This is a genomic window from Enterobacter cloacae complex sp. HYC033_NIDB (assembly GCF_056673335.1).
In genome coordinates this window covers 4590402-4705384 of record NZ_CP115123.1, presented here as the reverse complement: position 1 = coordinate 4705384, position 114983 = coordinate 4590402, and the positions used below count along the sequence as shown (strand labels likewise).

The window sequence follows — 114983 nt, the reverse complement described above, 5'->3', positions numbered from 1 at the left end:
TCTCTTCTCATGCGGGGGTCGATCATGCCCATGCGCTGGGGATCCCGGTACTGGTCACCGATCACCACCTGCCAGGCGAAACTCTGCCTGCCGCCGAAGCCATCATTAACCCGAACCTGCGCGACTGCGATTTCCCGTCGAAATCGCTGGCCGGAGTAGGGGTGGCGTTTTATCTGATGCTGGCGTTACGCACGTTGCTGCGAGATAAGGGCTGGTTCGAATCGCGCGGGATTGCCGTGCCGAACCTCGCGGAGTATCTCGATCTGGTGGCGCTGGGAACCGTGGCGGACGTGGTGCCGCTCGATACCAATAACCGTATTCTCACCTGGCAGGGCTTAAGCCGCATTCGGGCAGGTAAATGCCGTCCGGGGATTAAGGCGCTGCTGGAAATTGCCAACCGCGATCCGCTGAAGCTTGCGGCAAGCGATTTAGGCTTTGCCCTCGGCCCGCGCCTGAACGCGGCGGGGCGGCTGGATGATATGTCGGTTGGCGTTGCGCTGCTGCTGTGCGACAACATCGGCGAAGCGCGCGTGCTGGCCAGTGAGCTGGACGCACTCAACCAGACCCGTAAAGAGATTGAGCAGGGCATGCAGGCCGAAGCGCTGACCCTGTGCGAAAAGCTGGAGCGCAGCGGCGATACCCTGCCGGGCGGGCTGGCGATGTATCACCCCGAATGGCACCAGGGCGTGGTGGGCATTCTGGCGTCGCGCATTAAAGAGCGTTTCCACCGCCCGGTGATCGCGTTCGCCCCCGCCGGGGACGGCACGCTGAAAGGCTCCGGTCGTTCCATTCAGGGTCTGCATATGCGCGATGCGCTGGAGCGTCTGGATACGCTGCATCCGAACCTGATGATTAAGTTCGGCGGTCACGCGATGGCGGCAGGCCTGTCGCTGGAAGAGGCGAAGTTCGACGAATTCCAGCGTCTGTTTGGCGAACTGGTCACCGAGTGGATCGATCCGGCTCTGTTGCAGGGTGAAGTGGTTTCTGACGGTGAGCTTTCACCGGCTGAAATGACCATGGAGGTGGCGCAGATGCTGCGCGATGCCGGCCCGTGGGGGCAGATGTTCCCGGAACCGCTTTTCGACGGACGTTTTCGTTTGCTGCAACAGCGCATCGTGGGCGAACGCCATCTCAAAGTGATGGTGGAACCGGTCGGCGGCGGACCGCTGCTCGATGGCATCGCCTTTAACGTTGATACCTCCATCTGGCCGGACAACGGCGTGCGCGAGGTTGAGCTGGCCTATAAGCTGGATATTAACGAGTTCCGCGGTAACCGCTCTCTTCAGATCATCATCGACAATATCTGGCCAATTTAGCGTCAGTAATCTCTATAAAAAAGGGCGTGGATTCGGTACAATCCCGCTCTTATCACCGCATTTTGACAAGCTCATAAAAGAAAACAGACCATGTTTGAAATTAATCCGGTAAAAAACCGCATTCAGGACCTCACGGAGCGCTCTGACGTTCTTAGGGGGTATCTTTGACTACGATGCCAAGAAAGAGCGTCTCGAAGAAGTAAACGCCGAGCTGGAACAGCCGGATGTCTGGAACGAACCTGAGCGCGCTCAGGCGCTGGGTAAAGAGCGTTCCTCCCTCGAAGCCATCGTAGATACGCTGGATCAAATGGCGCAGGGTCTGGAAGATGTTTCTGGGCTGCTGGAGCTGGCTGTCGAAGCCGACGACGAAGAAACCTTTAACGAAGCCGTGGCAGAGCTCGACGTGCTGGAAGAGAAGCTGGCGCAGCTGGAATTCCGTCGCATGTTCTCCGGCGAATACGATAGCGCTGACTGCTATCTCGATATTCAGGCAGGTTCTGGCGGTACCGAAGCGCAGGACTGGGCGAGCATGCTGATGCGCATGTACCTGCGCTGGGCGGAAGCGCGCGGTTTCAAAACCGAGATTATCGAAGAGTCCGAAGGTGAAGTGGCGGGTATCAAATCCGTTACCATCAAGATTATTGGCGATTACGCCTACGGCTGGCTGCGTACTGAAACCGGCGTTCACCGCCTGGTGCGTAAGAGCCCGTTCGATTCCGGCGGCCGTCGTCACACCTCCTTCAGCTCCGCGTTTGTCTACCCGGAAGTGGATGAAGATATCGATATCGACATCAACCCGGCGGACCTGCGTATCGACGTTTACCGCGCATCCGGCGCGGGTGGTCAGCACGTTAACCGTACGGAATCTGCGGTGCGTATTACCCACATTCCAACCGGGCTGGTAACACAGTGCCAGAACGACCGTTCCCAGCATAAGAACAAAGACCAGGCCATGAAGCAGATGAAAGCGAAGCTTTATGAGCTGGAGATGCAGAAGAAAAATGCTGAGAAGCAGGCGATGGAAGACAACAAGTCCGATATCGGCTGGGGCAGCCAGATCCGTTCTTACGTCCTTGATGACTCCCGCATCAAAGACCTGCGTACCGGGGTTGAAACCCGCAACACGCAGGCGGTGCTGGACGGCAGCCTGGACCAATTTATCGAAGCAAGTTTGAAAGCAGGGTTATGAGGAACCAACATGTCTGAACAACAAGCACAGGGCGCTGACGCGGTAGTCGATCTTAACAACGAACTGAAAACCCGCCGCGAGAAGCTGGCAGCGCTGCGCGAGCAGGGCGTGCCGTTCCCGAACGATTTTCGTCGTGACCACACCTCAGACCAACTGCACGCAGACTTCGACGGTAAAGAGAACGAAGAGCTGGAAGCGCTGAACGTTGAAGTGTCCGTGGCGGGCCGCATGATGACCCGTCGTATCATGGGTAAAGCGTCCTTCGTGACCTTACAGGACGTTGGCGGCCGCATTCAGCTGTACGTCTCTCGTGACGACCTGCCGGAAGGCATCTACAACGAGCAGTTCAAAAAGTGGGACCTGGGCGATATCCTGGGCGCTAAAGGTAAACTGTTCAAAACCAAGACCGGTGAACTGTCTATCCACTGCACCGAACTGCGTCTGCTGACCAAAGCCCTGCGCCCGCTGCCGGACAAGTTCCACGGTTTGCAGGATCAGGAAGCGCGCTATCGTCAGCGTTACCTGGATCTCATCTCTAACGATGAATCCCGTAAGACCTTCAAAATTCGCTCTCAGATCATGGCCGGTATTCGCCAGTTCATGGTTAACCGCGACTTTATGGAAGTAGAAACCCCGATGATGCAGGTGATCCCAGGCGGTGCCTCTGCCCGTCCGTTCATCACCCATCACAACGCCCTGGACCTGGACATGTACCTGCGTATCGCGCCGGAACTGTACCTGAAGCGTCTGGTGGTCGGCGGTTTCGACCGCGTGTTTGAGATCAACCGTAACTTCCGTAACGAAGGTATCTCCGTACGTCATAACCCAGAGTTCACCATGATGGAACTCTATATGGCGTATGCGGATTACAAAGATCTGATCGAGCTGACCGAATCCCTGTTCCGCACCCTGGCGCAGGACATTCTGGGCACCACCCAGGTGCCTTACGGTGAAGAGGTGTTCGACTTCGGCAAGCCGTTCGAAAAACTGACCATGCGCGAAGCGATCAAGAAATACCGTCCGGAAACCAACATGGCGGATCTGGATAACTTCGACTCTGCGAAAGCGATCGCTGAAAGCATCGGTATCAAGGTTGAGAAGAGCTGGGGCTTGGGTCGTATCGTGACCGAAATCTTCGAAGAAGTGGCCGAAGCGCACCTGATTCAGCCGACCTTCATCACCGAATACCCGGCGGAGGTGTCTCCCCTGGCGCGTCGTAATGACGAGAACCCGGAAATCACCGATCGCTTCGAATTCTTCATCGGTGGCCGCGAAATCGGTAACGGCTTTAGCGAGCTGAACGATGCAGAAGATCAGGCGCAGCGCTTCCAGGATCAGGTTAACGCGAAAGCGGCAGGCGACGACGAAGCGATGTTCTTCGACGAAGACTACGTGACCGCGCTGGAGCACGGCCTGCCGCCGACGGCTGGCCTGGGTATTGGTATCGACCGTATGGTGATGCTGTTCACCAACAGCCACACCATCCGCGACGTGATCCTGTTCCCGGCGATGCGTCCGGTGAAATAAGCCGTTAAGACGTAAAAAAAGCCCCGTGCGTTTATCGCCGGGGCTTTTTTATTGCGCCGCGAAGGCGCTGAGTTTTTCACGCGCGGTGTTCGCTTCCTGCACCATCCACGGGCTAAATGCCCACGGTGTGGCGTCCAGCGCGCGGAATAGCGCGTCCAGCTCCACCCACTGATACTCCATCACTTCATCGTCATTGATTGCGAGGGTATTCGTTACGCGGGCGGCATAGACCGGGCAGATTTCGTTTTCAACGATCCCTGACGGGTCGGCTTCACGGTAGCGGAACTCCGGGGCAATGGGAGTGATGTCTGTGATTTCGGCGCCGACTTCAAAGCGGCAGCGGCGGATAATCGCCTGCTCTGTCGCTTCGTCGGCCTGTGGATGGCCGCAAACGGAGTTGGTCCATACGCCGGGCCAGGCTTTTTTACTTAAGGCGCGCCGGGTGATCAGACATTCTCCGTTAGCGTTAAACAGCCATGAAGAGAAGGCCAGGTGTAGCGGGGTGTGTGACGTGTGAGCGGCGTACTTCTCCTGAGTGCCAATCACTTTTCCCTGGTCATTTACCAAAATAACGTGTTCTTGAATACTCATTGATGCTCCAGTGCCAAAATGCTTAATGGTTCAGCACCATCAGCGGAATTATTATACTGCATTCTTATGCGAACGGTTTGGCCCACAGAGCGGAAAAGGGCATGACCCGCATCAGTTTGGGCTGCTATCATAGTGCGCCATTCACGCTGACCGAGGAGCTGTTTTGTTTGCAGGAAGCCTGACGAGAAACCCGATCATTGCCGTTTTCTGCCTGACGCTGACGCTACTTGTAGCAGGATGCTCGGGGAGTAAATCTTCGGATATGGGCAGTTATTCCGGTGCAGTCTATACCGTTAAGCGCGGGGACACGCTCTACCGCATCTCACGCGCCACGGGAACCAGCGTGAAGGAGCTGGCGCGCCTGAATAATATGTCTCCACCGTATACTATTGAGGTAGGGCAGAAGCTCAAGGTTAACGGCGGTTCCTCCTCAGGGAAAAAGTCCTCAACGCGTAAAACAGCCAAAGTCACGCCATCCTATCAGGTGCCTAAATCATCCTGGCCGCCGGTCGGTCAGCGCTGCTGGATCTGGCCTGCAAGCGGAAAAGTGGTAGCGCCGTACTCGCTCTCGGAAGGTGGCAATAAAGGTATTGATATCGCTGCCGCACGCGGCACACCGGTTTACGCTTCAGGGGCCGGGAAGGTGGTCTATGTCGGTAACCAGCTTCGTGGATACGGTAACCTGATCATGATTAAGCATGGTGAGGACTACATTACGGCGTATGCGCATAACGACACGATGTTGGTCAATAACGGGCAGAACGTGAAGGCGGGGCAGAAGATTGCGACCATGGGCAGTACCGGGACGGATACGGTTAAGCTGCACTTCCAGATCCGCTATAAGGCCACGGCCATCGATCCGCAGCGTTATCTTCCGGCGCAGGGCAGTAAGCCGAAGTGCTAAGTGATTATTTAATCGCCACTTAGTGGAGTAAAGGCTTGTATGAAGAGGCGTAAGGTCTATAATGCCTTACGCATCTCAAAGCGGGCGTAGTTCAATGGTAGAACGAGAGCTTCCCAAGCTCTATACGAGGGTTCGATTCCCTTCGCCCGCTCCAGAATCTCCCCAGGTGGAACCGTTCGAAAAACTCCGGTTCTTTCAGCATGTTACGCAGTAGTGCTTACTAACATGCTTAGGCGTTCTACCATAGTTCACTACTTTGACACTTGTCACGAATGGTTACTCGGTGAAATGAGAGTGTAGCCAATCGTCGGCGGTGGTTTCAAGTTCTTACCGCGATAGCCCAACAATGAACGCAAAGCCTACACCAGGCAGCGACGGATCGCACTTCTCATAACCTTACAGTGAAGCGCATTTTTTGCCGATGCTCCCACATGCCACACGTCGCGATGACGTTGCAGGGAATAAACAGGTTTATGGTGGTAACGCTCCTTGCGAAGTGCAGCGGAGCAAGGTACTTGCAGACCATATGCAAGCTCTGCCAGCGGTTCGGCCTCGCTCCTTCGGGTACATGGTCATCCTGATAAACTTCACTGTCTGACATATCCCTGATGTTGTCGCCTAACGGCTCCGCGTGTTGTCTTACCACCAACGGGCATTAGGCTTCTATTGTCCAAAATCTGTTAGTTGCACAATTTTTGCACCCTGTATAACCTGAGATTAATCTTAATCACTCAAGGGTGGGTATGTCAGATAAGGAATCAATACGAAGGGAGTTAACTCTTTTGTTGGAGATACTCGCCTTGACTGGAGAGCAACGAGATTTTGTTGAATCAATGTACCAAGACAATGCAAACAGTAGGGGGATGGTAATGACCAACAAGCAGTTACGTATCCGCTATGGATTTCATGGAAAACACATGGAAAAAAATGTTGCCTGGGATGGCAATGATCAGGTGAATAGTGTTTTGGCTGTTCTTATTGAGGAGTTGTCTCTCCCGATAGGTGAGAAACCAGTGAATCTGATTGAACACGGTGTAGATGATGTATTTTTCTACGATGAAGAGAGTCAGAAATGGCTCGAAATCCCTCCTAAATGGCTAATCAAGGCATAAGGTCAGGGGGCAACTCGCCCCCCGCTTCTTCACTTCAACGCGCGTATGTAATCAAGCAAGGCTTTCAGTTGGCTACCTTTCATCGCAGGAACACGAATACGCATATCAGCCTTTCCTGTACTGGCGTACCTGCTTTCCCCTTGCAGTAATCGAAGGCTCATTGTTATGATCTGATGGTCTGACATTACTAACTCTCCGTGGTGGTTTGTTGTTTGTCGGATCGCTGTGTGGGATGTTCTCAGCATCCTGCACAGCACTATTAACAGCATTGCGTAAATTTCTCGGTAACAGATGACGCTGTATCGTCGTCCCTGCAAACTTCACTACCTGCGTATAAACGCACACCGTAGCACCACACCAGATAAAGCGGGTGATCGGCTCTTCTTCCTTTTTCAATACTCACCTCCGAGAATTGCACCTAAGAAAAATTCTGTTTGCTGTTCGCTGCCTTTGACGCTGTAACACTCGATAGCCTTTCTCATTTCGCTTTCGTCCGTATAACCAGACAGCCATTCTATCAGGCTTTCTAAATACTCCTCCGCTCTGTTCACGTCGTGATCTTCTGGTAACACCTTGATTGCGTCTGCCATGAAACAGGCTTCTACGTGGTCTTAATGAAACAGCAGGGCAAGAATACTTTCTTGTTGCCAATGTTCAGGCGTTTTCAATCCGTAATTGTTAGTCATTTGATACTCACCCATTTATGATCCTCTCTTGGTGTTGCTTGTTGAATTGCATCTTTCAACACCTGTTCAAAGTTCACGCCGTGCTCCTGGCTTCTCTGCCACATGTCCAAAAATGCTACGGCGAATTTCAATTCTTCTTCGCTCTCAATAGGACTGAAAGCTGTGGTGTGTTCGTTCATCTCTATAATCTTCATACTCATTACTCCTCTTCAAAGGTCATTGTGTAGCGGCATTGCTGCGACGGCCTGAGCGTCACTGTCTCCGTAAAGTTGGCGTTGGAATAAACGCAAATCTTCGCGTTGTCTGTCTCCTGTTCATCACTGAGAATCAGGGTTATCTGTCCGGCATTCGCCAGGGCTGGTAATAATGCCAGCGTCAGCACAATCAAGCGTTTCATATCGATCACCACTCTAAAGAAAACTCCTCTGTTAAATCGTCCTGCACGTCCTGACCGTACCCGATGTAATACATGGTTGAACGTGGATCTGTCTGCCCCAGGAAATGAGCGATTGTCTCTATAGCTACCCCTGCATCGAACATCACACGCCCACGGCTTTTACGTGGTGTATGGCATCCCACGTTAGAGAATCCTGCTCTACGTCCCATCTTCCCAAATTCAGTGAATACCGTGTTACGGGTTACGGCGTTGCCTTTGCTACGGAGATCGCCCTTGCTAAAGATGAAATCCGTCTTCACTGGCATATCGGCTTGCTCTGCCTTGCGTTGTGCCACCACTGACAGCATCGCGGCTGTCACCTTTGGTCTCACCACGTTTCCGGTTTTCTCCTGCTTCACCTTGAGGTGAGATTGCCCTTCTACATCTTCGTACCGAAGTTTGAGCACGTCAGAGATACGCAAGCCTGATTCATACATAAACACCCACAGGCAATAAAACAGGTTGGTGGTGGTGTTGCGCTGTAGCTCTGCCGCCACTGCCTTAACTTCATCTGCACTCTTTAGCGCCTGGCTAATACCTTTCATCTTTACCCCTCCTCTTGTTCGTTTCGTTGAAATCATTATTGATCAGAAATTGATCATTTCCAATATGTTGCACGATACGTTTGTTTATTAATAGCACGAAATGATAAAATGGTGTGCGCGGTTGCTTGAGTTGCTTAATGGCGTGATCGAGGCCGCCCCAATTCTGCCGCCCGTCAGTACCGAATATCTGTAACTGATTGAAAAATAAAAATAAATTAAATTTCATCAATGATTCATAAAACTGTGGTTATGTCAAGAAATTTATTTTCGATGGTGGGGTGTTACCCCTGTTCGCACGGTGAAGTGATGGAAAAGTGTACTGATTTAATAGAATCAATGAGTTACAGAATACACTTTTCTAATGTGTATCGAAGAGGGGCGATATCGCACGATAGATGATAATAATTCTCACCTGAGTTGATTGCACAAAGAAATGATTAGAATGCTAATTAATTGGCGGGTTTCGGCATGAAAAAAGAAACATCGTTTCAATTTAGAAAACTCGTTCAACGTAATGCACCTATCATAAAAGTGCTCATTGTGGACAATGATCGCTGTGAGCCGCACGGCGCAAGGCTTTCGTATAAGTGATGAAAGATACTTTGAAAGTGAGAAAGGCGCTCAGATAGCGTTACAGGCGGGTTATTTAGAATAGATTAAGCATCGCTTTACCTGGGGTTTAGCGGGTATTAAGAATGTAATTAGCGTGGGATTTTTCCGGCGCTATGGAGGCGAGTATTCGCTATTAACACGTAATCAGGATTGATGGAGGGTTAATTCTCCATAAAGTGGACTATACAATTTGGTATGCGCTGATCACGCGCATGGAAGATAGCTATACAGGAAAGTAACCTCTACTGAAAGTTATTGTTGAGAAGAGATTTTCCTGTAGAGAAACTTGTCATGTTCGCTTCACTCACTGACACAAACCAACTACTAACTACCCTTAATTAAATTAAGGTTATTAATTATCTCTCTTATGTTCTCGTATTCCTCGAACATACATCATTGTGCAGGATAATCATGAGCAGATACTTTTTCATGCGACATTCACCCGCTGATCGCTGGTTCATTGTGAGCCTACGATCTCAACACATCAAAATTATGTAAAAGGGCTTATCATTAAAATGATGTGTTAACAGGTTCATTGTGCGATGTAGCGTAGCTACAAGATCGGCTCACTCGCATGAAGAGCCGGAAATGATGCCAATCGTAGAAGCGTCCTCTCCGGTTGGCAAAACTACCATAAAAACTTGTTGACTTCCACTAACTAATGTTGCTATAAAGCACATTATGGCATTGACATTTAGCAAGGCATTGAAATAGATCAATAAATGTCTTGACAAGACGTTCGTTTGTATGTTATAGTTAGGTATGTTCTGAAGAAACAGAACAACAATTCACTCTACAGATTTCCTTTTAAGCCTCCTCCTGGGCATTCGGTGAGGGGGCTTTTCTGCGTCTGTAGCTCACCGACAAGGTGAGTCCCCACAAAGAATAAGGAGACAATCTTCTATGAAGTATTTCAGCAGTGACCAGGTGTTTTATGAACTGGTGAGTGGTAAAGCCACAAGAGATTTAATCTACGCATCTATGTACGTAGCCAGAAAACGAAAGTATTTCGAACGTGAACAGATGTTTAAAGAAGCACTATCCCGTTTTGATGAATTTAAGAAGGATTCCAAAGAATGAAGATTAACTTCACCCCTGAAACTTACGAGGCTTTGATCAATCGGGCTAATCGTGAAAATAAAGCCGCCGCCGCACTGGTGAGCGAATTAATAACAACAGTCCTTAACAAAGAGGAAACCAATGAACCAAAGAAGAAAAGTAATAACCTACGTTGATGCAATTTGCGGATCTGGAAAATCCACCACGTTACAGCACTACATCAAGTCAAGTTTATTAACAAATTCCGAAGCAATTCCCCCTCGTTATCTTCTCGTGATGCCAACACATGAATTATGTGGGCAGGTGAGGGAAGAACTAAAAGACAGACGGGTGAAGAGTTTCCATGTGGACACCGAAACAGAAGCGGTAAGACACCTAATTTCCACCTTGGAATACGATTTCCAGCATTCGGTTATTATCTGTACACATCAATGTTTCATTCATTACTGCTATCGCGCAGCGCTTGAAACGGAACTTCAAAACCTTCTCCGTAATTTCAGTATCTTTGTTGATGAAATCCCTGATGCAATGTTTGGCGCTTACATCAAAGTGCAGCATACCAAACGGACGGAACAAAATTTCCCATTCCTGGATTGGCTGGAAGAGCGGGACGGATTGTTATTCCTGAGTGAGGATAAGCGTGAAGATTTCTACGACTATTGGCACGAAACAGAGGCGAATGGTGCTGAGTTAAAGCGCCTGCTCTGGGCGATTATGCAGGGTGCTGGACTTCTCTACGAAGAGAATAAACACCTGTTTGCTTTCACTGCGTCTCCAATTATCAGATCTGTAGAATGGGCTGAACAACTTACACTCTTAGGTGCTGGCTCTTCTCGAAGTTTGTTTGTCTGGGCTGCTGAACATCTGACGAAATACGAAGTAGAGGAAGCTGGTGAAGATTTACAGCCGCCACTTGAAAGACGTAAACATAAGCGTGTACCGATCTCCCTGGTCGCCGTATGTGAAAACAGATGCACCCTGACAGCATTACAGAAGGTGTTTCACGAACATCTCCAGGAAATCATCCAGCGCGTGCCTGGTGAATTTATCTTCGCTACCAACAGAGATAAATCCCTGTGTCAGTTTACTACGATAGGGGATGAAATTCTTACCGATGCTTCCCGTGGTATCCGTGTTTCAATGGCTTCCTATGGCCTGAACCATTACCAGCACATACACAATGCAGCGTTTCTTGGTTGCAGTAATCTTAATAAAGATTTCCAAGGTAAATGGCGGCAGTATGCGGAGCTTAACGGCTGGAATGTTGAAGAATTTGAACAGAAGCAACGCTCCGCGATGAATTATGAACGGTGCTACCAGTTTATTAGCCGTACATCTATCCGTAATGCTGATACTGATCACCCTCTGATGTTCGTAGTGCCGGATCTGGCAACTGCTGAATACATCAAAGACCATTATTTCCCTGGTGCAAAGATTGAATGCCTGAAATTTGGGAAAGTGAGAAAGAAAGTTAAAGGTAACAACACCCGCGCCGAAGTGCAGAAACATAAAGCCAGTGGGCTTACTCAGAAACAAACGGCTGAACTCATGAAGATGGGGATCGCCACAATACAAAGAAAATGGAACTAATCAGGAGACCTAATTGATACAATACATAAAATTGAACAACACAAACCAGATACAGATCAACGATAGCGGGAAGGGCGTTTATTATGCGCTTATCTGGTTCTGGAAAGGAAGGAAAACCAAAATTTCCTACGGCGAGCTATCTGATAAATCCGGTGTAAGTGATAACGGGATCAGATTCTGGCTTCGTGCGCTGCGCAACATTGGTGTGATTGATATCGACGATGAAAGCCATTATCTATCATTCACGCTGAAACACATCGAACGAGACAATGTAGAATTTATCTACTCAAATTTCTAAAACTCACAATAGGGAAACTTTTATGATCATCGCTATGTATTGGTTATTTGCATTTTACGCAGTATGGACATTAACGAGAAAACACGGAAGTTTCCCTCTACGAGGAATGAATGGGACGAAAAGAACGAAATCCAATTAAACGGATAGAACAAGCAACACGCGCCAGCAAACGTAAATACACCTCTTCTCTACAAGACCTCGCACGAGAGTCTATTCCAGGAGAATGGATCACCGAAATAATAGAATACCCTGCAACGGTGCCCGTAGGGGCAGAGTTTGAACTATTGCAGGATGTTTTAGCATCTTCGGGTAACGTCTTCTATAAACCACGCCGCCGCCGTGAATACCGTGTTGATTCATCGAATCTTAAGAAGTGGCAGCTATACGCAGAAAACTATATTGACTGGGTGGGGTATTCCCAAACTAACGGCTTATCTCACCACATACAAGATTTTGACATTCTCTTTGACGACAAGGAAAACAATGAATAATAAAACTATGGACATCGTGAACATCGTGAGCACCCTAATTAACTCTTTCCACGATATCTGGCATTTACCAGCCCTGCGGCTTGTTAATAAGGCGTGGCGTGAGAGAACGCCCTCCGCGCTTCTGGAAGCGATACAATACACTGAACAGGCAATTACCGCCCTTGAACATCTGCAAACGTCTGTAGCTCGTTTGGTGCAGCGTGACGGCAGTACGATCACACCAGAAGAAGCGTGGCGTGTAGCTAATGACCTTGAGGAGCTTGCTTGCTCTCTGCAATACATCACCGTTGAACTCGGAGAGCTTTCCATCCAGATCGCGGAAGAATGCGCCATAACATAAAAGTTACGAAAACGCTTGACAATAAGTGCTTTTTGTGTCATAATGAGTTATAGGGTAGGTATTCGAATCACTCACCCTCGTATGACAATACGCACTCCCTGAGAATGCCGTTTCCCATAGCGGCACTCTCTCCATCTGAATTTTCTCTCTGAAAGCTGGTTGTTTTCCTTTGTTGTGTTTAGTTCCAAAGGGTGGCGCGGGCGTTCCCACTTGTGTCGGGTGGTAACGGACAATCACCGCGCACATTCTCTTTCAGAGAGCAAATTCTTTGCTCTAAACCTTATAACCCCGTTAGGATTATAAGCAGTCAGACTGAATAAATGCCGTCAGTGGTCGTTACGTTCAGGCTGGCAATCTCTTATTACTATTCCAGTGGTGATATTGAGATTCCATTCCCACTTCTCGCCATGACAGAAGGGCTTCTGTTTTGAAGTGGGAGCAATGACGGGCGATCCTTCTTCTGTTATTCGTAACAGTTGCGCCCTTCATTATTTTAGATGTCATTCTTTAACATCATGATCCTCCGAAACGAAAATGATTTTAACAGAATGCTTTCTAACAAGGGCATATCTCCTGGCGACTTCGGTCGCCTTTCTTACGCTCAATGCGTAACAGAAAAGTTAATAAAACGCGAAGGAACAACATGTTTCTATTAAATAACAAATCGCGTGTACTCAAATATAAAAATGATGTTCTCACCGTCAATCCTCAGATGATTGAGATGGTGGCTCAGTATGCTGGTTGTTCGGTTGATGAAGTGATCAAAGCGATGGATACGTATTTTCCTGACGAATCACCAAAACAAGAAACAACTATTCAGGATTTGATTGCACGTAAAGTAAATAAGGAATCAACCAAACAATGATTATTGACCTATCAGAAGTCTTTCCGGTACGTAAAAGCTACACAGATATTGTGAGTGCTGCGACCGACAATTTTGCAGCAATAGACAGTAAAGTGTTTGCTTCTCTTCCTGCTGATGTGCAGTGCGGCGATGTGCTCGATATCACTGGCGCTCTCTATACCTCTGGGAATGTGGCTTATGTCGTCGTCTCAGACTTCGTTAAAGCTGGTAGTAATAAGCCTGTGAACGTCCTACGCGCTCCTAACGTTGGATCATACGTTGCCCTCAAGAGCGACAATCTCAACGCAGCTAACCACGCAGCAGCGATCAGCGCATTACAGGCGCAAGGCTTCGCCACTCGTGAATTTTTCACCTCTTAAGCAAGGAAGATAAATAATGATTATTGGAAACGAGCGTATCGACCTTTCCCCATTATTCCAACTAACCAGCACCAGAAATTTCCTACTCAGTTCTCTAAATCTCTTTGATGGTGTGGGCGTTTCTTCTCATAAAGTTAGTGTGTCCCGTCTGCTGGAAGATAACACCAGCCTGTTCAACCAGCCTACGGCGCGTTTCTCAAACGAGCATAACACCACGCAGCGTCAGAGCGGCAAAGAATGGCTAATCGAGCTTCCGTATTTCCTTCGTGAAGATCTGATCACTCCGTCAGATATTCAGGGCAAGCGTAAGCCAGGAAGCGATATTCAAGAAACAGTGACGGACATTTACAGCGATTACATGGGTAAACACGCTGTAGCGTTTATGCGCACTCGTGAAAGTTATCTCGCACGATCTCTCTTCTCTGGTCAGGTGTATACACCTAAGACAGACGATCTGTTAATCGACTTTGGCGACCTGTTCGGCGTAGCCCCGATGAATGCCACTCTTGATCTGTCAGCTACAGATAGCAGCACTCTACGTGCGATTGACGACATGGTGAGTCAAATCACCGAAGCGGCACAAAGCCAGGCGGCGGCAGTGGAGCGAATTATTGTTTTCGCCAAGGGTGGATTCTATAGCGATCTGCGTTTCAGTCCTGCGATGGAGGCGGCTTTCCGCTATGTCAGCCCACTTGATGAAGGGAACGTAGTGTTCCAGCATCGTGAACTACTTCCAGGTGTAAGCACCTTTTCGATCCCTGGCTCAAATGTAGATGTGATCAAGGTGACAGATCCGCTCCTGATCGCACAAATGGGTGATGCCGACGCTATCGCCATCCCGCAATTCGCTAAGGGAAGTGGTATTTACACCAATATCTACGGCGCGGCTTCGTCAACGTTCGAACTCCTTAATGCTGCACCTGCGGAAGTTTATAGCTGGAGCTTCGAAAGTGAGCGCGGAAACACGATCAACGTGATCTCGGAAAACTCAGCACTGCCAGTTAACCACGGCCTGAACTTCTCCGTTCACATTAAAGCCTCAGAATAAGAGCGATAGACGGTAGTTCTTCCCGTCTTGGAAAATAACAGAAGAGCTTTTAATCAGGGGCGTAGGGAACTGGAACACGCAAAGCAAATGCGCCAGCCCTTGCCCCTTTTTTATTTCCAGAATAATGAGGAAAGATAGATGCAGGTAGTACTAAAGAGTGCTGGCATTCATTTACAGGTGAATGCAGATACAGCAGAAGAGTTATTAAATCTGGCGGGAGTGTGTCGTGTGCTTGAAATAGATCACGGTCATCTGCGTCAGTTATTACACCGTGGGCGTAGTGTATCAGAGGCACTCAACTACCTGGTGAGTAAGAAAGGTGGTGGTAATGCTTGAAATCCACACAAGTTCTATCAAGAACACCGTGACATTCAGCGTTGATCGTAATTCAATGAAGGAAGCTATGGACGCTTTCGATCAAATTCAGAAGAAATCCAAAGGCATTAAAGACCCTACGTTGAACATGAAAAGATTCAGCCAGGGGCTAAAATCTGCTGAAAGGGAACTCGATAGGCTGAATAAGAAAGCGTCAAAGCCTCGTAATAGCGATGAACGAGAAAAGGCAAGGGCAGCTAAGGCGCAAGCCCGTGTAGAGGCTCAGGCAGCGAAAGAGGCCGCAAGAAACGCACAGCGCCGTGAACGGGCTGAATTGAAGCTATTGGACACTGCCAGCAGCTTTAAAAGTATGCACCACCTTACCAATGTTGAGCTTACACAGGCCGCGCTTGCAGCGTCACGGATCACCAAAGCCTATGCAGCAGGAACTATCTCTCTACAACGCCAGAACAGCGAGATTAAGCGCCTCCAGCAGAGCTACAGACGCATTAACGCAGAGCGTAGGGCAGCAGCAAAAGCGGGAGGGGCTAACGCTCTCGGTGGCGGTGGTAAGGCGACAGGGGCGATCTCTGGCTCTCTGATGGGATTAGGCACTGGTGCGCTTGCTGGCGCTGGTGTGGGTGCGGCGGCTTACGGTGCTTATTCATGGGGGAAAGAGGCTGTTACAGCACAGGAAGAGCGTAGTGAAATCGTCGCAAGGGCGCGCTTGGGCGGTGTAGATTATAACGTCCTCCAGGCGCTTTCCCAGTATGCTACGGCTAACGGGATCGATAGCGGGATGGGGCTGCAAGGGCAACGGAAGTTGCTGGACTCTGGGAAGGACATCTCCGAAAAGCTGGCAGATAGCTACACCAATAGCACCTTTGATAAGAAGTCTGGACAATGGAAAGGCGGCTCGGCTCCAGTGGATGCAGCCCTGAACATGGGATTCACAAAAAAAGACCTGAAAGGCTTTCAATCAAACCCTTTCGCCTTCGTTTCTGCTTATACCAACACCATGCAGGGGAAAGGCTATTCACAAGAGCAAATCCTTCATAACCTGGAAGACCTTGCAGACGATTTAGGCTTGTATCACAAGGCATTTTCTAATCAGGGCAAAGCGATCACTGATCAGGTGGACGTGCTCAAACGTAATGGTCAGTGGTTGAACCAGGAACAGCAGGATCAGCTTGTAGCCTACCGTAAGTTTAATCAGGAAATGGACATTCTCAACGATAGCCAGAAGTTGGCCTTCTTCGAAGGTTTCATGGAGTCTCTCGACCCTGCGACGGTTAAAGAGTTTAAGGAAGCGATGCAAGACGCTTTACCCTTTTTCAAGGGGATCGGGCGGGCGGCGGGGGATGCTGCCGTAGGATTGCTGAAACTCACTAACTGGATCACAGGCAAGCTAAACCTTCTGAACGGTGACAACACCTCTAAAGAAGCGGTGAGCCAGCATTACGGCACTACGTCAGCACCTGTACAGGCTGGAAGTAATCCAGTGGCTAACGCCTATGGAGCCAGCCAGCCGAAAGCAGACGGCACACACCAGCCTAATGTGTTCGATACATTCCATGATTGGTGGAACGGGACAAGCGACGCTAAGGACGTGAGCAGCTACGCGCAGAGCACCAATGGAGATTACTCTCCTGTTTCAATGTTGAAACAGAGTGCAGCAGCGCCAGCTAAGCCAGCCAGTGCGCCGATCATGCAGCCTGTAGTATTGCAGAATCAGCTACCGGAAGGGCTTATCCATCTAACTATTTCTCCTGATCCGACATTCGGAAACATGCTGAATGCTACTGTTGATCAGCGTATCATTGATAACAATCAGCGTATGGTGTTGGCTGTTTCATCTGGACAAGGGACGGGGGGCTAAATGGCAACACCTGGAAGTTTAACTATCGGGGGCAGCGATGCCTCCCGGATCAATTCAACTCAGAACAGTAATAACAGCAGTGCTACCCGCACCAAAGGTGAAAACGGATTCACCATCCTTGCATCTGTATATAATTCGTCCTCAGATAGCTATATTCAGAACTATCAGGCGATAGTGTTTGATGCCGTGACGGATACGGGAATACGCAGACAGGCTGATATTACCAGCTATCCCGTTGAGAGCGGGGCAGAGGTGAGCGATCACGTTCAGATTAAGAATAATACATTCAAGCTCTCGGGGATTATTTCCGAAACTCCGGTGAGGCTGGAAAAGGATTTGTTATACAGCGCTGGTGTGAATGGCACTCGTATCAGTCAAGCTATCGAATACCTCGATAAGATGTTTGACAGTCGCCAGCCCATCACATTAGTGACAGAGCACAAAGTGTACGAGAATGTTATTCTCTCCGGCATTTCCTACGATTATAAATCTGAATACGCGATGCAATTCGATCTTGAATTTGAACAGATCAGGCTTGTCAGTAAAGCTACAGTTAATGTGATTGCAACTAAAACGCAGGGAAATAAATCTGTAGGCGGTACGGTGAAACAAAAGGTAGTGAACAATGCACCTAAGAAAACCGAGGGTGATACGGTTACTACGGAGTTTAAGAAATAAGGGGCTTACGCCCCTTTTTTCGTTTCTGGAAAGATGATTTCTGGATAATCCACCATTTCCACATAGTCGGATAGCTCTTTCATGGAACACCCCGCGCTGTAGGTCTTGAATGCTTCTGTAGAAGCGGCTTGTGAAGAGTGCCCCGTGATGTAGCCTACACGCTGTTCGGGTACTCCGGCACGGTCAAGACACGTGATAAAATGCCCCCTCAAACTGTGAAAGCATTGGCGGTCTGTAGCCATAGGCACTACGCGACGGCGTAGCCTGGTGAACGCTTGAGAATAGAATGGTCCTTTCTTACCGTCAGCACGGTTAATCCGGTTAGCCTGTGGTAACAGGTAATCTCCAGTGTTCAAACTCAGATAATAATCCACCATGCCAATCAGAAAAGCATGGATCGGTATGTGTCTGATCCCTGCCTTCGTCTTGGATTTGCTAATGTAGAATGTCCGTATCCCTTCCACCATAACGATCTCTTCTTTCTTCAAGCTGGCTATTTCGTCCAGCCTTGCACCAGAGAACAAACCGATCAGAATAACTGCTCGTAGCTCTTCGTCTGCTTCGCTTAGTAGGGTAGATAGTTGATGCCATTCAAACGGCTGGTAGCTCTCAATGGTTCGACGTGCTTCGAGGTTGTGACCATGGAACGGATTTAGGGGCGCTATAGCGTCATAGCGACGTTTGGCGAACTCGTAGAGGCTACCTAACGATGTAAGCCAGTTTTGCACCGTCTGGGGCGCTACATCGCGTTTCTGCTGTTCTTCTATGAAGTCTGTAACTAATCGGCGTCCAATCTGATCCAGACTGATATCAACTTTCCCAATACTCTGGAGAAACACCTCAACGGCTCGCGCTGATTTGCTCAGGGTGGAGAATGATCTCCGATCCTGGTATGCAGTAGCGTATTCATCTCGTAAGAAGCACAGATGAGGAATCGAACTGGCTCGCTCTTCAATCAATGGTTTATTCTTGTTCTTCCTGATTTGAGAGTGCAGGGAAGTGATCGCAAGCTGAATACGCTTATCCTCAGTATCAGGCTTGAACTGTTCTTTAAGGTTGTTCCACTCTACCAGCATGTGGTTACGGAAGTGACGCGCCTTGTAGATATCTCTTGTCCCTGTACTTTTCCGGTAGAGGCGTTTCCCGCCGAACATGTGGCGCATGTAAGACGGGATGTAGATTTGAAACTGCCATACACCGTCCGGTGAAAGATAAAGATACTCCTGGCCCTTGATTGTCATGAGACTGATCCTCTAAAATCTCGCAATCAAGTATCAATAATAGTTACTATGTTGATTCGATGATCGTCGCGTTGCGGAAATTATGAAACAGAGTTTCGATTCCCTTCGCCCGCTCCAGAATTTCCCCAAGTAGAACCGTTCAAAAACTTTCTTTATTTCAGTAGGTTGCTCAGTAGCGCTGACTAACTTGTTTAGGCGTTATGTCCTGTAGAGCATTGACGTCCTCCCTGCACACGAAATGCAGGTAACCCTCTGACAGTCTTATGAAATCGCTGTGCTTCGCTTGTCTTCTAACCTCTAAGGGGCTTAATGGTTTCTGTTGTCTAAAACCAGAAGAGAAAGAGCCAGCGTGGCAGCTGGCTATGTTTTTAGTATGGTGATGCGGTTAAATAGACAGGGACGGAGTAGATCGAGCCACCTGCCAGATAATCCGCAGGGCTGTGAAAGGTGTAAATGGTTCCCTTCACGGAAAGGTAGATCGCGTTATTCTCGACCTTCTTCAATGCATCTTTGTCCGTGGTGATCATGAAAGGCTGGTGATCGTTCTCCAGACTCGCCATAAACGCTTTATCATCTTTGGTTACATCATAGAGATAGAAACGGTAGGAAAAGCCTGTGGTGGCTCCTGCACTCGCTTCTGTGATGTAAAGATTAGCCAGATTGTTAACTTTCACCTTCTTAATAATCACTTGCTCAAGTGGTGAGAAGTGCAGCAAGTTGTATATCCCATAGGCGACAACAGCCAACAGGATCAGAAGTAGATACCGCTTCTTAAAAACCTGTGCGTTTTGCATAGTCGATACCCGCTCTTATCCAGTACTGGTCGTTAGGATCATCACCGTAAGGCGTTGAGCCAAACCAATCACCAAAAGCCGGATCCGTTGTTCCTGCGCGGCTTTGCGCCCATCCTGCGCCACCGTCATCTTTAAGCCATAGGTAAGCTGGAATAGCCATTTTCACTTTTTCCTCATGCTGTTATAAAAAAAACCATAGAGAAAGTGTACCTATATGTGAGAGGGCAATAAACGATTAAATCTAACAAAATCATTAATTTAAATGTGATTAAATTTGAGTTAAGTTAAACTAAAGGGAAGGTAGGCATTGCACCCTCTCGATTATTGCAAAGCCCGTATGTAATCTGGCAAGGCTTTCAATTGGCTATCTTTCATCGCCGGAACAGGAATACCCCTATCAGTCTTTCCTGTACTGGCGTACCTGCTTCCCCCTTTCGTTCATTGTTATGATCGGTTGTCGGCATAACACGCTAAGTTGCACATTTCCTGTACCCTGGATACCCTGAGATTAATCCTAATAACTCAAGGGTGAGTATGGCTACCGGGAAGAGAAAGAACCAAAAGGAATCACCTGAAGAAGAGTTAGATCGCTTGCTGGATGAGCTTGAACTCACAGAGGAGCAACGGGAGTTTATCGAATCCATGCGGGAGGATAAGGGCGATCCCAGTAGTGAGTAACGCTTGCCTTCAGCCGAACGAATACGAATGGCCGCATAACGGCATTGTAAAGATCTCTTCTCCTCACGAGGGCTTTCCGTCAGCGTCGATGGCTCAGCGTACCGTGCCAGAAATTGTCCTGAAATGATGCGGTATTCAGACCGGATCGGACTACTATTCATTATGATTTATCAATGCATTATACCCTGACCATGTGCATGTAAAATCGCGGAGCCGGGAGAGTTGACGGCAATGTAAAAGAAATCATGAGGAAAGAAATATGGCTGCTACAAACGGTATGATTGATACTGATGACGCTGTAATTTTACTCATCGACCATCAGAGTGGCTTATTCAACACGGTACGTGATGTGCCTGTACCAGACCTTCGTAATTATGTGACAGCGATAGCCAAAGTTGCCACGCTTTTAAATATCCCGGTGATCACCACGGCCTCTGTTCCTGACGGTCCCAATGGCCCGCTCATCCCGGAAATTCACAAATATGCACCCCATGCCGTGTATGTTCCACGCACCGGGCAGATTAATACCTGGGATAATCCGGCGTTTGTGAAGGAAGTGGAAAAGACGGGCAGAAAGACCCTGATTATTGCCGGCACGCTCACCAGCGTCTGCATGGCGTTCCCTGCGGTTAGCGCTGTCCAGGAGGGGTATAAGGTTTACTGTGTTGTGGATGCCTCGGGGAACTGGTCCAAAATCGCGACCGATACCACCATCGCGCGCGTGACTCAGGCGGGAGCGATCCCTACCGATACGTTTGCCATTGTCGCTGAATTAATGAGAACCTGGAACCGCGCGGAAGGTTCTCGCTTTGCTGAGATCCTGGCAGAGCATGTCTGTCCGGAATATAAGTGCCTGATTGAAAGTTTCGGCAAAGCTCAGGAAATTGCCAGAACGGGCCCGGAAACCAATCTGGAGCATTATAAGTAAGGCCGGATAAACCTGAACAAAATTCCTGGATTTTATCGTCCTGTACCTGAACGTATTACAGGTGCAGGACGTAGCGGCGCCTTATTCCGGACGTCGCTGAATTGTCAGAGATATTAAGAGGGGCTGAACCGCGCATAATTTAAAATTAAACCCTCTTCCTTTTTACGTCATCAGGCGCCCCTGTTATATCTGTCGGCAAATTTTTTATTTCCCGGATCGCAGATGAAAACACGACTCCTCCTGTGCGCGGGCTTATTTGCCGCCTCCAGTGCCCATGCCAGCGCCCTCTATTTTTATGAAGCCGGCACCGAAGATACCGCGCTTGCCGGAGCAGGGCAGGCGGCTCGTGCGCAGGACGCCTCGACAATCATGACCAACCCTGCTGGCATGACGCGCCTGCCGGATCATATGGTCACCGGTGGGTTACAGGTTATGGATGGCTCCATCGACAACCAGCTGGATAACCATGCCCATCAAAGCCCCGGCGACGTGATGAAAACCATCCCGAATGCCAGCGCCTTTTATAGCCAGAAGATAAACGATGATCTTTATGCCGGGATCGGGCTTTACGGTAATTACGGTCTGGGGATCGATTACGGTAGCTGGGCGGGCGACAGGCTGATTAAAAAGAGCACCCTGGTTGCAATGACGCTCAGTCCGTCACTGGCATACAAGCTCAACGACCGACTCTCAATAGGGGCGTCCGCCAACGTTAATTACGGTTATTTCTCGCTGACCCGCAACGTTAATGATAATGACTATCGGCAGCATGATGAGGACTGGGCCATGAGCTATCGGCTTGGGCTACTCATGCAACTGACCGACCAGACGCGAGCCGGTATTACATGGAACAGCGAGACGAACTATCGCTACTCTGTTAACGGCAAAGCTCGAGTACAGAATGGTGCCTACGACCTCCCGGTGTCGGCACAAATCAGCGCGCCGCAGCAAATCATGCTCAGTCTTGTGCATGATATTAACCCGCGGTGGTCGGTTATGGCCGATCTCGGCTGGCAGGACTGGAGCCAGTTCGGTGCTCCGCAAATCGTCGTTGGGGATCGGCAACTGAACAACGTCAGCCGCCTGAAGGATACATGGCACGGCGCGGTGGGCGTGCAGTATCGTCCAACACCTCAGTGGCGACTGAATACCGGTGTGGCGTTCGACAGCTCTCCGTATGAGAGTCAGAGTGATGTGGCCTTAACTTTACCCACCGGGGATGAGTGGCGATTTGGCACGGGAGCCCAGTATCAGATCACCCCGGCCAGCAATATTGGTATTGCCGTGTCGTATCTTCATATGCAGTCGTCGCATGTGAAATCCCCGACGGCGTTTGCCGGAAGTTACGATCATCCTTATCTTTGGTTTGCCAGCGTCAACTACAGCTATCAGTTTTGATCGGCTAACCGCTTAAAATATATGGTCTATAATGGCAGATATTGAATGTCAGAAGGTTGTACCATGCATATTTTACCGCCTGTTCGACCCGAAAAATCCATCGAAAGACTGACCGCCATCCTTGAGCCGATAGCGGAGAAAGTGCACGTTGTTCCGCGTAAGCGACTCACCTGGTTACGGAAGGGGAAACAGCAGATGTACCTCTTTCTGGAAGGAGAGCTGTCCCTGCTGCGGGCTTCGGATGGACTGGTGGTAGTGACCGTTTACGAGCCGCATTTGTTTGGTATTGCAGAGATGATCCAGCCTACGCAGGGGCACCTTCTCCGTGCTGAAAGAGAGTCGACTATTTTACGTCTCGATGCGGACAAGGCGGCTGAATTGTTTCGTGCCGAGGGCGTCTGGGAGGATGTCGCCGCGCTGCTCTCATACCATACGGCCTATTTAATATTCCGTGATGCCCAGGTACTCCAGCAGCGTACCTATTCCGTTATTCGTAACCACCTTCAGGAAATGATTTTGCTCCCGGAAGAGACGCGTTTGCGTACCACGATTCTGGAATATATCCAGGATCGTACGCTGCTCTCTCGCAGCAGTATACTCAATGTATTATCTGCCCTTAAGCAGGGGGAATATATCGCCTTTAAGCGCGGTGGATATCTGCTTGAGGTCAGACATTTACCCGAGTCATTCTAGCGGAAGTTTAAAATTAAACAGAAATGCAGTTAACGCTACCGTTAATTTTCTATATCGTTTGCTTTCTCAGATTTAACATTATCAAGTAAACGGTATATTTATGAAAAAGACAGTTATCGCATTGATTATGGCTAATGCATTTACCGCCACTTCCGCGTTCGCCGCCGCTGATGCGGGCACCTGGTATGGCGGGGCGAAATTCGGCTGGTCTCACTATTTTGATACCAATATGGGTTCAAAAGCGTTTGATAACACGCATTCCGATCACTTCGATTTTAACCATGATAATGTCGGCGGGGGTGTTTATACGGGTTATCAGATTACCCCATGGCTTGCGGTAGAAGGTGGTTATGATTATTTAGGTAACATGCAGATTAAAGGTCAGCATGGCGCCGGGGCGCAAATGAAGACGCAGGGCCTGCAAATGTCTCTGAAGGCCAGTTATGCCCTGACCAGTGACTGGGATATTTACGGCCGTGCCGGCGCAAGGGCTATCGCGCTGAATCCGATGTAAGTGGTCACAATCGTTTTGAAACCGGTGTGCGCCCGCTTGCAGCCGTGGGTACTGAATACGCTTTCAATAAAAACTGGGCGGGCCGCCTGGAATATCAGTGGGTAAGCAACGTGGGCAATGTTAACCAGATCGGCGTGAGCAGCGACCTGAGTTCCGTCACCGCAGGGCTTAGCTATCGCTTTGGTCAGTACGACTGATGCCCGTGATATGCCCATTAATAAAAACCCGGCTGCTTATGTTGCCGGGTTTTTTATTTTCAGCTGGTGAATAACGGTTCAAGAATGATATGAATATTTTGCAGGCCCGTGACATTATTATCTTTCAGGTATTGCTGATTAACCATATCTAACTGTTCCAGTTTGGTCAGCGAGGCATAGACGCGTTGAACGTCACTGTCCGCAACAAAAATTTCTTTTGCGGTGGTGTCCTGTAGATACTGTGATTTTACGCTGCGCGTTAAGGTCTCGATCTGCTGTTTATTTTCCTGATAAAGAGACACGATATGCGATATCTGTGCCTGCGGCGGTTTTTCCCCCGGCAACACCAGTGGAATTTGCAGATGATTAATTTTTTCAACATTGTCTGGTTGGGGAGAACTACAGGCTGTTAATGTGCTGAGGGTTAATACAGCGAAAAAGAACGGCAGGCTCTTCATCGAATCACTCCGGGGAAATAACTGGACTCAGCATTATCCCTTAAGGACGCAGCGACGAAAGAATAAACTAATTTATTTATAAACGTTATTTCCATAGGTTAAAGATAAGCCTGGTGATAGCCTCCTTTCCCCCCATGTACCGCCAGCGTGAATATAACTCCTCGAGGAAGTATGAAATTTAAAACTCTCGTTAGTGCGATGGCCGTTGCTGGTCTGCTATTAGTGTCGTTGACCTCATTGCCTGTCCTGGCACAAAAGGAAGGGAAGGGAGCCACTGCCCATACGAAAGAGATGAATGATGCACTTTATGGTCAACTGCCCTTCTTTGATAAGACGGATTTCCGAAATGCGCACAAAGGCTTTATTGCCCCGCTGCCACCCGCGGTGATTAAAGGCGAAAAAGGCGCCGTTATCTGGAACCCCCAGAAATACGCTTTTATCAAAGAAGGGCAAAAAGGGCCGGATACCGTCAACCCGAGCCTGTGGCGTCAGGCGCAGCTGAATAATATTGGCGGTCTGTTTGAGGTCACGGAAGGCGTCTACCAGATCCGTAACCTCGATCTGTCGAATATGACGGTTATAGAGGGCAAAGAGGGGATCACGGTTATCGATCCGCTGGTGTCTGCGGAAACGGCCAAAGCGGGCATGGATCTTTACGTTCAACATCGTGGCAAACGCCCGGTTGTTGCCGTTATTTATACCCATAGTCATGTCGATCATTATGGCGGCGTGCGTGGCGTAGTCGATGAAGCGGGAGTGATAACCGGCAAAGTGAAAGTCTATGCTCCAGCAGGTTTTATGGAAGAGGCGGTATCGGAAAATATCATGGCCGGAAATGCCATGAGCCGCCGTGCCAGTTATATCTACGGAAACCTGTTAAAGGCCAATGTAAAAGGTCAGGTAGGGGCGGGTCTGGGGACGACCACCTCAGCCGGGACGGTCACGCTTATCGCGCCCACTCACGCCATTACCGAAGACGGGCAGAAAGAGATCATCGACGGTCTCACCTATGATTTTATGCTGGCGCCGGGGTCGGAAGCGCCGTCTGAAATGCTCTGGTATGTGGAAGAGAAAAAGCTGATTGAAGCAGCAGAGAACGTCACTCACACCCTGCACAATACTTACTCGCTGCGCGGGGCGAAGATACACGATCCGCTGGCATGGTCAAAATACATCAATAACGCCCTCGATCGTTGGGGGGATAAAGCGGAAATTATTATCGCGCAGCACCACTGGCCCACATGGGGTAATAAGAAAGTGGTGAAGCTGATGAAAAGCCAGCGTGATATCTATCGCTATATCAACGACCAGACGCTGAGGCTGGCGAATAAAGGGCTGACGAGGGATGAGATAGCCGCTAATTTCGCCCTGCCTTACGGGCTGGCGAAATCCTGGGCAGGCCGTGGCTATTACGGCTCGGTAAGCAACAATGTCAAAGCCACCTATGTCTACTATCTTGGCTGGTTCGACGGCAATCCGGCGACGCTCAATGAACTGCCTCCGGTCGAGGCGGCGAAAAAATATGTCGATTACATGGGCGGAGCCCGCGCGATCCTTGAAAAAGCCCGGGTTGATTATGCCCGGGGAAATTACCGCTGGGTGGCGCAGGTGATGAATAAAGTCGTTTTTGCCGATCCCAATAATAAGGCGGCGCGCGAACTGGAAGCGGACGCGTTTGAACAGCTGGGATACCATGCTGAGTCAGGACCCTGGCGTAACGCCTACCTCACCGGTGCGCAGGCGTTGCGTAACGGCGTGAAGAGGATGCCGACGCCCAATACCGCCAGCCCGGATGCGGTCCGTGCCATGTCGACTGAGATGATTTTTGACTACTTCGGCGTTCACCTTAACGGCGTCAGAGCCGCGAATGCCAGAGGGATTTTTAACGTTGATCTGGGCCGCGAGGGCGGCAGGTACAAGCTGGAGCTGGAGAATGGCGTGCTGAACCATAGCGCCAACGCTCAGGCACAAGATCCGGATGCAACCATCACGCTCAGCCGCGAAACGCTGAATAAAATCATCCTCAAAGAGACCACGTTGAAAAAGGCGCAACAGGCAGGAGAGGTGACGATCGTCGGCAATGCCGCGAAGGTAAACGAAATGCTGCGCTGCATGGAGAGCTTCAGCTTCTGGTTTCCTGTCGTCACCCCTTAAACGTAAAAAAGGCTGCTTTCGCAGCCCTTTAGCTTTCGCCTGCAACAATTTGCCGGGTGGCAGCTTCGCCTTACCCGGCCTACACTCTGCGCGCCTTGAGCGCTAGATGACGCCATCCCCGCCGTCTGAACACCACACCTGCCCGGAGGTGTATGAACACTCATCCGAGGCCAGGGTGACATACAGCGGTGCGATCTCCACGGGCTGTCCCGGGCGTCCCAGAGGGGTACTCTCGCCAAAATGTTTCACTTTTTCCTGTGGTTGCCCACCGCTGGGCTGAAGCACGGTCCAGTAAGGTCCCGGCGCTACCGCGTTCACGCGTATCCCTTTCGGTCCCAGCTGTTTCGCCAGCGCTTTGGTAAACACCGCGAGACAGGCTTTGGTCTGCGCATAGTCAAGCAGTACGGCGCTCGGTTTCACCGCCTGTACAGATGAGGTGTTAATGATGGAGGCGGGGGCTTTCATGTGGCGCAACGCCGCCTTTGTGATCCAGAAAGGCGCATAGACGTTGGTCTTAAAGGTCGCGTCAAAATCTTCCGTGGTCAGTTCTTCCAACGATTCACGGTACTGCTGGCGGCCTGCGTTATTCACCAGGATATCCAGCCCGCCCAGTTTTGAGACGGCCTGCTCCACCAGGTTCTGACAAAAAGTTTCGTCCCGCACATCGCCCGGAAGCGCGACGGCATTCCGTCCTTCCGCTTTAATCAGGGCGATGACTTCCGCTGCGTCTTCTTCCTCTTCCGGCAAATAGTTAATCGCGACATCTGCCCCTTCGCGGGCATAGGCAATGGCTACCGCGCGTCCTATGCCGGAATCGCCCCCGGTAATTAGCGCCTTCTTACCGGCAAGACGACCATGCCCTTTGTAGCTCTTCTCGCCGTGGTCGGGTACGGGTTCCATCTCAGAGGCCAGACCCGGTGGCGTCTGGGGCTGCTCCGGGAAAGGTGGCGTTGGGTAAGCGTTCGTACGTTGTTCATTATCACTCATAGCTAACTCCTTGTTAGGGGTGAGATTTGATGGATAGTTACAGCGTTAACGCTTCGCTGAATTATTTTTGCAAGTGGCTGACCCGCACTACGGGTGGGGATGATTTTTTATCGAGCGAGCCGCTAATACTGATCATGTTGTCAGGTTCCACGGTTCTGTCGTCAAATACGGCTTTCGGGATAATAACGTCGATTTTCCCGGTTTTATCCTGGAATACGTATTTATCGCCATTGCCATCAATAAGATTGCCGCGCAATGAAATAGAGGCACCATCATGCATCTCTTTCGCCTGAGTAATGGTCATAATGCGCGCATCATCGGTACCACGATAACCGCTGTCCAGCGCATGCGGCGGTGGCGGCGCGTCACCCTTTTGTAACCCGCCGTTATTATCTGCCCATGCAGTAGGGATAATTAATATAAACAAGGCTGAAATCACTGATAATTTCATCTGATATCCTTCATTTTGGATGTCTTGACTTATTAAGTATTGTTGCTATTCCTTTATGTGGCAAATGTGATAAGTCTTAAAAGCATTTGCACAGGAAAATCATAAATTTCGGCAATTAAGCGAAACGGTGACCACAGCCATGGAACCAAAAAATGAAAAAGTGCCTGGGATAAAAGAGAGTAGCCGTTTACTGACGTTTGAGTATGCATTTCGCCAGGTGGGTTTTATTGTGCTGTTAGCTATTATCGTGGCCGCGATAGCCGGCCTGTTTTCCAGCGGCGCGGTCAGCGACGTGGAGAAAACAAACGAAGCAAAATCCCTGACCCTGAGCTATGAGCGCTTCGGTCGCCGCCAGACCGAATCGCGGATGGCACTGACGTTTCCGGTGACGTCTGAGGGGAAATATACCCTCAGCATGACCAGCGAAAGCAGCGACGCGTATGAGCCAGGCAGCGTCTGGCCACAGCCGGACAGCATGTACAGCCGGGGGAATACCCTGTTTCTCGTCTACGATCGTTTACAACAGACCGATAAATTTACCGTTTTGTTATTTATCACGCCGTCAAAAGCAGGGAAGTGGACAAACAGTATCCGCGTAAACAACGAGCCAGATATCCATTTCTGGCAGTTTATTTACCCCTAGGAGTCAAATATGGACATGGTTTTTCGTGCCCTGGCAATTTACCTGTTTCTGGTCATTGTGTTTAAAGTTGCCGGGCGACGCGCTCTGCTACAAATGACCAGTTTTGACCTTATTTTGCTCTTAATTATCAGTGAGGCGACACAACAGGCGCTGCTTGGCGAAGATTTCTCCGTCACCGGAGCAATGATTACAATAACGACGCTGGTGGTTGTGGATATTATTTTTGGCCTGCTGAAAAAATATTTTTCCACTGTTGAGAATATTCTTGATGGCACGCCGGTGATATTGGTGGAGAACGGTGTTCCCCTTGCCGATAAACTGAAAAAGGTCGATGTGTCCTGTGATGATATATTGGTATCAGCCCGCCAGAATCACGGTATTACAGAATTGAAGGAGATTAAATACGCTATTCTTGAGCGTAATGGTCATATTTCTATTATTCCTGACGAAAATTAAGGGGCAACGCGATGAGCAACCTTATTCACGACAGCAACAGCACCATCAGCGAGCTGACGAAAAAGCTCGCCACTCAGCTTACGGACAGAGGTTTGCGGTTAACCACCGCAGAGTCCTGTACCGGCGGCAATCTCGCGGTTGCGCTTTGTGCCGAAGAGAACACGGCGGAATTTTATGACGTTGGCATGGTGGTGTTCAGCGATGCGGCGAAGGAGAGGATCCTCGGCGTGCGGCACGAAACCATTGAGCGCTTCACCGCCGTCAGTGAACAAACGGTGACCGAGATGGCCGCTAAAATTCGCGAAATTGCCGAGGCGGATATCGGCCTTGCCATCAGCGGCTATGCGGGACCGGAAGGCGGCGACGATGGCACCGCAGCCGGTACGGTCTGCTTCGGCTGGAATATTCGCGGACAGACGGAAACCCGCACCGTGCTGTTTTCCGGTGAATGTCAGGATGTGGTGGATAAAGCGGTGCGTTATTCCCTGTCTGAACTGATCGAAATACTCTCCGGCTGGGATAACGTCTGAAACAAGGGGAAAGGCTATGGCTGTGATCGTTATTACCGGCGGTACGGCGGGCGTGGGGAAAGCCACGGCGCTGCACTTTGCCAAAGCGGGCTACGATGTGGGCATCATTGCCCGCGACGAGCAGAGCCTGCGCTCCACAGAAGAGGAGTTGCGCCGTTTTGGGATCAACGCCCGTGCCGTTCAGGCCGACGTGGCCGACAGCAAGGCGGTGACCGATGCTGCTAACGAGATTGAATACCGGCTTGGGGCCATCGATGTGTGGGTGAATAACGCTATGGGCGGGATGCTGGCGCCGTTTCGCACCATGTCCCCGGAGGAGTTTCGCCGCGTCACCGAGGTGACCTATCTGGGCTATGTTAACGGCACCCGCGCCGCGCTGGAGTTAATGACCCCACGCGATCGCGGAACGATTATTCAGGTTGGCTCCGCGCTGGCCTACCGTTCCATTCCCTTGCAGTCAGCCTACTGCGGGGCGAAAGCCGCAATCCGCGGATTTACCGATGCTGTGCGCACCGAACTGATGCATGAAAACAGCCGGGTGCAGATCGCAATGGTACAGATGCCGGGCCTCAATACGCCGCAGTTCGAGTGGGCGAGGAATAAATTTGCCTGGGCGATGCGCCCGGTTCCTCCCGTTTTTCAGCCGGAAGTAGCTGCCAGCGCTATTTTTAAGGTGGCGCAGAAACCGGTGCGGGAACTGTGGGTGGGCAGCAGCACCGTCCAGTCGATTGTCGGGCAATTTCTTTTCCCCGGCTTTCTGGATCGGCTGATGGTTAAAAAGGCCTGGGAAGGGCAGATGACCGATACGTTAAATGCGGATGACCGTCAGGACTATCTGGATCAGCCGGTTAACGACCTGCATAAAATCCACGGGCACTTCACCGACGAAGCAAAAGAGCGCGCTATCAGCGTCACCTCCGGCATGCCGGGGAAAGTGCTGCTCGGCTCCCTTGCCGTCACGGGCGCGATCGTGGCCCGTCTGCTGCTCTCGCGGAGACGATAATCAGCGCAGTGCGGTACGATCGGTCCAGAACCAGCGGTAGCCATAGCCGCTGAGGTTAAGCGCGACGGTTTTGCCGCACACAAGCGCGTCATCGTAACGTTTGTCCGCCAGGCAGGCGGTCCAGGTCGCATGCCGGATCCCTCTGGCGGTAAAATTAACGGGCTTATCGCTGAAGTTAACGAAGGTCAGAATGCTGCGCGTGTCGGTTTCGTAATAGATCCCCAGTACCGCATCGCTGTCGATATTAATAAGACGAAACGGCGCGACGCCGATCTCAGGGAACTCCGAGCGCGTATTGGCGATATCGATAATGCAGTGCAGGAGTGAGTTGCGGTGCAACAGCGAATCCGCCACGTTGATTTTTTGATAGCGGTACGGGCCGTGGTCAATCATCGGGGCGACAAAAGTTTCCGGGTCGGCATCTGAGAAACCGCCGCCTTGCGATCCGGCCCACTGCATCGGGGTGCGTACGGCGTAACGCTCCTCCAGATCCAAATCATCCCCCATGCCAATCTCATCCCCGTAGCGCATGACCGGTACGCCCGGCAGCGAAAACAAGACCGCATGGCAAAAGGCCAGCCGCTTTCGATCGCCATTAAGCATCGGCGCCAGACGGCGGCGGATACCTCGCTGATACACACTCATCTCTTCGTCAGGGGCAAAGGTATCGATGACGGTCTGCTTCGCTTTTTTTCCTATCCCTTCCAGATCCAGCTCATCATGATTGCGCAGCCAGTTGGCGAAGCAGCAGGAGTCCGGTGGCACAATCATCTTCTTCACCGCGTTGCGCAGCGGTCGTGCGCTCTTCTCTGCCAGGCTGACGTAAAAGTACTTATTGAGCCAGAAATTCAGCACCAGGTTGAGCCGGTCGTTCTGACCAAAATAATCTTTGTAGGCCTCGACCTCCACGTCGACTTCGCCGAGCAGGATCGCGTCCGGGTTACGCTGCCCGATAAGACGGCGCAGATGCTCCAGGATCCACAGGCCGCGTTTTTCATCCCCATGTCCGGCCTGTTTTGTCAGGTGCGATGCCGCATCCAGGCGAAAGCCCGACACCCCGAGCTTTAGCCAGAAGATGATGATGTTCTCAATCTCCTTTAGCACCGCAGGGGAGGCCAGATTGAGATCCGGCTCGTGGTGATAAAACATATGCCGGTAGTATTGCCCCGCCTCATCGTCCCATGTCCAGATGCTCTTCTCCACGCCGGGGAACATCGGCGGCGTATCGTCGTCGTCCGTGTCGGACCAGAGATAATAGTCCCGGTAGGGTGACTGAGGGTTGCGGCGGGCCTGCTGAAACCAGGGATGCGCATCCGAGGTATGCTGGATCAGCAGCTCAATAATGACCTGCATCCCCAGCTCCCGCGCCTGTTCGATAAAGGCGATGATATCGTTGAGCTTGCCGAAGCGGGGATCGACCTGCAAATGGTCGCTCACGTCATAGCCTTCATCGAGAAAAGGCGTGAGGTAAAACGGGGTGATCCAGATGACCGTCGCGCCCATCCGGCGGATGTAGCGCAGCTTCGCGGTGATTCCGGCGATGTCGCCACAGCCATCGCCGTTAAGATCGTAAAACAGGGCGGTATCAATCTGGTAAATAATGGCGCGTGTATGCCAGCCTGCCATAGCAATCCTTAATGATAACCTTCGGTATCAGACACTTTGCCCCGGAAGACGTAGTAGCTCCAGGCGGTATAAACCAGGATCACCGGGATGATTAACAGCGTGCCGATTAGCATAAACAGCTGGCTGGCAGGCGGCGCGGCGGCTTCCCACAGGGTGATGTGCGGCGGAATAATGTGTGGCCACAGGCTGATGCCCAGGCCGCTAAAGCCGAGGAAGATCAGGCCCAGCGTTAACAGGAACGGACGGGCATGGCTGTCGGGATTGCGCGTCAGCCGCCAGATCCACAGGCTGAATACCGCCACCAGAACCGGAACCGGCAGGAACCAGAAAAAGTTGGGCAGAGTAAACCAGCGCTCGGCGACAAACTGCCAGCCGAGCGGGGTCCAGATACTTACCACCGCAATAACGGCGATCAGCGCCAGCAGCACGTGGCGGGTCAGCTCGCGCATCCGGTTTTGCAGCGCGCCTTCGCTTTTCATGATCAGCCACGTGGTAGCCAGCAGGGTATAGGCGACAATTAAGCCCAGCCCGCAGAACAGATTAAACGGGGTGAACCAGTCCAGCGAGGAGCCCACAAAGCGACGCCCTTCCACGTCAAAGCCGTTGATCATCGCGCCAACCACAATCCCCTGGCTGAAGGTTGCCAGCAGGGAACCGCCGGCAAAGGAGTAGTCCCAGAATTTGCGGTGTGAAGGGGTCGCCTTAAAGCGAAACTCAAACGCCACCCCGCGGAAAATAAGCCCGATCAGCATGGCCGTCAGCGGGATGGTCAGGGCATCAATTATCACCGCGTAAGCCAGCGGAAACGCGCCGAACAATCCTGCACCGCCGAGAACCAGCCAGGTTTCATTTCCGTCCCAGACCGGGGCGACGCTGTTCACCATCACGTCGCGCTCTTTGGCATCGCCCACAAAGCTGAACAGCATGCCGATACCGAGATCGAAACCGTCCATAATGATGTACATCAGCGTGGCGAAGACAATAATGGCAAACCAGATGACCGGGATATCGACGCCCATCAGATCTTCTCCTCTTCCGGAACGGACTCGGCGGCGGACAGCGGACGGGCAGGGGTGCCCGACGTATTAGACGTTAGCGTGCCCACAGGCTGCGGACCTTTCTTAATCAACCGGGCGAGATACACATAACCCACGCCAAACACCGAACAGTAGACCACGATAAAGGCCAGCAGGCTGATGCTCATCTGCAACGTGCTGTGCAGAGACACCGCATCTATCGTGCGCAGATAGCCGTAAACGACCCACGGCTGGCGGCCCACTTCGGTGGTGACCCACCCGGCGAGCAGCGCGAGCAGTCCGGCAGGCCCCATACAGAGGGCAAACCAGTGGAATGGCCGCGAGTGATAGAGTCGACGGCGATAGCGCAGCCAGACGCTCAACACGCCAAGGGTAATCATCAGCAGCCCCATGCCGACCATAATGCGGAAGGACCAGAAGACGATGAGCGAGTTAGGGCGGTCCTCTTTCGGGAAATCCTTCAGCGCCGGGACCTGTTTATCCAGGCTGTGCGTCAGGATCAGGCTGCCGAGCGCGGGAATTTCAAGCCCGTATTTGGTGCGCTCCTCTTCCATATCCGGTACGCCAAACAGCAGCAGCGGGGTGGCCTCGCCGGGCGGGTTTTCCCAGTGGCCTTCAATAGCGGCGATTTTGGCAGGCTGGTGCTCAAGCGTATTCAGGCCGTGCATATCCCCAACCACGGCCTGAATGGGCGCGACCAGCAGCGCCATCCACATGGCCATGGAGAACATTGTGCGAATAGCGGGCGTATCGTTACCGCGCAGCAGATGCCATGCCCCGGACGCGCCCACAAACAAGGCGCTGCACAGGAAGGCGGCGATGGACATATGGATCAGGCGGTAAGGGAATGAAGGGTTAAAGATAATGGCCAGCCAGTCTTCGGGAATGACCTGACCGTTCTGAATACTGAAGCCCTGCGGGGTGTGCATCCAGCTGTTAGAGGCGAGGATCCAGAAGGTGGACATCAGCGTGCCCAGCGCCACCATGCAGGTGGCAAAGAAGTGCAGGCCGGGGCCGACCTTGTTCCAGCCGAACAGCATCACGCCTAAGAAACCAGCTTCCAGGAAGAAGGCGGTTAAGACTTCATAGGTGAGCAGAGGGCCGGTTATGCTGCCTGCGAACTGGGAAAAGCCGCTCCAGTTAGTCCCAAACTGGTAAGCCATGACCAGCCCGGAAACCACGCCCATACCAAAGTTGACGGCGAAAATTTTCAGCCAGAAATGGTATAGCGAGCGCCAGACATCATTTTTGGTGCGAAGCCACATGCCTTCGAGAACCACCAGATAGCTCGCAAGCCCGATGGTGATCGCCGGGAAGAGAATATGAAAAGAGACGGTAAAGGCGAACTGTATCCTGGCCAGATGAAACGCATCAAGCTCGAACATGCTCCGTACCTCTGGAACTGATAGCGCACAAGGCATTGCCAGACAGCCTCAGGCTGCCTGGCAAAACCGGTTACGGTTTTTTCTTACCTGCACCAAGCTCGGCACCGGTAAGCGGATCGGCATTGGGGTCGGATTTCGTGCGTGCGCACATCGCTTTGACCAGCGTTTCCTGCTCTGTAGTGAGCGTTACGCTTGCGCCGCCGTCACCGCCATCGACCGCTGGCTGAGGAGATTCCACGTAGTCGAAGTGCTTATCGCTGTTCCAGCTGCCGCGAACTTCTCCCCCCTCAGACATATTGTAGTACTTGTTGGTGTACTCTTCGATTGGCGGCAATTTACCCGGTGGGAAATTGTTACGGATCGACTGGAGCGCCTTCTCAAACGAGAGCTGGTGTGCTGCCTCACGCGTCATTAAAAACGCCAGCGCATCTTTAACACCCGGATCGTCCGTTACGTTAATAAGCCGTTCGTAGATAATTTTGGCGCGCGCCTCGGCCGCTATGTTAGAGCGCAGATCCGCGGTCGGTTCGCCAATGGTATCCACGTACGCCGCCGTCCACGGTACGCCTGCGGAGTTAGTAAGCGGAGTACCGCCGCCGTAGAGCAGGGAGGTGATATGACTGTCGTTGCCGTTCTCGGTCATGGAGCGGTACAGTTCCGCTTCATTTTCAACGCCTTCCGCCAGTTCGCCTTTCGCACCCTTATTGAGCATACCCACCAGGGTGCCGATAATTTCCAGGTGACTTAACTCCTCGGTCGCGATATCCATCAGCATATCTTTACGACCGGGATCGTCGTCGCTCAATCCTTGCGTAAAGTAACGACATGCCGCGGCAAGTTCGCCTTGTGGCCCGCCAAACTGCTCAAGCAGAAGATTGGCCAGGCCCGGATTCGGTTCGGCTACGCGTACCGTGTATTGCAGCTGTTTTACGTGTCGAAACATACATTCTCCCTATTTCGTTATTTTTTAGCTTCAACGCCATCCGCGTCGGAGCGCAGCAGGAACTGTTCCGTCGTCTGTGGAATATGCTGGAGCAGCCAGTCTGCCATCTGGCGCTCTTCTTCCAGAATGGATTCAAGGGCTGGAATGGAGGCGGTATCGCCCGCTTGTTTGGCCGCAGCCAGCAGAGAGGTGTAGCAGGCAATTTCAAACTGCTCAAAAACGTAGCCGCTGATAGAGCCTTTAACAATTTCGTCGGAAGGGAACATGCCGCCAATGGACTGGCCGAGCGCCGCCATTTTACTCATGGAATCTTTTATGACCGAACGGGAAATATCATTGCGGTCGAGAATTTCTTCCAGCACGGTAATTTGGTGTTTAGTTTCATTAACGTGTTGTTCAATTCGTGCACGTAAGTCGGGATAATTATCAATACGGCTGGCCATTGATTCCAGCATGGATTCGGCTTGCTTTTCCATCGCATGGGCATCGCGTAGCCAATCATGGTAGTGTTCTACATGATTCATAATTAACTCCTGTGATTTATTTTTGGTTAATTTTTGGTGCTGATGCTCATCAGATATTAATTATCCTTTCTGGGCTTTTTGATTAATATTACCGACAGCCAGATCGGTTAATTTGAGATCGGTTTCTTTTTCTTCTTCCAGCGTTTCGGCAAGAAGTTTAACGGCTTTTTTATAGCCTAATTGTTCAGCCAGGGTGGCTAGGGTGCCGTAGCTGGCAATTTCGTAATGTTCAACTTTCTGAGCTGCGGCAATTAATGCAGCGTCACGCACTTCATTTTTCTCAGTGCTCTCAATAACTTCGTTGGCTTCTTCAATTAAGCCTTCCATCGCAACGCATTTCATGCGCTTCAGTTTGAGACCGGATTCCTGCTCAATAATCTGATCGATACGTTCGATCTGTCCCTGCGTCTCTTCGAGGTGAGCCGTGAACGCGGCACTCAGCTTCTCGCTGGATGCGGCGCGAGCTAATTTGCTTAGCGCGCGGGTCAGCTGCTTCTCAGCGCTGTAGGTGTCGGATAACAGGTGAATAAATACATCTTCAACAGTTTTCATATTCATATTTTCGCTCCAGTGAAATAAAGGGAAGGTACTGCGAGCCGACGGGCCCGCAGCATGCTCTCGGTATATTTATAAGAGCTTTAAATAAGATCAGGAGTTATCAGATTTACGGCCTCCGCCGTGACTGCTCTGTCCCCCTTTCTTACCCGCTTCAGATGCGCGTTGCGGATCGTTTTTGAAATTACCGCCGCTGTGCTGGCCGCCTTTACGTCCAGCTTCTGATGCCTTTTCACGGTCTTCAGCGAAATTACCGGAACCACCACGATGTTGCTCTGCCATATATCAACCCTCATGTTGCGTTTATGTCAGGAGATACGATAAGTAATTCGTATCAGTTGTCGTTCAGAAATTAACATTAGTCGTTATGTGAGAAGAGTCAAATTTCTTGTCTGGGTTGTTTTGCGGTAATTTTGCAGGGAGTGAAGAAATACCGCTTCGTTACGAGTTTTAAAAACGGATGGGAAATCCATCAGTTAGATGAAAATAAATCCGGAGGTTAAGATTGCGCTTGGCTAATAATCCTAATGTGAACGTGGCGTGAATTATTACAAGAATTGACACAGCGCAAAAATATATCTTCGCAACGGGTGTTCTTGTATTCGGAATAATCCTATGAACGTGAAGAAGTCATGCGCTGAAAAGAGTGTGGCTAAACCTCGTTTTTGACGTGGTCAGGCGGATCGGGTGAGGGTATGCTTCTTTTGTCACCACAATAATTACAGAGGCAATGTCATGGATCAGGAGCTACTGGATGCGGGGTACCGGGCCTATACCGGTGAGAAAATCGATGTCTACTTCAACACCGGGATCTGCAAACACTCGGGCAACTGCGTGCGCGGCAGCGCGAAGCTGTTCGATCTGAAGCGTAAACCATGGATCGCGCCGGATGAAGTAGATGCAGAAACGGTTATGCGCGTAATTGATACCTGCCCGAGCGGTGCGCTGAAGTACCGCCAAAAATAAGCGAGGAACCATGGAAATTCTTGAAGGCCATAACAAGTTTTACGTCAACGACGCCGAAGGCAATCAGGTAGCGGAGATCGTCTTTGTCCCGACCGGCGAGCATCTGAGCATCATTGAGCACACCGATGTGGATCTGAGCCTGAAAGGGCAGGGTGTGGGTAAACAGCTGGTGGCGAAGGTGGTAGAGAAGATGCGCGGTGAGAATCGTAAAATTATCCCGCTGTGTCCATTTGCGAAGCATGAGTTTGATAATACGCGGGAGTATGACGATATTCGGGCGTAAAACAGATGCCCGGCATTGCGCCGGGCAGCATACTCAACCCACAAACATCACCGACACACACAGCACACCCACAATCAGCGTCAGCAGGTTACCGATGGAGCGGTACGGTTTTAATGACGGGATCAGGTACGTCGACAGCGTCGGCATGATGAACAGGATCATGGCGATAAGCGGACCGCTGATGGCATAAATCATTGAGATCGCATTCGGGTTGATGCAGCAGACCGCAAAGGTAATCAGCGACACGCCGAGAATCGAAATCGCGCGGTTAAAGGCGCGGCTTTTCTTCACACCCACCTGATTCAGCGACGATTTCACAATTTCCGTTGCCCCTTCAATCACGCCAAAATAGGTGCCGAGGAACGATTTCGACATCGCAATAATCGCCACGATAATGCCGGAAATGCCCAGCCATGCCGGGGACGATGGCATCATCGACAGAGCGGACAGGATCGTCACCCCTTCCTCTTTTGCCGCCACGATATACGACGGTGGAATCGAAAGCAGGCAGCTGAACACAAAGAACAGCACGCTGAGGCAGATGATCAGGTACGCCACTTTCATGATTTTTTTGCATTTACCCATCGCCTCTTCACCGTATTTCTCGCGACGGTCTACGGCGAAGGTCGAGATGATCGGAGTATGGCTAAAAGCGAAAACCATCACCGGGATCGAAATCCACACCTGGTGCAGCGTATGCTGGTCGAAGGCCATCTGGCTGGTCAGCAGCGACGGCTGCCAGCTGCCCGTCAGATACAGCGAGACAAACAGGAAATAGGCGATCAGCGGAAAGACAAGGAAACCCATCACCTTAATGGTGATGTGCCGCCCCATCAGGAAGATCAGATTCAAAATCAGCACTACGCCAAAGCTCACCAGCATCCGCATGCCGGTATCCACCGTCATCCGTTTCGTCAGCTGTTCAGTGAGTGAGTTGGTTATCGCCACCGCGTAAATCAGAACTACCACAAAGAAGGCCACAAAATAGAGTGTGGTGATCAGGTTGCCGATCTTTTTGCCGTAGTAATGCGAAACGGCACCGGTGATCCCTTCGTTGCCTTTCGTCTTCGACGACAGAATAAATTGCGCCAGCGCTTTATGCGGCCAGTAGGTTAAGGGATACGCCACAAGGGCGGTGATCAGCAGGACAATCGCGCCAGCAGAGCCGAGCTGAATGGGCAAGAACAGGGTTCCTGCGCCCACGGCAGTGCCGTAGAGGGCGAAACTCCAGAGAGTCTCTTCTTTTGACCAAATTTTCGACATTAGAGCAACGTATCAACTATAAAACGAACAAAAAGGAGTGCAATTTACCATAATTATGCGTTGAGGTCGCCGTTGCTTCGCAGGGGGTGGGCCGGAGCAGGTCTCCGGCCGGAAGGTTATTCGCTTGCCAGGGCGCGTCGTTGCTGGCGGCGCTTGATGATTTTCTCCCGCAGGGTGTCGTACGCCCAGTTGTAGAGCATGGTGTACGGCAGGAAGAACAGAAAGAAACCAATTTCCAGGGTAAAAGCCTGGAGCAGCGTCACGCCCAGCACGGCGGCAACGATGGTTACGCCAATCACAATAAAGCCGCATTCAAAACCCAGGGCATGCAGGGCGCGCACTTTCGCCGTGCGCTTCACCCGCTGGACGGGCCAGAAACGGTCGAAGCCAAAGTTATAGATAATGTTCCAAAGCATTGCCGTGGTCGCCAGAATAATGGTGAGACCCCCCATTTCAACCACCGAGCGCTGCATTAGCCACGCGGCCGTCGGGGCGAGGATCGCCGTAGCAATGCCTTCAAAACAGACGGCATGGAAGATCCGCTCCGGCAATTTACGTTGGAGTGCATCCTGATGTTGCATATTTACCTCATATTGACGCCAGTATGGGCGTTGATGCGGCCTATTCTTATCGCTTAAGGTGATATATAAAAGATGGTATCCATCGATAAAGTAGATACATCATGCGTTATTCTCCCGAAGCACTGACCGCGTTTGTTGAAACTGTCGCCGCAGGTTCGTTTTCTGCTGCGGCACGACGGCTGCGTAAAAGCCAGTCCACCATCAGCACCTCCATCGCCAACCTTGAAGCTGACCTTGGCTTTGAGCTGTTCGATCGCTCGGCGCGTCACCCGGTATTAACCGCCCAGGGTGAACAGGTGCTGGGCTATGTCCAGTCGATACTCGCCGCCAGCGCGCGCCTGGATGAGCTGGCCGTATCGTTAACCGCGCAAACGGAGGCGCGTTTTACCTTTGTTCTCTCCGATACGCTTAACCCGGCCGTGCTGGAACAGATGATGAGCCAGTTCGACCAGCGTTTTCCGCACACGGAATTTGAGTGCCTGATTGGGGAAGAGGAGGACGTGATCGATCTGCTGCAAAAGGAGCGGGCGCAAATTGGCCTGACGGAAGCGCGCGACAGCTACCCGACCGATATTGGCGCGACCCGTCTGCCTATGCAGACGCGGATGGCCATCTACGTTTCTGCCGGACATCCTCTGGCAGGGCAACATGAGACGCAGGCGGACGAGCTGCATGGCTGGCGCGAGCTGCGGTTGAGCACCTATCTTGAACGGGAAGCGCCCCTTTCGCGCGGGCCGGTCTGGTCTGCGCCGAATTATCTGTTACTGCTGAGCATGGCGGTACAGGGCTTTGGCTGGTGCGCGTTACCCTGCGCGCTGGTCGACGAATTTGCCGCGTCGAAATCGCTGGTGCAGCTGAACGTGCCGGGCTGGCCGAGGTCGATTGCCATCGATCTGGTATGGAACAAACGAACCCCGCCCGGCGTCGCCGGAAGCTGGTTGCGCCAGTACTTACAGGACGCACGATAATCCTGTGACTAAACTCACTAATTTTAAACATTTGCGTCAATTGTTGATAACAATCCTCTACTATCGTCATGTCATTTTGCACAGAGGTCGTGATGAAAGATGTCGTTATAGTGGGTGCGTTACGTACGGCTATCGGCTGTTTTCAGGGAGCGCTTGCGCGTCACTCTGCGGTTGATCTTGGCAGCGTGGTGGTAAGAGCGCTGGTGGAACGCAGCGGGGTTGCCGCACATGAAATTGATGAGGTGATCCTGGGCCAGGTGCTGACCGCTGGCGCGGGACAAAACCCTGCGCGCCAGGCGGCGCTGAAGGGCGGCCTGCCTAATACCGTTTCGGCAATTACCATCAACGACGTCTGTGGTTCAGGTTTGAAAGCGCTCCATCTTGCGACGCAGGCCATCCAGTGCGGTGAAGCGGACGTGGTCATTGCCGGCGGGCAGGAGAATATGAGCCGTGCCCCGCATGTCCTGACCGACAGCCGGACCGGCGCGCAGCTCGGGAACAGTCAGCTGCTTGACAGCCTGGTTCACGACGGGCTGTGGGACGCCTTCAACGACTACCATATGGGCGTAACGGCGGAAAACCTGGCGCGGGAATACGGTATCAGCCGCGAGCTTCAGGATGCATATGCCCTCAGCTCACAGCAAAAAGCGCGTGCAGCGATCGACTCCGGGCGTTTTCGCGATGAAATTGTCCCGGTCAGTACCCAGCGCCAGAACGGCGAAGCGCTCATCGTCGATACCGACGAGCAGCCGCGCACCGATGCCAGCGCAGAAGGGCTGGCAAAACTCGATCCGGCCTTTGAAACGCTCGGTTCCGTAACGGCAGGCAACGCCTCATCCATTAACGACGGTGCGGCGGCGGTGATGATGATGAGTGAAAGCAAAGCCCAGGAGCTGGCGCTGCCGGTGCTGGCGCGGATTAAAGCGTTTGCCAGCGTGGGCGTTGATCCCGCGTTAATGGGGATCGCCCCGGTCTATGCCACGCGCCGCTGCCTGGAGCGGGCGGGCTGGGAGCTGAACGATGTGGATCTGATTGAGGTCAACGAAGCTTTTGCTGCACAGGCGATCTCGGTCGGGAAAATGCTGGAATGGGATCCGCTGCGGGTCAACGTCAACGGCGGAGCCATCGCGCTGGGCCATCCCATTGGCGCCTCCGGCTGCCGCATTCTGGTGTCGCTGGTCCACGAAATGAAAAAGCGTAACGCCCGAAAAGGGATCGCAACGCTCTGTATTGGCGGGGGGCAGGGGGTGGCCCTGGCTATCGAACGGTAATTTCTCCCTCTGCGCACAGAAAACCTCCCACGGGAGGTTTTTTTGTGTCCGCAGAATCCTTTTTTAACACTTATGCGTTCTTTCTGAAGCCCGCAATAATTATTGCGCGGTTAATTATTTGCTTTGTGAAGTGCTTAATGTGATCTCACGCCTGAAATTTACGGTTGATACCCTTTTTTTGTTGATGGGGTTCACGTCGATCTTTGCCAAAAAAAATGAAACAAATAATTTCGATCCTTGTCACTAAAATAACGGTGCATAAAAAATAAACTCAAGTTTCATAAAAACGAAACGTTATTTTAATTGAGGGTTTTTTCATGTTTAAGAAATCTCTGCTCCTTGCTTCCCTTATTAGTGCCTCTTTTGCGGCTAGCGCCGTTACCGTCGATCTGCGTCACGAATATATTGACAGCGGCTCGAATGCCGACCGTGTTGCCGTCTCGCACCGCTTTGATAATGGCTTTGGTTTTTCAGTCGAGGCGAAGTGGAAATCAGGCGGGGACAAGGCAGATCAGCCATTCGCGGATGTAGTGGGGAACGGTCACGAAGATCAGATTAGCTGGCGCTGGAAAGCGACAGACAATATCGCCCTGACCCCTGCGTTTACGATTGAAAGCACAGACAGCCGCACCATTTATAAACCGAATCTGCATGTGCAATATAGCTTCGACAATGGCTTCTACGTGGCTGCGCGTTACCGTTACGAATATACCCGCTACCCGTCAAGCTCAAATAAGGACGATGATAAAGTTAACCGTGGCGATGCGTGGGTCGGTTGGGTATTAGGTGACTGGCGTACCGAGCTGAACTATGTTTACGCGAAAAGTTCTGAAGGCGTGGCCCGAAATAACAATAAAGATTATTCCAACGAATATAACGCCAAGCTGGCCTACAAATGGGATAAAAACTGGGCGCCGTATGTGGAGGTGGGCAACGTGGGGGTTAAAGACACGGACGAACGCCAGACCCGTTTCCGTTTAGGCGTGGCGTACTCCTTCTGATAATTTATCTTCTTCGCTAAAACTGCCGGGTGGCGCTTCGCTTACCCGGCCTACACCTTCCTTCCACTCCGTCGTTTCGTATGTCGCGCAATCACCCAAAAAAAAGCCCTCCGAAACGGAGGGCAAGGCCAGTTACAGAAACACTAACTCAAATCAGACATGCAACATTTCAGGTTGCTCAGGGAGTTTCGCGATATAGAGGGCCGGTTTGCCGTCTTTATCGGAACTGTACAGCACCGCTTTTTCGTCCGGCGTGAAGGACGGATGCGGGTGGGTTACCTGGCGGCTGTTCGCCACCGTAGCCCATGAGGTGTCATGACGGGCGATGCGGTAACAGGCTTTCTTCGCCACGTCAAAGGCATACAGATAAGGATCGTTATCAATGGTGTAGCCGCCGGTGTCTTTCACATCGACAGGCGTACCGGAGCCGTCGCCAACCAGCAGGGTGCCGTCGACGTTGCTCATCAGATGCGAACAGGCGGGCATGTTCATTACCGCTTCATTCACGCCGGTGTCCGGGTTGAAGCGGGAGATGGTGCGCCCTTGCTGACCTTTCAGGTAAGAAACGTAGATCAGCGCGGACCCGTCCGGCACCCAAAATTCATGTGTACAGCTTTCACCTTCCGCGTGCGTTTTCACTTTCCGCACGTTGCTGCCATCTTCGTTCACCAGCCACATGCGGGCGTCGACCAGGTCGTGCGGCCCTTCATGACAGAAGGCCACGGTATTGTCATCGAACGGGCGATAAATCGGATGTCCCAGCCAGATCTTCTCGTCATGAATGGTGGTGCTTTCACCCGTTTTCAGATCAACGCGCAGCAGGCGGCAGTGCGGCCCTTTGTGGAAGAAGTCGTGGAAAATTTTCCAGTCGTTGAGTGGCGTCCAGTCGCGTCTGGCAATCTCAATACCCACCAGTTTGGTGCAGTCGCTGTTCGCGACCCAGGTGCCGTAGCCGACCCACTCTTCCGGAACGCGGTACACTTCGCGCTCTGCCAGCGTCTGTAAATCCACCTCCAGCAGGGTGCGATCGTTCTTCACATAGTAGAGGGATTTATCGTCCGGAGAGAGAAACCCGCCAAAGGTGTTATCGCCCGCGCCTTCGGTCAACTGTACCGCTTCGGCTTTTTTCAGATCCAACAGGTAATAGTTCCAGTGACCGTCGAACTCCCCGGCGAACAGCAGGTGGCTGCCATCGTTAAAGAAGCACTTCTGGTAAAAGTAGTTGCGATGACAGGTTACTTCCGGTGGGGTCAGGCGGGTGACTTCCACGCCTGTATCCGGATCGCGGCTGACCTCGTAGTTCAGCTTGACCCGCATACCTTTAGCCATAATGCACTCCTTTGAACGCGTAATGTAGGTTGAAAACTGGGTGTTAAATTATCAAAACGTTGTTTCATTATGTGTGACTGACAGCGCACTTTCTCAGTTTCATTAACCAGATTGAGGGTCTTAAAGATTTATCGTGATCGAAACACCATTTCTGGCATAAACAAGCAGAAAAAATGAAACGTTGTTTTAAATGCAATTGAAAACCCCGTGGTCAGGGGATAATATGTGTTCATCACGAAAACGGAACGTTGTTTCGTTATTTATCTTTGCCTTCGGGCACGATCAATTCTGGAGGTTTACGTGGACGTCAGACAAAGCATCCACAGTGCGCACGCTAAAACGCTGGATACTCAGGGGCTGCGCAGTGAGTTTTTAGTTGAGCAAGTGTTCGAAGCCGACAAGTACACCATGGTCTACAGCCATATTGACCGCATTATTGTGGGCGGGATTATGCCGGTAGCGAAAACCGTCTCCGTGGGCGGTGAAGTGGGCAAACAGCTGGGCGTGAGCTACTTCCTCGAACGCCGTGAACTGGGCGTGATTAACATCGGCGGGCCGGGCACCATTACCGTCGATGGCCAGTGCTACGAAATTGGTCACCGCGATGCGCTGTACGTCGGCAAAGGCGCGAAAGAAGTGATGTTCGCCAGCATTGATGGCAGCAAACCGGCGAAGTTTTACTACAACTGCGCCCCGGCTCATACGACTTACCCCACCAAAAAAGTCACGCCAGCGGACGTTGCCCCGGTGACCCTTGGCGATAACCTCACCAGCAACCGTCGCACCATCAACAAATACTTTGTTCCGGATGTGCTGGAAACCTGCCAGCTCAGCATGGGGCTGACCGAGCTTGCGCCGGGCAACCTGTGGAACACCATGCCGTGCCATACCCACGAGCGGCGCATGGAGGTCTACTTCTATTTCAACATGGATGAAGACGCCTGCGTGTTCCACATGATGGGACAGCCGCAGGAGACGCGCCATATCGTTATGCACAACGAGCAGGCGGTCATTTCGCCGAGCTGGTCTATCCACTCTGGTGTGGGAACGAAAGCCTATACCTTTATCTGGGGTATGGTCGGTGAAAACCAGGTCTTCGATGACATGGACCACGTCGCTGTTAAGGATCTGCGCTAGTCGCAGGCAGTTAAGTATATATCTGCCTGTTGCTGACAGGCGCTGAACGATTAAGGAATAAACATGATTCTGGATGCATTTTCTCTGCAAGGTAAAGTGGCTGTGGTTTCCGGTTGTGACACCGGGCTGGGGCAGGGTATGGCGTTAGGTCTGGCGGAAGCGGGCTGCGATATCGTCGGGATTAACATCGTTGAGCCAACGGAAACCATCGAGCGCGTCACCGCACTGGGCCGCCGTTTCCTGAGCCTGACCGCGGACCTGCGCAAAATCGATGCGATCCCTGAGCTGCTGGATCGCGCGGTGGCGGAGTTTGGGCATATCGATATTCTGGTCAACAACGCCGGCCTGATCCGTCGTGAAGACGCGATTAACTTCAGCGAAACGGACTGGGACGACGTGATGAACCTGAACATCAAGAGCGTGTTCTTTATGTCCCAGGCGGCTGCGAAGCACTTCATCGCCCAGGGGAAAGGCGGCAAGATCATCAATATTGCCTCCATGCTCTCTTTCCAGGGCGGCATCCGCGTGCCGTCTTACACCGCATCGAAGAGCGCCGTGATGGGCGTGACCCGTCTGCTGGCGAACGAGTGGGCGCAGCACAACATCAACGTCAACGCGATTGCGCCGGGCTACATGGCCACCAACAATACCCAGCAGCTGCGTGCGGATGAAGAGCGCAGTGCAGCTATCCTGGAGCGTATTCCAGCGGGCCGCTGGGGTCTGCCGAGCGATCTGATGGGCCCGGTTGTGTTCCTGGCGTCCCCGGCTTCGGATTATATTAACGGCTACACCGTTGCCGTTGACGGCGGCTGGCTGGCACGATAATTCACCCCGAATAAAGAACCTCTGCCCTCGGGTGGAGGTTTTTTTTGCGCCAAAATTGGCTTTATCCATATCCTTAAAGATGAAAAATCCATACTGAAAAGGAATGAATGACGGGTGTCACACATTTATTGCTTAAATATTAACTAATTAATAAAAAATAAGGTTAAACCACCCTGATTTGAAATTGTAATGTCCATCACAGATCGGTATGTCGTAGCGAAATAATCCATATCTTCACCAGTTCCGGCCTGACACTTTCTTCCGGTATCTCGTAATTTCACTTAACGAATTTCGCTGTTGAGGCAGGAAACTATGACATCTGTAAATGACTCTACCCTTATGCCCGCTGCGCTGCGCGATACCCGACGCATGAACCAGTTTGTTTCTGTTGCGGCCGCCGTAGCCGGTTTACTGTTTGGTCTGGATATCGGCGTTATCGCTGGCGCACTGCCCTTTATTACCGACCACTTTACGTTAAGCAACCGCCTGCAAGAGTGGGTGGTGAGCAGCATGATGCTCGGCGCGGCCATCGGCGCGCTCTTTAACGGCTGGCTGTCGTTCCGTCTCGGGCGCAAATACAGCCTGATGGTCGGGGCGATCCTGTTTGTTGCCGGCTCTCTTGGTTCAGCGTTTGCAACCAACGTTGAAGTGCTGCTGCTCTCCCGCGTGCTGCTGGGCGTGGCGGTGGGTATCGCGTCCTACACCGCGCCGCTTTACCTCTCCGAAATGGCGAGTGAAAACGTGCGCGGGAAGATGATCAGCATGTACCAGCTGATGGTGACGCTCGGTATCGTGCTGGCGTTCCTGTCGGATACATACTTCAGCTACAGCGGCAACTGGCGGGCAATGCTTGGCGTGTTGGCGCTGCCTGCGGTGCTGCTGATTGTGTTAGTCATTTTCCTGCCGAACAGCCCGCGCTGGCTGGCGCAAAAAGGGCGTCACGTGGAGGCGGAAGAGGTGCTGCGCATGCTGCGCGACACGACTGAAAAAGCGCGTGAAGAGCTGAACGAAATCCGCGAGAGCCTGAAGCTGAAGCAGGGCGGCTGGTCGCTGTTTAAGGCAAACCGCAACGTGCGCCGCGCGGTGTTCCTCGGCATGCTGTTACAGGCGATGCAGCAGTTCACGGGGATGAACATCATCATGTATTACGCCCCACGCATCTTTAAAATGGCCGGTTTTACCACCACCGAACAGCAGATGATCGCCACGCTGGTGGTAGGGCTGACCTTTATGTTCGCCACCTTTATCGCGGTGTTCACCGTTGATAAGGCCGGACGTAAACCCGCCCTGAAAATTGGCTTTAGCGTGATGGCGCTCGGCACCTTAATACTCGGCTACTGCCTGATGCAGTTCGATAACGGCACGGCGTCCAGCGGCCTCTCCTGGCTCTCCGTCGGCATGACCATGATGTGCATCGCCGGTTACGCGATGAGCGCCGCGCCGGTGGTGTGGATCCTGTGCTCTGAAATTCAGCCGCTGAAATGCCGTGACTTTGGTATCACCTGTTCCACCACCACCAACTGGGTGTCGAACATGATCATTGGCGCGACCTTCCTGACGCTGCTGGATGCGATTGGCGCGGCAGGCACCTTCTGGCTCTATACAGTGCTGAACGTGGCATTTATCGGCGTGACCTTCTGGCTGATTCCGGAAACCAAAGGCGTGACCCTGGAGCATATTGAACGCAAGCTGATGAGAGGGGAGAAACTACGTAATATCGGCGTGTAATGTCATTGCCCGGTGGCGCTTCGCTTACCGGGCCTACGATAGCCTGTAGGCCGGGTAAGGCGTAGCCGCCACCCGGCTTTGTGTTTACCGCATCGCACGTCTCAAAATACGCTCCGCCTGACGCTGGAAGTCAGCGGCCGTCTCTTCCACGGTTTTCTGCCCGTAGTCGATATACTGCAAAGAGGTACCGAACTGCGCCACAATCTGTGGGTCGTCAAAGTATGGCGAGACGGTGAGTTTCGCCGGCAGCGACTGCGCCAGGCGCAGGCCCGCCACGGATGGATCGTCCTCTTTAATGGTGCCGTCTTCGGTCAGATACTGCACCGCCACTTTGCTCAACGGCACGCCGCGCTCAAGACCCAGCGTATCAACCCCTTCTTTGCTGTTGAGCAGGAAGTTAATCAGCTTCGCTGCCGCTTCCGGGTTTTTGGTTGTCTTACCAATCGACAGCATCTGCGCCGGTTTGAAGAACAGACCCGCGTCGGTGGCGCCCGGCAGCATTGGGTAGCTGCCGAGCTCCAGTTTCGCCGGTGGCTTCAGGTTGTCGGAATATTTGTTGATGGTGGAGTTCCACATGTAGGTGCCGCCCCATTCACCCTGGATCCACGGCTTCATCTCATACATGTTGCTCTTACCGAACGAGGCATAGTATTTGGTGTCCGGCATGACGTGGCTGTCGATCAGCTTTTTGTAGGTCTGGAAAAACTCCACCCACTGTTCCTTTGTGTAGCTGAACTTTTTGGTTTTCTCATCCACCGCAGGAATGTTGTACTTCTGGATCATGTACGAATTCAGCAGCGCCAGCGTATCCTGGTGCTCCAGGATCACCGGGTAGTATTGCTTGCCGAGCTTGCTCTCGAAGGTTTTACCGGCCGCCATCAGCTCGTCCCAGGTTTTCGGGTACGCAATACCCGCTTTTTTCCAGGTTTCGTCATTGAAGTAGAACACGCGCGCCGTCACCGAGATCGGAATGCCGTTCAGCTTGCCGTTCACGGTGGTGGTTTGTAGCTCTTTGGGATCGAACTGCGACAGGTCGATCACGTCCTTCATCTTGTTCAGATCGTAGAAGCCATCACCGGTTTTGGAGAAGATCGGCAGCCAGTTCCAGTTCGTCTGCATCACGTCCGGCTCGGTGCCGCCCGCAATCTGGGTGGTCAGACGGGAGAGGTGACCGTCCCAGCCGGTGTATTCCGCTTTTACGTTGATGTCCGGGTTCTGCTTATGGAACTCTTCCAGCGCTTTCAGAGTGACCTGGTGACGGCCATTGCCGCCCCACCAGGACATCCGTAAATCCACATTCTGCGCCATCGATGGCAAAGCGGTAAGGCCCAGGGTCGCGGAGATTGCTGCGCTTAAAAGCACTTTTTTCATTTTTATCACTCCATCAGAGAGAGAGGTTCTGTTCAGTTTTTGCGTCAAAAATATGACACTTGTTCATCTCAAACGTGAAATACACCTTACGATGAAGCCCTTTATCAATCATTGGCTTAGCTTCATCGGACGGGATTCGGGCGGTCAGTTCGTAGTCCGCGACCTTCAGGTACACAAAGAATTCGTGGCCCATGTTCTCCACGCGCACCATCTCCCCGCTACAGCCGCCATTCGGGAAGGGCTCATCAGAGAGCGACACAAATTCCGGGCGCACGCCGTAGAAGATCTCCTGACCCGCGTAAGCCGCGACTTTCTCCTGCTTCTCCGCGTTCAGCGGCATGGTTTCATCGCCAATGGCGATGTGCAGCTGGCCCGCTTTTTCGACCAGCACGCTTTTGCGTATATTCATCTCCGGCGCGCCGATAAAGCCCGCCACGAACATGTTCTTCGGCTTGTGGTAGAGGTTGTCCGGCGTGTCCACCTGCATGATATGGCCGAGCTTCATCACGCAGATGCGGTCGCCCATGGTCATCGCTTCGGTCTGGTCGTGGGTCACGTAAACGGTGGTCGCCGGTTTTCCTGACTTCTTCAGCTGCTTGTGCAGGTCAGAAATACGGATACGCATCGAAGCGCGCAGTTTGGCGTCGAGGTTTGAAAGCGGCTCATCGAACAGGAACACATCCGGTTTTTTCACAATCGCACGGCCTACCGCCACGCGCTGCGCCTGGCCGCCGGAAAGCTGGCGCGGCAGGCGGTCGAGCAGCTCTTCCAGCTCAAGAATTTTGGCGGCTTCATTCACCTGAGACTCAATCTGATCTTTCGGCAGTTTGCTCAGCTTGAGACCAAAGGCCAGATTCTCGCGCACCGTCATGTGCGGATAGAGGGCGTAGTTCTGGAACACCATTGCAATACCGCGCTCTTTCGGCGCGAGGTTGTTCACGATCTTGTCGCCGATGCGCACCTCGCCGCCGCTGATGGTTTCCAGCCCCGCCAGCATGCGCAGGGTCGTGGATTTGGCGCAGCCGGATGGGCCGACGATCACCATGAATTCCCCTTCAGCAATTTTAAGATCGATAGCGTGTACCGCTTTAAAGCCGTTGGAGTAGACCTTTTCCAGCTTGTTGAAAATAACTTCAGCCATGGTATTTCCCTCTTAACCTTTAATTCCGCTGCTGGTGACGCCCTGTACGAAGTAGCGCTGTGCCAGGAAGAAGACAATGATGGATGGCAGAATGGAGATGCTCGCCATTGCCAGAATTTCGTTCCACGGCGCGCCTTCGGTGACGTCGATGGACATTTTCAGCGCCAGTGCGATGGGGTATTTATCCACGCTGTAGACGTAAATCAGCGGCCCGATAAAGTCGTTCATGGACCACATGAACTGGAACAGGGCGACGGAGATAATGGCCGGTTTCAGGATCGGCACCACCACGTACCACAGCACCTGAATGGAGTTACAGCCGTCTATCTGCGCCGCCTCTTCCATGTCACGCGGGACGCCGCGCAGGAACTGGATCAGCATGAAGACGAAGAACCCCTGAGTGGCGAAGGCCAGCGGCAGGTACAGCGGCATATAGCTGTTGAGCATTCCCATTTCACGGAACATCAGGTACTGCGGGATCAGCAGCACGGTGCTGGGCAGCAGCATGGTGGTGATGAGCGTAGCGAACCAGAACTTCTTCCACGGGATCTCGAAGCGGGCAAAGCCGTACGCCACGATGGTGGAGGAGATAATGGTCAGGATCACTTTCGGGATCACATACTTAAAGGTATTCAGCATGTAATGGCCGAAGTTGTACTCGGTGCCGGTTTTCCAGCCGTTTACGAAACCATCCCAGGTGGCGTGGGCTGGCCACAGGCTCAGGGTGGTGAAGATCTCGTGGTTCGGTTTGAACGACGCGGAGAACATCCACACCAGCGGGTAAAGCATCAGCAGGCCGACAGCCAGCAGGATCACATAGCGAACGGTGGCGTTGATTTTCTCTCTGCGCAGCGTGCGGGCCACTTCGCGTTCGGCGACGCTTCTTGCCGTGGAGAGTTGTTGAATATCAGCCATTTTTGCCTCCTTTATCGGCGGAGTAGAACACCCAGTATTTCGACGACTTAAAGGCGATACCGGCGAAGACAGCCACCACCAGGAACAGGACCCACGCCAGCGCCGCGCCATAGCCCATATCGAAATACTTAAACGCGGTGTCGTAGATGTAGAGCGAGAACAGATAGGTCGAATAGGTTGGCCCGCCGCCGGTAATCACGTACGGCCCGGTAAATTCCTGGAACGCCTGCGTGGTCTGCATGATGAAGTTGAAGAAGATCACCGGCGTAATCAGCGGCACGGTCACCTTCATGAACATCTGCCATTTCGATGCGCCATCGATCATCGCCGCTTCATACTGGGACTGCGGGACGTTTTGCAGCGCGGCCAGGAAGATGACCATCGCGGAACCGAACTGCCAGACACGTAGCAGGGTAACGGACATCAGCGCCAGCGACGGCTCGCCCAGCCAGTTCACCGGATCAAAGCCAAATACACCGATAAAGCTGTTCAGCAGACCATCAATGGCAAATAAGGCGCGCCACAATACGGCAATGGCGACGGAACTGCCGAGGATTGACGGAATATAGTAGGCCGTTCGGAAAAAGCCGATGCCGCGTAATTTAAAGTTCAGGACAAAGGCAATGCCTAATGCAAAGGCGAGCTTTAACGGGATGGTTAAAAATACATAGGCAAAGGTCACGCCCATGGATTTCCAGAAGAGCGTGTCTTCGGTAAACATGTAGCGATAGTTTTCAATGCCATTAAACACCGGCGGACTCATCAAATCGTAATCCGTAAAGCTGAGGAAAAACGATGAGACGAAGGGGAATGCCGTAAAGAGTATCAGCCCGATGATGTAGGGTGATATCCATGCGAGCCCCAGCAGCTTGTTTTCATTCATACATACCTACCTGGCAATCAATGGTTTAATACGAAATCTGCTTTGTTACATTTTCCCAGGCCTGCGATGCGCGGCATGAGAGCTGAAATTCAGGGTGCAACGTCTGGCAACGGCGAAATCTACGTTTGTTTTTTAACGCTTTTTTGTCTTTCTTTGTGCTGTAAGCGCTTCTGGTTTCAAAAGAGCTGAACCGGCGTTCTTGGATACTAAAACATCGTTTTATTTTATATTATTGCGATTTATTTCTGCGTCATTCGCTTAATGGTGGAAATGTGATCGGCGTCGAAACGCTGTTTCAATATAGTGAGGGAGGTGGCATTTTTGACTTTTCACGAAGCTTTGCCGCCGGCCATGAGGAAGAGATAACGAAGCAAAAAGGGAGCGGGAATAAGAATAGTCACGCAGCGTGGCTAACTACCAGATCTGATAGCAGGTCTACAGATGTACCAATTCGTCATTCAGATAATTCTTACATTCTTGTATGATTTGTTACACCGGAACCAGTCAGGCAGAATTTCACTGCATCCTTAAAAGAAGAACAGTTATGTCAGCGATGGATTTCAAAAAACATACGGATCTCAACTTTCCTCACTATGCTCCCCCGGCGGTCAGCGCTAAAGAAATAGATCTTCTGGGTCTGCTGGACGTCCTGCTGGCAGCAAAAAAACGCATCATCACCATTGTCTTTGCATTTGCACTGGTCGGCCTGGCAATCGCCTTTCTGATACCGCAAAAATGGACCAGTAAAGCGGTCATTACGCCCGCGGAACAGACGCAGTGGAGTTCGCTGCGCCAGATGATGGTGGCGCTCCAGGTGCTTGATGTCGACGTGAAAATTACCCGTGCGGATGTGTTTAATCTGTTTATCAAAAAGTTTCAGTCCCAGTCTCTGCTTGAAGAGTACATGAAGAGCTCACCTTACGTGATGGCTCAGCTCGATGGCGCTCAGGTTGACCCGCTGGAGCTGCACCGCGCGGTGGTCAATATTGCCGAAAAGATGAAAGCCGTTGATAACACGCAGGAAAAAAATGCCGATAAAGCACCGTACCTCTCCTGGACGTTAAGCTTCACTGCCCCAACGGCAGAGGACGCGCAGAAAGTGTTGAATGGTTACATTCAGTACATCTCCCGCATCGTCGAGCAGGAGACCATGCAAAACATTCGCGATCAGCTGATCCTGAGAACCAAAACGGTTCAGCAGCAGCTGGAGCTGGATCGGGTCCGTCTGACAAATATCCATAATACCAACCTGCAACGCCTGAACTACTCGCTGGAAGTGGCGAACGCGGCGGGGATCAAAAAGCCGGTCTACAGCAATGGACAGGCGGTGAAAGACGATCCGGATTATTCCGTCGCCCTCGGTGCGGACGGGATTGCGCAGAAATTGCAGATTGAAAAAAATCTGAAGGATGTTTCTGAGCTGAACGCCGATTTCCAGAACCGCGAATACTATCTGGCACAGCTGCAAAAACTTTCCTTCGAAGATGTGAGCCTGGAGCCGTTCAAATACCAGCTTTCACCTTCTATGCCGGTGAAAAAAGATGGCCCGGGCAAAGCCCTGATCGTGCTGCTGGCGTGTATTCTGGGTGGACTGTTCGCCTGTGGCAGCGTGCTGCTGCGCGAGGCAATGAGCACCCGCAACTCGCTGCCGGAACAACTTCCTGAGCCGGTTACGGAATAACTTCAAAAAAGGCGCTCAACTGAGCGCCTTTTTTTATTTCAGGAAATCTTCGCGAACCGGCGTAAAGGTATCCAGCAGGGTGCCGGGTTTCAGGCAAACGCAGCCGTGCATCACGTGCGGCGCTTTATAGAGGGTGTCGCCCGCCATCACCACATGCTTCTCCTCGCCAATGGTGAACTCAAATTCCCCCGAGAGAACGTAGGTGAGCTGCTCATGCGAATGGTTATGCATCGGGCCAATCGCGCCTTGCTCGAAATTCACTTCCACCGCCATCATCCTGCCGTCGTGCGCCAGAATACGACGCGTCACGCCGTTGCCCAGATCCTCAAGCGTGGTCTCTTTATGGAAAATAAACATATTTTCGCCCTGTTATGTAATGAAACATTGTTTCAATTAATTTATCTCACCCGCGGCGAAAAGGAAACGTTTAGCCAAATAACTGGAAAGGCGATCACAAGTTTGCTTCACTGGGTGAAACGCACAGGAGGAAAGATGAAAACGATCGGTCTGTTAGGGGGCATGAGCTGGGAATCAACGATCCCGTACTACCGCCTGATTAATGAAGGTGTCAAACAGCGTCTGGGCGGTCTGCATTCGGCCAGCCTGCTGCTGCACAGCGTGGATTTCCATGAAATAGAAGCCTGCCAGTCGAGCGGGGAGTGGGACAAAGCCGGGCAGATGCTGGCGGACGCCGCGCTCGGGCTGGAGCGTGCGGGCGCGCAGGGTATTCTGCTGTGTACCAACACCATGCATAAGGTGGCGTCGCACATTGAAGACCGCTGTTCGCTGCCGTTCTTACATATCGCGGATGCCACCGGGCGTGCCATACGTGCCGCCGGCATGACGCGCGTGGCGCTGCTGGGGACGCGCTACACCATGGAGCAGGATTTTTACTGCGGGCGGCTGAACAGCCAGTTCGGGATTGAAAGCCTGATCCCTGAAGAGGCTGACCGGGCGCGCATTAACCAGATTATTTTTGATGAGCTGTGTCTGGGCACCTTCAGCGAAACGTCGCGCGCATGGTACGTCAGCGTGATTGAGAAACTGGCGCAGCAGGGGGCGGAAGGGGTTATCTTCGGCTGTACCGAAATTGGCCTGCTGGTGCCGGCAGACCAAAGCCCGATAACGGTCTTCGATACCGCCGCCATCCATGCCGCGGATGCGGTGGAGTTCATGCTGTCATAGTGGTTTTTGCAGGTCAGGTAAGCGAAGCGCCACCTGACGCGCGTGCGCAATCAGGTGTTCACTAAAGGCATCAACCAGCGCTGAGGCGGGCCGGTGCAGCGGGCGGATCAGGCTCACGGTAAAGGGAACGGAAACGCTAAAACGGCGCAGAACCACGCCGCTGCTGGCGTAGTCCATGGCCGTGAGCGGGTTCACCACCGAAATACCCACGCCCGCGCGCACCATCGCGCAAATAGACGCCGCACTGTGCGTTTCCATCACCATCCGCCGCTTCACCTGATGTTCGGCAAACAGGCCATCCAGAAGCTGCCGGTAGCTGTCGGTCTGCGACAGGCTGATATAGTTCTCACCGTGAAAATCCGCCGGCGTCAGCTCCGCTTTGGGGGCAAGCGGGTGGCTGGCAGGTAGCACGCAGACCTCATCCAGCGACAGCAGCTCCGTGCGTTCCGTTCCCGCTGGCGTGACGAGGGTTTCGGTCAGACCCAGATCGTGGCGCTGGGCCGAAAGCCACTCCTCCAGCAGCGGCGACTCCTGCGGCACGATGGTCAGGCTGACCTCCGGATAGCGGGCCAGAAACGGCTGTAACAGTACCGGCAGGAATGACTGGGAAAAGACCGGCAGGCAGACGATGGACAGCTCGCCCTGGCGGAACTCCCTCAGGCTCTCTGCCGCGCTCACGATCCTGTCCAGCCCGTACCAGGAGCGCTGAACCTCCTCAAACAGGCGTAAACCCTGCACCGTTGGATGCAGCCTGCCGCGGGCGCGTTCAAACAGCTTCAGCCCCAGCACTTTCTCAAAACGCGCCAGCTCACGGCTGACCGTCGGCTGCGAGGTGTGCAGCATGTGCGCGGCTTCAGTGAGATTGCCGGTGGTCATTACCGCATGAAAAATCTCGATATGGCGTAGGTTAACGGCGGGCATAGTGCACCTGATGGCTGAGCGTAGTCCATATCATTTTTGCATAGACTCACGATAAAACGATATTTTTTATTCTCTTCAGGCTATGGCGTAATGATAAAAAACAGATTTCCGGAGACGACCATGCCACGCCCACTCAACCAGACTGAGACCGATTTAAACGCCGATAACCTGCTGCGCCTGCCTGCCGAATTCGGCTGCCCGGTGTGGGTCTACGATGCGCAGATTGTCCGCGAGAAGATCGCCGCGCTGCATCAGTTTGACGTGGTGCGTTTTGCGCAGAAGGCCTGCTCCAATATTCATATTCTGCGCCTGATGCGTGAGGAGGGCGTGAAGGTTGACTCCGTATCGCTGGGTGAGATCGAACGTGCGCTGGCGGCCGGGTTTGATCCGAAAGCCGACAGCGACGCGATCGTCTTCACCGCTGACCTGATTGACGACGCCACGCTGGCGCGCGTGCACGAGCTGCAAATCCCGGTCAATGCCGGTTCGGTGGATATGCTGGAACAGCTTGGGCAGGTCTCTCCTGGCCATCGCGTCTGGCTGCGCATCAACCCGGGCTTTGGTCACGGTCACAGTCAGAAAACCAACACCGGGGGCGAAAACAGCAAGCACGGGATCTGGTATGCCGATATGCCTGCGGCGCTGGAGGTTTTACAACGCTACAACCTCAAGCTGGTGGGCATTCACATGCATATCGGGTCCGGCGTGGATTACGGCCATCTTGAGCAGGTCTGTGGCGCCATGGTGCGTCAGGTTATCGATTTTGGTCAGGATCTGGAGGCGATCTCCGCCGGGGGAGGGCTTTCGATTCCTTACCGCGAAGGGGAAGAGGCGATCGACACGGATCACTATTACGGCCTGTGGAGCGCCGCGCGTGACAGCATCGCCGCCCATCTGGGCCATGCGGTGAAGCTGGAGATTGAGCCGGGTCGTTTCCTGGTTGCCGAGGCCGGCGTGCTGGTGGCGCAGGTGCGGAGCGTGAAGGAGATGGGAAGCCGTCACTTTGTGCTGATTGATGCTGGCTTCAACGATCTGATGCGCCCGTCCATGTACGGCAGCTATCATCACATCACCGCACTTGCCGCCGATGGCCGCGATCTGGTTAACGCCCCGCGCATCGAGACCGTTGTTGCCGGCCCGCTGTGTGAATCCGGTGACGTCTTTACTCAGCAGGAAGGCGGGAAAGTCGAAACCCGTTCGCTGCCAGAAGTAAAACCGGGAGATTATCTGGTGCTGCATGATACCGGTGCGTACGGGGCGTCTATGTCTTCCAACTACAATAGCCGCCCGCTGCTGCCGGAAGTATTGTTTGATAACGGCGTGGCGCGGCTGATTCGCCGTCGCCAGACCATTCAGGAGCTGCTGGCGTTAGAGCTGGTCTGATTAAACCAGGGGCCCGTCGTCACCGAATCGCGTAACACCAGGGTGCCGGTGAACGGCGGGATCGCTTCAACCGGCTGGTTTTTTGCCAGCCGGATCGCCTGGTCGATCGCCGTGACGATCATGTTGTCGATCGGCAGATACACCGACGACAGGGCAGGCTCCAGCCACTTTGCGCTGGGGGCATCGTCAAAACCAAACAGCGAAATATCCTGCGGGATCTTCAGCCCGGCCTGGTGTAATGCTTTGGAGGCGCCCAGGGCCATATCATCGTTACAGGCAAACAGGGCGCTGAACGATGTCTTTTCCGCAATCAGCTCCTTGCACAGCTCGTAACCCCGCGTCATGCCTGCATCGCCGTATTTAATCCGCCGCTCGTCGAGACGAATACCGTGCTTCTCCAGCGCCTTACGGTAGCCCATCAGTCGCGCTTTACCCGTTGGCGTGTGGATCGGGACGGTGATACAGGCGATCTCCCGGTGGCCCTGGCTTATCAGGTAATCCACCGCTTTGAAGGCTGCGTCCTGCTGTTCAAAGAAGACGCAGCGATCCGCCGCCTGGCTCACTTCACGGTTAATGATCACCAGCGGCGTCTGCACGCTGTTGATCAGCTTCAGGATCGTCTTTTCGCTCATGTAACGCGTATACAGCACGATGGCGTCGCACTTGCGATCGGCGAGCATCTGGACCGCCTGTTCTTCCTGCTCAGGGGCGTCGTGACCGTCGGTAACAATCAGCTGTTTTCCGTGCTTTTCGGTCTGCCGTGACGCCTGCTGTAGCAAACGACCAAAGTAAAAACCGTCGAACGTCGAGACGACCAGACCAATGCTGTTGCTGGTCTGGTTAGCCAGCGAACGCGCGAGAAAGTTCGGACGATAGCCCAGCTCCTCCATCGCGCGAAATACCTGCTGACGCGTGCTCTCTTTAACCTGACCTGTGCCGTTCAGCACGCGCGAAACGGTGGCCTTCGACACGCCCGCACGCAGTGAGACATCCAGCATTGTTGCCATTCGAAATTCCTGTTTCCACGTAATGGTTTGCAGTTTAACACAGACCATCCGGCGCATAAGCGACGTGGGAAGGGCAAAACCCCATAACGATCACGCTTTTCGGTAACGATCCTCGCCCGCGGGTTAAATGCCTGTCATTGGCATGCCAAAATGGTGATAAATCGCAATCTGGAATACCTCTTACCTCATTGAGAGCTTAATCACAGAACAAAGCGCCTGTGGACGCTATTTTTGGCATACCAATAGTATCCGGCTGTCCATCTTATTCAATAAAAGCCCTTTTACTGAGGTATTACCCTATGGCATTTCAGGAAAAACTGATCGACGCTCTGGGCAGTTTTGCCACCACCTTCAACAGCTATCGCTATATCCAGGCGATTAAGTCTGCGTTTATTACCTTAATGCCGGTCATCATTGTGGGGGCGTTCTCGGTACTGATCTCCAATATGGTGCTGGATCCGAAAAACGGCCTGGCGAGCTTTCAGTCGCTGTCGTTTCTGGCGGCGTTAAAGCCGATCACCAGTGCGCTGAACTATGCCACGCTCAACTTTCTCAACATCGGCGCGGTGTTTTTAATCGGCATTGAGCTGGGGCGTATTAACGGCATTAAGTCCCTGTTCCCCGGCCTGCTGGCGGTGATCTGCTTTATCTGCGTGACGCCGACCACGGTGGAAATGCTGGTGGACGGCGAGATGCACGTGGTGAAAGACGTGCTGCTGCGCCAGTTCTCGGATACCCGCAGCCTGTTTCTCGGCATGTTTATCGCCATCCTGTCAGTGGAGATTTACTGCTGGCTGGAAAACCGCAAGGGGCTGAAAATCAGGATGCCAGACACGGTGCCGCCGAACGTCGCCGCGTCGTTCTCTGCGCTGATCCCGGCCATTATCACCACCACCGCCATTGCGACTTTTGGCTTCGTGTTTCATCGGGTTACCGGAATGTATCTCTACGACGCGGTTTACCAGGTGGTGCAACAGCCGCTGGAGCGCGTGGTGCAAAGCCTGCCGGGGATCCTGCTGCTGATGTTTGTCGCCCAGCTGTTCTGGGTGATTGGTATTCACGGCAACCAGATGATCAAGCCGATCCGCGAGCCGCTGCTGCTGGGGGCGATCACCGTTAACATGAGCGCGTTCGAGCAGGGCAAAGAGGTGCCAAACATCATCACCATGCCGTTCTGGGACGTCTATATGAGCATCGGCGGCTCAGGTCTGACCATCGGCCTGCTGATAGCCGTCATGATTGCCACCAAACGTAAAGAGATGAAGGAGATCGCCAAGCTCTCCATCGGCCCGGGTATTTTTAACATCAACGAGCCGGTGATCTTCGGGATGCCAGTCATGCTCAACCCGATCCTGGCTATCCCGTTCATCATCACGCCGCTGGTGACGGGCTCGATTGGCTACTTTGCCACCGTGACCGGATTTGCCGGGAAAGCCGTGGTGATGGTGCCCTGGACCACGCCGCCGCTGATCAACGCCTGGCTGTCAACCGCGGGCTCCATGGGGGCGGTGATCACCCAGTTTATCTGCATCGTGACCGCGGTGATTATCTATCTGCCGTTTGTGAAAATTGCCTCACGCCGCGCAGATCAGGCCGCACTGCAACAAGCCACCGATAACGCATGAGGACAGGATGAGCATAAAACAGATAACCATACCGCCAGATTTTATGCTGGGCGCGGCGGCATCGGCCTGGCAGACCGAGGGCTGGAGCGGCAAAAAGCCGGGGCAGGATTCGTGGATCGATCTCTGGTACAAGAACGATCGTCACGTCTGGCACAACGGCTACGGCCCGGCGGTGGCAACCGACTTTATCAATCGCTTTCGCGAAGACGTGGCGCTGATGAAGCAGGCGGGACTGACGCACTATCGCACCTCGATCAACTGGTCGCGCTTTTTGACCGACTATGAAAACGCCACCGTAGATGAAGAGTACGCCGCCTATTACGACGCGCTGTTCGATGAAATGCACCGTCAGGGCATTGAGCCGATGATCTGCCTGGAACACTACGAATTGCCGGGCGTGCTGCTGGAGACCTACGGCGGCTGGGCGTCGAAGCACGTCGTCGAGCTGTTCGTTCGCTATGCGGAAAAGGTGTTTGAGCGCTTTCACGGCAAAGTCACCCGCTGGTTTACCTTCAACGAGCCGATTGTGGTCCAGACGCGCGTCTACCTCGACGCGCTGCGCTGGCCCTATGAGCAGAACACCAGCACCTGGATGCAGTGGAACCACCATAAGGTGCTGGCGACGGCGAAAGTGGTGAAGCTGTTTCGCGAGAAAGGGTATGACGGCTCGGTGGGCTGTATTCTTAACCCGGAAGTGACCTATCCGCGCTCGCGCGCGCCGCATGACGTGCGGGCGGCAGAGATGTACGATCTGTTCTATAACCGCGTCTTTCTCGACCCGCTGGTGCACGGGCGCTATCCGCAGGCGCTTTTTACCCTGCTGGCGCAGCATCAGGTGCAGTGGGAATACACGGCTGACGAGCTGGCGCTGATTGCCGACAACACCGTCGACGAGCTGGGCATTAACCTCTATTACCCGCATCGCGTCAAAGCCCCGTCCCGCGCCTGGCACCTGGAGACGCCGTTCCACCCGGCGTACTACTACGAGCCGTTCGAGCTGCCGGGGCGGAGGATGAACACCTCCCGCGGCTGGGAGATCTTCCCGCGCATTATTTACGATATGGCGATGCGGATTAAAAACGAGTATCGCAACATTGACTGGTTTGTGGCGGAAAGCGGGATGGGCGTGGAGAACGAAGCGGAGTTTCGCAATCGCGACGGCATTATCGATGACGCATACCGCATCGCGTTTATCAGCGAACATCTTTATTACACGCTGCTGGCGCGGGAGGCGGGGGCTAACTGCCACGGCTATATGCTGTGGGCCTTCACCGACAACGTCTCCCCGATGAACGCGTTTAAAAACCGCTACGGGCTTATTGAGATCGACCTTGAAAACCATCGCGCACGGCGGGCAAAGAAATCGGCATCCTGGTTTCGCCAGCTGCGCGATGAGCGTGTGATGACGCTCAGGGTTGACGATGAATGGAAGTAAGCCTTCTGGTAAAATAGCGCACAAACTGGCCGGGAGGACGTCCGGCCCGCGCATTAACTGAAAAACACAGGTGAAAACGTGGATAAGGCTGTCATCCTGCCGGAAAAAAAACAGTACCAGGAGATTGGCGAGGATTTACGGGCGCAGATTATCCAGGGGCATTATCCCGTGGGATCGCGTCTGCCGCCGGAGCGCAACATCGCCGAGACGTATGGCGTGAGCCGCACTATCGTGCGCGAGGCGCTGCTGATGCTTGAGCTACAGGGGACGGTGGATATTCGCCAGGGGTCTGGCGTGTACGTGATGCGCATTCCGGAGGAGCATGAAAACGAGGAAGAACGTTTTCTGAACAGTGACGTGGGTCCGTTTGAAATTCTCCAGGCGCGTCAGCTGCTTGAAAGCAACATTGCCGCCTTTGCCGCAAAAATGGCGACGCGGGCGGATATCGACAACCTGCGCCGCATCATCGAGCAGGAGCAACGGGCTATTGCCGCCGACGATCGCAGCCAGGACAACAACAAAATGTTCCACCTGGTGCTGGCGGGGGCCACACAAAACCAGATGCTGCTGGCGACCGTTGAAAGCGTCTGGCATCACATGGACAGCAGCCCGCTGTGGCAGCAGTTTAACGGCCACATCGCCAGCCGCGCATGGCGGCTGAAATGGCTCGGCGACAGGCAAACCATTCTCGCTGCGCTCCGCCGCCGCGACGTGATGGGGGCGTGGCAGGCGATGTTCCAGCATCTTGAAAACGTCAAAAAGAGCCTGCTTGAGCTGTCAGACGAAGACGCGCCCGATTTTGACGGCTATCTCTTTGAATCGGTCCCCCTTTTCCAGGGGAAACTGGTGTGAATATACTGCCGCTTCACGCTGCGCCGCAGTTTACACAGCGGGTGATCGACTGGATCTGGAACGCGTTTGGTGAAGGTATGCCGCGTGCCTTTTTCCAGAGCATTGTTGAGCACAGCCTGACGCCGGGCGAGTTACCGCTCACCTTTATTGCCGTTGAGGATGACCACCTGCTGGGCACCGTTGGGTTGTGGCGTTGCGATTTAATTTCCCGGCAGGATCTCCACCCCTGGCTGGCTGCGCTGTATGTCGATGAAGCCGCCCGGGGAAACGGGCTGGCGGGAAAACTTCAGCAGCATGTTATCGGCTACGCGCGACGCGCCGGGTATCACGAGCTTCATCTCTGGTCTGCCTGCCGCGACTTCTACGAACGTTACGGCTGGCACTACATCGGCGATGCGCTGGAATACCCGGATAAAACCGTCCATCTCTATCGCTGTTCGCTCACGGCTTCCGCGGGCGATACCACCGAGTGACGGCGCACTAAGGTTGGGCTGAACAGGTGGGTAATTTCCGGTGGCGGGCGATGCTCGGCCAGCGCTAACGCCAGTTCTGCCGCCTGCGTTGCCATGGTCACAATCGGGTAGCGCACGGTGGTCAGGCGAGGGCGCACGTAGCGCGACACCAGCACATCATCAAAGCCAATCAGCGAAATTTCTGCCGGGACGTCAATCCCGTTATCATTCAGCACGCCCATTGCGCCGGCGGCCATGGAGTCGTTATAGCTGGCCACGGCGGTGAAATTCCGCCCGCGGCCCAGCAGCTCCGTCATCGCCTGCTCGCCGCCACTCTCATCCGGTTCTCCGTACGCCACAAGACGATCGTTGCACGGCAGACCGGCTTCGCGCAGCGCGTCGTAATAGCCCTGAAGGCGATCTTCCGCATCGGAAATTGGGTGGTTGGAGCACAGATAACCAATTCGGGTATGGCCCTGCTGGATCAGATGACGGGTTGCGAGCCATGCGCCGTAACGGTCGTCGAGCGCCACGCAGCGGGTTTCAAAACCGGGAATAATACGGTTGATAATCACCATCCCCGGCATCTGTTTCATCAGATGGATCAGCTCGGCGTCGGGGATCATTTTTGCATGGACCACCAGCGCCGCACAGCGATGACGGATCAGCTGCTCAATGGCCTGGCGCTCTTTCTGTTCATTGTGGTAGCCATTACCAATCAGCAGGAAATTTCCGGTGTGATAAGAGACTTGTTCTACGGCTTTGACCATCGCACCGAAAAACGGATCGGATACATCTCCGACCACCAGCCCGATGGTTTCTGTCGACTGCTGGGCAAGGGCGCGCGCGTTGGCGTTAGGGTGATAATTCAGGTTTTCCATGGCGTCCTGCACGGCCTGGCGCGATGCATCACTCGCTTTAGGGGAGTTGTTGATCACGCGGGAGACGGTCGCGACGGAAACACCGGCCAGACGAGCCACATCCTTAATTGTCGCCATTCAATACCTTCTTATTGGGGTAAGCGTTTACACACTAACTAGTGTTGCGGAAAAGCGGCGCGCATTCAAGGGGAGCGGGTGAGCGTCCTCTGCAAACGTGATGCAGAACATCCCTCGCGGTGTAATCGTTACACGGCCAGTCATGTCTGAATAATGTCAATCTGAACCTTTAGTTACACTTTGCCTCAGGCTGTTGCGATTGTCCGTTAGCAACGATGCGTTGTGAATTGCTAGAGTCGAGATCCCAGAGGTATTGATAGGTGGAATCAACTTCGGTTGATTAACACGATTTACACCAACCTGCGTTTTACGCAGGTTTTTTTTGCCTGTAAGTTCAACCTGTAACAGCAAAAGAGAATATTCACACCTGGTTGCACTTCGGCTCATTCCCTTGCGTTTTCCCGCTGGCGAAGCCTGTCGCCGGAGGCCACAATCAAGATCCCAGAGGTATTGATTGGTGAGAATTCCTGGTACGTTTTCGTACTCTTCTCTTGCACCAACCTGCGCGGATGCGCAGGTTTTTTTTCGCCTCTGTTTTTGCTATCGCTCCCTCACTACTTCTCGTGTAATCTGCCACCATTTATACCTTTTACACTGGCTGGCAAAGGGAGTTGAAATGCTTTTTGGGTTCTTCCGCACACTGTTTCGTGTCCTGTTTCGCATCCGCGTGACTGGCGATACGCAGGCACTCTATGGCGAGCGAGTGCTTATCACACCGAATCACGTCTCTTTTCTTGATGGCGTATTGCTGGCGCTGTTTTTGCCCGTGCGGCCCGTCTTCGCGGTTTACAGCTCCATCAGTGAAAAATGGTACATGCGCTGGCTCAAACCGCTGATTGATTTTGTCCCGCTCGACCCAACCAAACCGATGATGATTAAACATCTGGTGCGTCTGGTTGGGCAGGGGCGCCCGGTGGTTATCTTCCCGGAAGGGCGTATTTCAGTGACGGGCTCCCTGATGAAAATTTACGACGGGGCTGGTTTTGTCGCGGCGAAGTCTCAGGCCACCGTCGTGCCGCTACGCATCGACGGGGCTGAGCTAACCTTTTTCAGCCGTCTGAAAGGGCTGGTGAAGCAGCGTCTGTTCCCGAAAATTACCCTGCATATATTACCGCCGACGTCACTGCCGATGCCCGAGGCGCCGCGCGCGCGTGACCGCCGTAAAATCGCCGGGGAAATGCTGCACCAGATTATGATGGAAGCGCGCATGGCCGTTCGCCCGCGCGAAACGCTGTATGAATCGTTGCTGTCGGCCCAGTATCGCTACGGTGCGAAGAAAAACTGCATCGAAGACATCAGTTTTACGCCGGATACCTACCGTAAGCTGTTGACCAAAACGCTGTTTGTCGGGCGTATCCTGGAAAAGTACAGTAAACAGGGCGCAAAGATCGGCCTGATGCTGCCAAACGCGGGTATCAGCGCGGCGGTAATCTTTGGTGCCGTCTCCCGGGGCCGCATTCCGGCGATGATGAACTACACGGCGGGCGTGAAAGGGCTCTCCAGCGCGATTACCGCAGCACAAATCAACACCATCTTTACCTCCCGCCAGTTCCTGGATAAAGGCAAGCTGTGGCACCTGCCGGAACAGCTGACGCAGGTGCGCTGGGTGTTCCTGGAAGATCTGAAAGCAGACGTCACGACCGCCGACAAGCTGTGGATTTTCGCGCACCTGCTGATGCCGCGTCTGGCGCAGGTTAAGCAGCAGCCGGAAGATGATGCCATTATCCTCTTTACCTCCGGCTCTGAAGGCAACCCGAAAGGTGTGGTTCACAGCCACAAAAGCATTCTGGCGAACGTCGAACAGATTAAAACCATTGCTGACTTTACCGCCAACGATCGCTTTATGTCAGCGCTGCCGCTGTTCCACTCATTTGGTCTGACCGTGGGTCTCTTTACGCCGCTGCTGACCGGTGCTGAGGTGTTCCTCTACCCAAGCCCGCTGCACTACCGCATTGTGCCGGAACTGGTTTATGACCGTAACTGCACGGTGCTGTTCGGGACGTCCACCTTCCTCGGTAACTACGCGCGCTTCGCCAACCCGTATGATTTCTTCCGCGTACGCTACGTGGTGGCGGGCGCGGAAAAACTCCAGGACAGCACGCGCCAGATCTGGCAGGACAAGTTTGGCCTGCGCATTCTGGAAGGCTATGGCGTGACGGAGTGCGCGCCGGTGGTCTCCATCAACGTTCCGATGGCGGCAAAACCGGGAACGGTTGGCCGCATTCTGCCGGGGCTGGATGCGCGTCTGCTGGCGGTGCCGGGTATTGAAGACGGCGGACGTCTTCAGCTGAAAGGGCCGAACGTCATGAACGGCTATCTGCGTATGGAAAACCCGGGCGTGCTTGAGGCGCCGACGGCCGAGAACGTCAATGGCGAGGTTGAAACGGGCTGGTACGACACGGGCGATATCGTGCGCTTCGACGATCAGGGCTTCGTGCAGATCCAGGGACGAGCAAAACGCTTCGCCAAAATCGCCGGGGAGATGGTCTCTCTTGAAATGGTCGAAACGCTGGCGACCGCCGTCTCGGCGGAGAAAATGCATGCGACCGTGGTGAAAAGTGATGCCAGTAAAGGCGAGGCGCTGGTGCTCTTCACGACAGACGGTGAACTGAAGCGTGACGCACTGCTCAGGTATGCACGCGAACACGGTATCCCCGAGCTGGCGGTCCCCCGCGATATTCGTTACCTCAAACAGTTACCGGTGCTGGGCAGCGGTAAACCCGATTTCGTGACCCTGAAGGGCATGGTTGAAGAGGCAGAACAGCAAAATGCGTGAGTCAGTGCACACTAACACTTCAATCTGGTCGAAAGGCATGATGGCGGTTATCGCCGCCCAGTTTCTTTCCGCGTTCGGCGATAACGCGTTGCTGTTTGCCACGCTGGCATTGCTGAAAGCTGAGTTTTATCCCGACTGGAGCCAGCCGATCCTACAGATGGTGTTTGTGGGTGCTTACATCGTATTTGCGCCGTTTGTCGGCCAGGTGGCGGACAGCTTCCCGAAAGGTCGTGTCATGATGTTTGCCAACAGCCTTAAGCTTCTGGGCGCGGCAAGTATCTGCTTTGGTATCAACCCGTTTGTCGGCTACACGCTGGTGGGCATTGGTGCGGCAGCCTACTCCCCGGCGAAGTACGGTATTCTGGGTGAGCTCACCACCGGTGATAAGCTGGTGAAGGCCAACGGCCTGATGGAGTCCTCCACCATTGCGGCTATTCTGCTGGGCTCGGTGGCGGGAGGCGTACTGGCAGACTGGCATGTGCTCGCCGCGCTTGGCATCTGCGCCCTGATGTACGGTGGCGCGGTGATCGCCAACCTGTTTATCCCCAAACTGGCCGTGGCGCGTCCGGGGCAATCCTGGCGCTTCGGGCCCATGACCGGCAGCTTCTTCAACGCCTGCCGCGTACTGTGGCGTAACGGTGAAACACGCTTCTCGCTGATGGGCACCAGCATGTTCTGGGGGGCCGGCGTTACGCTGCGTTTCCTGCTGGTGCTGTGGGTGCCGGTGGCGCTGGGCATTACTGACAACGCCACGCCGACTTATCTGAATGCCATGGTCGCCGTCGGGATTGTTGTCGGGGCCGGGGCTGCGGCAAAACTGGTGACGCTGGAAACCGTCGCGCGCTGCATGCCTGCGGGGATCCTGATTGGCGTCGGCGTTCTGTTCTTCTCCCTGCAACATGCCCTATTGCCTGCCTATGCCCTGCTGTTGCTGATCGGCATGTTAGGCGGTTTCTTTGTGGTGCCGCTAAACGCGCTGTTGCAGGAGCGCGGCAAGCAGACCGTTGGGGCGGGTAACGCCATTGCGGTGCAAAACCTTGGTGAAAACATGGCGATGTTACTGATGCTGGGGATTTACTCGCTGGCGGTAAAAGCAGGTGCGCCGGTCGTGGCAATCGGGGTAGGATTCGGCGCGCTGTTCGCGCTGGCGATTAGCGGGCTGTGGGTCTGGCAGCGTCGTCGTTGAATTGTGCGGCCTGATGCCCTCACCCCGGCCCTCTCCCACGGGGAGAGGGTGAAAACACTAAAAACGGCAACGCACGTTGCCGTTTTGCTTTTATTACGGTGCCGGGTAGGTATAAACCTGATGCACCGCTTCAATCTCCGCTAATACCTCTTCACTCAGGTTCAGATGGAAACTCTCAATATTGGTTTTCAACTGATCCATCGTCGTGGCGCCGAGCAGGGTACTCGCCACAAACGGCTGGCGACGCACGAAGGCCAGCGCCATCTGCGCCGGATCGAGTCCGTGACGTTTCGCGATATCCACATAGGCCGCAACGGCTTTTTGCGTCTGCTCGCCGCTGTAGCGGGTGAAGCGGCTGAAAAGCGTGTTACGCGCGCCAGCCGGTTTCGCGCCGTTCAGGTATTTGCCCGTCAGGGTGCCGAAGCCCAGGCAAGAGTAGGCGAGCAGCTCCACCTCTTCGTACTGCGTCACCTCCGCCAGACCCACTTCATAACTGCGGTTCAGCAGGCTGTACGGGTTCTGAATGGTCACTATGCGCGGCAGATCGTGTTTATCGGCCAAATGCAGATAGCGCATCACGCCAAACGCCGTCTCGTTGGAAACGCCAATGTAGCGGATCTTACCCGCCCGCTGGCACTCCGTGAGCGCTTCCAGCGTTTCCAGCAGGGTAACTGCCGGAGCACTTTCGTTCCAGGTGTAGCCAAGCTTACCGAAGCAGTTCGTCGGACGCTGCGGCCAGTGCACCTGATAAAGATCGAGATAGTCGGTTTGCAGGCGCTTGAGGCTGGCATCCAGCGCGGCACGGATATTCTTGCGATCGAGGATCTGGTTAGGGCGGATCCCGGCATCGTTATTACGGGAAGGGCCGCTGACTTTGGAGGCGATGACCAGCTTTTCGCGATTGCCGCGTTTCGCCAGCCAGTTGCCGACATACGTTTCAGTAAGACCTTGTGTTTCCGGGCGGGGAGGAACGGGGTACATCTCCGCCACGTCAATCAGGTTAATGCCCTGGCTGACGGCGTAATCGAGTTGTGCATGGGCATCGGCTTCGCTGTTTTGTTCACCAAATGTCATGGTGCCCAACCCCAGTTGGCTGATCTCCAGAGCGCTGTGGGGGATACGGTGATAATGCATAGCCGGTTTCCTTTTTTTGACATACAGACTGCGTCAGGAACCTCCCGACAAAGGAATATAAACATGGCAGAGGGAAGGCAAAAGGGGAAGGAAAAAATCAAAAAGGCCAGCAAGCTACTGACCTTTATCTGTTTAACGCTCGATGATCTGGGAGACTTCGTCGCGATTAATCTGCATTTGATTGCCTTCGCGATCGCGGTAACTCACCAGACCGGTATCGTCGTCGACTTCGGGTTTGCCATCGGTCAGGATCATACGACCATCTTTCGTTGACATGACATAGTCGCTGCTGCAACCCGATACCGCAAACGCTAAACCGACTGCTGAGATAATTACTGCCCATTTTTTCATCGTTCTCATCCTCACCTGGCTCGTATCAAATCATAGTGTAGTAATAACCTGATATTACGACAGGTGAAAGGGGGGAAATCTTAAAAAGGAGGAGATTATGTTAGCCGGAGCGCAAAATTGGTAAAAAACTATGTTTTCAACAGGAAGTGGCGTGCCAGCAGCGCCCCGGTGAAATTCTTTTTAAGATAGAAACCGCGCGGCAGCGTCAGGATCGGTTCGCCCTGTGCGCCTACCGCTTCAGTGAGCGCTTTGCTGTTGGCGGCTTTGGGACGAAGTTGCAGCACTTCGCCATGCCGGGCGGTGATACGCTCAACCTGTCCCAGCACAATCATGTCCATCAGCTCTTCCCAGTCCTGGGAAAGCTGTCTCTCCTCTTCTTCATTCGGGCTCCAGAGCAGCGGGGCGCCAACGCGACGCTCAGCCAGCGGGATCTGCCTGTCGCCCTCAACGGGTACCCACAACACCCGCTTCAGCTTATGCCTGACGTGGCTGGTTTCCCATGTCACTCCGCTGTTACCCGTGAGCGGCGCAACGCAGACAAAGGTGGTTTCCAGCGGCCGTCCCTGGCTATCGATGGGGATCGTCTTCAGTTCCACCCCCAGCGCCGCAAAATCTTGCTCGGGTTTACTGCCCGCGCTTGCGCCCAGCCAGCGTTCCAGCAACACGCCGATCCAGCCCTTATCACGCTTTAGATCGTTAGGTATCGTCAACCCCGCCATCACGGCCAGCTCGCCCAGTGAATAGCCTGCCAGGCGTTGTGCCTGCTGGAGCAACTGGGCTTCACTGACGGGAGGAGAGAGCAGTGGGGCGAGAGAATGCATGCTAACGACCTTTTGATTAAAAAATGAGCTGATATTTTATCCCTTGTGGACAGAGTTTACCTTTTTCTGCGTACCTATTCCATCTAGATGATTTATATCATCTTTTTTAGAATATAATCCGTTCCGCGGTGGCTAAAAAACAGGTTGTGCAATTCTGGTCACTGACAATAAACAGGATCTTACACCATGTTATCCACAGAAAAATGGGATAACTGGGAATAACTGCCACTACTGTTTCAATTTACAGCCTTGACGTGCGATGAAAATCGAATTTTCACACAAATTGTGCCTAACTTATTGGCACAAACTGTGGATAAAACCGACGCTGTTCGATCTTTCATCAGCAGGAGGATCTTTGATGTGATGATCGTCACGTTTATCGCCCTGGACACCCTTAATTTCAATATAATCATATGAATTTAAATGATTTATTATAAGCGGGGTAAATTGGCGGCTCGTCGGGCTACAAGGTTGTTCATCGGTAATTCCGCACTTCTTCACAACTATATCCACAGAAAAGGTGAATAAAAATGGTCTCTGTCGCCCGCATCTGTTTATAACTCCGCACTAAATTGTGAGTTATTCAAATGTTATTAGGTTGCAGGCCTGTAAGAGAGTGGTTTACCGCCTCCCTGTAGTGTGAAACAATCATTCATATATCAGATTTAGTTTGGGGTAGTCCGGTGATTGATGACGATGGCTACCGCCCAAACGTAGGAATAGTAATTTGTAATCGTCAGGGCCAGGTGATGTGGGCCCGGCGATATGGTCAGCACTCCTGGCAGTTCCCGCAAGGCGGGATCAATCCCGGAGAGTCCCCAGAACAAGCGATGTACCGGGAGCTGTTTGAAGAGGTTGGTTTAAGCCGAAAAGATGTTCGCATCCTGGCTTCGACCCGCAACTGGTTGCGTTACAAGTTACCGAAACGTTTGGTGCGTTGGGACACAAAGCCGGTTTGTATCGGCCAGAAACAGAAGTGGTTTCTTTTGCAGTTGGTGGGCAACGATTCAGATATCAATATGCAAACCAGCAGCACGCCAGAGTTTGATGGCTGGCGCTGGGTAAGCTACTGGTATCCGGTTCGTCAGGTCGTGTCATTTAAGCGCGATGTATATCGTAGGGTGATGAAAGAGTTCGCAAGTGTCGTGATGCAGCTTCAGGAGACGCCTCCGAAGCCACAGAGCGCACCTGCCTGGCGACGTAAAAGAGGTTAAGCTACGCAAATCATGCTCACCCGCTTGCGAGAAATAGTTGAAAAGGTTGCCAGTGCGCCTCGCCTCAACGAGGCGCTGAATATTCTGGTGACGGACATCTGTCTTGCGATGGAAACCGAGGTCTGTTCGGTCTACCTGGCCGACCATGACCGACGTTGCTACTACCTGATGGCAACCCGCGGTTTAAAAAAACCACGGGGACGCACCGTCACGCTCGCGTTTGATGAAGGTATTGTTGGCCTGGTCGGGCGACTGGCGGAGCCAATCAACCTTGCCGATGCGCAAAAACATCCCAGCTTCAAATATATCCCTTCCGTCAAAGAGGAGCGGTTCCGCGCTTTCCTTGGCGTGCCGATTATTCAGCGCCGTCAACTGCTTGGCGTGCTTGTTGTCCAGCAACGAGAGTTGCGGCAGTACGACGAAAGCGAGGAGTCTTTCCTCGTCACGCTGGCAACGCAGATGGCTGCGATCCTCTCCCAGTCTCAGCTGGCAGCCCTTTTTGGGCAGTATCGTCATACCCGCATCCGCGCGCTTCCGGCCTCGCCGGGCGTCGCGATTGCCGAAGGCTGGATGGATGCCACGCTCCCCCTGATGGAGCAGGTCTATGAAGCCTCGACGCTGGATGAAGCGCTTGAGCGCGAACGGCTTACCGCTGCGCTGGAAGAGGCGGCGAATGAGTTTCGTCGCTACAGCAAACGCTTTGCCGCTGGCGCGCAAAAAGAGACGGCGGCCATTTTCGACCTCTACTCACACCTGCTTTCCGATGCGCGTTTGCGTCGTGAGTTATTTGCCGAGGTCGATAAAGGTTCGGTGGCAGAGTGGGCGGTTAAAAAGGTCATTGAAAAATTTGCCGAGCAGTTTGCGGTGCTGACTGACGGTTATCTGAAAGAGCGCGCCGGCGATTTACGCGCGCTTGGGCAACGTCTGCTGTTCCACCTTGATGATACTATTCAGGGGGCGAATGCCTGGCCGAGCCGGTTTGTACTGGTGGCCGATGAACTCTCGGCGACGACGCTGGCGGAATTACCGCAGGACAGGCTGGCGGGCGTAGTGGTGCGCGATGGCGCAGCTAACTCCCATGCCGCCATTATGGTGCGCGCGCTCGGTATTCCGACCGTGATGGGGGCGGATATTCAGCCCTCCGTACTGCACCGCCGTACGCTGGTGGTGGACGGATACCGCGGTGAGTTGCTGGTGGATCCTGAGCCGGTTCTCCTTCAGGAGTACCAGCGTCTTATCAGCGAAGAGAATGAATTAAGCAAGCTGGCGGAAGATGACGTCAACCTGCCCGCGCAGCTCAAGAGCGGTGAGCGTGTGAAGGTGATGCTCAATGCTGGCTTAAGCCCTGAGCATGAAGAGAAGCTCGGCAGCCGCATCGATGGCATCGGCCTCTACCGCACCGAAATACCGTTTATGCTGCAAAGCGGCTTCCCGTCAGAAGAGGAGCAGGTGGCGCAGTATCAGGGCATGTTGCAGATGTTTAACGATAAACCCGTCACGTTGCGCACCCTGGACGTCGGCGCGGATAAGCAACTGCCCTATATGCCCATCAGTGAAGAGAATCCCTGCCTCGGCTGGCGTGGGATCCGCATAACCCTCGATCAGCCGGAAATCTTCCTTATCCAGGTTCGTGCGATGCTGCGTGCCAACGCGGCCACGGGGAATCTCAGCATTTTGCTGCCGATGGTCACCAGTATTGACGAGATCGACGAAGCGCGGCGGTTGATAGAACGTGCAGGGCGCGAAGTGGAAGAGATGATCGGCTATGCGATCCCTAAACCCCGTATTGGCGTGATGCTTGAAGTGCCTTCGATGGTCTTTATGTTGCCGCAGCTGGCGACCCGCGTTGATTTTATCTCCGTTGGCACCAACGACTTAACGCAATACATTCTGGCGGTCGATCGCAACAATACGCGCGTTGCCAGCATCTACGACAGCCTGCATCCGGCGATGCTTCGTGCCCTGGCGATGATCGCCCGCGAAGCCGAGCAGCATAATATCGACCTGCGCCTGTGCGGTGAAATGGCCGGCGATCCGATGTGCGTGGCGATCCTGATTGGTCTCGGTTTCCGTCACCTGTCAATGAACGGACGTTCCGTTGCGCGTGTGAAATACCTGTTACGTCACATCGAACAAGATGAGGCGCGCGAACTGGCCGCGCGTAGCCTGGAAGCACAGCTGGCAGCCGAAGTGCGCCATCAGGTGGCTGCGTTTATGGAGCGACGCGGCATGGGCGGTTTGATCCGGGGCGGCCGCTGATCCCCACAAAATAATGACGGCTCCGACGACCCCCTCTCCCTTGAGGGAGAGGGATGGGGTGAGGGGGAACAGCGCGCATGAAACCCTATACACATCTTTTACATCTCAGGCGCATCCTCCACGCCTGCCTTATGCTATGATTCGCAACTTTGGAGCACCTGCCAACGGCGGGAATGCAATTCACCCGCTGTCCACTTTCAGCGGAATAACAACATCTTGTGGTGACAGATGAACAGTGGTTATCTGCATTTTCCGGAATTCGATCCGGTTATTTTCTCAATAGGACCTGTAGCGCTGCACTGGTACGGTCTGATGTACCTGGTGGGCTTCGTCTTTGCCATGTGGCTTGCTGGCCGTCGCGCCAGTCGTCCGGGCAGCGGCTGGACGAAGAACGAAGTGGAAAACCTGCTTTATGCCGGCTTCCTCGGCGTGTTCCTGGGCGGTCGCATCGGTTATGTCCTGTTCTATAATTTCCCGGTATTCCTGAACGACCCGCTCTATCTGTTCCGCGTCTGGGACGGCGGCATGTCTTTCCACGGCGGGTTGATTGGTGTGATCCTGGTCATGGTGATCTTCGCCAGACGGACCAAACGGAACTTCTTCCAGGTGGCTGATTTTATTGCGCCGTTAATCCCGTTTGGGCTGGGCGCAGGGCGTCTGGGCAACTTCATCAACGGTGAGCTGTGGGGGCGTGTCGATCCGAGCGTGCCGTTTACCATGCTGTTTCCGGGCTCCCGCGCGGAAGATATCGCGCTGCTGCCTTCGCATCCTGAGTGGCAGTCCATTTTCGATACCTACGGCGTTCTGCCGCGCCATATGTCACAGCTCTATGAGCTGGCGCTGGAAGGCGTGGTGCTGTTCATCATCCTGAATCTGTATATCCGCAAACCGCGTCCAATGGGGGCTGTCTCTGGTCTGTTCCTGATTGGCTACGGCGCGTTTCGTATCATCGTCGAGTTCTTCCGCCAGCCGGATGCGCAGTTTACCGGTGAATGGGTACAGTACATCAGCATGGGGCAGATCCTCTCCATCCCGATGATTGTCGCGGGTGCCATTATGATGATTTGGGCGTATCGTCGTCGTCCACAGCAACAACTTTCCTGAGGAATCATGAAACAGTATCTTGAATTGATGAAAAAAGTGCTCGACGAGGGCACGCCGAAAAACGACCGCACCGGCACCGGTACGCTCTCCATTTTTGGCCACCAGATGCGCTTCAATCTGCAAGAAGGCTTTCCTCTGGTGACAACGAAGCGCTGCCATCTGCGCTCGATCATTCATGAACTGCTCTGGTTCCTGCAAGGCGATACCAACGTTGCTTATCTGCATGAAAACAATGTCTCCATCTGGGACGAGTGGGCAGATGAGAACGGCGACCTGGGCCCGGTCTACGGCAAGCAATGGCGCGCGTGGCCTACCCCGGACGGCCGCCATATCGACCAGATCACGACCGTCATCAACCAGCTGAAAAATGACCCGGACTCGCGCCGTATCATTGTCTCTGCATGGAACGTGGGTGAACTGGATAAAATGGCGCTGGCGCCTTGCCACGCGTTTTTCCAGTTCTACGTGGCGGACGGCAAGCTCTCCTGCCAGCTCTATCAACGCTCCTGCGACGTGTTCCTCGGCCTGCCGTTTAACATCGCCAGCTACGCGCTGTTGGTGCACATGATGGCACAGCAGTGCGATCTTGAAGTGGGCGATTTTGTCTGGACGGGCGGTGATACCCACCTCTACAGCAATCATATGGAACAGACGCATCTCCAGCTGACCCGCGAACCGCGTGCATTGCCGAAGCTGGTGATCAAACGTAAACCGGAATCGATCTTCGATTACCGTTTTGATGATTTCGAGATTGAGGGTTACGACCCGCATCCCGGCATTAAAGCTCCTGTCGCCATCTGATACGGCAAATCCTGACACAACCGGTGCTCTTTAGCGCCGGTTTTTTTTCATGTCCGTTTTGTTTTTCGAGCCTGTTTCCAGAGATGATGCAACACGTTGCAACGGGCGAAAATCTCCGGAAAGCGGCTCGTAAAGTTCTGGTTTGACGCTCGCACCGTTTCTGCTATTCCGCCACACTCCCGCCATGAAAAATGAACAAGGCTTTACGCTTATCGAAACCCTTATCGCCGTTTCGCTGACAGTGATCCTCAGCGCCACAGGGCTCTATGGCTGGGACAGCTGGCAGCAGCGGCAGCGGCTTTGGCAAACCGCCTGCCAGGTGCGGGATTACCTGGTGCTTTTGCGCAATGACGCCAACCGTCACAACAGCGAGCACAGGATCGCGCTGCATAAAGACGGTCAGAAGGAGTGTCTGGTCAGTTCAGCGGTGACCGGTTGTGACAGCGGCGGACCATTCGTGATGAAGCCGATGTGGCCCGGGGTCACGATAAGCGACATAACGCCTGCGCTGGGATTTTACGGTTTAAGGGATACCGCGTGGGCCGGACATATCCGCGTGCATAGCCGCGCCGGTGGGTGGTGGGTTATTGTCTCAAATGGCCGACGTATCAGGCTGTGTAATGCCGCAGGAGAAGGTGCATGCCAGTAAATCGAAGAGGGTTTTCCCTGCTGGAAGTGCTTATTGCAATGACGATAAGCAGCATTCTGTTACTCAGCACGTCACGTTTTTTACCGGGGCTACAGCGGGGTGTTTTACTGCAATCCGGGCAGCAGGAACTGGAGGATGAGGTCTGGCAACGTCTGTTCGCGATCGGTAAACAGTTTCAGAGGGCAGGATACTGCGCAGGGCATTGCCAGGGGCAGGGGATGATCATCGGCAGGCAAGGACGATGTGCGATTGTGCAATGGGATGCAAACAGCAACGGCCAGTGGGATAGCACCGCGTCAGAAAATGACAGTACGGGATTCCGGCTTGAGTCCGGATCGCTTGAAACGCTGCGGGGCGCCACATCCTGTGACGGTAAGGGATGGGATAAGCTCACCGACCCGGATCGGGTCCTGATAGAACAGTTTATGGTCACTAAAACCGATCGTGCTGGCTTTGCGCCGGTCATCAGTATCGAGCTGCGTGCCCGCCGCAAAGGTGAACTGACCGCACCCTTTTCGGCTCGCCATACCGTAACGGGGTTTAATCTGTGAATCGTCAGCGGGGCATGTCATCGCTGGCGCTGGTCCTGCTGTTGCTGGTGCTCGGCACGCTGATCCTCACCGGATTAAATCAGCAGTTGCAAACCTTTAGCACGCTGGTGAGTGGCGAGAGTTTGTCTGTTCGCCAGCAGGCTGCCGTGCAATCTGCACTGGAGTGGGGGCGCGTTCAGGAATGGGCTTTACAGCCAGAGGTTCAGTGCAAACAGACACAACGTTTGCGGGTCTGTATAAGGCTGTTTGGGGCGCGTGTGTTGCTTATTGCCAGCAATGACAATCTATTGCTATGGCGAGGCGGGGACATCTCGGAAGGGCAGATACGCTTTTCCGCCCACGGCTGGAGTGATTTCTGCCCCCTTAAGGAAAGTACGCTATGTCAGTTACCCTGAGCAGACAAAAAGGATTTAGCATGGTTGAGGTTTTGCTGGCAATGATGTTGCTGGTTGTGGTTGTGACGGCGTTATCCGGCTATCATCGCGCGCTGGCAGCCCGGTATGCGGCGCTTAGCCAGTATCGTCAGCTGTGGCATCATGTGTGGAATCAGTCGCAGATCTCAACATTAACGCTCCCGCCGGGCTGGCAGGTCAGTCGGGGGCAGACAACACAGTCCGGATGTGTCAGCATCACGGTCACACTTATTTCTCCTATGGGGCGGCAGGGCGCGTTGACGCGTCTGCACTGCCCGGTTAGCCGCTAGTCGGGAGCGTTTATGCTAAGGGTTTACCACTCAAATCGTCTGGATGTGCTGGAAGCACTGATGGAGTATATCGTTGAGCAAGAGCGTCTTGACGATCCGTTTGAGCCAGAAATGGTGCTGGTGCAGAGCACCGGTATGGCGCAGTGGCTGCAAATGTCCCTTTCGCAGAAATTTGGCATTGCGGCGAACATCGATTTTCCGCTGCCCGCGAGCTTTATCTGGGAGATGTTTGTTCGCGTCCTGCCGGATATTCCTGAGCAGAGCGCCTTCAACAAACAAAGCATGGCCTGGAAACTGATGACGCTGCTGCCGGACATGCTGGCGCATAATGAGTTTGCCATGCTGCGGCACTACCTGAATGACGACACCGATAAGCGTAAACTTTTCCAGCTGGCCTCACGTACTGCCGACCTCTATGACCAGTATCTGGTTTACCGTGCAGACTGGCTGATTCGCTGGGAAGCGGGAGAATTAGTCGATGGGTTACCGGAAGCGCAAATCTGGCAGGCGCCGCTCTGGAAAGCGCTGGTCGAGCATACCGGGAAACTCGGTCAGCCTAAGTGGCACCGTGCTAACCTGTACGATCGCTTTATCTCGATACTCGAGAACAGCGCAGAACGGCCAGCCCGTTTGCCGTCACGCGTGTTCATTTGCGGTATCTCCGCGCTGCCGCCTGTCTACCTGAACGCGCTAAAAGCGCTCGGTAAGCACACTGATATCCATATCCTCTTTACCAACCCGTGTCGGCACTATTGGGGGGATATTCAGGATCCGCGCTGGCTATCACGGCTGGTCACCCGTCAGAGAAAACGCCTCTTTGAAGAGCGCGCCGTGCCGCTGTTTAAAGACAGTGAAAATGCGGCGCAGCTTTTTGATGAAGAGGGGATTCAGAACCTGCCGAACCCGCTGCTTGCCTCGTGGGGCAAGCTCGGACGCGACTATATTTATCTGCTTTCAGATATCACCTCTTCGGGAGAAGGGGATGTGGATGCGTTTGCGGATATTACGCCGGACAGCCTGCTGCACAATATTCAGCTCGATATTCTGGATTTGGAAAACCGTGCCGTTGCCGGGATCACTGCCGAAGAGTTTGCGCGAAGCGATAAGAAGCGAAAACTGGATCCTGACGATCGCAGTATCGCGATCCACGTTTGCCACAGCCCACAGCGTGAAGTTGAAATTCTTCATGACCGCCTGCTGGCCATGTTACAGGACGATCCAACCCTGACGCCGCGCGATATCGTGGTGATGGTGGCGGATATCGACAGCTACAGCCCGTTTATTCAGGCGGTATTTGGCAGCGCAACGGGCGACCGCTATCTGCCCTACGCCATCTCTGACCGTCGCGCTCGTCAGTCACACCCGGCGCTACAGGCCTTTATCAGCCTGCTTTCGCTGCCTGATAGCCGGTTTATCTCTGAGGATGTGCTGGCACTGCTGGATGTGCCAGTTCTGGCCGCACGTTTCAACATTAACGAAGAGGGGTTGCGCTATCTGCGCCAGTGGGTCAACGAATCCGGTGTCCGCTGGGGTATCGACGATGATAACGTCCAGGAGTTCGAACTCCCTGCGACCGGCCAGCATACCTGGCAGTTTGGCCTGACGCGCATGCTGCTGGGGTATGCGATGGAGAGCATCCACGGCGAATGGAATGACGTGCTGCCGTACGATGAATCCAGTGGGTTGATCGCGGAACTGGTTGGTCACTTAGCCTCGCTGCTGATGCAGCTCAACCGCTGGCGCCGTGCATTGATGCAGCCCCGCCCGCTCGAAGAGTGGCTGCCGGTTTGCCGCGAAATGCTGAATGATTTCTTCCTGCCGGACAGCGAAACTGAAGCCGCCATGGCGCTTATCGAGAAGCAGTGGCAGGCCATCGTTGATGAGGGGGTTAATTCGCACTATCACGAAGCGGTTCCTCTTTCGCTTCTGCGTGATGAGCTGACGCAACGTCTCGATCAGGAGCGCATCAGCCAGCGCTTTCTTGCGGGGCCGGTGAATATTTGTACCCTGATGCCAATGCGTTCAATCCCGTTCAAAGTGGTCTGTCTGCTTGGCATGAACGACGGTATTTATCCGCGTGCGCTGCCGCCTCTGGGCTTTGATCTCATGAGCGCACAACCGAAGCGGGGCGACCGCAGCCGCCGCGATGATGACCGTTATCTCTTCCTTGAGGCGCTGATGTCTGCGCAAAGCAGGCTGTATATCAGCTATATCGGACGTTCAATTCAGGATAACAGCGAGCGTTTCCCGTCTGTGCTGGTGCAGGAGCTGGTGGACTACATTGGACAGAGCCACTATCTGCCGGGCGATGAAGCCTGCAACTGCGACGAAAGCGAACGTCGGGTGAAAGCGCATATCACCTGTCACCATAGCCGTATGCCGTTTGATCCTGTCAACTACGTTCCTGATGAACTGCAAAGCTATGCCCGCGAGTGGCTTCCCGCCGCGAAGAAAGCGGGGACGCCGCAAACCGATTTTATTCAGGCGCTCGAACCGCGCACTATAGAAACCCTCACGTTTGAGCAGCTACAGCGCTTTTGGGCGCACCCGGTTCGGGCGTTTTTCCAGCAACGTTTGCAGGTGAATTTCCGCTCTGAAGAGAGCGAAATCCCCGATGCGGAACCGTTTATTCTTGATGGGCTGGAGCGTTTTAAGCTTAATTCCCAGCTTCTGAATGCGCTGGTTGACGAAGAAGACGCCAGTAAACTGTTCCGACGTTACAGGGCGTCGGGATTACTTCCGTATGGTGCATTCGGCGAAATCGTCTGGGATGCCCAGTGCGAGGAGATGCGAGCGCTTGCTGACCGCGTTATCGCGTGTCGGCAGCCAGCGAGCAGCATTGAAATCGACCTCGATTGTAACGGTATGCACCTCAGCGGCTGGCTCACGCACGTGCAGTCTGACGGGCTGCTGCGCTGGCGCCCATCCATGCTCAGCGTTTCACATGGCCTGCAACTCTGGCTCGAACATCTTGTCTACAGTGCGAGTGGTCACGAAGGTGAAAGCCGGTTGTTTGTCCGTAAGGACGGCGAATGGCGCTTCCCGCCGATGGAGCCTGAGCAGGCGTTGACGTATCTGTCGCTTTATATTGAAGGTTACCGGCAGGGCATGAACAAACCTCTGCTTTTGCTGCCTGAAAGTGGGGGAGCATGGATAAAAGCCTGTTACGACGCGCAGAATGATGCCATGTTAACGGATGAGGCTTCGCTCCAGAAAGCGCGCAGCAAGTTTTTGCAGGCCTACGAAGGGAACATGATGGTACGTGGCGAAGGTGACGATGTCTGGTATCAACGTTTATGGCGAACGCTGGAGCCAGACTATTTCGACATTATCACCCAGGAGGCGCAACGCTACCTGTTACCGTTGTTTAAATTTAATCAGTCCTGAGTTCTGTATAAAAATTGCGCAGTATGAGGTGTTCATTTATGATGCACCTCTTATCACGGACTGATGTACCCAAAGAAAGAGATGCTGGCGTGTCCAGCACGCACGTTGTTAATGATGTAGCCGTGATAAAGAGGTCGTAATGCCAGGCAGCACCTTGTTCAAAGCGTTTGTTTTGTTTATCGCCCTTTGGGCTCCCGTCACTCAGGCCGATTCCGGTTGGCAACCTGTCCAGGAAACAATCCGTAAGAGCGATAAGGACACCCGTCAGTATCAGGCGATTCGTCTTGATAACGGGATGACCGTGCTGCTGGTTTCCGATCCTCAGGCGGTGAAATCGCTCTCCGCGCTGGTTGTGCCGGTGGGTTCGCTGGAAGATCCTGACGCCCATCCGGGACTGGCGCACTACCTTGAGCACATGACGCTGATGGGCTCTAAAAAATACCCACAGCCTGACAGCCTGTCCGAATTTCTGAAAATGCATGGCGGCAGCCACAACGCCAGTACTGCGCCGTATCGCACCGCGTTTTACCTGGAAGTGGAAAATGATGCGCTTGACGGGGCGGTGGATCGTCTGGCGGATGCCATCGCCGCACCGCTGCTGGATAAAAAATACGCTGACCGTGAACGCAATGCCGTGAACGCCGAACTGACGATGGCGCGTACGCGCGATGGTATGCGCATGGCGCAGGTTAGCGCTGAAACCATCAATCCGGCGCACCCGGGTTCGCGCTTCTCAGGCGGCAACCTTGAAACGCTGAGCGACAAGCCAGGTAGCCCGGTGCTCGATGCGCTGCATGCGTTTCGTGAAAAATACTATTCCGCCAATCTGATGAAAGCGGTTATCTACAGCAATAAACCGTTGCCGACGCTGGCAAACATGGCCGCGCAGACCTACGGCAGGGTGCCAAATAAAAATATCGATCTGCCGCAGATTAACGTGCCGGTTGTCACGGACGCGCAAAAAGGCATTGTTATTCACTATGTGCCAGCCTTGCCGCGCAAGGTGTTACGCGTTGAATTCCGTATTGATAACAACACGGCGCAGTTCCGCAGCAAAACCGACGAGCTGGTGACCTATCTTATCGGCAACCGCAGCCCGGGTACGCTCTCCGACTGGCTGCAAAAGCAGGGGCTGGTGGAAGGTATTCGCGCTGACTCCGATCCCGTCGTAAACGGGAATAGCGGCGTGTTGGCCATCTCCGCGACGCTGACCGATAAAGGGCTGGCTCACCGGGACGACGTCGTTGCGGCCATTTTCAGTTATCTCTCTCTGCTGCGCGACAAAGGGGTCGATAAACGCTACTTTGACGAGCTGGCGCACGTGCTGGATCTCGATTTCCGCTATCCCTCTATCACGCGTGATATGGACTACGTTGAGTGGCTGGCAGATACCATGATCCGCGTGCCGGTGGAACATACGCTGGATGCGGTAAATATTGCCGACCAGTATGACGCCGGAGCGCTCAAAGCGCGTCTGGCGATGATGACTCCGCAGAATGCCCGCGTCTGGTATATCAGCCCGAACGAACCGCATAACAAAATGGCCTACTTCGTTGATGCCCCGTATCAGGTTGAAAAAATCAGCGAACAGACCTTTGCGGGCTGGCAGAAAAAGGCCGGGGAAATTGCGTTGAAGTTACCGGAGCTTAACCCCTACATCCCGGACGATTTCTCGCTGCTCAAACCCGCAAAGGCGTATCCGCATCCGGAGCTGATTGTTGATGAGCCGACGCTGCGCGTGGTCTACACCCCAAGCCGCTATTTCGCCGACGAGCCAAAAGCGGATGTCAGCGTGGTGTTGCGTAATCCTAAAGCAATGGACAGCGCCAGAAACCAGGTGCTGTTTGCGCTTAACGATTATCTGGCCGGTATTGCCCTCGATCAGCTCAGCAATCAGGCTGCCGTTGGCGGTATCAGTTTCTCCACTAACGCCAATAACGGCCTGATGGTGAATGCCAACGGCTATACCCAGCGTTTGCCGCAGCTGTTCCAGGCGCTGCTGGACGGTTATTTCAGCTATACGCCTACGGAAGAACAGCTCGAGCAGGCTAAGTCCTGGTATGCCCAGATGATGGATTCTGCCGAGAAGGGTAAAGCCTACGATCAGGCGATTATGCCAGCACAGATGCTGTCGCAAATTCCGTACTTCCAGCGCGAAGATCGCCGCGCGTTATTGCCCTCAGTCACCTTAAAAGAGGTGCTGGCTTACCGTGATGCGCTGAAAACCAATACCCGTCCGGAGTTCCTGGTTGTAGGGAATATGAGCGAAGATCAGGCTAAAACGCTGGCGCAAAACGTCCGGGCGCAACTGGGTTCAAAAGGCGATGAGTGGTGCCGTAACCAGGATGTGCTGGTCGAGAAAAAGCAGAACGTGATCTTCGAAAAAGCGGGAAGCAGCACGGATTCCGCGCTGGCCGCGGTGTTTGTCCCTGTCGGTTATGACGAATTTACAAGCTCAGCCCAGAGTGCGGTGCTTGGTCAAATTATTCAGCCGTGGTTTTACAACCAGCTGCGCACCGAAGAGCAGCTGGGCTATGCGGTGTTCGCTTTCTCCATGAATGTGGGCCGTCAGTGGGGGCTGGGCTTCCTTCTGCAAAGCAGCGACAAGCAACCCGCTTACCTGTGGCAACGTTATCAGGCGTTCTTCCCGCAGGCGGAAGCAAAACTGCGCGCCATGAAGCCGGAAGAGTTTGCCCAGATCCAGCAGGCGGTTATCGCCCAGGTGATGCAGCCGCCGCAGACGCTGGGTGAAGAGGCCTCGCAGCTGAGCAAAGATTTTGATCGCGGTAATATGAAATTTGATTCGCGTGATAAAATAGTGGCCGAAATAAAACAGCTGACGCCACAAAAGGTTGCCGATTTCTTCCATCAGGCGGTAGTAAAACCGCAGGGTATGGCCATCCTGTCTCAGGTTTCTGGCAGCCAGAACAGGAAAACGGACTACGTAAAATCAAAAGAGTGGACCGTCTGGAAGAGCGTCAGCGCGCTGCAACAAACCATGCCCTGGAGTAAGAAAGAATGACCCATACCGCTGAGCCGCTTGATCCCTTAAGTTTACCTCTACAGGGTGAGCGACTGATTGAAGCCTCAGCGGGAACGGGAAAAACCTATACCATCGCCGCGCTCTATCTGCGTCTGCTGTTGGGGCTCGGCGGCAACGCCGCTTTTTCGCGTCCGTTAAGCGTGGAAGAGCTGCTGGTGGTAACCTTCACCGAAGCGGCCACTGCCGAGCTGCGTGGCCGTATTCGCAGCAACATTCATGAGCTGCGCATCGCCTGTCTGCGTCAGACGACGGATAACCCCCTCTACGCGAGCCTGCTGGACGAGATTGCAGATAAGCAACAGGCTGCGCAATGGCTGCTGCTGGCCGAGCGGCAAATGGATGAAGCGTCCGTATTCACCATTCACGGTTTTTGTCAGCGCATGCTGAGCCTGAATGCGTTTGAATCCGGCATGCTCTTTGAGCAGCAGCTTATTGAAGATGAATCCGAGCTTCGCTATCAGGCCTGTGCGGATTTCTGGCGTCGTCACTGTTATCCGTTGCAGCGCGACATTGCCGAAGCGGTTCACGCCCTGTGGAAAGGTCCGGAAGAGCTTCTTCACGCTATCGACCGTTACCTGCAAGGCGAAGCGCCGGTCATTAAATCTCCGCCGCCTGCCGATGAAACGCTGGCCTCGCGCCATGAAAAGATCGTCGCCAAAATTGCCGCGCTTAAGCAGAAGTGGAATGAGTCGGTTGGTGAAATTGATGCAATCATCGAAAACTCAGGCATCGACAGACGCAAGTTCAACCGTGGGAACCAGGGGAAGTGGATCGAAAAGATCAGCGCCTGGGCCCAGGAGGAGACGCGGGGCTACCAGCTTCCGGACGCGCTGGAAAAATTTTCGCAGCGCTTTCTGACTGAGCGAACCAAAGCCGACGGCATTGTGCCTGAGCATCCCCTGTTTGTGGCGATTGAAGCGCTGCTTGCGGAGCCATTAACGCTCAATGACCTGATGATCACCCGCGCCATGACGGAGATCCGCCAGGCCGTCGCGCGCGAAAAACGTCGCCGGGGCGAGCTGGGGTTTGATGACATGCTAAGCCGCCTGGACGAGGCGCTGTCCAGCGAGAATGGTGAAGCGCTCGCCAGCGCGATCCGTACCCGTTTTCCGGTGGCGATGATTGACGAATTTCAGGACACCGACCCTCAGCAGTACCGCATTTTTCGCCGCATCTGGCGACAGCAGCCCGACACTGCCCTGTTGTTGATAGGCGACCCTAAACAGGCGATTTACGCCTTCCGTGGGGCAGATATCTTCACCTATATGAAAGCCCGTAGTGAGGTTGTAGCGCATTACACGTTAGACACTAACTGGCGTTCCGCGCCGGGGATGGTTAAGAGCGTCAATGCGCTGTTCAGCCGTATGGAGACGGCGTTCATGTTCAATGAAATCCCTTTCCTGCCGGTGAAATCCGCCCCAAAAAACGCATCCCTGCGCTTCGAAGTCAGTGGCGCGGTGCAACCCGCCATGACCTTCTGGCTGCTGGAAGGGGAAGGCTATGGGGTTGCCGACTATCAGGCGGCGATGGCGCAGCACTGCGCCGCGCAAATCCGTGACTGGCTGAGCGCAGGCGCGCGCGGCGAGGCGCTGCTGTGGAAGGGGGAACAGGCGAATCCTGTTAAAGCCTCTGATATTACCGTGCTGGTGCGCAGTCGTCAGGAAGCGGCGCTAATCCGCGATGCGCTAACGCTGCTGGATATTCCGTCAGTGTATCTTTCTAACCGCGACAGCGTGTTCGACACGCTGGAAGCCCAGGAAATGCTCTGGCTGCTTCAGGCGGTGCTGGCCCCGGAGCGCGAAAATACGCTTCGAAGCGCGCTGGCCAGCTCTATGCTGGGGTTGAACGCGCGCGATATTGATGAGCTCAACCATGACGAAAACGCATGGGATACGGTGGTGGAAGAGTTTGTCCATTACCGTGAACGCTGGCAAAAACGCGGCGTCATGGCGATGCTGCGCGAATTGATGACGCGGCGCCAGATTGCCGAAAATATGCTGGCGTCATCGGGCGGTGAAAGGCGTCTTACCGATATTTTACACATCAGCGAACTGTTGCAGGAAGCCGGCACCCAGCTTGAAAGTGAACATGCCCTCGTGCGCTGGCTGGCGCAGCAAATCGCGGATCCAAACAGTAACGCCGCAAGCCAGCAGATGCGTCTTGAGAGCGATAAGCATCTGGTGCAAATCGTCACCATTCACAAATCGAAAGGTCTCGAGTATCCGCTGGTCTGGCTGCCCTTTATCGCCAACTACCGCGTTCAGGATCAGGCCTATTATCATGACCGCGAGACTTTCGATGCGGTGCTCGATCTCAGTAAGGCGGAAACCAGCGTTGAGCTGGCGGAAGCGGAGCGTCTGGCGGAGGATTTGCGCCTGCATTACGTGGCGCTGACCCGTTCTGTCTGGCATTGCAGCCTGGGCGTCGCGCCGGTTTTCCGCCGTCGCGGGGAGAAAACAGGGGAGAGCGATTTCCATTTAAGCGCCTTAGGGCGGCTTATTCAGCGTGGTGAGCCGAAAGATGCGGCGGGGTTGCGCCTCTGTATTGAGTCGCTTTGCGGAGACGATATCGCCCTGTATATCCCTTCTCTGCCAGACAACAGCCGCTGGGAAATGGCGCAAGAGCCCGCGACCGATCTTAACGCGCGCCAGATCACACGGGTGCTTGCCGACGACTGGCGCGTCACCAGCTATTCTGGCCTGCAACAGCACGGGCAAAGTATTGCGCAGGATCTCATGCCGAAGCTGGACGTGGATGCCGCAGGGGTGGGCGATGTTCCGGTTGAACCGACGTTAACTCCACATCAGTTCCCACGCGGCGCGTCGCCGGGCACCTTTTTGCACAGCCTCTTTGAAGAGCTTGATTTCACCCAGCCTGTCAGTGAGGAGTGGGTGCTGAAGATGTTGCAGAGCGGAGGCTATGACGCGCACTGGCAGCCCGTTCTCACTGACTGGATCAACGCCATTTTGCAGGCGCCGCTGACGACGCAGGGCTTCTCTCTTCGCCAGTTAACGGCCAAAAATAAGCAGGTTGAGATGGAGTTTTATCTGCCCGTCGCAGGCCCGCTTAAGGCCGACGCGCTCGATGCGCTCATCCGTCAGTACGATCCGCTGTCAGCCGGTTGCCCGCCGCTGAACTTCCGTCAGGTGCAGGGCATGCTGAAAGGGTTTATCGACCTGGTCTTCCGTCACGAAGGACGGTACTACCTGCTGGATTACAAATCGAACTGGCTGGGCGAGAACAGCGAAGCCTATACCCAGCAGGCGATGGCGGCAGCCATGCAAATGCATCGCTACGATCTGCAATATCAGCTCTATACCCTGGCGCTGCACCGCTATTTGCGCCACCGTATTGCGGATTATCGCTACGACGATCATTTTGGCGGTGTCATCTATCTGTTCCTGCGCGGGGTTGATGCTGCCGATCCGCGCTCCGGGATCTTCAGCACTCGTCCGGATGCGGAATTGATTAATAAAATGGATAACCTGTTTGCAGCAAACACGGAGGAGATGGCATGACGATGCAGGACTTATTGCTGGATGCGGTAGAGCAACGCGTGCTGCGTCAGCTGGACGTGCAGTTTGCCATGATGATTGCCGCTGACCAGCCCGCCGTGATGCTTGCCGCTGCCCTGTTGAGTAAAGATGCCGGAGAGGGGCATGTGTGTCTGCCGCTCTCGCGTCTGGTGGTTGACGAGAAAATGCCGCCTGTCCTCCAGTCCTGCTTTGCGCTGCTGGGAGATAAGGTGGACTGGCAGAAAATCTTGCGTGAATCGTCAGCCGTCGGGCCGGGAGACAACCAGGCACCGCTGATCCTGACGGGGGAGCGCTTATACCTGAACCGCCTGTGGCGAAACGAACTGACGGTAGCGCGTTTCTTTAGTGAGACCAATGCGCCGCTTCCCTGCGACGAAGCACAGCTTCGTCAGACGCTGGACAGGCTGTTTGACTCCGGTGAGGCCACAGACTGGCAGAAAGTGGCGGCAGCCGTCGCCCTGACGCGGCGGATCTCGGTGATATCCGGCGGCCCGGGAACCGGGAAAACAACGACCGTCGCAAAGCTGCTGGCAGCCCTGATACAGCTTTCAGGCGAGCAGCGATGCCGTATTCGTCTGGCGGCGCCCACCGGGAAGGCCGCGGCGCGTCTGACCGAATCACTGGGCGGTGCGATGCAACGGCTGCCGCTCACCCAGGAGCAGCTTGCGCTTTTCCCGGGTGAAGCAAGTACTCTGCACCGTCTGCTCGGCGCGCAGCCGGGTAGCCAGCGGCTGCGCTATCATGCGGGCAATCCGCTGCATCTGGACGTGCTGGTGGTGGATGAAGCCTCCATGATCGACCTGACCATGATGTCGCGCCTGATCGATGCACTGCCACCCCACGCGCGCGTGGTTTTTCTGGGCGATCGCGACCAGCTCGCCTCTGTAGAAGCCGGGGCGGTGCTGGGGGATATCTGTACCTACGCCAGTTACGGTTATACCGCCGCGCGGGCGCAGGAGCTCGCCCGTCTGACCGGTTGCTCGCTTGAACCCGATCACACGCCGATCGCGGGCGCACTGCGTGACAGCCTGTGCCTGCTGCAAAAAAGCTACCGTTTCGGTAGCGACTCCGGCATCGGCCAGCTGGCTGCGGCGGTCAACCGTGGCGACAGGCACGCCACGCGTAGGGTGTTTGACGGTTCCTTCACTGACATTGAAAAGAAATCGCTGCAAAGCGGGGAAGAGTATCAGGCTATGCTTGAGGAGGCTCTCCAGGGATACCAGCATTTTCTGAGCTGCGTGCAGCAGCGCAGTCAGCCCGGGCAGGTCATCGCCGCATTTGGCGAATACCAGCTTCTGTGCGCATTGCGGGAAGGGCCGTTTGGCGTCGCGGGCCTGAACGACAGGCTGGAGCAGCTGCTGGTGCAGAAGCGCAAAATTAACCGTCAGCTGCATTCGCGATGGTATGAGGGCCGGCCAGTGATGATCTCCCGCAACGACAGTGCGCTGGGGCTGTTCAACGGGGATATCGGCATTGCGCTCGATCGCGGTAACGGTCTGCGCGTCTGGTTCCAGCTACCGGACGGTAGCGTGAAGTCCGTCCAGCCCAGCCGCCTGCCAGAGCATGAAACGGCATGGGCGATGACGGTACATAAATCTCAGGGCTCCGAGTTCAACCATGCGGCGCTGATCCTGCCGACACAGCTGTCGCCGGTTGTGACCCGCGAGCTGGTCTACACTGCCATTACCCGTGCGCGCCAGCGTCTGTCACTGTATGCGGATGAGCGCGTGTTGAGTCAGGCGATTGCCACCCGTACTGAGCGCAGAAGCGGATTAAGCGCGATATTTGAATCTGTCTGAGTGAACGCCCTCTCCAGCAGGAGAGGGTGACTGTTATCCCAGGTCCGCCATTAACACCTTCGAGCGGCGCTGGTAGTTGTACATCTCTTTCTTACTTTCCGGCAGGGAATCAATATCCACCGGCGTGAAGCCGCGCTCCTGGAACCAGTGAATGCTGCGCGTGGTAAGCACGAACAGCTTGCTCAGACCCATCTGGCGCGCCTGTGCCGCCACGCGTTCAAGCAGCAGCTCCCCCCGTGAGGAGCTACGGTAATCAGGATGCACGGCGACGCACGCCATTTCGCCAATCTGCTCTTCCGGGAACGGATAAAGCGCCGCACAGGCAATGGTCAGGTTATCCCGCTGAATGATGGTGAACTTGTCGATCTCCATCTCCAGCTGCTCGCGGGATCGGCGAACCAGAATGCCCTGTTGTTCCAGCGGACGGATCAGCTCCAGAATGCCGCCGATATCGTTGATGGTGGCACGGCGGATCTGCTCGGCGCTCTCCATGACGATCTGCGTACCGATCCCGTCCCGGGAGAACAGCTCCTGCAACAGCGCGCCGTCTTCCTGATAGCTGATCAGGTGGCTGCGGCGTACCCCGCTACGGCACGCTTTAACGGCGCCGCGCAGAAAACGCACGGTACCGGAATAGTAATCGCCTTCTGCTTCCAGCGCTTCGACGCGCGCCTGGGCTTCATTCGGAAAAAGTTCTGGCACAATCACGCCCTCATCGTTCACGACACCCTGTGAGGAGCAAAAGCCGATCATTTTTTCCGCTTTCAGCTTGATGGCCAGCTGGGTGGCAATCTCTTCTGAGGTCAGATTAAAACTTTCACCCGTTACGGAGACGGCAACAGGGCCCATCAGAACGATCGCGCCATTGTCTAACTGGCGGTGAATGGCTTCTTCATCAATACGGCGGATGCGGCCGCTGTGGCAGTAGTCCACGCCATCGTCCACGCCGAGCGGCTGAGCGATGATAAAGTTGCCGCTCACCACGTTGATGTGCGCGCCCTGCAACGGCGTATTGTTCAGGCTCATCGACAGGCGGGCGGTGATATCAAGCTGCAACAGACCCGCCGCCTGTTTGACCAGCTCGAGGGTTTTCGCATCCGTCACGCGCGTGTGTTTGTGGTAGATCGGCTCATGGTGATGGGCGGCCAGGTTGGCTTCAATTTGCGGACGTGCGCCATACACCACCACCAGACGGATGCCGAGGCTGTGCAGCAGGCCGATATCATTGACGATGCTGGAAAAGTTTTCATGCTCAATGGCTTCGCCGCCAAGCATAATGACAAACGTTTTTCCCCGATGGGTGTTGATATAGGGAACAGAATGGCGGAATCCCTGGACCAGTTCGGTTCTGCGTTCCTTAACCATGACACAACCCTTAGTGAATGTTTATTCGTAATTTCTGTATTTTTATTCGATTGTGGCCGCGTGTGCAAGCCTAAATTTTCTGCGACCCACAGAAAATAATAAGTAATCCGTGCGTTAACGTATGATTGTTTACCCTTTTATAGATGACAGTTTATGCGTCATTCGTTAAAGTTTTCGGTCAATTTGGGCGTTTTGTTCATCAATCAGATTTCTTGCTCGGGAGAAGCATGTCGGGATCCAATTCAGCAATAAGCCGCCGCCGCCTGTTAAAAGGGGCCGGGGCGATGTGGTTGCTTAGCGTCAGCCAGGTGGGTCTTGCCGCCTCAAGCCAGGTAGTCGCGGTGCGCGTCTGGCCGTCGTCGACCTATACGCGCGTGACGGTCGAGTCCAATCGCGTGCTGAAATACAAGCAATTTGCCCTCAGCAATCCTGAACGTGTGGTGGTTGATCTCGAAGGTGTAAACCTCAACTCCGTGCTTAAAGGCATGGCAGCTCAGATCCGTGGCGACGATCCGTTTATCAAATCGGCGCGCGTCGGGCAGTTCGATCCGCAAACCGTGCGTATGGTGTTTGAGCTGAAGCAGAACGTGAAACCTCAGCTCTTTGCCCTTGCGCCTGTAGCCGCCTTTAAGGAGCGTCTGGTGATGGATCTCTATCCGGCGAATGCGACGGATATTCAGGATCCGCTTCTGGCCTTACTTGAGGATTACAACAAAGGCGATCTCGACAGCCAGGTTCCGCCAGCGCAAAGTGGCCCACAGCCGGGCAAGGCGGGGCGCGATCGCCCGATTGTGATCATGCTCGATCCTGGCCACGGCGGAGAAGATTCCGGCGCCGTCGGGAAATATCGCACCCGCGAAAAAGATGTGGTGCTGCAAATTGCCCGTCGTCTGAAGGCCTTGATCGACAAAGAGGGTAATATGCGCGCCTACATGACGCGCAACGAAGATGTCTTTATCCCGCTGAAGGTCCGCGTGGCAAAAGCGCAAAAGCAGCGCGCGGATCTGTTTGTCTCTATTCACGCGGATGCCTTCACCAGCCGCCAGCCGAGTGGATCTTCAGTGTTTGCCCTGTCAACGAAAGGGGCGACCAGTACCGCCGCGAGATACCTGGCGGACACGCAGAACGCCTCGGATTTAATTGGTGGCGTGAGCAAAAGTGGCGACCGTTACGTCGACCATACGATGTTTGATATGGTGCAGTCGCTGACCATTACCGACAGCCTGAAGTTTGGTAAAGCGGTGCTGGGCAAGCTGGGCCGGGTCAACAAGCTGCACAAAAACAGCGTCGAGCAGGCCGGATTTGCGGTACTGAAAGCGCCAGATATTCCATCCATTCTGGTCGAAACCGCGTTTATCAGTAACGTGGAAGAGGAACGTAAGCTCAAGACGGCTAAATTCCAGCAGGAAGTGGCGGAGTCGATTCTGGCGGGGATCCGGGCCTACTTCTCAGACGGGGAAACGCTGGCGCGGCGGGGGTAGGGCATTAAGCCGGGTATCATGCCCGGCATTTTCACAAACGCCAGATACAAAAAAACACCCTTCAGGGTGTTTATTGTTTTAAGAAGTGTTGGTTGCGGGGGCCGGATTTGAACCGACGACCTTCGGGTTATGAGCCCGACGAGCTACCAGGCTGCTCCACCCCGCGTCCGTCTTTCTACACTTGTAGAAACTTACTTCTTCAAATTTGATTGGTTGCGGGGGCCGGATTTGAACCGACGACCTTCGGGTTATGAGCCCGACGAGCTACCAGGCTGCTCCACCCCGCGTCCGTCTTTTTGCTTCGTATTTCAAACCACATCTGCGTTGACTTTCCTCGTTCACCTCAGTCACTTACTGGAGTAAGTTCCTAAGGATTCACTGCGTCGTCGCCTTGCTGTGATTCGAACTACTTCGCAAAAACTTCTACTGTCGTAGAAGATACTTCATCAAATTTTAATTGGTTGCGGGGGCCGGATTTGAACCGACGACCTTCGGGTTATGAGCCCGACGAGCTACCAGGCTGCTCCACCCCGCGTCCGTGGAAGCGCACTATACTCGGATAGGTTTGTGATGCAACCCCTTTTTCACATAATTCATTATTTTGTATGCAAAATGAACGGCAAAAGCCACTTTGGACTATTTTTTGTGCAGAATTTGCCAAAGGGAAGGCGATTGCATTTCATTAACACGGTGGGTTTGTTATCTTCATCTCGCGGAATTGGGCAACTAAAAGACGAGATATAATGAAAGGACGTTGGGCGAAGTATCTGATGACAGGCGCAATGGTGGCGATTCTTGCGGCCTGCTCTTCCAAACCGACCGATCGCGGTCAACAGTATAAAGACGGGAAGTTATCCCAGCCTTTCTCTTTAGTTAACCAGCCAGACGCCGTGGGCGCTCCGATCAATGCCGGAGACTTCTCCGAGCAGGTCTACCAGATCCGCACTGCTTCTCCGCGTTTATACGGTTCGCAGAACAACGTCTATAGCGCCGTGCAGGACTGGCTGCGTGCAGGCGGTGATACCCGCAATATGCGCCAGTTTGGTATCGATGCCTGGCAGATGGAGGGGGCGGATAACTACGGTAACGTCCAGTTTACCGGTTACTACACCCCGGTTGTCCAGGCGCGACACACACGCCAGGGCGAGTTCCAGTATCCCATTTACCGTATGCCGCCGAAACGCGGTCGTCTGCCGTCCCGCGCCGAGATCTACGCTGGCGCGCTGAGCGAAAATTACGTGCTGGCCTACAGCAACTCCCTGATGGACAACTTCATTATGGACGTGCAGGGCAGCGGCTATATTGATTTTGGCGACGGCTCGCCGCTGAACTTCTTTAGCTACGCCGGGAAAAATGGCCATGCCTATCGCAGCATCGGTAAGGTGCTCATCGACCGTGGCGAAGTGAAACGAGAAGATATGTCGATGCAGGCGATCCGCGAGTGGGGCGAAAAACACAGCGAAGCGGAAGTGCGTGAGCTGCTTGAGCAGAACCCATCGTTTGTCTTCTTCAAACCGCAGAACTTTGCGCCGGTGAAAGGGGCGAGCGCCGTCCCGCTGATTGGCCGCGCTTCTGTGGCATCGGATCGTTCGATTATCCCGGCAGGTACTACGCTGCTGGCGGAAGTTCCACTCCTCGACAACAACGGCAAATTCAACGGCAAGTATGAATTACGCCTGATGGTGGCGCTGGACGTGGGTGGGGCGATCAAAGGCCAGCACTTCGACATTTATCAGGGCATCGGCCCGGATGCCGGCCATCGTGCAGGCTGGTATAACCACTACGGACGCGTGTGGGTGCTGAAGGCAGCGCCGGGTACCGGAAACGTATTCAGCGGCTGATTGTGTTATTCTGAGGGCAAGACGGATTACGGTTCAGGGTGAGGAATACCTCACCCTTTTTACATCTGAGGTTTTATGTCTGTGGTAATCAGCGATGCCTGGCGCCAGCGTTTCGGCGGCACGGCACGGTTATATGGTGAAAAAGCCCTGCAACTGTTCGCGGATGCGCATGTCTGCGTGGTGGGCATTGGTGGTGTGGGTTCGTGGGCGGCAGAAGCGCTGGCGAGAACCGGCATTGGCGCAATTACGTTGATTGATATGGATGACGTCTGCGTCACTAACACTAACCGTCAGATCCACGCCCTGCGTGATAACGTCGGTCTGGCGAAGTCCGAGGTGATGGCGGAGCGTATTCGTCTCATCAACCCGGAGTGTAGGGTGACGGTGATCGACGACTTTGTGACGGCAGATAACGTCGCGGAGTACATGAGCAAAGGCTACAGCTATGTGATTGACGCCATCGACAGCGTGCGGCCAAAAGCGGCGCTGATCGCTTACTGTCGTCGTTACAAGGTGCCGCTGGTGACAACGGGCGGCGCGGGTGGACAAATTGATCCGACGCAGATCCAGGTGGCGGATCTGGCGAAAACCATTCAGGATCCGCTGGCCGCTAAGCTGCGCGAGCGCTTAAAAAGCGACTTCAACGTGGTGAAAAACAGCAAAGGCAAGCTGGGCGTGGACTGTGTGTTCTCGACAGAAGCGCTGGTTTATCCGCAGGCGGATGGTTCGGTCTGTGCGATGAAAAGCACCGCGGAAGGGCCAAAGCGGATGGATTGTGCCTCAGGGTTTGGAGCGGCCACCATGGTGACCGCCTCCTTCGGCTTTGTGGCGGTCTCTCACGCCCTGAAGAAGATGATGGCGAAGGCGGAACGTCAGGCCTGAGCCTGACGGGCGGCATCCAGCACCGCGTCGTTTAGCGCAATCAGTCCCTGACCGCGTGAGGCGCTAAGCTGCGCGCGAAGTCCCAGCTCATCAAACAGCGCCAGCGGAGAATGCGCCAGCAGCTCTGCGGCGCTTTTCCCTTCGATTGCGGTCAACAGCACCGCCAGCAGACCGCGAACAATGCGTCCCTCGCTGTCGCCGAAGAAATGCAGTTTCTCACCGGATACGCTAAACCCAAGCCAGACACGGTTCTCGCAGCCTGCGATCTCCTTCGCCTGTAATTTCAGCTCGTCTGACAGTGCAGGCAACTGTTTACCCAGCAGGATCAGCTGACGATATTTATCTTCCCACTGCGTGAGCGGGACGAAGGTCTGTTTTAACGTATCTTCAGTAATAACGGTGCCGAACGGGTGCCCGGCTAAAGCTGAACTTGTCATTAATCCACCAGTAATTCCAGGGCGCGGTCGACGGCGGAAACCAGCGCATCGACGTCGCTTTTTGTATTGTACGGTGCAAACGAGGCGCGCAGGGTACCGCTCACGCCAATAGCCGCCAGCAGCGGCTGGGCGCAGTGCTGTCCGGCACGCAGGGCAATGCCGTATCCGGCAAGCAACGTCACCATGTCGCTATGGTGCACGCCCGCGAAATCAAAGGCGAGCAGGCTGGAGTCCTGGACGCGGAACGAGCGAAAACCCGGACGTTTTTTCAGTTCTTCTTCCGCCAGCGTCGCCAGACCCCGGCTCCAGCTTTCAGCCTGAACCACGTCCGTTTCTGCCAGCCATTCGAGCGCTGCGCTCAGACCGATAACCCCGGCCACGTTTGGGGTACCGGCTTCCAGGCGGTAGGGTACATCCTGCGTTTTAAAACCGTCGAAGGTGACTTCGGTAATCATCTTGCCGCCGCCGAGCCACGGCGTCATCCGGGCCAGCAGTTCAGCTTTGCCGTACAGCGCGCCGATACCGGTTGGCCCGTACAATTTGTGTCCTGAGAAGGCATAGAAGTCGATATCCAGCGCCTGAACGTCAGCCGGAAAATGCACCACACCCTGCGCACCGTCGACCATCACCACCACGCCGCTGGCGTGGGCAATCTCAATGGCACGCGCCAGATCCGGGCAGCCGCCGGTGACGTTGGACATCTGCCCCAGCGCCAGAATACGGCTGCGCGGCGTAATCAGCTCAGGCAGACGCGCCACGTCAGGCAGGAAGTCCGCACCCAACGGGAGCTTTACAACCCGTGCCCCGGTTTGTTCGGCCACCATCAGCCAGGGTACCAGGTTGGCGTGGTGTTCCGCCTCGCTGACGATGATCTCATCCCCGGGCTGCAACAGCGGACGCGCGTAACATTGCGCCACCATGTTAATGGCCTCGGTGGTGCCCCGCGTCCAGACGATGTTCTTACCGCTGTCAGCATTGATCAGGCGCGCGACCTGATCCCGTGCGGCTTCGTATTGCGCCGTTAAGCGCTGCGCGTCGGCATACTGGCTGCGGTGCACGTTCCCGGCGCTCAGGCTGTAAAACTGGCGGGTTGCCTCAATCACCGCCTGCGGTTTAAGGGCCGTGGCGGCGCTATCAAGATAAATGCCGGCATCGGCCAGCGCAGGAAACTGTGCGCGAAACTGCGCAGGACTGAAAGCGTTCATGGAATTCCTCATATCGATTCTACGATCGTCGCGCAAATTCATCGGCAGGGCAAGGAAGTTGATATCTATCAGATTTGTCTGCTTATCCTGGCGAGTCTGAAAAAGCAGGTTATGCTAAATAGTGTTAGGCGGATGTTTTAGCCTGTTATAAATCGAGGTTTGAATAGCATTAATTGCTAAAGGAGATAATCATGAAAAAGACAGCTGCAATCATTTCTGCCTGTGCGTTGACCTTTGCCCTGAGCGCCTGTTCTGGTAATAACTACGTAATGCATACCAACGATGGTCGATCTATCGTCTCTGAAGGGAAACCGACAACCGATAATGATACCGGGATGATTTCATACAAAGATGCTAACGGGAACAAACAGCAGATCAACCGCAGTGACGTGAAAGAGATGAAGGAAATCGAGCATTAACAGTTAGATAAGCGAAAAAAAAGCACCGCAAGTTGGCGGTGCTACATTAATCACTATGGACAGACAGGGTAAATGTACAGGAAGTGAAAAATTGGTAGCGTTGCTACCGTGGTCTGAATCGCAGACCAATTGCAAACACAACAACACAACATCACAACCGTAAGCCAAAAGCCCTTCAGAACACGCATTCCAAAAAAAGCTTTTCGTTCCGGCTCAGGAAGTGCCGCCACTATAGGTATTTGCTGGTAGTTCCTCAACGGACAAATTATAATGGCTCAGATAAAAAAAACTAATAGGTTAAACGTTGTTTCCTATATGTTAAATCTCGTTAACATCTAAGCCAGATAACCATGTCCAAGCGATTGCCACCTCTAAATGCATTACGTGTTTTTGATGCAGCAGCACGCCACCTCAGCTTCACCCGCGCAGCCGATGAGCTTTTTGTGACACAGGCCGCAGTAAGTCATCAAATCAAGTCTCTGGAGGATTTTCTGGGGCTTAAGCTGTTCCGTCGACGCAACCGTTCGTTGCTGTTGACCGAAGAGGGGCAGAGCTATTTTCAGGATATTAAAGAGATTTTTTCCCAGCTGACGGAAGCCACTCGCAAGCTTCAGGCCCGGAGCGCAAAAGGCGCTCTGACTGTGAGTTTATTGCCCAGTTTTGCCATTCAGTGGCTGGTGCCGCGACTCTCAAGCTTTAACTCAACTTATCCGGGAATCGATGTCCGAATCCAGGCGGTGGACCGTCAGGAAGACAAGCTGGCAGATGATGTGGACGTGGCGATTTTTTACGGTCGCGGTAACTGGCCGGGCTTGCGTGTGGAAAAATTATACGCAGAATATCTGTTGCCGGTCTGTTCACCGCTGCTGCTGACGGGGGATAAAGCGCTCAAAACGCCCGCCGATCTGGCGCAACATACGCTTTTACACGATGCTTCGCGTCGCGACTGGCAAACTTATACCCGCCAGTTAGGTCTTAATCATATAAACGTGCAGCAGGGTCCCATTTTTAGCCACAGCGCGATGGTGCTACAGGCTGCTATTCACGGGCAGGGCGTGGCGTTGGCAAACAACGTTATGGCGCAGTCCGAAATTGAGGCAGGCCGTCTGGTTTGCCCATTTAACGATGTACTGGTCAGCAAGAATGCATTTTATCTGGTTTGTCATGACAGTCAGGCAGAACTGGGTAAAATAGCCGCTTTCCGGCAGTGGATACTGGCGAAAGCGGCAAGCGAGCAAGAAAAATTCCGCTTCAGGTATGAACAATAACGTTTGTGTGCCGGGCACGCATCAATTCAGGACTTAAACATGACCAGCCGATTCATGCTGATTTTCGCCGCGGTGAGTGGCTTTATTTTTGTAGCTCTGGGCGCGTTTGGCGCGCATGTCTTAAGCAAATCTCTGGGCGTTGTGGAGATGGGTTGGATCCAGACCGGCCTTGAATATCAGGCGTTCCACACGCTGGCAATTTTTGGGCTGGCGGTGGCGATGCAGCGCCGCATCAGCATCTGGTTTTACTGGAGCAGCGTCTTTCTGGCGCTGGGTACCGTACTGTTCAGCGGCAGTCTTTACTGTCTGGCGCTGTCGCATTTACGCCTGTGGGCGTTTGTTACACCTGTCGGCGGCGTCAGCTTCCTGGCGGGTTGGGTGTTAATGTTTATCGGAGCTATCCGTCTGAAACGCAAGGGCGTTGTTCATGAATAAGGTTGTTTTATATTGTCGCCCGGGGTTTGAGAAAGAGTGCGCCGCGGAAATCACCGATAAAGCGGCGAAGCGTGAAGTCTTTGGATTCGCTCGCGTCAAAGAGAACGCGGGCTATGTGGTATTTGAATGCTATCAGCCTGATGATGCCGACAAGCTGGCGCGCGAACTGCCGTTCAGCTCATTGATTTTCGCCCGTCAGATGTTTGTCGCGGGCGAACTGCTGAAAGATCTTCCGCCGGAAGATCGCATCACGCCGATTGTTGGCCTGTTGCAGGGTGTGGTGGAGAAGGGCGGCGATTTGCGCGTGGAAGTGGCCGACACCAACGAAAGCAAAGAGCTGATGAAGTTCTGCCGTAAGTTCACCGTGCCGCTGCGCGCGGCGCTGCGTGATGCGGGTGTGCTGACAAACTACGAAACGCCAAAGCGCCCGGTCGTGCATATCTTCTTTATTGCGCCAGGATGTTGCTACGCCGGCTACTCGTATACCACCAATAATTCGCCGTTCTTTATGGGGATCCCGCGTCTGCGCTTCCCGGCAGATGCGCCGAGCCGTTCAACCCTGAAGCTGGAAGAGGCGTTTCACGTCTTTATCCCGGCGGACGAGTGGGACGAACGTCTGGCAAACGGCATGTATGCCGTCGACCTTGGCGCGTGCCCGGGCGGCTGGACCTATCAGCTGGTGAAACGCAATATGTGGGTTTCGTCTGTGGATAACGGCCCGATGGCGCAAAGCCTGATGGATACCGGGCAGGTCACCTGGCTGCGTGAGGACGGCTTCCGCTATCGCCCGAACCGCAACAACATCTCCTGGATGGTGTGCGACATGGTAGAAAAACCGGCGAAAGTCGCGGCGCTGATGGCCTCCTGGCTGGTGAACGGCTGGTGTCGTGAGACGATTTTCAACCTCAAGCTGCCGATGAAAAAGCGCTACGAAGAGGTGTCGCAGAACCTGGCCTATATTCAGCAGCAGCTGGACGAACACGGGATTAACGCGGAAATCCAGGCGCGTCAGCTTTATCACGACCGCGAAGAAGTGACGGTCCATATTCGTCGCTGGTGGGCGGCAGTGGGTGGGCGTCGCGACGAGCGATAACGTTTGTAACGCCCGGTGGCGCTGCGCTTACCGGGCCTACAAAATCGTGTAGTTGTTTTAACGTTCTAACCTTAACTGCTGTAAATTCCCGTCCAGCTGTAAATCCGTCTGTAGCGTCGCCACCTCCCGGCAGATAAACGCCATCTCTTTATGCGCCTCCAGCTTTTTGCGCCATTTTTCCGGCACTTCATCAAGCCTGGCGTAAATTCCTTCCAGACTCTGAAACTCCGTCAGCAGCTGTGCGGCGCTTTTGGGTCCAATACCGGCGACACCCGGCACTTTAGAGCTGCTGATCCCCGCCAGCCCCCAGTAATCCGGCAGTTGCTCAGGCGATACGCCAAACTCGCTGGCAATGAATGGCGCGTCCAGCCAGCGTTTTTGAAAGTAGTCCCGGATGCGGATCGTTGGTGAGAGCAGCTGGCAGTAGCCTTTGTCGGTTGAAACGATAGTTGCCTGATGCCCGGCGCTCGCGACTTTAACCGCCAGCGTTGCGGCTAAATCGTCAGCCTCATTACCGTGGGCGCCCCAGCACGGAACGCCGCGCTGCTCAAAGGCCGCGCGGATAGCGGGCATTTCTGCGTGCAGATCGTCCGGCATTGGCGCACGTCCGGCTTTGTAGTCCGGCAGGCGCTGGTGCCGCCAGCCGGTATTGCGTGCTTCATCGTCGAATACGGCAACAGCGTGGGTGGGTTCGCTATGGCGAATGAGCTGCTCCAGCGCGTGTAAACAGGTGTCCTTGCAGGGGGTGCCCTGTACCGCATGAATACGGCGAATCAGGTTAAGTGCATCGACGATAAGCAAATGAACGGCCACAGATAATCTCCCTTCTGTCTAATGGGGGAAGGGTAACACTGAGCGCAGCATGAAACTATGAATGGTGGGGAAAACAGGAAGAAGCCTCGCAAAACGAGGCTTCCTGAGAGGCTTAATCGCAGGTGACGATCTTCATCGCCAGGCCACCGCGGGAGGTTTCACGGTATTTGGCGTTCATATCTTTACCGGTTTCGTACATGGTTTCGATAACCTTGTCGAGGCAGACGCGCGGTTCGCTGGTACGACGCAGCGCCATACGGGCCGCGTTCACCGCTTTCACAGAGGCGATGGCGTTACGCTCGATGCATGGCACCTGGACCTGTCCGCCGACCGGATCGCAGGTCAGCCCCAGGTTATGTTCCATGCCGATTTCCGCCGCAATACAAACCTGCGCAGGACTTGCGCCCAGTAATTCGGCCAGACCCGCCGCCGCCATAGAGCAGGCGACGCCCACTTCACCCTGACAGCCCACTTCCGCGCCGGAAATCGAGGCGTTCATCTTGTACAGTGAGCCAATCGCACTGGCGACCAGCATATACCGCGCGAGTGAGTTTGCATTCACTTCACGGATAAACTTGTCGTAATACGCCAGAACCGCCGGAACAATTCCGCACGCCCCGTTGGTTGGCGCCGTGACGACGCGGCCACCCGCGGCGTTCTCTTCGTTCACCGCCAGCGCGAACATGTTGATCCAGTCGACGACGGCCATCGGGTCGGTGGTGGTTTTGTCGGTGCTGACCAGCATGCGGCGCAGCGCAGCCGCACGGCGCGGAACACGCAGTTTACCCGGCAGCACGCCTTCGGTGGTGATCCCGCGCTCAATGCCGCTGCGCATCACTTCCCAGACGTTAGCGAAGTGCTGTTCCAGCTCCTCTTTGCTGTGCAGGGCCAGCTCGTTTTTCATCATCAGGCCGGAGAGAGAAAGCCCTGTCTCCTGGCAGTGACGCTGTAAGTCGGCCGCGTTTTTGTAAGGGTACGGCACATCAACGGCAGAATTGGTACTTTGACCAAAATGGTCCTCGTCGACGATAAACCCGCCGCCGATGGAGTAATACGTCTGGCTGTAAACCGCTTTGTCGCCGGCCAGCGCGGTAATGCGCATGCCATTCTCGTGCAGCGACAGGTTATCCGCATGGAAATTCATGCAGTGATCAACCGGGAATTCAACCTCATGCTCGCCGTTCGCCAGCAGCAAACGACCGTGGGTGTTCACGTCCTGGATAAAGCCAGGTATTGCATCAATATCAACGGTATCCGGCAGATTACCCGCCAGCCCCATGATAATGGCAATATCGGTATGGTGGCCTTTACCGGTCAGGGAAAGGGAACCATATACATCGACAACCACGCGGGTGATGTCGTGCAAAATGCCGCGTGCAATCAAGTCATCCGTGAATTGTTTACCGGCTTTCATTGGTCCGACGGTGTGAGAGCTAGAAGGACCAATACCGATTTTGAAGATATCGAATACGCTAATCATGATGCGTCCATTGCTTCAGTCAGAGGGGAGAAGTGCGCCGTCCGCAGACGGCGCAGGAGGTATTAGCTGAACAGCGAGTAGAAAATAGCGGAGATGGCAATCAGGCCCATCACAACAACGAACACGTTGCTGATATGGCCGCTGTATTTACGCATCGCAGGCACTTTCTGAATCGCGTACATCGGCATCAGGAACAGGATCATCGCGATAATTGGGCCGCCCAGGGTTTCAATCATGCCCAGAATGCTTGGGTTCAGGGTGGCTACCGCCCAGGTGGTCACCAGCATGAACAGCGCAGTGATTTTGTTCAGACGGTTGATTTCAATGGTCTTGCCTTTACCACGCAGAGATTTAATCACCATGCCGTTGAAGCCTTCACGTGCGCCCAGGTAGTGGCCCAGGAAGGATTTGGTGATGGCTATAATTGCGATGATCGGCGCCATCCACGCAATCAGCGGTGCGTTAAAGTGGTTTGCCAGGTAAGACAGAATAGAGATGTTCTGCTCTTTCGCCGCCGCCAGATCCGCCGGGGAGAGGCTCAGCACGCAGCTGAACACGAAGAACATTACGGTCAGTACCATCATGATGTGCGCGCGAGCCAGGATGCTGGAGCACTTCTTCTCTGCGCCATTGCCGTACTCTTCACGCTTCGCTACTGCGAAGGAAGAGATGATTGGCGAGTGGTTGAAGGAGAACACCATCACCGGGATCGCCAGCCACAGGGTCAGCAGCAGACCGTTGCCGGTCGTGGATGCGCTGCTCAGAGACAGGGTTTCCAGCGCAGCGCCGTTCCACTGTGGGATCAGGTACAGAGCCAGCACCATCAGAGCCGCAACAAACGGGAACACCAGCACGCTCATCGCTTTCACAATCATCTGCTCGCCGAAGCGCACGATGGTCATCATACCGACGATCAGGATCAGGGACAGAATCGCACGTGGCGGCGGGGTCATCTGAAGCTGGTGCATCATAAAGCTTTCTACGGTGTTGGTGATAGCAACGCTGTACACCAGCAGAATCGGGTAAATCGCGAAGAAGTAGAGCAGGGTAATCAGCTTACCTGCGCCGACGCCGAAGTGTTCTTCAACGACTTCAGTGATATCTTCGCCCGGGTTTTTACCGGACAGCACGAAGCGGGTCAGGCCTCGGTGCGCAAAGAAGGTCATCGGGAAGGCGATGAGGGCCATGATGATCAGCGGGATCATACCGCCGACACCTGCGTTGATAGGAAGGAACAGTACACCAGCGCCGATTGCTGTGCCGTACAGGCCAAGCATCCACATGGTATCCGTTTTGCGCCAACCGCTTCGGGATTCAATCGAAGCAACGGTGCTGGTTTGAGTGGTTTCCATCTGTATCTCCTGGAGGAAGCAAATTGTCAGGTTTTTAGTCAAATCCGATGAAAAAGCGCCTGACGGTAATATGAAATTCGTTCAGTGACGGTTTTTTAATAATTTTTGCCCGTAACTATTGGCGGGCGGAAAGATACATTCTAGTTATGAATCTATCAGTGATCGCGATCCCAAATGCAATAATCCACTTGTGATGTGGGTATCTTTAGACCATTTATCTGTTAAAAAAACATCAAAAAGAATTTACGGGCGCGAAGGCTACCATTAACGACATGTTTTCGAAAAGGTCGACCCGCGAGATAGGTGTCTTTCGCTGTAAAGAAATGGGATTTTAGGATTTTCTGGCGGGTAATTTCGATTAAGACTGATTATTTACGGTTTCAAAAACGAGGTAATCGTTTGCGCAGGCGTCAGATTTGTTAATAACATTGAAGATCGCTATGAATTGCAACACGAATAAAAAAGCCGGATGACGATCCGGCTTGAGAGGAGAGGAATGTCGCTTTACTTGATGATTTCGTAACACGGAATATAGGCAGAGCCTGGAAGCTTCATGCGGTGCTGAGCGACAAAGCCCTGCAACATATCATCCATGCGGTGCATCATCTCCGGATCACCGTGGATCTTATACGGGCCAAACTCTTCAATTGCGCGTATCCCCACCTCTTTCACGTTCCCCGCCACGATGCCAGAGAAGGCGCGACGCAGGTCGGCAGCCAGCACTTCCACCGGCTGATCCGGATAGAGTTTGAGGTTCGCCATGTTCTCATGCGACGGCTCGAAGGGGATCTGAAGATCCGGTGCGATACGGATGGACCAGTTAAAGCTGTAGGCATCCCCGGTATCACGACGATTCTCTTTCACCAGCGGCATCGCTTTTTTCATCTGACGGGCCACTTCTGCGGCATCGTCAATAATAATGCGGTAGTGACGGCGCGCGTCTTCGCCCAGCGTATGCACGATAAACTCGTCCAGCACGCGGAAGTAGTCGGCGCTCTCTTTCGGGCCGGTCAGGATCAGCGGCAGAACCTGATCTTTGTTGGCCGGATTCATCAGGATCCCGAGCAGATAAAGCAGCTCTTCCGCCGTACCTACGCCGCCCGGGAAGATGATGATGCCGTGCGCGATACGGACAAACGCCTCAAGACGCTTTTCGATATCCGGCATAATAATCAGTTCGTTAACCAGCGGGTTAGGCGGCTCAGCGGCGATGATCGACGGCTCGGTCATGCCGATAAAACGGCCTTCTTTATAGCGTTGCTGCGCGTGACCTACTGCCGCGCCTTTCATTGGCGCTTCCATCGCGCCAGGACCGCAACCGGTACAGATATTCAGTTCGCGCAGGCCGAGCTGCGTCCCCACGCGGCGGGCATACAGGTATTCGGTTTCGTTAATGGAGTGACCACCCCAGCAGACGACCATGTTCGGCGCTTCGCCCACGTGCAGGGCGCGGGCGTTACGCAGAATGGAGAAGACCAGGTTGGTGATATGAACGGAACTTTCCAGGTCAAGATGCTGGAATCGTCCGGCGTTGCTGATCTGTCCGTTAACAAACAGAATATCGCGCAGCACGGCAAACAGGTTGGCCTGAAGTGAGCGAATAATACGCCCGTCGACAAAAGCGTCTTCCGGCGGGTTGATCACTTCCAGCTTCACCCCGCGCTCGCGGCGCAGCACGTTGATATCAAAACTTTCGAAGCGGGACAGCAGCTCTTTACTGTTGTCGGTCAGGCTTCCGGAGTTCAGTACGGCAAGTGAACAGTTACGAAACAGTTGATAAAGGTCGCTACTGGCGGTGCGTTTAAGCATGTCCACTTCCAGCTGCGACAACATATCCATAGAGCCAAGCGGGCTAATATGTGTAATCAAGTGAGCTCCTTATGGGACGATTATCGTCTTTCCCTGTTGATTACAATAGCCCTGGCTTATGACGTTTCACAACACTTCGGGCGGAATACCGCCCGCATATTGTGAAAATATTTATCTTACTGGCGCACCAGCCGTCCGGTGGCAGGCACAAAATCGGTATTGGTGCGCCACGGATTGATATCCAGACCGCCGCGACGGGTGTAGCGGGCGTAAACGCTCAGCTTTTCGGGCTGGCAGAAACGCTGGATGTCGTTGAAGATGCGCTCCACGCACTGCTCGTGGAATTCGTTGTGATGACGGAATGACACCAGGTAACGCAGCAGCTTTTCACGGTCAATCTGCGGGCCGCGGTACTGGATCTGTACCGAGCCCCAGTCCGGCTGATGGGTGATAAGGCAGTTGGATTTCAGCAGATGGCTGACCAGCGTCTCGTTGACCACTTTTCCGCCCGCCGCGTTTTCCAGGTAGTCGGTGCTAAATTCATAGCTTTCCACCTCAATGTCCTGATCGTCGATGCAGGTGCCGTGGAAATGGGCGACAGGCTGTCCTTCCAGCTCATGCAGACGGTATAACGAGACGGTTACGTTCCCCTGCGCGCACGCGCTTAAATCACGTTCAAGCGTCTGTTGCACCTCGTCCCAGCTGTTGAATTTGGTCTGGTTAAAGCTGTTGAGATAGAGCTTAAAGCTCTTGGATTCGACCAGGTTTACGCTGGCGTAATCCAGCTCGACGTGGCCCACGGCCACCTGCGGCAGACCGCGCGCATTCAGCCAGGAGAGTTCGTACAGCGTCCAGATGTCGCCGCCGACAAACGGCAGCGCGTCAGCGTGCAGCCCGAGCGGATCGCGGTTCAGACTGCGCGGCACGCCCTGCAACAGGCTTGCATCGTAGGTGTCGCGGTAATCGGTCGATTTACCCAGCGTTAAGCCCGTTAACGCCTGATGATTTTCGTAAGACATGTTTCATAGCCACTTTACAGGTACACTTATGGGCTGAGTTTATCCTGTCTTACAAGAAGAGAGAAATCGGTGGATATCGAAACTGCGAATGCCCTGACGTCCTTCACGACCCGCTATTGCGATGCCTGGCATGAAAAGCGGGGGACGTGGCCGCAAAGTACTGACTTATATGGCGTGCCGTCACCGTGCATTATCGCTTCGCAGGATGATTACGTTATCTGGCAACCGAAACCGTTCACGGGCGAGCACAATGTAAATGCGGTTGAACGCGCGATGGACATTGTGATACAACCTGCGCTTCATGCATTTTATACCACGCAGTTTGCCGGGGATATGACTGCATGTTTTGCAGGACAGCCGTTGACGCTGCTGCAAACCTGGAGCGAAGACGATCTGCAACGCGTTCAGGAAAACCTCATTGGTCACCTGGTCACGCAAAAACGCCTTAAGCTCTCTCCGACTCTTTTTATTGCGACGCTCGACAGTGAACTGGACGTCATTTCTGTCTGCAACCTGTCTGGCGAGGTCATCAAAGAGACGCTCGGCACCCGCAATCGCGACGTTCTCGCGCCTTCACTTGCGGATTTTCTTACTCAAATTGAGCCGCTTCTGTAATCCATGATGCTACTGGACGTGTGAGAGATCTCTTACACGCTCTGTGAGACATCGCCGAAACAATTAGAGTTGCCTTAGGAATTTCAGATTAATATTAACTTTTCTTTCAACAGGTTAGTGGTTTTCTGAAAGGGAATCCCCCGTTTCGCCTGGCTTACATTGCTTACAAGGTGGGTTGTAAGACGAAGCAGAATAGCGGATTCTATCTGCGTCGACAGGATGCCGACACGAGAAACGAACATCAGGATGATGGCGTTTCTTACCAGGGACACGTCAGGATGACGCCGCAGGAAGGCCTCAGGATGAAGCAAAGTGGATCACGCAGGATGCGTAAGGGACACCTCCAGGAAGGAGAACTAGAGCCGGTCAGGATGGTCGGTGGGTCAGGATGGCCAGGACGTTTCAGGATGAAACCTACACATCAGGACGATGTGAGCAGGAAGCAAAAGGTAAAGGGATGACCAGGCCTTCGGGCATCAGGAAAAGTTGTCACGGATGAGCAGGGAGCACGTATTGTAGCTGGAATGCTGCGAAACGAACCGGGAGCACTGTTTTTACAGTGCTCCCTTTTTTTATTTCTGTCTTCCGCAATGCTATGCTTCGCGCCATTCCGTTTTTCAGTTGAGGTATATATGTCGCATTATGACAACGTTCGTGCGCAGTTGCACGCCATCGAAGCCCTTATGCGCCAGCATCAGCTGTGGCAGGATAACGCGCCGCAGCCAGACGCGTTCGCCAGCACCCAACCGTTTTGTCTGGATACGCTGGCCCCGTTCGAGTGGCTCCAGTGGGTCTTAATTCCGCGTATGCACGCGCTGCTGGAAGGTGGTCACGCGTTGCCCGCGTCTTTTGCCGTCTCTCCCTATTACGAAATGGCGCTGGAAGCGACCCACCCGGCGCGTGCCATGATGCTGGTGGAGCTGGAAAAGCTCGATGCGCTTTTCGCCGGTGACGATGCATGACGCTTGAGATCCTTTATCAGGATGAGTGGTTAGTGGCGGTGAATAAACCGTCCGGCTGGCTGGTGCACCGTAGCTGGCTCGATCGCGATGAGAAAGTGGTGGTCATGCAAACCGTGCGCGATCAGATCGGTCAGCACGTCTTTACTGCTCATCGTCTGGATCGGCCAACCTCTGGCGTTCTGCTGATGGGGCTTTCCAGTGAGGCGGGTCGACTGCTTTCGCAGCAGTTTGAGCAGCACCAGATGCAAAAGCGCTACCACGCCATCGTGCGTGGCTGGCTGACGGATTCCGCCACGCTTGATTATCCGCTGGTGGAGGAACTGGATAAAATCGCCGATAAATTTGCCCGCGAAGATAAAGGCCCGCAGCCTGCGGTGACCGACTATCGCGGTATGGCGACCACAGAACTGCCGGTGGCGACCAGCAAATTTCCGACCACGCGATACAGTCTGGTTGAGCTTTTGCCCAAAACCGGGCGCAAGCACCAGCTTCGCCGCCATCTTGCACATCTGCGCCACCCAATTATCGGCGACAGCAAGCACGGCGATCTGCGCCAGAACCGCAGCGCGGCCGAGCACTTTGGCTGTAACCGGCTGATGCTGCACGCCAGCGAGCTACGCCTGGCGCACCCGTTTACCGGCGAACCGCTGACTATTCGCGCGGGGCTGGACGAGGTCTGGATGCAGGCGCTGTCACAGTTTGGCTGGCTGGGACAACTCCCCGAAAATGAAAGGGTTGAGTTTGCCGCAGTCAACGTTCAGGATGAACAGCAAGCGCAATAATTACGGGAGCAAAGCATGGCTGAAGTAGGCATTTTTGTCGGCACGATGTACGGCAACTCGCTGCTGGTGGCGGAGGAAGCGGAAGCAATCCTTGTAAACCAGGGCCATAAAGCAACGGTCTATGAAGATCCGGAGCTGGCGGACTGGGAAAAGTATAAAGATAAATACATCCTGGTGGTGACCTCCACCACCGGGCAGGGCGATCTGCCGGACAGCATCGTCCCGCTTTTCCAGGGCATTAAAGACCAGCTCGGCTATCAGCCAGATGTTCACTATGGCATCATCGCCCTCGGCGATAGCTCTTACGCTAATTTCTGCGGTGGCGGTAAACAGTTCGACGCGCTGTTGCAGGAACAGAGCGCTCAGCGCGTCGGAGAGATGTTGCTGATTGATGCGGGTGAACACCCTGAGCCAGAAAGCGAGTCAAACCCGTGGGTCGAGCACTGGGCAACGCTGCTTAAATAACCCTGCGCTATACCAATGGTAGGCCGGGTCAGGCGTAGCCGCCACCCGGCATTACACCCCGCCCCAAACGCCATTTCCGTGAACCACCTTCCACTCCTCTGGGCTTATGCCCTAAACAACCTCCCTCACGCCCTTCAATACTGTGTTTTTGCACGGTGAGGTGAAGAGGCACTCCTTCATATACTTTTCCCGTCACTATAAAACGGCTTCTGGCCGTACCAAAACCAAACACAAATCTCTCATTCTGATTACCCTACAGGTGCTGTACAGAATGAACCAGGCGAAAGCTATGTTTCAGGAGTGCAACAATGAGTACATTAAGCCACGCGGCGAGCAGCGCTGAGAAGCGCACCAACGCCCGCTACTGGATAGTGGTGATGCTGTTTATCGTCACCTCTTTCAACTACGGCGACCGTGCCACGTTATCCATTGCCGGCTCTGAGATGGCAAAGGACATCGGACTTGATCCGGTGGGTATGGGTTATGTTTTCTCCGCATTTTCATGGGCCTACGTAATCGGCCAAATCCCTGGCGGCTGGCTGCTGGACCGCTTTGGTTCAAAACGGGTCTATTTCTGGTCCATTTTCATCTGGTCGATGTTTACCCTGTTACAGGGCTTCGTGGATATCTTCAGCGGCTTCGGCATTATCATTGCGCTCTTTACCCTCCGCTTCCTGGTGGGCTTAGCGGAAGCGCCATCGTTCCCTGGCAACAGCCGTATTGTGGCCGCCTGGTTCCCGGCGCAGGAGAGGGGAACGGCGGTAGCCATCTTTAACTCGGCGCAATACTTTGCGACGGTTATTTTCGCGCCAATCATGGGCTGGCTGACGCACGAAGTGGGCTGGTCGCACGTCTTCTTCTTCATGGGCGGGCTGGGGATCGTCATCAGCTTCATCTGGCTGAAAGTGATCCACGAACCAAACCAGCATCCGGGCGTGAACAAGAAAGAGCTGGACTACATTGCTGAAGGTGGGGCGCTGATCAACATGGATCAGAAAACCCAGAAAGCTAAAGTTCCGTTCAGCCAGAAATGGGGGCAGATCAAACAGCTCGTCGGCTCACGAATGATGATCGGTATCTATCTCGGCCAGTACTGCATTAACGCCTTAACCTACTTCTTTATCACCTGGTTCCCGGTTTACCTGGTGCAGGCGCGCGGGATGTCGATTCTGAAGGCGGGGTTTGTCGCCTCCGTGCCGGCCATCTGCGGCTTCGTGGGCGGGGTGCTTGGCGGGGTCATCTCCGACTGGCTGATGCGTCGTACCGGTTCGCTGAATATTGCGCGTAAAACGCCAATCGTGCTCGGCATGCTGCTCTCCATGACCATGGTGTTCTGTAACTATGTCAGCGCGGAGTGGATGATTATCGGCTTTATGGCGATGGCCTTCTTCGGTAAAGGCATTGGCGCACTGGGCTGGGCGGTGATGGCAGATACCGCGCCGAAAGAGATCAGCGGCCTGAGCGGCGGTCTGTTCAACATGTTTGGCAACATTTCCGGCATTGTCACTCCAATCGCTATCGGTTACATCGTCGGCACCACTGGCTCCTTCAACGGCGCGCTGATTTATGTAGGCGTCCATGCGCTGGTGGCGGTACTCAGTTATCTGGTGCTGGTGGGTGACATCAAACGAATCGAACTGAAACCTGTTGGGGAGCGCGGATGATGACAACGCAATCAAGCCCGATCGTGACGGAGATGAAGGTCATTCCGGTGGCGGGGCAGGACAGCATGCTGCTCAACATTGGTGGCGCGCATAATGCCTGGTTCACCCGCAACATTGTGGTGCTGACCGACAGCGCAGGGAATACCGGCGTCGGGGAAGCGCCTGGCGGAGAGGTGATTTACCAGACGCTGGTCGACGCCATCCCGCAGGTGGTTGGGCAGGAGGTCGCCCACCTGAACAAGGTGGTTCAGCGGGTGTATAAGGGTAACCAGTCGGCGGATTTTGATACCTTCGGCAAAGGCGCCTGGACGTTTGAACTGCGCGTTAACGCGGTGGCGGCGCTGGAGGCGGCCCTCCTCGATTTACTGGGCAAGGCGCTGAACGTGCCGGTCTGCGAACTGCTGGGGCCAGGCAAACAGCGTAATGCGGTAACGGTGCTGGGCTATCTGTTCTACGTTGGCGACCGGACGAAAACCGATCTGCCGTATCTGGAACGCTCGCCGGGCAGCCACGAGTGGTATCACCTGCGTCATCAGGAGGCGCTCTCTGGCGAGGCGGTGGTACGCCTTGCAGAGGCGGCGCAGGATCGCTACGGCTTCAAAGACTTCAAGCTGAAAGGCGGCGTTCTGCCCGGCGAGCAGGAGATTGACAGCGTGCGCGCGTTGAAAAAACGCTTCCCGGAGGCACGCATCACCGTCGATCCGAACGGCGCCTGGCTGCTGGATGAAGCTATCACGCTGTGCAAAGGGCTGGGCGACGTGCTGACCTACGCGGAAGATCCGTGCGGCGCCGAGCAGGGATTTTCTGGCCGCGAGGTGATGGCCGAATTTCGCCGCGCTACCGGGCTGCCGGTTGCGACCAACATGATCGCCACCAACTGGCGTGAAATGGGCCATGCGGTGATGCTGAATGCGGTGGACATACCACTGGCGGACCCGCACTTCTGGACCCTTTCCGGCGCGGTGCGCGTGGCGCAGCTGTGCGATGACTGGGGGCTCACCTGGGGCTGCCACTCCAATAACCATTTCGACATTTCGCTGGCGATGTTTACCCACGTTGGCGCGGCGGCGCCGGGCAACCCGACCGCCATCGATACGCACTGGATCTGGCAGGAAGGCGAAGCGCGCCTGACCAAAAATCCACTTGAAATCAAAAACGGCACAATTGCCGTACCGGATGCGCCGGGGCTGGGCGTGGAGCTTGACTGGGATCAGATCCACAAGGCGCATGAAGCGTATAAAAAACTGCCGGGCGGCGCGCGCAACGACGCAGGCCCGATGCAGTACCTTATCCCCGGCTGGACATTTGACCGTAAGCGCCCTGTATTTGGACGTCACTGATAAAAGGATCGAACGATGAGCACATTTTCTACCCCTGTAGTCACCTCCATGCAGATCATTCCTGTCGCGGGACATGACAGCATGCTGATGAACCTGAGCGGCGCCCATGCGCCGTTCTTCACCCGTAATATTGTGGTGATCAAGGACAACTCAGGGCATACCGGTGTCGGTGAAATCCCGGGCGGGGAGAAGATCCGTAAAACGCTGGAGGCCGCCATTCCGCTGGTGGTGGGTAAAACGCTGGGCGAGTACAAAAATGTGCTGACTCGCGTGCGTACGACCTTTGCCGATCGTGATGCGGGTGGCCGTGGTCTGCAAACGTTTGATCTGCGCACCACTATCCATGTGGTCACGGGCATTGAAGCCGCGATGCTGGATCTGCTGGGCCAGCATCTTGGCGTCAATGTCGCCTCCCTGCTGGGCGACGGCCAACAGCGCAGCGAAGTGGAAATGCTCGGCTACCTGTTCTTTATCGGCAACCGCAAACTCACCCCGCTGCCGTACCAGAGCCAGCCGGACGAAAAATGCGACTGGTATCGTGTGCGTCACGATGAAGCGATGACCCCGGACGCGGTGGTGCGCCTGGCGGAAGCCGCGTATGAAAAATATGGCTTTAATGACTTCAAGCTGAAAGGCGGTGTACTGGCGGGTGAAGAAGAAGCAGAGGCGATCGCCGCGCTGGCGAAGCGCTTCCCGCAGGCGCGCGTCACGCTGGATCCGAACGGTGCCTGGTCGCTTGATGAGGCGATAAAAATCGGTAAGCAGCTTAAAGGCGTGCTGGCCTATGCGGAAGATCCGTGCGGTGCAGAGCAGGGGTTCTCCGGACGTGAAGTGATGGCGGAGTTCCGTCGCGCCACCGGGCTGCCAACCGCCACCAACATGATCGCGACCGACTGGCGTCAGATGGGGCACACGCTCTCGCTGCAATCGGTGGACATTCCGCTGGCAGACCCGCACTTCTGGACGATGCAGGGCTCGGTTCGCGTGGCGCAGATGTGCCATGAGTTCGGCCTGACCTGGGGCTCGCACTCCAACAACCACTTCGACATCTCGCTGGCGATGTTCACCCACGTGGCGGCTGCCGCGCCGGGCAACATTACCGCCATCGACACCCACTGGATCTGGCAGGAGGGCAACCAGCGCCTGACCAAACAGCCGTTTGAAATCAAAGGCGGTATGGTACAGGTTCCTGCTACGCCGGGTCTGGGCGTAGAACTGGATATGGACCAGGTCATGAAAGCGCATGAGCTGTACCAGAAACACGGCCTGGGCGCGCGTGATGACGCGCTGGCGATGCAATACCTGATCCCAGAGTGGACATTCGACAATAAACGTCCGTGCATGGTACGATAAGCGCATTGGGACCGCTCCCGTGAGTGGTCCCTTACGTGGTGTATGCTTAACGTAACTAACATGCGTAAGGATGGCTTATGAAAATTGTTATCGCTCCGGACTCGTATAAGGAAAGCTTGAGCGCGCTGGAGGTGGCGACAGCGATAGAGGTCGGTTTTCGCGACATTTTCCCGTCAGCGGACTATGTCAAATTACCGGTTGCCGATGGTGGCGAAGGGACGGTGGAAGCGATGGTGGCAGCCACGCATGGGCGTCTTGTCCATGTTCCCGTTACCGGGCCTTTGGGTGAACGCGTGGAAGGGTTTTTCGGGTTATCCGGAGACGGGAAAAGCGCCTTTATCGAGATGGCGGCAGCGAGCGGTCTGGAGCTTGTTGCTCCCGCAAAGCGTAACCCGTTAATCACCACCTCCTGGGGAACCGGGGAACTGATCCGTCATGCGCTGGATGCGGGCGTTAAGCATATCATTATTGGCATTGGAGGCAGCGCGACCAATGACGGTGGCGCAGGCATGGTGCAGGCGCTGGGCGTAAAACTGCTGGATGCGAAAGCGCAGCCCGTAGGGCCGGGCGGCGGCGAACTGGCAAGCCTTGCGCATATCGATCTTAGCGGGCTGGATAAGCGGCTGGCAGACTGTCGAATTGAAGTGGCCTGCGATGTGACCAACCCCCTGATCGGCGAAGCTGGCGCTTCTGCGGTATTTGGTCCGCAGAAAGGGGCGACGCCGGAGATGGTCAGGACGCTGGACAACGCGCTGGCGCATTACGCAAAAATTATCGCCCGGGATCTGGATATTGACGTCTTAAACCTGGCGGGCGGCGGTGCGGCTGGCGGAATGGGGGCGGCGCTGTATGCATTTTGCGGCGCACAGCTCCGTCAGGGGATTGAGATTGTCACCGATGCCCTGCATCTTGATGAACAGGTCGCGGACGCCGATCTGGTGATCACGGGCGAAGGGCGTATCGACAGCCAGACGATCCACGGCAAAGTGCCCGTTGGCGTGGCGAGAGTTGCGAAACGCTATAACAAGCCGGTTATCGGCATTGCCGGCAGCCTGACGGCGGATGTTGGCGTGGTGCATGAGCACGGACTGGATGCCGTATTCAGCGTGATTTACACCATCTGCTCGCTGGAGGATGCGCTGGAAAATGCGCAACAGAATGTACAGATGGCCGCAAGGAATATTGCAGCGGTGATAAAGATGGGGCGGGGGATGTCGCGTTAACGTTCGTGCTCCTGTAAGCCCGGTAAGCGAAGCGCCACCGGGCTTTTGTCTTAGCTCCCCAACACCTTCATTGCTTCCCGCGTCACGTTGTCCATCTCGTCCAGCAGCTCCAGGAACTCCGGTTCGAGAT

General features: G+C 54.1%; 110 protein-coding genes, 4 tRNA genes and 2 pseudogenes (2 of these 116 cut by a window edge). 71 read left to right on the top strand and 45 right to left on the bottom strand.

What is annotated here, in order from left to right:
* From recJ to lysS, 3 genes are all read left to right on the top strand, one after another.
* Positions 1-1316 carry the 3' portion of a single-stranded-DNA-specific exonuclease RecJ gene (gene recJ / locus O1721_RS22510; protein WP_032649421.1) on the top strand. The gene continues 418 nt to the left of window position 1, outside the view, so the window shows 1316 of its 1734 coding nt (coding positions 419-1734); the start codon falls outside the window, past its left edge; the stop codon is at positions 1314-1316.
* 90 nt (positions 1317-1406) lie between these two features.
* Positions 1407-2505, top strand: a protein-coding gene (gene prfB / locus O1721_RS22505; protein ID WP_096147815.1) for a peptide chain release factor 2 whose coding sequence is annotated in 2 segments (ribosomal slippage) — positions 1407-1481 and positions 1483-2505 — 1098 coding nt in all. Because the reading frame shifts where the segments join, the coding sequence is not laid out codon by codon here.
* Positions 2506-2514: 9 nt separating this feature from the next.
* Complete coding sequence (lysS, locus tag O1721_RS22500) at positions 2515-4032, top strand: lysine--tRNA ligase (protein ID WP_003863452.1); 1518 nt, start codon at positions 2515-2517, stop codon at positions 4030-4032.
* A 48-nt stretch (positions 4033-4080) separates the two neighbouring features.
* Here the strand turns inward: lysS and idi are convergent, their stop codons facing one another.
* A complete protein-coding gene (gene idi, locus O1721_RS22495) occupies positions 4081-4623 on the bottom strand; it encodes an isopentenyl-diphosphate Delta-isomerase (protein WP_003863454.1) in 543 nt (180 codons plus the stop codon).
* A 163-nt stretch (positions 4624-4786) separates the two neighbouring features.
* Here idi and actS point away from each other — a divergent pair, with 163 nt between their 5' ends.
* The 3 genes from actS to O1721_RS22480 all read left to right on the top strand — a co-directional run bounded on the left by actS (position 4787) and on the right by O1721_RS22480 (position 6639).
* The gene (actS, locus tag O1721_RS22490; protein WP_032649419.1) at positions 4787-5527 is read left to right on the top strand and encodes an amidase activator ActS; all 741 of its coding nucleotides are present in this window, start codon (positions 4787-4789) and stop codon (positions 5525-5527) included.
* Between the two features lie 80 nt (positions 5528-5607).
* Positions 5608-5681 (top strand) — tRNA-Gly (locus O1721_RS22485).
* 589 nt (positions 5682-6270) lie between these two features.
* Complete coding sequence (locus O1721_RS22480; RefSeq protein WP_029497222.1) at positions 6271-6639, top strand: hypothetical protein; 369 nt, start codon at positions 6271-6273, stop codon at positions 6637-6639.
* A gap of 392 nt (positions 6640-7031) precedes the next feature.
* Here the strand turns inward: O1721_RS22480 and O1721_RS22475 are convergent, their stop codons facing one another.
* From O1721_RS22475 to O1721_RS22460, 4 genes are all read right to left on the bottom strand, one after another.
* Positions 7032-7229 (bottom strand): hypothetical protein, encoded by a 198-nt coding sequence (locus tag O1721_RS22475; RefSeq protein ID WP_235016473.1) that lies wholly within the window; start codon positions 7227-7229, stop codon positions 7032-7034.
* A 92-nt stretch (positions 7230-7321) separates the two neighbouring features.
* Entirely contained in the window at positions 7322-7519 is a 198-nt protein-coding gene (locus O1721_RS22470; protein WP_045615238.1) for a hypothetical protein, read from the bottom strand.
* 5 nt (positions 7520-7524) lie between these two features.
* A complete protein-coding gene (locus O1721_RS22465) occupies positions 7525-7734 on the bottom strand; it encodes a hypothetical protein (protein WP_400204225.1) in 210 nt (69 codons plus the stop codon).
* A complete protein-coding gene (locus tag O1721_RS22460) occupies positions 7728-8306 on the bottom strand; it encodes a tyrosine-type recombinase/integrase (RefSeq protein WP_129541243.1) in 579 nt (192 codons plus the stop codon). Before O1721_RS22460 ends, O1721_RS22465 begins: the two co-directional genes overlap by 7 nt.
* A 1515-nt stretch (positions 8307-9821) precedes the next feature.
* Between O1721_RS22460 and O1721_RS22455 the strand changes: the two genes are divergently transcribed.
* The 11 genes from O1721_RS22455 to O1721_RS22405 all read left to right on the top strand — a co-directional run bounded on the left by O1721_RS22455 (position 9822) and on the right by O1721_RS22405 (position 17840).
* Complete coding sequence (locus O1721_RS22455) at positions 9822-9998, top strand: hypothetical protein (RefSeq protein ID WP_013098603.1); 177 nt, start codon at positions 9822-9824, stop codon at positions 9996-9998.
* Positions 9995-10153 (top strand): hypothetical protein, encoded by a 159-nt coding sequence (locus O1721_RS22450; protein WP_045898209.1) that lies wholly within the window; start codon positions 9995-9997, stop codon positions 10151-10153. The genes O1721_RS22455 and O1721_RS22450 overlap by 4 nt, the downstream gene beginning before the upstream one ends.
* Entirely contained in the window at positions 10119-11567 is a 1449-nt protein-coding gene (locus O1721_RS22445; protein WP_213388526.1) for a DEAD/DEAH box helicase family protein, read from the top strand. The genes O1721_RS22450 and O1721_RS22445 overlap by 35 nt, the downstream gene beginning before the upstream one ends.
* A 408-nt stretch (positions 11568-11975) precedes the next feature.
* Positions 11976-12356, top strand: coding sequence for a hypothetical protein (locus O1721_RS22440; protein WP_235016474.1), 381 nt, complete (start codon positions 11976-11978; stop codon positions 12354-12356).
* On the top strand, positions 12349-12696 hold the full coding sequence (locus O1721_RS22435; RefSeq protein WP_129541244.1) for a hypothetical protein: 348 nt from the start codon (positions 12349-12351) through the stop codon (positions 12694-12696). The genes O1721_RS22440 and O1721_RS22435 overlap by 8 nt, the downstream gene beginning before the upstream one ends.
* A 643-nt stretch (positions 12697-13339) precedes the next feature.
* Entirely contained in the window at positions 13340-13561 is a 222-nt protein-coding gene (locus tag O1721_RS22430; RefSeq protein ID WP_023304372.1) for a hypothetical protein, read from the top strand.
* Complete coding sequence (locus tag O1721_RS22425) at positions 13558-13920, top strand: hypothetical protein (protein WP_063162325.1); 363 nt, start codon at positions 13558-13560, stop codon at positions 13918-13920. The genes O1721_RS22430 and O1721_RS22425 overlap by 4 nt, the downstream gene beginning before the upstream one ends.
* 16 nt (positions 13921-13936) lie before the next feature.
* A complete protein-coding gene (locus tag O1721_RS22420) occupies positions 13937-14968 on the top strand; it encodes a major capsid protein (RefSeq protein WP_022649287.1) in 1032 nt (343 codons plus the stop codon).
* Positions 14969-15106: 138 nt separating this feature from the next.
* Entirely contained in the window at positions 15107-15304 is a 198-nt protein-coding gene (locus O1721_RS22415; RefSeq protein ID WP_129243153.1) for a hypothetical protein, read from the top strand.
* A complete protein-coding gene (locus O1721_RS22410; RefSeq protein ID WP_129541245.1) occupies positions 15297-17162 on the top strand; it encodes a hypothetical protein in 1866 nt (621 codons plus the stop codon). The genes O1721_RS22415 and O1721_RS22410 overlap by 8 nt, the downstream gene beginning before the upstream one ends.
* A complete protein-coding gene (locus O1721_RS22405) occupies positions 17163-17840 on the top strand; it encodes a phage baseplate protein (RefSeq protein WP_022649285.1) in 678 nt (225 codons plus the stop codon). It abuts the gene before it with no gap.
* Positions 17841-17845: 5 nt separating this feature from the next.
* Here the strand turns inward: O1721_RS22405 and O1721_RS22400 are convergent, their stop codons facing one another.
* From O1721_RS22400 to O1721_RS22390, 3 genes are all read right to left on the bottom strand, one after another.
* On the bottom strand, positions 17846-19081 hold the full coding sequence (locus O1721_RS22400) for a tyrosine-type recombinase/integrase (RefSeq protein WP_129541246.1): 1236 nt from the start codon (positions 19079-19081) through the stop codon (positions 17846-17848).
* Positions 19082-19449: 368 nt separating this feature from the next.
* The gene (locus tag O1721_RS22395) at positions 19450-19875 is read right to left on the bottom strand and encodes a hypothetical protein (protein WP_023295378.1); all 426 of its coding nucleotides are present in this window, start codon (positions 19873-19875) and stop codon (positions 19450-19452) included.
* Positions 19853-20035: a hypothetical protein gene (locus O1721_RS22390; RefSeq protein WP_072134569.1), complete on the bottom strand. Its 183-nt coding sequence runs from the start codon at positions 20033-20035 to the stop codon at positions 19853-19855. Before O1721_RS22390 ends, O1721_RS22395 begins: the two co-directional genes overlap by 23 nt.
* Before the next feature lie 374 nt (positions 20036-20409).
* Here O1721_RS22390 and O1721_RS22385 point away from each other — a divergent pair, with 374 nt between their 5' ends.
* The 5 genes and pseudogenes from O1721_RS22385 to O1721_RS22365 all read left to right on the top strand — a co-directional run bounded on the left by O1721_RS22385 (position 20410) and on the right by O1721_RS22365 (position 24283).
* Positions 20410-20553 (top strand): hypothetical protein, encoded by a 144-nt coding sequence (locus O1721_RS22385; RefSeq protein WP_015571788.1) that lies wholly within the window; start codon positions 20410-20412, stop codon positions 20551-20553.
* Between the two features lie 259 nt (positions 20554-20812).
* Positions 20813-21481 (top strand): isochorismatase family protein, encoded by a 669-nt coding sequence (locus O1721_RS22380; protein WP_032649415.1) that lies wholly within the window; start codon positions 20813-20815, stop codon positions 21479-21481.
* A 222-nt stretch (positions 21482-21703) separates the two neighbouring features.
* On the top strand, positions 21704-22879 hold the full coding sequence (locus tag O1721_RS22375) for an OmpP1/FadL family transporter (protein WP_032649413.1): 1176 nt from the start codon (positions 21704-21706) through the stop codon (positions 22877-22879).
* Positions 22880-22942: 63 nt separating this feature from the next.
* On the top strand, positions 22943-23572 hold the full coding sequence (locus O1721_RS22370; RefSeq protein ID WP_015571785.1) for a winged helix-turn-helix transcriptional regulator: 630 nt from the start codon (positions 22943-22945) through the stop codon (positions 23570-23572).
* A 100-nt stretch (positions 23573-23672) separates the two neighbouring features.
* Positions 23673-24283, top strand: a pseudogene (locus O1721_RS22365) (outer membrane beta-barrel protein).
* Positions 24284-24342: 59 nt separating this feature from the next.
* On the opposite strand, the gene O1721_RS22360 reads toward O1721_RS22365, so the two are convergent.
* Positions 24343-24741, bottom strand: a complete 399-nt coding sequence (locus tag O1721_RS22360) for a hypothetical protein (protein WP_032668600.1) — start codon at positions 24739-24741, stop codon at positions 24343-24345.
* A gap of 171 nt (positions 24742-24912) precedes the next feature.
* Between O1721_RS22360 and O1721_RS22355 the strand changes: the two genes are divergently transcribed.
* Complete coding sequence (locus tag O1721_RS22355; protein ID WP_479953431.1) at positions 24913-26895, top strand: alkyl/aryl-sulfatase; 1983 nt, start codon at positions 24913-24915, stop codon at positions 26893-26895.
* Between the two features lie 102 nt (positions 26896-26997).
* Here the strand turns inward: O1721_RS22355 and O1721_RS22350 are convergent, their stop codons facing one another.
* The gene (locus O1721_RS22350) at positions 26998-27882 is read right to left on the bottom strand and encodes an SDR family oxidoreductase (RefSeq protein ID WP_032649406.1); all 885 of its coding nucleotides are present in this window, start codon (positions 27880-27882) and stop codon (positions 26998-27000) included.
* 61 nt (positions 27883-27943) lie between these two features.
* Positions 27944-28333, bottom strand: coding sequence for a YdeI family stress tolerance OB fold protein (locus tag O1721_RS22345; RefSeq protein ID WP_032649404.1), 390 nt, complete (start codon positions 28331-28333; stop codon positions 27944-27946).
* A 139-nt stretch (positions 28334-28472) separates the two neighbouring features.
* Between O1721_RS22345 and O1721_RS22340 the strand changes: the two genes are divergently transcribed.
* The 4 genes from O1721_RS22340 to O1721_RS22325 are packed head-to-tail and all read left to right on the top strand — an operon-like array spanning position 28473 to position 30965.
* Positions 28473-28976 carry a hypothetical protein gene (locus tag O1721_RS22340; RefSeq protein ID WP_015571782.1) on the top strand — a complete coding sequence of 168 codons (504 nt, stop codon included), beginning with the start codon at positions 28473-28475 and terminating at the stop codon, positions 28974-28976.
* A gap of 9 nt (positions 28977-28985) precedes the next feature.
* Positions 28986-29432 carry a DUF421 domain-containing protein gene (locus O1721_RS22335; RefSeq protein WP_006811854.1) on the top strand — a complete coding sequence of 149 codons (447 nt, stop codon included), beginning with the start codon at positions 28986-28988 and terminating at the stop codon, positions 29430-29432.
* Between the two features lie 11 nt (positions 29433-29443).
* The gene (locus O1721_RS22330; RefSeq protein ID WP_003862863.1) at positions 29444-29962 is read left to right on the top strand and encodes a 2-oxo-tetronate isomerase; all 519 of its coding nucleotides are present in this window, start codon (positions 29444-29446) and stop codon (positions 29960-29962) included.
* A gap of 16 nt (positions 29963-29978) precedes the next feature.
* Positions 29979-30965, top strand: coding sequence for an SDR family oxidoreductase (locus O1721_RS22325; protein WP_015571781.1), 987 nt, complete (start codon positions 29979-29981; stop codon positions 30963-30965).
* Here the strand turns inward: O1721_RS22325 and O1721_RS22320 are convergent, their stop codons facing one another.
* From O1721_RS22320 to O1721_RS22290, 7 genes are all read right to left on the bottom strand, one after another.
* Entirely contained in the window at positions 30966-32591 is a 1626-nt protein-coding gene (locus O1721_RS22320) for an alpha-amylase family protein (protein ID WP_032649401.1), read from the bottom strand.
* Between the two features lie 8 nt (positions 32592-32599).
* Positions 32600-33610, bottom strand: a complete 1011-nt coding sequence (gene cydB, locus O1721_RS22315; protein ID WP_015571779.1) for a cytochrome d ubiquinol oxidase subunit II — start codon at positions 33608-33610, stop codon at positions 32600-32602.
* Positions 33610-35013 (bottom strand): cytochrome ubiquinol oxidase subunit I, encoded by a 1404-nt coding sequence (locus tag O1721_RS22310; RefSeq protein ID WP_017382872.1) that lies wholly within the window; start codon positions 35011-35013, stop codon positions 33610-33612. Before O1721_RS22310 ends, cydB begins: the two co-directional genes overlap by 1 nt.
* 70 nt (positions 35014-35083) lie before the next feature.
* The gene (locus O1721_RS22305) at positions 35084-35956 is read right to left on the bottom strand and encodes a manganese catalase family protein (protein WP_015571777.1); all 873 of its coding nucleotides are present in this window, start codon (positions 35954-35956) and stop codon (positions 35084-35086) included.
* 17 nt (positions 35957-35973) lie between these two features.
* Positions 35974-36480, bottom strand: coding sequence for a ferritin-like domain-containing protein (locus O1721_RS22300; protein ID WP_017382870.1), 507 nt, complete (start codon positions 36478-36480; stop codon positions 35974-35976).
* A gap of 60 nt (positions 36481-36540) precedes the next feature.
* Positions 36541-37038, bottom strand: coding sequence for a YciE/YciF ferroxidase family protein (locus O1721_RS22295; RefSeq protein WP_003862851.1), 498 nt, complete (start codon positions 37036-37038; stop codon positions 36541-36543).
* 90 nt (positions 37039-37128) lie between these two features.
* Entirely contained in the window at positions 37129-37317 is a 189-nt protein-coding gene (locus O1721_RS22290; RefSeq protein ID WP_015571775.1) for a con-10 family general stress protein, read from the bottom strand.
* A 453-nt stretch (positions 37318-37770) separates the two neighbouring features.
* Between O1721_RS22290 and yjdI the strand changes: the two genes are divergently transcribed.
* Together yjdI and O1721_RS22280 are read left to right on the top strand one after the other, a co-directional pair.
* Positions 37771-38001, top strand: coding sequence for a 4Fe-4S mono-cluster protein YjdI (yjdI, locus tag O1721_RS22285; protein ID WP_015571774.1), 231 nt, complete (start codon positions 37771-37773; stop codon positions 37999-38001).
* Between the two features lie 10 nt (positions 38002-38011).
* Positions 38012-38284: a GNAT family N-acetyltransferase gene (locus O1721_RS22280; RefSeq protein ID WP_032649397.1), complete on the top strand. Its 273-nt coding sequence runs from the start codon at positions 38012-38014 to the stop codon at positions 38282-38284.
* Between the two features lie 33 nt (positions 38285-38317).
* On the opposite strand, the gene O1721_RS22275 is transcribed toward O1721_RS22280, so the two are convergent.
* Both O1721_RS22275 and O1721_RS22270 read right to left on the bottom strand, forming a co-directional pair.
* A complete protein-coding gene (locus O1721_RS22275; RefSeq protein WP_032649396.1) occupies positions 38318-39547 on the bottom strand; it encodes an amino acid permease in 1230 nt (409 codons plus the stop codon).
* A gap of 116 nt (positions 39548-39663) precedes the next feature.
* Entirely contained in the window at positions 39664-40128 is a 465-nt protein-coding gene (locus O1721_RS22270; RefSeq protein WP_022651793.1) for a multidrug/biocide efflux PACE transporter, read from the bottom strand.
* Between the two features lie 101 nt (positions 40129-40229).
* Here O1721_RS22270 and O1721_RS22265 point away from each other — a divergent pair, with 101 nt between their 5' ends.
* From O1721_RS22265 to O1721_RS22255, 3 genes are all read left to right on the top strand, one after another.
* The gene (locus O1721_RS22265) at positions 40230-41096 is read left to right on the top strand and encodes a LysR family transcriptional regulator (protein WP_032649394.1); all 867 of its coding nucleotides are present in this window, start codon (positions 40230-40232) and stop codon (positions 41094-41096) included.
* Between the two features lie 92 nt (positions 41097-41188).
* A complete protein-coding gene (locus O1721_RS22260) occupies positions 41189-42367 on the top strand; it encodes an acetyl-CoA C-acetyltransferase (protein WP_017692722.1) in 1179 nt (392 codons plus the stop codon).
* 317 nt (positions 42368-42684) lie between these two features.
* Positions 42685-43368 (top strand): oligogalacturonate-specific porin KdgM family protein, encoded by a 684-nt coding sequence (locus O1721_RS22255; protein WP_003862842.1) that lies wholly within the window; start codon positions 42685-42687, stop codon positions 43366-43368.
* A gap of 153 nt (positions 43369-43521) precedes the next feature.
* On the opposite strand, the gene O1721_RS22250 is transcribed toward O1721_RS22255, so the two are convergent.
* The gene (locus tag O1721_RS22250; RefSeq protein ID WP_032649393.1) at positions 43522-44697 is read right to left on the bottom strand and encodes an oligogalacturonate lyase family protein; all 1176 of its coding nucleotides are present in this window, start codon (positions 44695-44697) and stop codon (positions 43522-43524) included.
* A 300-nt stretch (positions 44698-44997) separates the two neighbouring features.
* Here O1721_RS22250 and kduI point away from each other — a divergent pair, with 300 nt between their 5' ends.
* The 3 genes from kduI to araE all read left to right on the top strand — a co-directional run bounded on the left by kduI (position 44998) and on the right by araE (position 48387).
* On the top strand, positions 44998-45834 hold the full coding sequence (gene kduI / locus O1721_RS22245) for a 5-dehydro-4-deoxy-D-glucuronate isomerase (protein WP_032649391.1): 837 nt from the start codon (positions 44998-45000) through the stop codon (positions 45832-45834).
* A 63-nt stretch (positions 45835-45897) separates the two neighbouring features.
* Complete coding sequence (gene kduD / locus O1721_RS22240) at positions 45898-46659, top strand: 2-dehydro-3-deoxy-D-gluconate 5-dehydrogenase KduD (RefSeq protein WP_003862835.1); 762 nt, start codon at positions 45898-45900, stop codon at positions 46657-46659.
* A gap of 312 nt (positions 46660-46971) precedes the next feature.
* Entirely contained in the window at positions 46972-48387 is a 1416-nt protein-coding gene (araE, locus tag O1721_RS22235; RefSeq protein ID WP_032649389.1) for an arabinose-proton symporter AraE, read from the top strand.
* A gap of 84 nt (positions 48388-48471) precedes the next feature.
* Here the strand turns inward: araE and O1721_RS22230 are convergent, their stop codons facing one another.
* The 4 genes from O1721_RS22230 to O1721_RS22215 are packed head-to-tail and all read right to left on the bottom strand — an operon-like array spanning position 48472 to position 52697.
* Positions 48472-49758 (bottom strand): ABC transporter substrate-binding protein, encoded by a 1287-nt coding sequence (locus tag O1721_RS22230; RefSeq protein ID WP_032668596.1) that lies wholly within the window; start codon positions 49756-49758, stop codon positions 48472-48474.
* Positions 49759-49771: 13 nt separating this feature from the next.
* Positions 49772-50899, bottom strand: coding sequence for an ABC transporter ATP-binding protein (locus O1721_RS22225; protein WP_023295369.1), 1128 nt, complete (start codon positions 50897-50899; stop codon positions 49772-49774).
* 12 nt (positions 50900-50911) lie between these two features.
* Positions 50912-51814 (bottom strand): carbohydrate ABC transporter permease, encoded by a 903-nt coding sequence (locus O1721_RS22220; protein ID WP_032649385.1) that lies wholly within the window; start codon positions 51812-51814, stop codon positions 50912-50914.
* On the bottom strand, positions 51807-52697 hold the full coding sequence (locus tag O1721_RS22215; protein WP_006811834.1) for a carbohydrate ABC transporter permease: 891 nt from the start codon (positions 52695-52697) through the stop codon (positions 51807-51809). The genes O1721_RS22220 and O1721_RS22215 overlap by 8 nt, the downstream gene beginning before the upstream one ends.
* 544 nt (positions 52698-53241) lie before the next feature.
* Between O1721_RS22215 and wzz(fepE) the strand changes: the two genes are divergently transcribed.
* Positions 53242-54378 (top strand): LPS O-antigen length regulator Wzz(fepE), encoded by a 1137-nt coding sequence (gene wzz(fepE), locus O1721_RS22210; RefSeq protein ID WP_479953417.1) that lies wholly within the window; start codon positions 53242-53244, stop codon positions 54376-54378.
* A gap of 33 nt (positions 54379-54411) precedes the next feature.
* On the opposite strand, the gene O1721_RS22205 is transcribed toward wzz(fepE), so the two are convergent.
* On the bottom strand, positions 54412-54735 hold the full coding sequence (locus O1721_RS22205) for a cupin domain-containing protein (RefSeq protein WP_032649382.1): 324 nt from the start codon (positions 54733-54735) through the stop codon (positions 54412-54414).
* Between the two features lie 135 nt (positions 54736-54870).
* On the opposite strand from O1721_RS22205, the gene O1721_RS22200 reads away from it, so the two are divergent.
* Complete coding sequence (locus tag O1721_RS22200) at positions 54871-55563, top strand: aspartate/glutamate racemase (protein WP_032649380.1); 693 nt, start codon at positions 54871-54873, stop codon at positions 55561-55563.
* Here the strand turns inward: O1721_RS22200 and O1721_RS22195 are convergent.
* Positions 55558-56484, bottom strand: coding sequence for a LysR family transcriptional regulator (locus O1721_RS22195; protein ID WP_032649379.1), 927 nt, complete (start codon positions 56482-56484; stop codon positions 55558-55560). The two genes, O1721_RS22200 and O1721_RS22195, sit on opposite strands and share 6 nt — an antisense overlap.
* Before the next feature lie 120 nt (positions 56485-56604).
* On the opposite strand from O1721_RS22195, the gene lysA reads away from it, so the two are divergent.
* Positions 56605-57867 (top strand): diaminopimelate decarboxylase, encoded by a 1263-nt coding sequence (gene lysA / locus O1721_RS22190; RefSeq protein ID WP_032649377.1) that lies wholly within the window; start codon positions 56605-56607, stop codon positions 57865-57867.
* Here the strand turns inward: lysA and O1721_RS22185 are convergent.
* Positions 57837-58874, bottom strand: a complete 1038-nt coding sequence (locus O1721_RS22185) for a LacI family DNA-binding transcriptional regulator (RefSeq protein ID WP_003862814.1) — start codon at positions 58872-58874, stop codon at positions 57837-57839. The two genes, lysA and O1721_RS22185, sit on opposite strands and share 31 nt — an antisense overlap.
* 299 nt (positions 58875-59173) lie before the next feature.
* Between O1721_RS22185 and O1721_RS22180 the strand changes: the two genes are divergently transcribed.
* The 4 genes from O1721_RS22180 (at position 59174) to O1721_RS22165 (ending at position 63259) form a co-directional block, all read left to right on the top strand.
* Complete coding sequence (locus O1721_RS22180) at positions 59174-60499, top strand: PTS sugar transporter subunit IIC (protein WP_032649375.1); 1326 nt, start codon at positions 59174-59176, stop codon at positions 60497-60499.
* Between the two features lie 7 nt (positions 60500-60506).
* The gene (locus tag O1721_RS22175) at positions 60507-61934 is read left to right on the top strand and encodes a glycoside hydrolase family 1 protein (RefSeq protein WP_023304354.1); all 1428 of its coding nucleotides are present in this window, start codon (positions 60507-60509) and stop codon (positions 61932-61934) included.
* A 78-nt stretch (positions 61935-62012) separates the two neighbouring features.
* Positions 62013-62786: a GntR family transcriptional regulator gene (locus tag O1721_RS22170; protein WP_003862809.1), complete on the top strand. Its 774-nt coding sequence runs from the start codon at positions 62013-62015 to the stop codon at positions 62784-62786.
* The gene (locus tag O1721_RS22165) at positions 62783-63259 is read left to right on the top strand and encodes a GNAT family N-acetyltransferase (RefSeq protein WP_032649373.1); all 477 of its coding nucleotides are present in this window, start codon (positions 62783-62785) and stop codon (positions 63257-63259) included. Before O1721_RS22170 ends, O1721_RS22165 begins: the two co-directional genes overlap by 4 nt.
* Here O1721_RS22165 and galR read toward each other — a convergent pair.
* Positions 63214-64236 (bottom strand): HTH-type transcriptional regulator GalR, encoded by a 1023-nt coding sequence (gene galR / locus O1721_RS22160; RefSeq protein ID WP_003862806.1) that lies wholly within the window; start codon positions 64234-64236, stop codon positions 63214-63216. The two genes, O1721_RS22165 and galR, sit on opposite strands and share 46 nt — an antisense overlap.
* A 616-nt stretch (positions 64237-64852) precedes the next feature.
* Between galR and aas the strand changes: the two genes are divergently transcribed.
* Both aas and lplT read left to right on the top strand, forming a co-directional pair.
* Positions 64853-67012, top strand: a complete 2160-nt coding sequence (aas, locus tag O1721_RS22155) for a bifunctional acyl-ACP--phospholipid O-acyltransferase/long-chain-fatty-acid--ACP ligase (protein WP_032649371.1) — start codon at positions 64853-64855, stop codon at positions 67010-67012.
* Positions 67005-68198, top strand: a complete 1194-nt coding sequence (lplT, locus tag O1721_RS22150; RefSeq protein ID WP_003862801.1) for a lysophospholipid transporter LplT — start codon at positions 67005-67007, stop codon at positions 68196-68198. The genes aas and lplT overlap by 8 nt, the downstream gene beginning before the upstream one ends.
* Before the next feature lie 93 nt (positions 68199-68291).
* On the opposite strand, the gene O1721_RS22145 is transcribed toward lplT, so the two are convergent.
* The 4 genes and pseudogenes from O1721_RS22145 to O1721_RS22130 form a co-directional block, all read right to left on the bottom strand.
* A complete protein-coding gene (locus tag O1721_RS22145) occupies positions 68292-69332 on the bottom strand; it encodes an NADP(H)-dependent aldo-keto reductase (RefSeq protein WP_015571754.1) in 1041 nt (346 codons plus the stop codon).
* A gap of 132 nt (positions 69333-69464) precedes the next feature.
* Positions 69465-69683 carry a YgdI/YgdR family lipoprotein gene (locus O1721_RS22140; RefSeq protein ID WP_003862794.1) on the bottom strand — a complete coding sequence of 73 codons (219 nt, stop codon included), beginning with the start codon at positions 69681-69683 and terminating at the stop codon, positions 69465-69467.
* A 128-nt stretch (positions 69684-69811) separates the two neighbouring features.
* Positions 69812-70504, bottom strand: coding sequence for a DNA mismatch repair endonuclease MutH (gene mutH / locus O1721_RS22135; protein ID WP_017692735.1), 693 nt, complete (start codon positions 70502-70504; stop codon positions 69812-69814).
* A 154-nt stretch (positions 70505-70658) separates the two neighbouring features.
* Positions 70659-70733: pseudogene (locus O1721_RS22130) on the bottom strand (hypothetical protein); the annotation flags it as partial.
* A gap of 454 nt (positions 70734-71187) precedes the next feature.
* On the opposite strand from O1721_RS22130, the gene rppH reads away from it, so the two are divergent.
* The 12 genes from rppH (at position 71188) to recD (ending at position 89550) form a co-directional block, all read left to right on the top strand.
* Complete coding sequence (rppH, locus tag O1721_RS22125; protein ID WP_003862791.1) at positions 71188-71718, top strand: RNA pyrophosphohydrolase; 531 nt, start codon at positions 71188-71190, stop codon at positions 71716-71718.
* A gap of 12 nt (positions 71719-71730) precedes the next feature.
* Positions 71731-73977: a phosphoenolpyruvate--protein phosphotransferase gene (gene ptsP / locus O1721_RS22120; protein ID WP_015571752.1), complete on the top strand. Its 2247-nt coding sequence runs from the start codon at positions 71731-71733 to the stop codon at positions 73975-73977.
* 228 nt (positions 73978-74205) lie between these two features.
* Positions 74206-75081, top strand: a complete 876-nt coding sequence (lgt, locus tag O1721_RS22115) for a prolipoprotein diacylglyceryl transferase (RefSeq protein ID WP_003862787.1) — start codon at positions 74206-74208, stop codon at positions 75079-75081.
* 6 nt (positions 75082-75087) lie between these two features.
* Entirely contained in the window at positions 75088-75882 is a 795-nt protein-coding gene (thyA, locus tag O1721_RS22110) for a thymidylate synthase (protein WP_032649368.1), read from the top strand.
* 184 nt (positions 75883-76066) lie between these two features.
* Positions 76067-76531 carry a prepilin peptidase-dependent protein gene (locus tag O1721_RS22105; protein ID WP_032668590.1) on the top strand — a complete coding sequence of 155 codons (465 nt, stop codon included), beginning with the start codon at positions 76067-76069 and terminating at the stop codon, positions 76529-76531.
* Positions 76522-77082: a prepilin peptidase-dependent protein gene (locus tag O1721_RS22100; protein WP_032649363.1), complete on the top strand. Its 561-nt coding sequence runs from the start codon at positions 76522-76524 to the stop codon at positions 77080-77082. Before O1721_RS22105 ends, O1721_RS22100 begins: the two co-directional genes overlap by 10 nt.
* Entirely contained in the window at positions 77079-77477 is a 399-nt protein-coding gene (locus O1721_RS22095) for a DUF2509 family protein (RefSeq protein WP_032649361.1), read from the top strand. The genes O1721_RS22100 and O1721_RS22095 overlap by 4 nt, the downstream gene beginning before the upstream one ends.
* Positions 77462-77785: a prepilin-type N-terminal cleavage/methylation domain-containing protein gene (locus O1721_RS22090; RefSeq protein WP_032649359.1), complete on the top strand. Its 324-nt coding sequence runs from the start codon at positions 77462-77464 to the stop codon at positions 77783-77785. The genes O1721_RS22095 and O1721_RS22090 overlap by 16 nt, the downstream gene beginning before the upstream one ends.
* 12 nt (positions 77786-77797) lie before the next feature.
* On the top strand, positions 77798-81172 hold the full coding sequence (gene recC / locus O1721_RS22085; RefSeq protein ID WP_032668589.1) for an exodeoxyribonuclease V subunit gamma: 3375 nt from the start codon (positions 77798-77800) through the stop codon (positions 81170-81172).
* 139 nt (positions 81173-81311) lie between these two features.
* A complete protein-coding gene (gene ptrA, locus O1721_RS22080) occupies positions 81312-84194 on the top strand; it encodes a pitrilysin (protein WP_032649354.1) in 2883 nt (960 codons plus the stop codon).
* Positions 84191-87733, top strand: a complete 3543-nt coding sequence (gene recB / locus O1721_RS22075; RefSeq protein WP_479953409.1) for an exodeoxyribonuclease V subunit beta — start codon at positions 84191-84193, stop codon at positions 87731-87733. The genes ptrA and recB overlap by 4 nt, the downstream gene beginning before the upstream one ends.
* A complete protein-coding gene (recD, locus tag O1721_RS22070) occupies positions 87730-89550 on the top strand; it encodes an exodeoxyribonuclease V subunit alpha (RefSeq protein WP_032649349.1) in 1821 nt (606 codons plus the stop codon). Before recB ends, recD begins: the two co-directional genes overlap by 4 nt.
* 33 nt (positions 89551-89583) lie before the next feature.
* On the opposite strand, the gene argA is transcribed toward recD, so the two are convergent.
* Positions 89584-90915: an amino-acid N-acetyltransferase gene (argA, locus tag O1721_RS22065; RefSeq protein ID WP_015571744.1), complete on the bottom strand. Its 1332-nt coding sequence runs from the start codon at positions 90913-90915 to the stop codon at positions 89584-89586.
* A gap of 227 nt (positions 90916-91142) precedes the next feature.
* On the opposite strand from argA, the gene amiC reads away from it, so the two are divergent.
* The gene (amiC, locus tag O1721_RS22060) at positions 91143-92396 is read left to right on the top strand and encodes an N-acetylmuramoyl-L-alanine amidase AmiC (RefSeq protein WP_032649346.1); all 1254 of its coding nucleotides are present in this window, start codon (positions 91143-91145) and stop codon (positions 92394-92396) included.
* Between the two features lie 89 nt (positions 92397-92485).
* Here the strand turns inward: amiC and O1721_RS22055 are convergent.
* The 3 genes from O1721_RS22055 to O1721_RS22045 form a co-directional block, all read right to left on the bottom strand.
* Positions 92486-92562, bottom strand: a tRNA-Met gene (locus tag O1721_RS22055).
* 44 nt (positions 92563-92606) lie between these two features.
* Positions 92607-92683 (bottom strand) — tRNA-Met (locus O1721_RS22050).
* 171 nt (positions 92684-92854) lie between these two features.
* A tRNA-Met gene (locus tag O1721_RS22045) sits at positions 92855-92931 on the bottom strand.
* Positions 92932-93139: 208 nt separating this feature from the next.
* Between O1721_RS22045 and mltA the strand changes: the two genes are divergently transcribed.
* Both mltA and tcdA read left to right on the top strand, forming a co-directional pair.
* A complete protein-coding gene (gene mltA, locus O1721_RS22040; protein WP_015571742.1) occupies positions 93140-94237 on the top strand; it encodes a murein transglycosylase A in 1098 nt (365 codons plus the stop codon).
* A 75-nt stretch (positions 94238-94312) separates the two neighbouring features.
* Positions 94313-95119 (top strand): tRNA cyclic N6-threonylcarbamoyladenosine(37) synthase TcdA, encoded by an 807-nt coding sequence (gene tcdA, locus O1721_RS22035; RefSeq protein WP_006811804.1) that lies wholly within the window; start codon positions 94313-94315, stop codon positions 95117-95119.
* Here tcdA and csdE read toward each other — a convergent pair.
* The gene (gene csdE, locus O1721_RS22030) at positions 95110-95556 is read right to left on the bottom strand and encodes a cysteine desulfurase sulfur acceptor subunit CsdE (RefSeq protein WP_032649344.1); all 447 of its coding nucleotides are present in this window, start codon (positions 95554-95556) and stop codon (positions 95110-95112) included. The genes tcdA and csdE overlap by 10 nt on opposite strands.
* Positions 95556-96761 (bottom strand): cysteine desulfurase CsdA, encoded by a 1206-nt coding sequence (csdA, locus tag O1721_RS22025; RefSeq protein WP_023295350.1) that lies wholly within the window; start codon positions 96759-96761, stop codon positions 95556-95558. Before csdA ends, csdE begins: the two co-directional genes overlap by 1 nt.
* Before the next feature lie 191 nt (positions 96762-96952).
* Here csdA and O1721_RS22020 point away from each other — a divergent pair, with 191 nt between their 5' ends.
* The 4 genes from O1721_RS22020 (at position 96953) to rlmM (ending at position 99976) form a co-directional block, all read left to right on the top strand.
* On the top strand, positions 96953-97180 hold the full coding sequence (locus O1721_RS22020; protein WP_015571738.1) for a YgdI/YgdR family lipoprotein: 228 nt from the start codon (positions 96953-96955) through the stop codon (positions 97178-97180).
* 350 nt (positions 97181-97530) lie between these two features.
* Complete coding sequence (gene gcvA / locus O1721_RS22015; RefSeq protein WP_003862758.1) at positions 97531-98448, top strand: glycine cleavage system transcriptional regulator GcvA; 918 nt, start codon at positions 97531-97533, stop codon at positions 98446-98448.
* 39 nt (positions 98449-98487) lie between these two features.
* Entirely contained in the window at positions 98488-98883 is a 396-nt protein-coding gene (locus O1721_RS22010) for a DUF423 domain-containing protein (RefSeq protein ID WP_003862756.1), read from the top strand.
* On the top strand, positions 98876-99976 hold the full coding sequence (gene rlmM / locus O1721_RS22005) for a 23S rRNA (cytidine(2498)-2'-O)-methyltransferase RlmM (RefSeq protein ID WP_003862754.1): 1101 nt from the start codon (positions 98876-98878) through the stop codon (positions 99974-99976). Before O1721_RS22010 ends, rlmM begins: the two co-directional genes overlap by 8 nt.
* A 57-nt stretch (positions 99977-100033) precedes the next feature.
* Here the strand turns inward: rlmM and xni are convergent, their stop codons facing one another.
* From xni to queF, 5 genes are all read right to left on the bottom strand, one after another.
* A complete protein-coding gene (xni, locus tag O1721_RS22000) occupies positions 100034-100789 on the bottom strand; it encodes a flap endonuclease Xni (RefSeq protein WP_023295348.1) in 756 nt (251 codons plus the stop codon).
* A 112-nt stretch (positions 100790-100901) separates the two neighbouring features.
* A complete protein-coding gene (locus tag O1721_RS21995) occupies positions 100902-102269 on the bottom strand; it encodes an L-serine ammonia-lyase (RefSeq protein WP_015571736.1) in 1368 nt (455 codons plus the stop codon).
* A 62-nt stretch (positions 102270-102331) separates the two neighbouring features.
* The gene (locus O1721_RS21990) at positions 102332-103621 is read right to left on the bottom strand and encodes an HAAAP family serine/threonine permease (RefSeq protein ID WP_003862749.1); all 1290 of its coding nucleotides are present in this window, start codon (positions 103619-103621) and stop codon (positions 102332-102334) included.
* Between the two features lie 504 nt (positions 103622-104125).
* Positions 104126-105490 (bottom strand): nucleotide 5'-monophosphate nucleosidase PpnN, encoded by a 1365-nt coding sequence (gene ppnN / locus O1721_RS21985; protein ID WP_017382837.1) that lies wholly within the window; start codon positions 105488-105490, stop codon positions 104126-104128.
* Between the two features lie 116 nt (positions 105491-105606).
* Entirely contained in the window at positions 105607-106449 is an 843-nt protein-coding gene (gene queF / locus O1721_RS21980) for an NADPH-dependent 7-cyano-7-deazaguanine reductase QueF (RefSeq protein WP_015571734.1), read from the bottom strand.
* Positions 106450-106518: 69 nt separating this feature from the next.
* Here queF and syd point away from each other — a divergent pair, with 69 nt between their 5' ends.
* The 8 genes from syd (at position 106519) to O1721_RS21940 (ending at position 114853) form a co-directional block, all read left to right on the top strand.
* Positions 106519-107064, top strand: a complete 546-nt coding sequence (syd, locus tag O1721_RS21975) for a SecY-interacting protein (RefSeq protein WP_032619128.1) — start codon at positions 106519-106521, stop codon at positions 107062-107064.
* A 632-nt stretch (positions 107065-107696) separates the two neighbouring features.
* Complete coding sequence (locus O1721_RS21970) at positions 107697-108026, top strand: YqcC family protein (RefSeq protein ID WP_032649340.1); 330 nt, start codon at positions 107697-107699, stop codon at positions 108024-108026.
* Positions 108023-108808 (top strand): tRNA pseudouridine(65) synthase TruC, encoded by a 786-nt coding sequence (truC, locus tag O1721_RS21965; protein WP_032649337.1) that lies wholly within the window; start codon positions 108023-108025, stop codon positions 108806-108808. Before O1721_RS21970 ends, truC begins: the two co-directional genes overlap by 4 nt.
* A 15-nt stretch (positions 108809-108823) precedes the next feature.
* Positions 108824-109273, top strand: a complete 450-nt coding sequence (locus O1721_RS21960; protein WP_015571732.1) for a flavodoxin — start codon at positions 108824-108826, stop codon at positions 109271-109273.
* Between the two features lie 308 nt (positions 109274-109581).
* Positions 109582-110937, top strand: a complete 1356-nt coding sequence (gudP, locus tag O1721_RS21955) for a galactarate/glucarate/glycerate transporter GudP (protein WP_003862734.1) — start codon at positions 109582-109584, stop codon at positions 110935-110937.
* Positions 110937-112277: an enolase C-terminal domain-like protein gene (locus O1721_RS21950; protein WP_032668772.1), complete on the top strand. Its 1341-nt coding sequence runs from the start codon at positions 110937-110939 to the stop codon at positions 112275-112277. The genes gudP and O1721_RS21950 overlap by 1 nt, the downstream gene beginning before the upstream one ends.
* A gap of 15 nt (positions 112278-112292) precedes the next feature.
* Positions 112293-113630, top strand: a complete 1338-nt coding sequence (gene gudD, locus O1721_RS21945; RefSeq protein ID WP_032649333.1) for a glucarate dehydratase — start codon at positions 112293-112295, stop codon at positions 113628-113630.
* A 77-nt stretch (positions 113631-113707) separates the two neighbouring features.
* Entirely contained in the window at positions 113708-114853 is a 1146-nt protein-coding gene (locus O1721_RS21940; RefSeq protein ID WP_032649331.1) for a glycerate kinase, read from the top strand.
* 50 nt (positions 114854-114903) lie between these two features.
* Here the strand turns inward: O1721_RS21940 and barA are convergent, their stop codons facing one another.
* Positions 114904-114983, bottom strand: the final stretch of a protein-coding gene (barA, locus tag O1721_RS21935) for a two-component sensor histidine kinase BarA (RefSeq protein ID WP_017692749.1). The gene runs 2680 nt beyond the window's last position; the window shows 80 of its 2760 coding nt (coding positions 2681-2760); the start codon falls outside the window, past its right edge; its stop codon occupies positions 114904-114906.

Coding starts and splice junctions, on each gene's coding strand:
- O1721_RS22350 (WP_032649406.1), bottom strand. CDS start 27,882: ATGAGTGATAATGAACAACGTACGAACGCTTACCCAACGCCACCTTTC.
- thyA (WP_032649368.1), top strand. CDS start 75,088: ATGAAACAGTATCTTGAATTGATGAAAAAAGTGCTCGACGAGGGCACG.
- O1721_RS22405 (WP_022649285.1), top strand. CDS start 17,163: ATGGCAACACCTGGAAGTTTAACTATCGGGGGCAGCGATGCCTCCCGG.
- gcvA (WP_003862758.1), top strand. CDS start 97,531: ATGTCCAAGCGATTGCCACCTCTAAATGCATTACGTGTTTTTGATGCA.
- O1721_RS22195 (WP_032649379.1), bottom strand. CDS start 56,484: ATGCCCGCCGTTAACCTACGCCATATCGAGATTTTTCATGCGGTAATG.
- O1721_RS22200 (WP_032649380.1), top strand. CDS start 54,871: ATGAAAACGATCGGTCTGTTAGGGGGCATGAGCTGGGAATCAACGATC.
- O1721_RS22370 (WP_015571785.1), top strand. CDS start 22,943: ATGCATATTTTACCGCCTGTTCGACCCGAAAAATCCATCGAAAGACTG.
- O1721_RS22270 (WP_022651793.1), bottom strand. CDS start 40,128: ATGCAACATCAGGATGCACTCCAACGTAAATTGCCGGAGCGGATCTTC.
- recB (WP_479953409.1), top strand. CDS start 84,191: ATGACCCATACCGCTGAGCCGCTTGATCCCTTAAGTTTACCTCTACAG.
- O1721_RS22020 (WP_015571738.1), top strand. CDS start 96,953: ATGAAAAAGACAGCTGCAATCATTTCTGCCTGTGCGTTGACCTTTGCC.
- O1721_RS22255 (WP_003862842.1), top strand. CDS start 42,685: ATGTTTAAGAAATCTCTGCTCCTTGCTTCCCTTATTAGTGCCTCTTTT.
- O1721_RS21960 (WP_015571732.1), top strand. CDS start 108,824: ATGGCTGAAGTAGGCATTTTTGTCGGCACGATGTACGGCAACTCGCTG.
- rlmM (WP_003862754.1), top strand. CDS start 98,876: ATGAATAAGGTTGTTTTATATTGTCGCCCGGGGTTTGAGAAAGAGTGC.
- gudP (WP_003862734.1), top strand. CDS start 109,582: ATGAGTACATTAAGCCACGCGGCGAGCAGCGCTGAGAAGCGCACCAAC.
- lgt (WP_003862787.1), top strand. CDS start 74,206: ATGAACAGTGGTTATCTGCATTTTCCGGAATTCGATCCGGTTATTTTC.
- O1721_RS22280 (WP_032649397.1), top strand. CDS start 38,012: ATGGAAATTCTTGAAGGCCATAACAAGTTTTACGTCAACGACGCCGAA.
- O1721_RS21995 (WP_015571736.1), bottom strand. CDS start 102,269: ATGATTAGCGTATTCGATATCTTCAAAATCGGTATTGGTCCTTCTAGC.
- recD (WP_032649349.1), top strand. CDS start 87,730: ATGACGATGCAGGACTTATTGCTGGATGCGGTAGAGCAACGCGTGCTG.
- O1721_RS22445 (WP_213388526.1), top strand. CDS start 10,119: ATGAACCAAAGAAGAAAAGTAATAACCTACGTTGATGCAATTTGCGGA.
- O1721_RS22410 (WP_129541245.1), top strand. CDS start 15,297: ATGCTTGAAATCCACACAAGTTCTATCAAGAACACCGTGACATTCAGC.
- O1721_RS22420 (WP_022649287.1), top strand. CDS start 13,937: ATGATTATTGGAAACGAGCGTATCGACCTTTCCCCATTATTCCAACTA.
- O1721_RS22300 (WP_017382870.1), bottom strand. CDS start 36,480: ATGAATCATGTAGAACACTACCATGATTGGCTACGCGATGCCCATGCG.
- O1721_RS22220 (WP_032649385.1), bottom strand. CDS start 51,814: ATGGCTGATATTCAACAACTCTCCACGGCAAGAAGCGTCGCCGAACGC.
- O1721_RS22335 (WP_006811854.1), top strand. CDS start 28,986: ATGGACATGGTTTTTCGTGCCCTGGCAATTTACCTGTTTCTGGTCATT.
- O1721_RS22330 (WP_003862863.1), top strand. CDS start 29,444: ATGAGCAACCTTATTCACGACAGCAACAGCACCATCAGCGAGCTGACG.
- ptsP (WP_015571752.1), top strand. CDS start 71,731: ATGCTCACCCGCTTGCGAGAAATAGTTGAAAAGGTTGCCAGTGCGCCT.
- O1721_RS21940 (WP_032649331.1), top strand. CDS start 113,708: ATGAAAATTGTTATCGCTCCGGACTCGTATAAGGAAAGCTTGAGCGCG.
- O1721_RS22180 (WP_032649375.1), top strand. CDS start 59,174: ATGGCATTTCAGGAAAAACTGATCGACGCTCTGGGCAGTTTTGCCACC.
- O1721_RS22385 (WP_015571788.1), top strand. CDS start 20,410: ATGGCTACCGGGAAGAGAAAGAACCAAAAGGAATCACCTGAAGAAGAG.
- O1721_RS22225 (WP_023295369.1), bottom strand. CDS start 50,899: ATGGCTGAAGTTATTTTCAACAAGCTGGAAAAGGTCTACTCCAACGGC.
- amiC (WP_032649346.1), top strand. CDS start 91,143: ATGTCGGGATCCAATTCAGCAATAAGCCGCCGCCGCCTGTTAAAAGGG.
- idi (WP_003863454.1), bottom strand. CDS start 4,623: ATGAGTATTCAAGAACACGTTATTTTGGTAAATGACCAGGGAAAAGTG.
- O1721_RS22340 (WP_015571782.1), top strand. CDS start 28,473: ATGGAACCAAAAAATGAAAAAGTGCCTGGGATAAAAGAGAGTAGCCGT.
- O1721_RS22380 (WP_032649415.1), top strand. CDS start 20,813: ATGGCTGCTACAAACGGTATGATTGATACTGATGACGCTGTAATTTTA.
- O1721_RS22090 (WP_032649359.1), top strand. CDS start 77,462: ATGTCAGTTACCCTGAGCAGACAAAAAGGATTTAGCATGGTTGAGGTT.
- O1721_RS22310 (WP_017382872.1), bottom strand. CDS start 35,013: ATGTTCGAGCTTGATGCGTTTCATCTGGCCAGGATACAGTTCGCCTTT.
- mutH (WP_017692735.1), bottom strand. CDS start 70,504: ATGCATTCTCTCGCCCCACTGCTCTCTCCTCCCGTCAGTGAAGCCCAG.
- O1721_RS22325 (WP_015571781.1), top strand. CDS start 29,979: ATGGCTGTGATCGTTATTACCGGCGGTACGGCGGGCGTGGGGAAAGCC.
- O1721_RS21970 (WP_032649340.1), top strand. CDS start 107,697: ATGTCGCATTATGACAACGTTCGTGCGCAGTTGCACGCCATCGAAGCC.
- O1721_RS22415 (WP_129243153.1), top strand. CDS start 15,107: ATGCAGGTAGTACTAAAGAGTGCTGGCATTCATTTACAGGTGAATGCA.
- O1721_RS22430 (WP_023304372.1), top strand. CDS start 13,340: ATGTTTCTATTAAATAACAAATCGCGTGTACTCAAATATAAAAATGAT.
- O1721_RS22355 (WP_479953431.1), top strand. CDS start 24,913: ATGAAATTTAAAACTCTCGTTAGTGCGATGGCCGTTGCTGGTCTGCTA.
- O1721_RS22470 (WP_045615238.1), bottom strand. CDS start 7,519: ATGAAGATTATAGAGATGAACGAACACACCACAGCTTTCAGTCCTATT.
- O1721_RS22250 (WP_032649393.1), bottom strand. CDS start 44,697: ATGGCTAAAGGTATGCGGGTCAAGCTGAACTACGAGGTCAGCCGCGAT.
- O1721_RS22455 (WP_013098603.1), top strand. CDS start 9,822: ATGAAGTATTTCAGCAGTGACCAGGTGTTTTATGAACTGGTGAGTGGT.
- O1721_RS22395 (WP_023295378.1), bottom strand. CDS start 19,875: ATGCAAAACGCACAGGTTTTTAAGAAGCGGTATCTACTTCTGATCCTG.
- tcdA (WP_006811804.1), top strand. CDS start 94,313: ATGTCTGTGGTAATCAGCGATGCCTGGCGCCAGCGTTTCGGCGGCACG.
- O1721_RS22400 (WP_129541246.1), bottom strand. CDS start 19,081: ATGACAATCAAGGGCCAGGAGTATCTTTATCTTTCACCGGACGGTGTA.
- O1721_RS22435 (WP_129541244.1), top strand. CDS start 12,349: ATGAATAATAAAACTATGGACATCGTGAACATCGTGAGCACCCTAATT.
- O1721_RS22265 (WP_032649394.1), top strand. CDS start 40,230: ATGCGTTATTCTCCCGAAGCACTGACCGCGTTTGTTGAAACTGTCGCC.
- O1721_RS22305 (WP_015571777.1), bottom strand. CDS start 35,956: ATGTTTCGACACGTAAAACAGCTGCAATACACGGTACGCGTAGCCGAA.
- O1721_RS22345 (WP_032649404.1), bottom strand. CDS start 28,333: ATGAAATTATCAGTGATTTCAGCCTTGTTTATATTAATTATCCCTACT.
- O1721_RS22480 (WP_029497222.1), top strand. CDS start 6,271: ATGTCAGATAAGGAATCAATACGAAGGGAGTTAACTCTTTTGTTGGAG.
- O1721_RS22140 (WP_003862794.1), bottom strand. CDS start 69,683: ATGAAAAAATGGGCAGTAATTATCTCAGCAGTCGGTTTAGCGTTTGCG.
- O1721_RS22320 (WP_032649401.1), bottom strand. CDS start 32,591: ATGGCAGGCTGGCATACACGCGCCATTATTTACCAGATTGATACCGCC.
- O1721_RS22260 (WP_017692722.1), top strand. CDS start 41,189: ATGAAAGATGTCGTTATAGTGGGTGCGTTACGTACGGCTATCGGCTGT.
- O1721_RS21950 (WP_032668772.1), top strand. CDS start 110,937: ATGACAACGCAATCAAGCCCGATCGTGACGGAGATGAAGGTCATTCCG.
- O1721_RS22295 (WP_003862851.1), bottom strand. CDS start 37,038: ATGAATATGAAAACTGTTGAAGATGTATTTATTCACCTGTTATCCGAC.
- O1721_RS22450 (WP_045898209.1), top strand. CDS start 9,995: ATGAAGATTAACTTCACCCCTGAAACTTACGAGGCTTTGATCAATCGG.
- galR (WP_003862806.1), bottom strand. CDS start 64,236: ATGGCGACAATTAAGGATGTGGCTCGTCTGGCCGGTGTTTCCGTCGCG.
- yjdI (WP_015571774.1), top strand. CDS start 37,771: ATGGATCAGGAGCTACTGGATGCGGGGTACCGGGCCTATACCGGTGAG.
- O1721_RS22105 (WP_032668590.1), top strand. CDS start 76,067: ATGAAAAATGAACAAGGCTTTACGCTTATCGAAACCCTTATCGCCGTT.
- O1721_RS21990 (WP_003862749.1), bottom strand. CDS start 103,621: ATGGAAACCACTCAAACCAGCACCGTTGCTTCGATTGAATCCCGAAGC.
- O1721_RS22145 (WP_015571754.1), bottom strand. CDS start 69,332: ATGCATTATCACCGTATCCCCCACAGCGCTCTGGAGATCAGCCAACTG.
- O1721_RS22475 (WP_235016473.1), bottom strand. CDS start 7,229: ATGGCAGACGCAATCAAGGTGTTACCAGAAGATCACGACGTGAACAGA.
- truC (WP_032649337.1), top strand. CDS start 108,023: ATGACGCTTGAGATCCTTTATCAGGATGAGTGGTTAGTGGCGGTGAAT.
- csdE (WP_032649344.1), bottom strand. CDS start 95,556: ATGACAAGTTCAGCTTTAGCCGGGCACCCGTTCGGCACCGTTATTACT.
- recC (WP_032668589.1), top strand. CDS start 77,798: ATGCTAAGGGTTTACCACTCAAATCGTCTGGATGTGCTGGAAGCACTG.
- ptrA (WP_032649354.1), top strand. CDS start 81,312: ATGCCAGGCAGCACCTTGTTCAAAGCGTTTGTTTTGTTTATCGCCCTT.
- O1721_RS22425 (WP_063162325.1), top strand. CDS start 13,558: ATGATTATTGACCTATCAGAAGTCTTTCCGGTACGTAAAAGCTACACA.
- O1721_RS22230 (WP_032668596.1), bottom strand. CDS start 49,758: ATGAAAAAAGTGCTTTTAAGCGCAGCAATCTCCGCGACCCTGGGCCTT.
- queF (WP_015571734.1), bottom strand. CDS start 106,449: ATGTCTTACGAAAATCATCAGGCGTTAACGGGCTTAACGCTGGGTAAA.
- O1721_RS22290 (WP_015571775.1), bottom strand. CDS start 37,317: ATGGCAGAGCAACATCGTGGTGGTTCCGGTAATTTCGCTGAAGACCGT.
- mltA (WP_015571742.1), top strand. CDS start 93,140: ATGAAAGGACGTTGGGCGAAGTATCTGATGACAGGCGCAATGGTGGCG.
- lysS (WP_003863452.1), top strand. CDS start 2,515: ATGTCTGAACAACAAGCACAGGGCGCTGACGCGGTAGTCGATCTTAAC.
- lysA (WP_032649377.1), top strand. CDS start 56,605: ATGCCACGCCCACTCAACCAGACTGAGACCGATTTAAACGCCGATAAC.
- gudD (WP_032649333.1), top strand. CDS start 112,293: ATGAGCACATTTTCTACCCCTGTAGTCACCTCCATGCAGATCATTCCT.
- O1721_RS22440 (WP_235016474.1), top strand. CDS start 11,976: ATGGGACGAAAAGAACGAAATCCAATTAAACGGATAGAACAAGCAACA.
- O1721_RS22185 (WP_003862814.1), bottom strand. CDS start 58,874: ATGGCAACAATGCTGGATGTCTCACTGCGTGCGGGCGTGTCGAAGGCC.
- argA (WP_015571744.1), bottom strand. CDS start 90,915: ATGGTTAAGGAACGCAGAACCGAACTGGTCCAGGGATTCCGCCATTCT.
- O1721_RS22175 (WP_023304354.1), top strand. CDS start 60,507: ATGAGCATAAAACAGATAACCATACCGCCAGATTTTATGCTGGGCGCG.
- lplT (WP_003862801.1), top strand. CDS start 67,005: ATGCGTGAGTCAGTGCACACTAACACTTCAATCTGGTCGAAAGGCATG.
- O1721_RS22375 (WP_032649413.1), top strand. CDS start 21,704: ATGAAAACACGACTCCTCCTGTGCGCGGGCTTATTTGCCGCCTCCAGT.
- O1721_RS22215 (WP_006811834.1), bottom strand. CDS start 52,697: ATGAATGAAAACAAGCTGCTGGGGCTCGCATGGATATCACCCTACATC.
- kduD (WP_003862835.1), top strand. CDS start 45,898: ATGATTCTGGATGCATTTTCTCTGCAAGGTAAAGTGGCTGTGGTTTCC.
- O1721_RS22390 (WP_072134569.1), bottom strand. CDS start 20,035: ATGGCTATTCCAGCTTACCTATGGCTTAAAGATGACGGTGGCGCAGGA.
- O1721_RS22360 (WP_032668600.1), bottom strand. CDS start 24,741: ATGAAGAGCCTGCCGTTCTTTTTCGCTGTATTAACCCTCAGCACATTA.
- O1721_RS22460 (WP_129541243.1), bottom strand. CDS start 8,306: ATGAAAGGTATTAGCCAGGCGCTAAAGAGTGCAGATGAAGTTAAGGCA.
- O1721_RS22010 (WP_003862756.1), top strand. CDS start 98,488: ATGACCAGCCGATTCATGCTGATTTTCGCCGCGGTGAGTGGCTTTATT.
- cydB (WP_015571779.1), bottom strand. CDS start 33,610: ATGGGCGTCGATATCCCGGTCATCTGGTTTGCCATTATTGTCTTCGCC.
- O1721_RS22205 (WP_032649382.1), bottom strand. CDS start 54,735: ATGTTTATTTTCCATAAAGAGACCACGCTTGAGGATCTGGGCAACGGC.
- csdA (WP_023295350.1), bottom strand. CDS start 96,761: ATGAACGCTTTCAGTCCTGCGCAGTTTCGCGCACAGTTTCCTGCGCTG.
- O1721_RS22100 (WP_032649363.1), top strand. CDS start 76,522: ATGCCAGTAAATCGAAGAGGGTTTTCCCTGCTGGAAGTGCTTATTGCA.
- araE (WP_032649389.1), top strand. CDS start 46,972: ATGACATCTGTAAATGACTCTACCCTTATGCCCGCTGCGCTGCGCGAT.
- O1721_RS22275 (WP_032649396.1), bottom strand. CDS start 39,547: ATGTCGAAAATTTGGTCAAAAGAAGAGACTCTCTGGAGTTTCGCCCTC.
- aas (WP_032649371.1), top strand. CDS start 64,853: ATGCTTTTTGGGTTCTTCCGCACACTGTTTCGTGTCCTGTTTCGCATC.